Source organism: Clostridium sp. 1001283B150210_160208_E6 (assembly GCF_015669365.1).
In the GTDB taxonomy this organism is placed as follows: Bacteria; Bacillota; Clostridia; order Clostridiales; family Clostridiaceae; genus Clostridium; species Clostridium paraputrificum.
On record NZ_JADPAA010000013.1, the window covers coordinates 1 to 88,860 of the forward strand.

The 88,860-nt window shown below is 30.3% G+C and carries 78 protein-coding genes; 6 read left to right on the plus strand and 72 right to left on the minus strand.

What is annotated here, in order from left to right:
• Positions 1-92: 92 nt before the first annotated feature.
• From I4V16_RS13100 to I4V16_RS13115, 4 genes are read right to left on the minus strand one after another with little or no spacing between them, the layout of a single operon-like run.
• Positions 93-1,025 (minus strand): siderophore ABC transporter substrate-binding protein, encoded by a 933-nt coding sequence (locus tag I4V16_RS13100; protein ID WP_049180378.1) that lies wholly within the window; start codon positions 1,023-1,025, stop codon positions 93-95.
• A gap of 19 nt (positions 1,026-1,044) precedes the next feature.
• Positions 1,045-1,800, minus strand: a complete 756-nt coding sequence (locus tag I4V16_RS13105; protein WP_049180379.1) for an ABC transporter ATP-binding protein — start codon at positions 1,798-1,800, stop codon at positions 1,045-1,047.
• On the minus strand, positions 1,797-2,747 hold the full coding sequence (locus I4V16_RS13110) for an iron chelate uptake ABC transporter family permease subunit (protein ID WP_049180381.1): 951 nt from the start codon (positions 2,745-2,747) through the stop codon (positions 1,797-1,799). The genes I4V16_RS13105 and I4V16_RS13110 overlap by 4 nt, the downstream gene beginning before the upstream one ends.
• The gene (locus tag I4V16_RS13115) at positions 2,737-3,690 is read right to left on the minus strand and encodes an ABC transporter permease (protein ID WP_049180383.1); all 954 of its coding nucleotides are present in this window, start codon (positions 3,688-3,690) and stop codon (positions 2,737-2,739) included. The genes I4V16_RS13110 and I4V16_RS13115 overlap by 11 nt, the downstream gene beginning before the upstream one ends.
• A 171-nt stretch (positions 3,691-3,861) precedes the next feature.
• Here I4V16_RS13115 and I4V16_RS13120 point away from each other — a divergent pair, with 171 nt between their 5' ends.
• Positions 3,862-4,560: an AraC family transcriptional regulator gene (locus I4V16_RS13120; RefSeq protein WP_049180384.1), complete on the plus strand. Its 699-nt coding sequence runs from the start codon at positions 3,862-3,864 to the stop codon at positions 4,558-4,560.
• A gap of 73 nt (positions 4,561-4,633) precedes the next feature.
• Here I4V16_RS13120 and I4V16_RS13125 read toward each other — a convergent pair whose 3' ends face one another.
• Positions 4,634-5,575, minus strand: coding sequence for an AraC family transcriptional regulator (locus tag I4V16_RS13125; RefSeq protein WP_111937348.1), 942 nt, complete (start codon positions 5,573-5,575; stop codon positions 4,634-4,636).
• A gap of 201 nt (positions 5,576-5,776) precedes the next feature.
• Here I4V16_RS13125 and I4V16_RS13130 point away from each other — a divergent pair, with 201 nt between their 5' ends.
• On the plus strand, positions 5,777-7,642 hold the full coding sequence (locus tag I4V16_RS13130) for an alpha/beta hydrolase (RefSeq protein ID WP_099328915.1): 1,866 nt from the start codon (positions 5,777-5,779) through the stop codon (positions 7,640-7,642).
• Positions 7,643-7,700: 58 nt separating this feature from the next.
• Here I4V16_RS13130 and I4V16_RS13135 read toward each other — a convergent pair whose 3' ends face one another.
• The 8 genes from I4V16_RS13135 to I4V16_RS13170 form a co-directional block, all read right to left on the minus strand.
• Entirely contained in the window at positions 7,701-11,495 is a 3,795-nt protein-coding gene (locus I4V16_RS13135; protein ID WP_111937349.1) for an alpha-amylase family glycosyl hydrolase, read from the minus strand.
• 234 nt (positions 11,496-11,729) lie between these two features.
• Entirely contained in the window at positions 11,730-13,202 is a 1,473-nt protein-coding gene (locus I4V16_RS13140; protein ID WP_111937350.1) for a family 1 glycosylhydrolase, read from the minus strand.
• 12 nt (positions 13,203-13,214) lie between these two features.
• The gene (locus tag I4V16_RS13145; protein WP_099328913.1) at positions 13,215-15,044 is read right to left on the minus strand and encodes a beta-glucoside-specific PTS transporter subunit IIABC; all 1,830 of its coding nucleotides are present in this window, start codon (positions 15,042-15,044) and stop codon (positions 13,215-13,217) included.
• Between the two features lie 170 nt (positions 15,045-15,214).
• Positions 15,215-16,060: a PRD domain-containing protein gene (locus I4V16_RS13150; RefSeq protein WP_049180391.1), complete on the minus strand. Its 846-nt coding sequence runs from the start codon at positions 16,058-16,060 to the stop codon at positions 15,215-15,217.
• A 339-nt stretch (positions 16,061-16,399) separates the two neighbouring features.
• Positions 16,400-17,758 (minus strand): 23S rRNA (uracil(1939)-C(5))-methyltransferase RlmD, encoded by a 1,359-nt coding sequence (rlmD, locus tag I4V16_RS13155; protein WP_099328912.1) that lies wholly within the window; start codon positions 17,756-17,758, stop codon positions 16,400-16,402.
• A 9-nt stretch (positions 17,759-17,767) separates the two neighbouring features.
• Positions 17,768-18,061 (minus strand): RDD family protein, encoded by a 294-nt coding sequence (locus I4V16_RS13160; protein WP_049180395.1) that lies wholly within the window; start codon positions 18,059-18,061, stop codon positions 17,768-17,770.
• Positions 18,062-18,082: 21 nt separating this feature from the next.
• Positions 18,083-18,802 (minus strand): hypothetical protein, encoded by a 720-nt coding sequence (locus I4V16_RS13165; protein ID WP_111937351.1) that lies wholly within the window; start codon positions 18,800-18,802, stop codon positions 18,083-18,085.
• Between the two features lie 95 nt (positions 18,803-18,897).
• Entirely contained in the window at positions 18,898-19,485 is a 588-nt protein-coding gene (locus I4V16_RS13170) for a helix-hairpin-helix domain-containing protein (RefSeq protein ID WP_111937352.1), read from the minus strand.
• 148 nt (positions 19,486-19,633) lie between these two features.
• On the opposite strand from I4V16_RS13170, the gene I4V16_RS13175 reads away from it, so the two are divergent.
• Positions 19,634-20,938 (plus strand): serine hydrolase, encoded by a 1,305-nt coding sequence (locus I4V16_RS13175; protein WP_099328908.1) that lies wholly within the window; start codon positions 19,634-19,636, stop codon positions 20,936-20,938.
• 9 nt (positions 20,939-20,947) lie between these two features.
• Here I4V16_RS13175 and I4V16_RS13180 read toward each other — a convergent pair whose 3' ends face one another.
• The 13 genes from I4V16_RS13180 to I4V16_RS17505 all read right to left on the minus strand — a co-directional run bounded on the left by I4V16_RS13180 (position 20,948) and on the right by I4V16_RS17505 (position 32,311).
• Positions 20,948-21,850, minus strand: coding sequence for an RluA family pseudouridine synthase (locus tag I4V16_RS13180; protein WP_049180401.1), 903 nt, complete (start codon positions 21,848-21,850; stop codon positions 20,948-20,950).
• Between the two features lies 1 nt (position 21,851).
• On the minus strand, positions 21,852-23,261 hold the full coding sequence (locus tag I4V16_RS13185) for an LCP family protein (protein ID WP_049180402.1): 1,410 nt from the start codon (positions 23,259-23,261) through the stop codon (positions 21,852-21,854).
• A 12-nt stretch (positions 23,262-23,273) separates the two neighbouring features.
• Positions 23,274-23,843 (minus strand): bis(5'-nucleosyl)-tetraphosphatase (symmetrical) YqeK, encoded by a 570-nt coding sequence (gene yqeK, locus I4V16_RS13190; RefSeq protein ID WP_111937353.1) that lies wholly within the window; start codon positions 23,841-23,843, stop codon positions 23,274-23,276.
• 1 nt (position 23,844) lies between these two features.
• Positions 23,845-24,447: a nicotinate-nucleotide adenylyltransferase gene (gene nadD, locus I4V16_RS13195; RefSeq protein WP_049180404.1), complete on the minus strand. Its 603-nt coding sequence runs from the start codon at positions 24,445-24,447 to the stop codon at positions 23,845-23,847.
• A 1-nt stretch (position 24,448) separates the two neighbouring features.
• Complete coding sequence (gene yhbY, locus I4V16_RS13200) at positions 24,449-24,754, minus strand: ribosome assembly RNA-binding protein YhbY (protein ID WP_049180406.1); 306 nt, start codon at positions 24,752-24,754, stop codon at positions 24,449-24,451.
• Positions 24,755-24,770: 16 nt separating this feature from the next.
• Complete coding sequence (gene obgE / locus I4V16_RS13205) at positions 24,771-26,057, minus strand: GTPase ObgE (protein ID WP_027096897.1); 1,287 nt, start codon at positions 26,055-26,057, stop codon at positions 24,771-24,773.
• A 171-nt stretch (positions 26,058-26,228) separates the two neighbouring features.
• Complete coding sequence (gene rpmA / locus I4V16_RS13210) at positions 26,229-26,528, minus strand: 50S ribosomal protein L27 (protein ID WP_027096898.1); 300 nt, start codon at positions 26,526-26,528, stop codon at positions 26,229-26,231.
• Positions 26,529-26,531: 3 nt separating this feature from the next.
• Entirely contained in the window at positions 26,532-26,903 is a 372-nt protein-coding gene (locus I4V16_RS13215; RefSeq protein WP_027096899.1) for a ribosomal-processing cysteine protease Prp, read from the minus strand.
• Positions 26,904-26,908: 5 nt separating this feature from the next.
• Positions 26,909-27,217 (minus strand): 50S ribosomal protein L21, encoded by a 309-nt coding sequence (rplU, locus tag I4V16_RS13220; RefSeq protein WP_027096900.1) that lies wholly within the window; start codon positions 27,215-27,217, stop codon positions 26,909-26,911.
• Positions 27,218-27,525: 308 nt separating this feature from the next.
• The gene (locus I4V16_RS13225) at positions 27,526-27,816 is read right to left on the minus strand and encodes a hypothetical protein (protein ID WP_049180408.1); all 291 of its coding nucleotides are present in this window, start codon (positions 27,814-27,816) and stop codon (positions 27,526-27,528) included.
• Positions 27,806-28,354: a sigma-70 family RNA polymerase sigma factor gene (locus I4V16_RS13230; RefSeq protein ID WP_161954390.1), complete on the minus strand. Its 549-nt coding sequence runs from the start codon at positions 28,352-28,354 to the stop codon at positions 27,806-27,808. The genes I4V16_RS13225 and I4V16_RS13230 overlap by 11 nt, the downstream gene beginning before the upstream one ends.
• Before the next feature lie 281 nt (positions 28,355-28,635).
• Positions 28,636-30,357 carry a carboxypeptidase-like regulatory domain-containing protein gene (locus I4V16_RS13235; RefSeq protein WP_049180411.1) on the minus strand — a complete coding sequence of 574 codons (1,722 nt, stop codon included), beginning with the start codon at positions 30,355-30,357 and terminating at the stop codon, positions 28,636-28,638.
• A gap of 148 nt (positions 30,358-30,505) precedes the next feature.
• Complete coding sequence (locus tag I4V16_RS17505; RefSeq protein WP_242974216.1) at positions 30,506-32,311, minus strand: glycosyl hydrolase family 18 protein; 1,806 nt, start codon at positions 32,309-32,311, stop codon at positions 30,506-30,508.
• Between the two features lie 249 nt (positions 32,312-32,560).
• Here I4V16_RS17505 and I4V16_RS17340 point away from each other — a divergent pair, with 249 nt between their 5' ends.
• A complete protein-coding gene (locus I4V16_RS17340; RefSeq protein WP_207654608.1) occupies positions 32,561-34,396 on the plus strand; it encodes a glycosyl hydrolase family 18 protein in 1,836 nt (611 codons plus the stop codon).
• A gap of 72 nt (positions 34,397-34,468) precedes the next feature.
• Here the strand turns inward: I4V16_RS17340 and I4V16_RS13250 are convergent, their stop codons facing one another.
• The 35 genes from I4V16_RS13250 to I4V16_RS13420 form a co-directional block, all read right to left on the minus strand.
• Positions 34,469-34,918 carry a hypothetical protein gene (locus I4V16_RS13250; protein ID WP_049180412.1) on the minus strand — a complete coding sequence of 150 codons (450 nt, stop codon included), beginning with the start codon at positions 34,916-34,918 and terminating at the stop codon, positions 34,469-34,471.
• 72 nt (positions 34,919-34,990) lie between these two features.
• On the minus strand, positions 34,991-40,120 hold the full coding sequence (locus tag I4V16_RS13255) for a TIM-barrel domain-containing protein (RefSeq protein WP_099328903.1): 5,130 nt from the start codon (positions 40,118-40,120) through the stop codon (positions 34,991-34,993).
• 388 nt (positions 40,121-40,508) lie between these two features.
• Positions 40,509-41,936 carry a glycosyl hydrolase family 18 protein gene (locus tag I4V16_RS13260; protein ID WP_099328902.1) on the minus strand — a complete coding sequence of 476 codons (1,428 nt, stop codon included), beginning with the start codon at positions 41,934-41,936 and terminating at the stop codon, positions 40,509-40,511.
• 211 nt (positions 41,937-42,147) lie between these two features.
• Entirely contained in the window at positions 42,148-43,584 is a 1,437-nt protein-coding gene (locus tag I4V16_RS13265) for an Rne/Rng family ribonuclease (RefSeq protein WP_099328901.1), read from the minus strand.
• Positions 43,585-43,598: 14 nt separating this feature from the next.
• A complete protein-coding gene (locus I4V16_RS13270) occupies positions 43,599-44,303 on the minus strand; it encodes a TIGR03936 family radical SAM-associated protein (protein ID WP_195966890.1) in 705 nt (234 codons plus the stop codon).
• Positions 44,278-46,143 carry a TIGR03960 family B12-binding radical SAM protein gene (locus I4V16_RS13275; protein WP_049180420.1) on the minus strand — a complete coding sequence of 622 codons (1,866 nt, stop codon included), beginning with the start codon at positions 46,141-46,143 and terminating at the stop codon, positions 44,278-44,280. The genes I4V16_RS13270 and I4V16_RS13275 overlap by 26 nt, the downstream gene beginning before the upstream one ends.
• 258 nt (positions 46,144-46,401) lie before the next feature.
• Positions 46,402-46,608, minus strand: a complete 207-nt coding sequence (locus I4V16_RS13280; RefSeq protein WP_099327986.1) for a hypothetical protein — start codon at positions 46,606-46,608, stop codon at positions 46,402-46,404.
• Between the two features lie 10 nt (positions 46,609-46,618).
• On the minus strand, positions 46,619-47,116 hold the full coding sequence (locus I4V16_RS13285) for a hypothetical protein (RefSeq protein ID WP_099328899.1): 498 nt from the start codon (positions 47,114-47,116) through the stop codon (positions 46,619-46,621).
• Positions 47,117-47,447: 331 nt separating this feature from the next.
• Entirely contained in the window at positions 47,448-48,371 is a 924-nt protein-coding gene (locus tag I4V16_RS13290) for an aldo/keto reductase (RefSeq protein WP_099327988.1), read from the minus strand.
• A gap of 70 nt (positions 48,372-48,441) precedes the next feature.
• Complete coding sequence (locus I4V16_RS13295; protein ID WP_099327989.1) at positions 48,442-49,860, minus strand: hypothetical protein; 1,419 nt, start codon at positions 49,858-49,860, stop codon at positions 48,442-48,444.
• Positions 49,844-50,452, minus strand: coding sequence for a hypothetical protein (locus I4V16_RS13300; RefSeq protein WP_049178340.1), 609 nt, complete (start codon positions 50,450-50,452; stop codon positions 49,844-49,846). The genes I4V16_RS13295 and I4V16_RS13300 overlap by 17 nt, the downstream gene beginning before the upstream one ends.
• A gap of 7 nt (positions 50,453-50,459) precedes the next feature.
• Positions 50,460-51,227 (minus strand): hypothetical protein, encoded by a 768-nt coding sequence (locus I4V16_RS13305; protein WP_099328898.1) that lies wholly within the window; start codon positions 51,225-51,227, stop codon positions 50,460-50,462.
• A gap of 63 nt (positions 51,228-51,290) precedes the next feature.
• Entirely contained in the window at positions 51,291-52,052 is a 762-nt protein-coding gene (locus I4V16_RS13310; protein ID WP_143331539.1) for a hypothetical protein, read from the minus strand.
• A gap of 28 nt (positions 52,053-52,080) precedes the next feature.
• On the minus strand, positions 52,081-52,830 hold the full coding sequence (locus I4V16_RS13315) for a hypothetical protein (protein WP_049178337.1): 750 nt from the start codon (positions 52,828-52,830) through the stop codon (positions 52,081-52,083).
• A complete protein-coding gene (locus I4V16_RS13320) occupies positions 52,827-53,681 on the minus strand; it encodes an ABC transporter ATP-binding protein (RefSeq protein WP_099327992.1) in 855 nt (284 codons plus the stop codon). The genes I4V16_RS13315 and I4V16_RS13320 overlap by 4 nt, the downstream gene beginning before the upstream one ends.
• A 4-nt stretch (positions 53,682-53,685) precedes the next feature.
• Positions 53,686-54,060, minus strand: a complete 375-nt coding sequence (locus tag I4V16_RS13325) for a GntR family transcriptional regulator (protein WP_027096915.1) — start codon at positions 54,058-54,060, stop codon at positions 53,686-53,688.
• A 168-nt stretch (positions 54,061-54,228) separates the two neighbouring features.
• Positions 54,229-55,086 carry a site-2 protease family protein gene (locus I4V16_RS13330; protein WP_049178335.1) on the minus strand — a complete coding sequence of 286 codons (858 nt, stop codon included), beginning with the start codon at positions 55,084-55,086 and terminating at the stop codon, positions 54,229-54,231.
• Between the two features lie 26 nt (positions 55,087-55,112).
• A complete protein-coding gene (locus tag I4V16_RS13335) occupies positions 55,113-55,883 on the minus strand; it encodes a M23 family metallopeptidase (protein ID WP_049178334.1) in 771 nt (256 codons plus the stop codon).
• Between the two features lie 145 nt (positions 55,884-56,028).
• A complete protein-coding gene (locus I4V16_RS13340; protein WP_049178343.1) occupies positions 56,029-57,177 on the minus strand; it encodes an FtsW/RodA/SpoVE family cell cycle protein in 1,149 nt (382 codons plus the stop codon).
• Between the two features lie 153 nt (positions 57,178-57,330).
• The gene (mgsA, locus tag I4V16_RS13345; protein ID WP_049178016.1) at positions 57,331-57,699 is read right to left on the minus strand and encodes a methylglyoxal synthase; all 369 of its coding nucleotides are present in this window, start codon (positions 57,697-57,699) and stop codon (positions 57,331-57,333) included.
• 20 nt (positions 57,700-57,719) lie between these two features.
• Entirely contained in the window at positions 57,720-58,856 is a 1,137-nt protein-coding gene (gene rodA / locus I4V16_RS13350; protein ID WP_049178028.1) for a rod shape-determining protein RodA, read from the minus strand.
• A gap of 173 nt (positions 58,857-59,029) precedes the next feature.
• Positions 59,030-59,299 (minus strand): cell division topological specificity factor MinE, encoded by a 270-nt coding sequence (gene minE / locus I4V16_RS13355; protein WP_027096921.1) that lies wholly within the window; start codon positions 59,297-59,299, stop codon positions 59,030-59,032.
• Between the two features lie 16 nt (positions 59,300-59,315).
• On the minus strand, positions 59,316-60,113 hold the full coding sequence (gene minD, locus I4V16_RS13360) for a septum site-determining protein MinD (protein ID WP_049178017.1): 798 nt from the start codon (positions 60,111-60,113) through the stop codon (positions 59,316-59,318).
• A 19-nt stretch (positions 60,114-60,132) separates the two neighbouring features.
• The gene (minC, locus tag I4V16_RS13365) at positions 60,133-60,780 is read right to left on the minus strand and encodes a septum site-determining protein MinC (protein WP_049178018.1); all 648 of its coding nucleotides are present in this window, start codon (positions 60,778-60,780) and stop codon (positions 60,133-60,135) included.
• A gap of 224 nt (positions 60,781-61,004) precedes the next feature.
• Positions 61,005-63,866 carry a penicillin-binding transpeptidase domain-containing protein gene (locus I4V16_RS13370; protein ID WP_195966888.1) on the minus strand — a complete coding sequence of 954 codons (2,862 nt, stop codon included), beginning with the start codon at positions 63,864-63,866 and terminating at the stop codon, positions 61,005-61,007.
• Complete coding sequence (gene mreD, locus I4V16_RS13375; protein WP_049178020.1) at positions 63,863-64,354, minus strand: rod shape-determining protein MreD; 492 nt, start codon at positions 64,352-64,354, stop codon at positions 63,863-63,865. The genes I4V16_RS13370 and mreD overlap by 4 nt, the downstream gene beginning before the upstream one ends.
• Positions 64,355-64,366: 12 nt before the next feature.
• A complete protein-coding gene (gene mreC / locus I4V16_RS13380; protein ID WP_049178021.1) occupies positions 64,367-65,212 on the minus strand; it encodes a rod shape-determining protein MreC in 846 nt (281 codons plus the stop codon).
• 10 nt (positions 65,213-65,222) lie between these two features.
• Positions 65,223-66,236 (minus strand): rod shape-determining protein, encoded by a 1,014-nt coding sequence (locus I4V16_RS13385; protein ID WP_049178022.1) that lies wholly within the window; start codon positions 66,234-66,236, stop codon positions 65,223-65,225.
• 19 nt (positions 66,237-66,255) lie between these two features.
• A complete protein-coding gene (gene radC / locus I4V16_RS13390) occupies positions 66,256-66,945 on the minus strand; it encodes a DNA repair protein RadC (protein WP_049178024.1) in 690 nt (229 codons plus the stop codon).
• Positions 66,946-66,979: 34 nt separating this feature from the next.
• Entirely contained in the window at positions 66,980-67,546 is a 567-nt protein-coding gene (locus tag I4V16_RS13395) for a Maf-like protein (RefSeq protein WP_049178026.1), read from the minus strand.
• Positions 67,547-67,751: 205 nt separating this feature from the next.
• Positions 67,752-68,438: an SPOR domain-containing protein gene (locus I4V16_RS13400; RefSeq protein ID WP_099328895.1), complete on the minus strand. Its 687-nt coding sequence runs from the start codon at positions 68,436-68,438 to the stop codon at positions 67,752-67,754.
• Between the two features lie 333 nt (positions 68,439-68,771).
• Entirely contained in the window at positions 68,772-69,401 is a 630-nt protein-coding gene (locus I4V16_RS13405; RefSeq protein ID WP_049179237.1) for a C40 family peptidase, read from the minus strand.
• A 146-nt stretch (positions 69,402-69,547) separates the two neighbouring features.
• On the minus strand, positions 69,548-70,057 hold the full coding sequence (locus tag I4V16_RS13410) for a GNAT family N-acetyltransferase (RefSeq protein WP_049179238.1): 510 nt from the start codon (positions 70,055-70,057) through the stop codon (positions 69,548-69,550).
• A 136-nt stretch (positions 70,058-70,193) separates the two neighbouring features.
• Positions 70,194-70,373: a MarR family transcriptional regulator gene (locus I4V16_RS13415; RefSeq protein WP_049179239.1), complete on the minus strand. Its 180-nt coding sequence runs from the start codon at positions 70,371-70,373 to the stop codon at positions 70,194-70,196.
• A 406-nt stretch (positions 70,374-70,779) separates the two neighbouring features.
• Positions 70,780-72,231 carry an aminoacyl-histidine dipeptidase gene (locus I4V16_RS13420; protein ID WP_195966889.1) on the minus strand — a complete coding sequence of 484 codons (1,452 nt, stop codon included), beginning with the start codon at positions 72,229-72,231 and terminating at the stop codon, positions 70,780-70,782.
• A 176-nt stretch (positions 72,232-72,407) separates the two neighbouring features.
• On the opposite strand from I4V16_RS13420, the gene pyk reads away from it, so the two are divergent.
• A complete protein-coding gene (gene pyk, locus I4V16_RS13425; protein ID WP_099328172.1) occupies positions 72,408-73,826 on the plus strand; it encodes a pyruvate kinase in 1,419 nt (472 codons plus the stop codon).
• Between the two features lie 274 nt (positions 73,827-74,100).
• Here the strand turns inward: pyk and I4V16_RS13430 are convergent, their stop codons facing one another.
• The 3 genes from I4V16_RS13430 to rpsA all read right to left on the minus strand — a co-directional run bounded on the left by I4V16_RS13430 (position 74,101) and on the right by rpsA (position 76,686).
• A complete protein-coding gene (locus tag I4V16_RS13430; protein WP_099328893.1) occupies positions 74,101-74,829 on the minus strand; it encodes a hypothetical protein in 729 nt (242 codons plus the stop codon).
• Positions 74,830-74,834: 5 nt separating this feature from the next.
• The gene (locus tag I4V16_RS13435; RefSeq protein ID WP_049178962.1) at positions 74,835-75,170 is read right to left on the minus strand and encodes a PadR family transcriptional regulator; all 336 of its coding nucleotides are present in this window, start codon (positions 75,168-75,170) and stop codon (positions 74,835-74,837) included.
• Between the two features lie 370 nt (positions 75,171-75,540).
• A complete protein-coding gene (gene rpsA, locus I4V16_RS13440; RefSeq protein ID WP_049178963.1) occupies positions 75,541-76,686 on the minus strand; it encodes a 30S ribosomal protein S1 in 1,146 nt (381 codons plus the stop codon).
• Positions 76,687-77,034: 348 nt separating this feature from the next.
• On the opposite strand from rpsA, the gene I4V16_RS13445 reads away from it, so the two are divergent.
• Positions 77,035-77,688, plus strand: coding sequence for a PspA/IM30 family protein (locus I4V16_RS13445; RefSeq protein WP_049178964.1), 654 nt, complete (start codon positions 77,035-77,037; stop codon positions 77,686-77,688).
• A 172-nt stretch (positions 77,689-77,860) separates the two neighbouring features.
• Here the strand turns inward: I4V16_RS13445 and I4V16_RS13450 are convergent, their stop codons facing one another.
• The 8 genes from I4V16_RS13450 to I4V16_RS13485 form a co-directional block, all read right to left on the minus strand.
• A complete protein-coding gene (locus I4V16_RS13450; protein WP_027096940.1) occupies positions 77,861-78,070 on the minus strand; it encodes a cation transporter in 210 nt (69 codons plus the stop codon).
• A gap of 32 nt (positions 78,071-78,102) precedes the next feature.
• Complete coding sequence (locus I4V16_RS13455) at positions 78,103-80,331, minus strand: heavy metal translocating P-type ATPase (RefSeq protein WP_049178965.1); 2,229 nt, start codon at positions 80,329-80,331, stop codon at positions 78,103-78,105.
• 23 nt (positions 80,332-80,354) lie between these two features.
• A complete protein-coding gene (locus I4V16_RS13460; protein ID WP_049178966.1) occupies positions 80,355-80,624 on the minus strand; it encodes a metal-sensing transcriptional repressor in 270 nt (89 codons plus the stop codon).
• A 160-nt stretch (positions 80,625-80,784) separates the two neighbouring features.
• Positions 80,785-81,189, minus strand: a complete 405-nt coding sequence (locus tag I4V16_RS13465) for a CBS domain-containing protein (RefSeq protein ID WP_027096942.1) — start codon at positions 81,187-81,189, stop codon at positions 80,785-80,787.
• A 114-nt stretch (positions 81,190-81,303) separates the two neighbouring features.
• Complete coding sequence (locus tag I4V16_RS13470) at positions 81,304-83,094, minus strand: MutS family DNA mismatch repair protein (protein ID WP_049178967.1); 1,791 nt, start codon at positions 83,092-83,094, stop codon at positions 81,304-81,306.
• Between the two features lie 223 nt (positions 83,095-83,317).
• On the minus strand, positions 83,318-84,202 hold the full coding sequence (locus I4V16_RS13475) for a zinc ABC transporter substrate-binding protein (RefSeq protein ID WP_049178968.1): 885 nt from the start codon (positions 84,200-84,202) through the stop codon (positions 83,318-83,320).
• 394 nt (positions 84,203-84,596) lie between these two features.
• Complete coding sequence (locus I4V16_RS13480) at positions 84,597-87,299, minus strand: AAA family ATPase (protein WP_049178969.1); 2,703 nt, start codon at positions 87,297-87,299, stop codon at positions 84,597-84,599.
• On the minus strand, positions 87,289-88,422 hold the full coding sequence (locus tag I4V16_RS13485) for a DNA repair exonuclease (protein WP_049178970.1): 1,134 nt from the start codon (positions 88,420-88,422) through the stop codon (positions 87,289-87,291). Before I4V16_RS13485 ends, I4V16_RS13480 begins: the two co-directional genes overlap by 11 nt.
• Positions 88,423-88,860 lie beyond the last annotated feature (438 nt).

The window sequence follows — 88,860 nt, forward strand, 5'->3', positions numbered from 1 at the left end:
GCACAAAAAAGGAAGTTCAAATTCGAACTTCCTTTTTCTATCAGCGAATATCAAAATTTATTTTGATACAGCCCCTTTTTAATTACTATATATTACTTTAAAGCTTCTAATACTTCCTCAACCATCTTTTGCGTTGATTCAATACCACCACTTATTGTATACCAAACATCAGCATCTAAATATACTATATTTCCGTTCTTATATGCATCAGTTTTCTTTATAATTTCATTATCAAACATTTCTTTCGCTGAAGTATTTCCACCTGTTACAGCTGCTCTATCTATTACAAATAAATAATCTGGATTTTTATCTAAAATGTATTCAAATGAAGCCTTTTGTCCATGTGTTGATGATTCTATAGTCTTATCAACCGCTTCAATCCCAAACTCCTTGTGAATTATTCCAAATCTTGATCCTTCTCCATATACGCTAAAGGCATTATCATTAGCTAAAGCTATTAAGGCATTTACACCTTCTGCTTTTTCATTAACCTTACCTATAGCTTCTTCAACCTTAGCAACTTGAGCTTTAACTTCCTTTTCTTTACCAAATATTTGTCCTAAAGTTTCCATATTCTTTTTGAAAGAACCTAGGTAATCAGTATTATCAACTCCTAAATAAATTGTTGGAGCTATCTTATTTAATTCTTCATAGTATGATTCTAATCTTCCTGACATTATTATTAAATCTGGCTTTAATTCATAAACTTTTTCCATATCAGGTTCTTTTAAACTTCCTACATTTTCATACTTACCATCTTCATATTTGCTTAAAAGACTTGGTAAACTTGATTTTGGTAAACCTATTATTTCTACATCTAAAGTATTTAAAGCATCTGCTATACCATAGTCGAAAACTATAACTCTTGAAGGATTCTTTGGTACTTCTGTTTCTCCTAATTGATGAGTAATTTTAATCTTCTCTCCATCTGCTGAAACACCATTTCCTGCAAACTTAGTAACACCATAAATACCAAATATAACTGCTATAATAACTATCATTGAAATTATTGTCTTTTTACTCATTTTTATCTCTCCTTTTTATTTAAAAATATACACATATTTTTCTGTTATCTATATTTTGAATATCAAATTTTATTTCATAAATATTTTCAAGTTCTTCCTTTTTGATTGTTTCATCTGTAGGACCATCCTTAACTACTTTTCCATCCTTTAAAGCTACAATATAGTCTGAGTAGCAGGATGCAAAGTTAATATCATGGATTACTATAATAACTGTTTTCCCAAGCTCATCAGTTAACCTTCTTAATATCTTCATAATCTCAACTGAGTGCTTCATATCTAAATTATTTAACGGCTCGTCTAGTAAGATATAATCACTATTTTGAGCTATTACCATGGCAATATATGCTCTTTGTCTTTGACCACCACTTAGTTCATCTAAGTACTTATCTTCAATATCCTTAAGCTGCATATATTCAATTGCCTTGTCCACAAATTCAATGTCTTCATCCTTCAAATTTCCTTGGCAATAAGGAAATCTTCCAAAGCTAACTAATTCCCTAATAGTAAGCTTTATATTTATGTTATTAGATTGCTTTAATATAGAAACTTTCTTAGCAAGCTCTTTATTATCCCATTCTAATATCTCTTTGCCATCTATTAAAACTTCACCTGCATCCCTTTTTATAAGTCTGCTTATTATTGAAAGCAAAGTACTTTTACCTGCACCATTAGGACCTATAAATGAAGTTATTTTTCCTTCTTCTATTTTTAAAGAAACATTGTCTACAACATTCTTGTTTCCATATTTTTTTGTAATTCCTCTTACCTCTATCATTTCGCTCTCTCCTTCATTACAAGATAAATGAAATAGATTCCACCTACAAAATTTATTATTACTCCTATTGTCATTCCAAAATTCAATATTCTTTCAACTATAAGCTGTCCACCTATCAAAGCTATTACACTAATAAAACCTGTTGCTAGTCCAAGTTCGCTATGCTTATATGTTTTCACAAGTTGTCTAGCTATATTTACTACTAGAAGTCCTAAGAATGTTATAGGGCCTACTAGTGCTGTAGATACTGATGTAAGTATTACTATAACCACTAATGTCTTTTTAGTAACCTTATCATAATCAACACCAAGGTTTATTGCTTCATCTCTTCCTAAAGACATAACATCTAATATCTTTAAAAAATCCATACTGAAAACTATACAAAGGGCTATTACTACAGTGGATATAAGCAATATTTCAGTATTTATATTATTAAAGCTTGCCATCATTTTATCTTGTACCATTTGAAACTCTAATGGATCAATTAGCACTTGCATAAATGTTGTTAAACTTTCAAATAAGGTACCACATACAACTCCTATAAGTAACAGTGAAAATATATTATTGCTATTTTTTCTAAATAGAAATTTATATATTAATGAAGAAAATATGATCATTATTATTATTGATATAACAAAATTTGCGTTCTTTCCATTTACTACTCCTGAACCTGACCCTAGGATGAATATTAATGTTGTTTGTAAAAGTACATACAATGAATCTAGCCCTAAGATACTAGGAGTTAAAATTCTGTTGTTAGTGATTGTTTGAAACACTAGGGATGAAAACCCTATTGATATTCCAACTAATATCATTGCTATAATTTTAGGTATACGTCTTGATAAAGCATAATCAAAATTATTTTCATTTAATCCTATTAATAAAAAGACTGCTACTAATATTGCTGCTACTATTCCTAAAACTAGAAGTAATTTTTTATGCTTCATTTCCAGCCCTCCTTACTATCATATAAAGGAAAATTGCGCTTCCTATAACCCCTACTGTTGTTCCTATAGATATTTCAAATGGGAAGATAACTATTCTTCCAAATATATCACAAGCTAAAAGGAATATAGGTCCAAGTAAGGCTGTATGATATAAAGAATTTTTCAAGTTGTCTCCTAGGTAAAGACTAACTATATTAGGAACTATTAATCCAAGGAAAGGAATGTTTCCTACAGTTATTATTGTTACTGCTGATATTATGGATACAATAACAAGTCCAATATTAACTACTGCATTATAATTTAAGCCTAGGTTAGTTGCAAAATCCTCCCCCATTCCTGCTACAGTGAACTTATTAGCATAAAGGAATGAAATTATAACTACAGGAATACTTAAATATAATAATTCGTAATTTCCTTTCATTATCATAGATAGATCTCCCTCCATCCATGAAGAAAGATTTTGAATTAAATCATACTTATAAGCAAAAAATGTAGTTATTGAATTTACCACTTTTCCTAACATCATACCTAATAAAGGTATGAATATTATATTTTTAAACTTTATTGCTTTTGTCATTTTCATGAATATCATTGTGCCTACTAAAGAGAAGGAAAATGATATAAGCATTTTTTGAATTGTTGTTGCAGATGAGAATACTAACATTGAAGCTAATATTCCAAGCTTTGCAAAGTCTACAGTTGCAGCTGTTGTTGGAGAAACAAACTTATTTCTACTTATTTGTTGCATTATAAGACCACTTATGCTTAATCCAATACCAGCAACCACTATACTTATTAATCTTGGAACTCTACTTGTTAATAATATTTCTATTTTTGTGCTATCTAAAGCAAATATATCTCCTAATTTAATATCAGTTACCCCTACGAATAGAGATAAAATTGATAGTATGACTAATATAATAACTAAATACTTCTTCTTCATCTTCTCACCTCTGAATGCTTCTTTGACAAAATCTATGTATATTGATATAATTCATATAAGCAATTATTTGATAATAATTCTCATTTATAGTATCAAATTTATAATTATCTGTCTTATAAAATATTTTGTTTTTTTATAAAATATTTAGGGAAAGTTTATAGAGGTAAAAATATGATAGAAATTTTAGAAAAAATTAAAGAAAATATGGACAACTTTTTTAACTGTACTCACCTTAATATAGAAGTATATAATAAAAATGGATACTTATCATTTTCTTTAGGTGAACCAATAGATTCTGATATAAATGTAATTTTAGATATGATTAAATATAACAAAAATATTATTAACTTAAATCTATCTGAAACTGTTTTTATTACAGCTTGTCCTTTAATAAAAAATGATTATAATAATGGCTTCTATATAATTGGTCCATATTCTACAGATAAAAATAATGAAGATAACATTATATACAAACCAATTCACTGTCTTCCACACTTAATAGAACTTCTTTATGTTGACTTAGATATTAAACCGGAAGAAACTCATAACCTTAATGTAGCTAAAGCAATAAAATATATTGACGCCCATTACTCAGAAGATATTAATTTAGATATTCTATCTAAAAAGCTAAATCTTAATAAAACTTATTTTTGTAATGTATTTAAGAAAACTAAAAAGAAAACTGTTATAGGATATTTAAATGAAAAAAGAATAGAGAAAGGTAAAGAACTTTTAGTAAATACAGATATGAGTATAGCTGATATTGCTTTATCTATTGGCTATTCTAATCAAAATTATTTTAATACTGTGTTTAAGAAAAGCGAAAGTATTCCACCTTTAGAATATAGGAATAAATACAAAGCCATTTAAATACTAAAATATAAAAAGGAAATGTAGGTATATTTAATATATCTAACATTTCCTTCTCTTTACTCTATACTAACTATATATTAGGTTCAAACAAATTAAAATCTTGAAAAGCCTTTCTAATAATATATAGTGCATCTTCTTCACTATATATTATTTGATTATTTCTGCCTGGTGATGGCTTTTTTACCTTTGTAGTAGATGAACGATTTTTAAATTCTTTTGGTGTAGAATTACAATATCTTTTAAAAGCTTGGTTCATATAACGATAATCTGAAAACCCACAATGATAGCAAATATCTATTAATTTCATATTAGTAGTAAGAATCATCTCTCTTGCATGATTAAACCTTACAAAAGTTAGATAATCCTGAAAATTCTGCTTTAAATGTTCCCTAATAAAATGTGATAAAAAGTATACAGATAATCCTTCTCTATCTGCAATATCCTGTAATGATATTTTTTCATTATAATGTTCTTCTATATAACTTGTAATCCTACTTAAACGTAATTTATTCTGACAAATTGCTCCATTATAATCAGTGTTTAATTCATATTTTGAATATTGATTTAATAAATAGAAATACATAATATTAATCATACTTGCACAGTTAATTTGATAATATTGTGGCTTTTCTATATAAACTTCTCCAAGCTTTAGAAAAGTATAAATCAATAAATTATGCTTGATATCATATCTACAATGATCAGTAAAAACCACATGACTAATTTGGGGAAAATATCCTTCAAAATACTTAGGTAATATTTGCAAACATAAAAATATTGATGCTTCCTCCTGTGAAATTATTTCATGCTTATCATTACTATTAAGTAAAATAACATCCCCCGGCTGAAATTGAAATTGTTCATCATTAATAATAAAAATAGGGTTACCTTTAAAAACAAACAACATCTCTACTTCAGGGTGAAGATGGGGCTCTCGATAATCAATTTCCACCACAAACAAATTCATATTTTTTATATTTGGGTAATCAATGATTTCTAGTTTCTGATTCATAATATCCCCCCTTTGATAACGTTATTATAAAAAGTTTTATCATATTTGAAAAGTATATTCTTGTTACCACAACAACATTGTCATATAAACTGAACACAATAATGATACAAATGAAATCGTTTGCCTATTATAATAATCACGTAAAGTTAAATTATTTATTAACTTAAGATTAAATTTTCATTTATGTGAAGGGAGAAACATATGAAAAAGAAATTTATAGCTAAACGTGGACTAATTTTCTCATTAATTTTTACTCTATTTTGTTTAATTAGTTCTAACTTACTTCTAAGTAACTTTGGAAAAGTAAGAATTGAAACTACAACAATACAAACACGCTCTGGTGATAATGTTAGTATTCGTGTTTATAGTCCCAAAAATGCAACATCAGAAAATAAAGCTCCTGCTGTTGTATTTGCTCATGGTTTATCAACAACAAAAGAATGTTATGCTCAATATGCATTAGAATTATCTCGTCGTGGATTCGTTGTTATAACACCTGATATGTTAAACCATGGTGGTTCCGATATAACCTCTTATGAAACATTCTTCACTGATATCAACACAGAAGGATATGGAATCTACTCTGCTGTAAGATATGCAAGCGATTTAGATTATGTTGATTCAAACCAAATAGGTATAGTTGGTCATTCAATGGGTGGTAATGCTACAAATATTAGTGTTACTTTAGATAATATGAGTCCTAATAAATTAATCTCTTCAGTATACCTTATTGCAAGTAACCCTACTTTTAAAGATTTTGAAGGAAACTGGGCAAACGTATATGGAGACCGTAGTGTAGGTCTTTACTATACATTCTACGACCATGTTTATTTCAGTACTCAAGATGATACTGGAAAAATAATATCAGCTCAAGAGTTCTTAGGTTCTAATGAAGCTAAATCCTTCGCTAGTTTTGGACAAGCACCATCTGCATTCCCAGGTGATGAAGTACTTCCTGGACATACATACTCAACTGATATAAATGGTAAACAAGTAATTCGTCGTATTACAAAAGCTAACGAAATTCATCCAAAGCCACAAGGTGGTAGTGGTGCTGTAGCATCAGTAGTGGACTTTTTCCAAGAAACATTAGAAGCTCCACAATATAAGCTTGGTAGTATGCAAATTTGGAAATTCTATAGTATAGCATCTATTTTAGGACTTGCTGGTGCCTTAGCTATATGTATATTTACAATTGCAGTATTAACAAAGACAAAATTCTTCTCTAGCTTAAAAGCTGAAGATAATAAACAATTACGTCCTGCCCCAAATAAGAAAGGGAAAATTTGGTTCTGGTCATTAACCATTCTTAACTGTGCATTTGCTTTCATAAGTATATCTTTAATCTTTAATAAAGGATTAGGATACTTTGTAACAAATCAATTGCCACAACAAACAAGTAATATATATGCTTTATGGGCATTGGCTAATGGACTTTTCATGTTATTTACTTCTTTTGGTTCTTACTTCTTATATGGAAGAAAAGAAGGAGATACTTTAAAGCAATGGGGTGTAAGAATTCCATTTATTGATGTTATAAAGTCAATATTATTAGCTATCATAGGAATATTAAGTGTACTAGCTGTTGTGTATATTGCACAATATATATTCCAAATAGATTTACGTTATTATCTATGGGGAATGCGTGAATTACCTTTAGATCACTTATACTTATTCTTTACTTACCTACCATTCTATTTATTGTTTGGTATCGCTGTTAGTATTGCAATAAATTCTGCATACTACTCAAAAATTGGTAAAGAGCCTACATGGTTAAATGATTTATTCTTTGCATTTATGAATATGATCCCTGCACTTGTAATCACATTTGTTGGATACTATTTATTTGCTAAGACAGGGGTACAGCAAAATATATTTGGATCAACATTTACATTCACATATATGATTAATGCAATACCTGTATTCCCAATAGCTATACTTGTATTACGTCGTATATTTAAATATTGTAATAATCCTTATATTCCTGGAATTATAGTAGGAAGCTTACTATGCTTCATGCAAGTTGCTTCAGTATTTACTTGTCATACATTCATGTTCATGGGATAAGATAATAAAATATTTTAAAAAGGATGTATCAAAATAAATTTTGATACATCCTCTTTTATTATTTAGCTACTTTCTTTTTGTTTTTAATAATAGTAATAGCTCCTAATGAAGTAACCATTAAGGCTACTAGGAATATAACTCCTTCCATCTTTAAAGAATCACCAGTCTTAACAGTATCCCCACTTTCATCTTTGTTAACTCCATTATTTACATTTCCATTATCTGAATCACTAGATGTCTTTTTAGTTGTTAATATAACTGTTCCCCCCTCACTCATAGCCGGTATCGCCACATTTACTACTCCATTTTCATTAACCTTATATTCCTTATTGTTATAACGATCAACAAGTACAGTTCCTGCCTCATATGGAACATCTATAGAGCGTTCCTGTTCCACCTCATCAATATTTAGAACTGTAACTACAGATTCATCGTTATAAGTTCTACTAAATGCACTAAACTTATCTTCATCGCCGCCGGCAATAGTTACTCTATCACCTTTAGAAAATACTAGAGAGTTATCCTTTCTTATATTTAATAATTTCTTATAATGATTATAAACTTTTGCATATTCAGGATCTTCTAATCTAGAAAAATCCATATCATATCTGTTAGCATCACCTAATTCCATTCCGTTCTTACCAGTCATGCCTAACTCTTCACCATAATAAATTACTGGAATACCTTTATCAGTTATCTGAATAGCTGCACCTATCATTTGCTTTCCTAAATTATAGTCTACAGTTGTAAGGAATCCATCCTCATCATGGCTACTTAAAAATTGCCCTAAAAGATAAGTATTACTAATCTTATCTGCTCTAGAATTTAAGTAGTCAGTTGTTTCTGTTATCTTTCCATTCACAAAATCCCTAGCTTTATTCTTATATTGGAAGTCTAATAATGCATCCATTTCACCATTTTCTAACTTGTTAAATGTTGAATCTACATCAGCTCCATAATATTCACCTATCATCTTAAAGTTAGGATCTATCTCTGTTACGCTGTTTTTCAATGATTTCCAAGTAGCTCCCTCTACATGTTTAACTGTATCAATTCTAAAGTAATCAATAGTATTACCTTTATCAGTCTTTGATTTTTCAATCCAAGATTTTTGCCAGTTTACAAGAGTTTCTCTTACTTCTGAATCTTCAGTTCTAAAATCAGGTAAACCTGATACTTCTTGAGTTTCGAAGTCATTTCCTGCAACATCCCTAAACATGTTTCCAAATAATCTTCTATCCTCATTAGTAGGATAATTATTAGCACCACTATTTCCTTCTTCTTTATTCATTCCGTAACCTGCATGGTTTAAAACTACATCAACCATAAGCTTTATATCACTATCATGAGCTGTATCTATTAATGTTTTTAAATCATCCATTGTGCCTAAATGTGGATCTAAGTTTTCAAAATTCTTCGCCCAGTATCCATGGTAAGAATATTGATTTCCATCTGAAGAAAATTGTTGATTAAAATCTGTATTTTCTACAATTGGAGTAATCCAAATAGTATTTATACCTAAATCCTTTAAGTATGGAATCTTTTCAGTTAATCCCTTTAAGTCCCCCCCATGGTAAGTAAATGGATTGCTCTTATCATAGTTGTTTCCATTTGGATCATCATTACTTTCATCACCATTGAAGAATCTATCTGTTACAGTAAAATAAATTCTTGCTTCATCAAATCCAAAATCTTCATCGCCTATAGCTGTTTTTGATTTTACAGTTAGGGTTGTTTCAATTTCGTGTTCTTGTCCATTCTTATCAACTACTACTATTGTTATACTTTTATCACCTGATGTTACAACATCTTTTACCCCGATAGTTTGGCTAATAACATTATTATTTAATAAAGCTAAATCCATAGGAACTTTATTAGATCCACCAACTTCTGATAAATCCATATAAATTTCTTTTATATTATCTTTGCTTACATCTTCATCTAAAGTAACCTTAACTACTGTGTTTTGATCATAATCAACTTCTTTAGGTGATACTTCAGCTACTCCGTTAATATAATATAACTTTAAGTCTACAACACCTGATTTAGCCTCTTCTCCATCTACTATAAAGGTATATTCATATCTTCCTTCTTGAATATTGTTAAGCCTATACTCAAAGTATTGGTTGGTAGAATCATAAGGCATATCATATAAGTTAGAGTTACCATTTTCATCTTCAACTTTTACCTTAACACTTTCAATTTGATCCTGTGCATTATTAAAATATAAATTCCTATCCCTATATCTAAATAATATAGACTTATCATTTATATTAACTTCTGCATTCTCAATTGATGGTACTTGGAAATAATCTTTTTCTCCACTTGCTACTGTTACCTTTGTAATATTAGATTTAGGATCTAAAGTTATATTTCTATCACTTCCAAATGGATCCTTTTCTACCCACTCCCCTTTTCTAATAATAAAACTTATTGTAGATGCGCCCTCTGGAACTAAGAATCTTGCTGTAGCAGTATCTCCATCAAAAGAAGAGAAGTTCTTTTGCATTCCATCAAAGCCTGCCGACCACATCCATATATTCCAATCTTCAAAATCTTTATCTGGTTTTACATACTTAAACTCTACATACTTATTTTCTACTTTACTTTCTTCCCCAACATAAATTGCAGAGTTACCATCAGATATTACTTGGTTACCTGAATCTAAGAAAGCATCTGACCAATCATTGCCACTATGAGGTTTAAATTTATATACATATTTACCTTCTGGAACTTCTAATGTTGTTGAGAAAATACCATTCTCTCCTTTTGTCATTTTGACTTCTTTACTTACATTCCAGTCTACTTGTGGGAATGAACCTATTAAATATAATTCGTCTCCATCATACTTAGTATTTATCGTTATTTTATATTTTCCATCTGTGCCTTGTTCTATTGTATATGTTGGTACTGTTACTACTGAGTTACCATTTGAAGTGTTCTCATTTGAAGGATCAGTGAACCAGTTATTATTTTCATCAAAGAACTTGTATTCATATACTTGTCCAGGTTCTAATGCTAAAGTAGTATAAAAACTTCCATCCTTACTCTTTTGCATTGTGATTGCATTAGAAGCCCAATTTGTCATGCTTCCTGCAAGCTTTACTTGTTCACTATCATGATTTACTCTAAAGGTTACTGTACCATCCCCATTTATTACAGGACTTTGTAGGCTCCCTTTTATTTCTACTACAGAGTTTCCCTCTGCAGTTTCATTAGGGTTGTTAGGATCCTTAAACCAAGTATCTCCTGTAACATACTTATATTGATGAATACCAACACCAAGCTCTAATGTTACTTCAAAAACTCCATCTGTTCCTTTAGTCATTGGTGTAGCAGTAGGATTCCAACCATTCATAGTTCCAGCTATATAAAGCTCTTCAGAATCATACTTAACCCTAAAAGTTACTGTATTATCGTCATTTTTTGTAACACCTAAAGCTTTAATAACTAAAATAGAGTTTCCATCTGGTGAATATTCTTGGGTGAAAGACCCCTCCCAATTGTTACTATTAGGCTTATATTTGTATTGATATCTTCCTGGTGCTAAAGGTACTTCTGTAGTATATCTAAATACACCATCATCGCCCTTAGTCATGGATTCTTGTCCTGATTCCCAACTAGTCATATCCCCTGCTAAATAAAGGGTATCCCCTTCATACTTAACACTAAAAGTTACGGTACCATCTTCGTTAACTCTTGGAGATAGTATTTCAACTCTCATTTGTGTTTCCTGTTTAGTCTCTTGTGCATTTATTGACACCTCAGGAATAGATACTAAACTAAGGCAAAATACTATGGCTAATACCGCTGCTATCTTACCTCTTAGTCTTTTGAAATTATTGACAACCATATTCTCCCTCCTTTTTTAATTTTTGTATATGTTTTCATTAATATATTACTACAATTTTGCCCCTTTTAACCTTATTCTAAAAATGAGAATTTTACATATATTTCCTAAACCTAAAGATAACTTTTCATTCTATTTTTGAACATAAAAAAATAGTTCATCTAAAAGATCAACTCAAAAAATAAAGAAGTCCATTATGAATAACACTCATAATAGACTTCCTTTCCTTTAATTATTTTATAAGCCTAATTCTTCTCCATTAGAAGATATAACCTTCTTATACCACTCAAATGAATCCTTTTTATATCTTTTCATTGTTCCATTACCTTCATTATCAAGGTCTACATAAATGAAACCATAACGCTTTTTCATTTCTCCAGTAGAAGCACTAATTAAATCAATACATCCCCAAGGAGTATATGCAATTAAATCAACCCCATCTTCTAAGGCACCTTCCATTGCTTTAATATGTTCTCTTAGGTATTCAATACGATATTGATCATGTACTTTTTTATCTTCTGTTAGTTCATCTATAGCTCCTAGCCCATTTTCAACAACCATAACTGGAATTTCATAACGATTATAGATTTCATTTAAATAATAACGTAAACCTATAGGGTCCATTCCCCATCCCCATTCAGAATATTGGATATATGGATTTTTTGAACCAAGACTAAAATTACCCAATCCATCCTTAGCCACATTTTTATCGGCTGAAGTACAAGTTGTTGAGTAATAAGAGAAGCTAAAGAAGTCAACTTTTCCTTCTTTTAAATCTTTAATATCCTCTTCTGTATATTCTAGATTAACATTATCTTCTTTCCATAATCTCTTTGCAAATACAGGATATTCTCCACGTACCATAACGTCTCCACAGTAATAAAAACTATCCTGCATCTTCTTTTGATTTTTTAATACATCTTCTGGAGCACATGTTAATGGATACGAACATGCTCCAGCTATCATACATCCTACTTTGTATTCTGGATCAATAGAATGTGCACGTTGTACAGCTCTTGCACTTGCAACAAACTGATTATGTAACGCTTGATAATTATTCGCTATATCATCCTTTGACATGTTAGGAATAAAATCTTTGAACATTAAAAGGCTATTTATTTCATTAAATGTTAGCCAATATTTAACTAATCCTTTATATTCATTAAATAATACTTTAGTATACCTATCAAATAGTGAAATAAGTTTACGATTTTTCCATCCATCTAATTCTTCTTCTAAATAAAGTGGTGTATCATAATGAGAAATTGTAACTAAAGGTTCAATATTATATTTTTTAAGTTCTTCAAATACATCACGATAAAAATCAAGACCTTTTTTATTTGGCTCTTCTTCTATTCCATTTGGAAATATTCTTGACCATGAAATAGACATACGAAACATTTTAAATCCCATTTCTGCAAATAGAGCAATATCTTCTTTATAATGATGATAGAAATCAATTGCATTATGGTTAGGATAATAATACCCATCTAAAATTACACCCTTTGCATCTTTTGGATATGGTGTAAATTGAGGTGCTAGTCCTGTTTCACCACTTGGTAAACGATAAGTTACACCACGTGGCGTAGTAGCTGTTCCAGCAGTTGTAACATCTGTTTTTGCTAGTCCTCTTCCATCTACATTATAGGCACCTTCACATTGATTGGCAGCAGTAGCACCACCCCAATAAAAATCTTTTGGAAAACTCATGTTATATCCCTCCTAATGTACAACTGTAAGAAGCTCATCTCCAGCCTCTACACTATTCTTAGTTGTTTCTATAATATCTAAATAATTGTCAGTATTAGTAATGATAATAGGTGTTTCTACACTATACCCTTCCTTTTTAAGCTGTTCCATATCAAAAGTTACTAATAAATCTCCCTTTTTAACTACGTCACCTTGCTCTATAAAGCTATTGAAATACTTTCCTTCTAATTGAACAGTATTATATCCAATGTGAATAAGCACTTCACAGCCATCTTCTGATACAATTCCAATAGCATGTTTTGTAGGGAATAATGTACGAACTGTTCCATCAAAAGGTGCAACTATTTTCCCTTCAGTAGGATTAATTAAAATACCTTTTCCTAATACTTCACATGCAAACGCCTCATCAGCAGATTCCTTTAATGGTGATATAGAACCTTTAGCTGGGGCAAAAACAACTTCTTGTGTTGATCTTTGAACTTTATTATCTGATTTTTCTTCAATTTTATCATCTTTAAACATTAAATAAGCTAATACAAAAGAAATAATAAATGGAACTGCTACAGCTATGATAAGTGGTAATATTTGTGGTCCTTTAGGATTTAATAGCCCTAATAACCCTATAACTCCCATACCTGTATATGTATACATCATAATATTAGTAAGGTAAACTACAATAGCAGAAGTAGCTGCACCAATACAAGAAATAACAAACATCTTAATACGTGGTAATGTTACTCCATAAATAGCTGGTTCAGTAACACCAAATATTCCTGAAATAAATGCTGGAAGAGCAATTGATTTTAACTTCTTATCTTTAGTTCTTATATAAATCGCTAAAACAACACCAATTTGAGCAAAACATGAGAAGAATGTATACGCCATTAATTGACTAGGTATACCTTGCATTAAATCCATAAATGGGAACATGAATAATACTCCATGAACACCAAATAATACGAACACTTGATAGAATCCAGCTAAAAGAGTCCCTGCAACTATTGGGCTAACTTTAAGTAATGAGTTAATTCCAGTATTAATTCCTACACCAATTAAATTTGCAATAGGTCCAATTAAAACGAATCCTATAGGAACAACAATTACTAATACAAGTACTGGTACAATAAAATTACGAACAAGTTCTGGCACATATTTTTTGAAAAATCTTTCTAAAGGTGCCGCTGCAGCAATCATAAATACAACTGGTAAAAATGTTCCCGTGTAAGTAGCATTAAATACATGTCCAAATAAATTAATATCTACACCATTAATTGCTGGATAACACATAATAGCACCAATAAGGAAACCTAAGTAAGGATCCATTTTTAATTTCTTAGCCACATTGTAACCAAGCATTAATGGTAAGAAGAAGAATATCGCATCTCCAATTGCCATCAATAAAAGGTAAACCCCATCTTCAGGTGTAACAACTCCTAAAAAAGTTAATAAAGTTGTTAGTCCCTTAACAATACCACTAGCACAAATCATGTTTAAGCAAGGTCCCATTCCACCCATAACTACACTTAAAACACGATTAAATAAGCTTGCTTTTTTTTCTTCAACCTCTGTTCCTTCTTTTCCACCATAAGCTTGCATTCCAATCTTTTCACAAACTTCAGCATATACATGAGGTACATGTTCACCAATAACCACCATATATTGTCCCATGGCTTTCATAACAGTAATTACGCCATCCATGTTCTTCAAAACATCATCATTTGCAATACTTTCATCTTTTAGATTAAAACGTAAGCGTGTAATACAATGCTTTAAGTCTATAATATTTTCTTTTCCACCGACATTTTTAATAATATCCTCTGCTAATTTTGAGTATTTTCCCATTTTTTTCTTTGCCTCCATTTTTTCTTAACATTCAAAAACTGAAGGTTTAGCCAACTTAATGTTACCATCCAAACAAAAAATAAGTTTTAACATAATAATACAGCCATTAATCACATCCATTTCTACTAGTATATTGATATTTAAATACCTATAAAGGCATATTAACTTAATTAAAGTTTAGTTTTATAAATGACACGTTCAATATGAATTGTAAGATACAATTGCTCTTCAGGAGATAGCTCATAATTATACTTACTTTTTATATAATCATTAATTTTTCCTACACACTTATATGAAGTATGATATTTTATTTTAACAACATCTAATAATCCATCATTACTTTCGTCATCAATTGTTTTTCCTAAAATTAGTCTTTGAGCAAAAAACTTAAGATGTGTAATAAAACGATAATAATAAACTGAATTAGTATCAAATTCAACTCTAAAATAATATTTAACAATGTTAGATATCTCTTGCATAATACGAGTTATATCAATAATTTGCTCCATATTGCTTTCATCCATTTCTGCATTCACAATATGCAAAGCAATAAACCCAGCCTCATCATCAGGTAATCTTACCTTAAATAACTCTTCAATCATATCTAGTGCATTCATACCAATTTCAAACTCATCTTCATAAAAACGTTTGATATCCCAAATCATAGCGCTCTTCATACTAATTCCTTCTAAATAACGAGAAATAGCAGTATATATATGATCACTTAATGATATTATTAAGCTATCATTCAATCTTTTGCCTAACTTTGTTTCTGCTAAATGTATTATTTCGTCTGCAAGTTTAACATGGTCTAGGGGTATATTTAATAATAACTGCTTAAACTTTTCATTCATTCCTTGATCTTTCAAAACGAAAACTTTATTAACTTCCTTACTATCAACTTCATCACCAATTTTCTTTTTAAAAGCAATACCCTTTCCACAAACAACGCACTCTTTTTCATCTTTATCAAGAGTGATTATAACATTATTATTAAGTATTCTATGTATTATCATATTACTATCCTCCAAAACAAAAAAACCCATCTATAAGCAAAATGGGCATAGTACTCCCACACTGCTTATAAATAGGTCTAGCTTGCATTAAAACAATTACCATCCTAATTTCTATTCTTATTGATTTTATAATATCACAACAATTTAACCTTTGCAATCCTTTTCTTAAAAATAAAAAGGCCTAGATTACTCTAAGCCTTTAATATCAATCATTCTATTTTGCCTTTATAAGCTTAACGATTGTCTCAGCAGTAGCTTTCTTCCATTCAAAGTTCCCCTTCGGCTCCTTTTCACGGGAAAGTCTTACAGAAGTAATATCCTTAAAACTTGTTAAGTCAGCTAAAGCTTTCTTACAAGTTTTGTTATTACTTCACCATGTGGGGTATTTGGGAACATATCCTTAACCCTAGTCTTTATAACCTCATATCCAGCATCAATTAGTACCTTTAAATCAGTAACTAATGTCTTAGGGTTACAAGATACATATATTATTTCCTTAGCATTAAATTTAATAACATATTCTAATGCCTTTGGATGAACTCCACTTCTTGGTGGATCTAATATGATTATATCTGGTTTATCCTTAACATTTTTAATTGTTACAGCAACATCACCAGCTATAAACTCACAATTATCTAATCCATTAAGTTTAGCATTTTCCTTGGCAGCTTCAACAGCTTCTTCTATAAGTTCAATTCCAACTACCTTTTTAGCATTTGGTGCAACTATTTGACCAATAGTTCCAGTTCCGCAGTAAAGATCGAAAACAACTTTATTATCAGCATCTCCCATATATTCTCTAACAATACTATAAAGGCTTTCTGCTCCTTTAGTATTAGTTTGGAAGAATGAGAATGGTGATATATTAAATTTTAGTCCTAATAATTCTTCTTGAATATGGTCTATACCATAAAGAATATTTACCTTTTCAGGCACAACTGCATCAGAGAATGAGTTGTTTTCTGTATGGATAATAGAAACTAGCTTTCCTTCATACTTAGCATTCTTTAGAATATCTACATACTCATCTAAATTAAAATCTATTTGAGTTGTAGTTACAAGGTTAACCATAAGCTCCCCTGTATTCTTAGCTTTTCTTATAACTAAGTGTCTTAAATATCCCTCTCTCTTCATTACTCTATAGTAAGGTAAATCTTGCTTTCTAAAGTAATCAACTGTAAGGTTTATTATAGTTCTAAAATCTTCATCAACTATTTTACACTCATGAACATTTATAATTCCAAATGATTTATTCTTTATATGCATTCCAAGAGTCAGTTCTCCACCCTTTTCCATATCTCCAAAGGTGAATTCCATCTTGTTTCTATATTCCCATTGATCCTTACTTCCAGTAACCCCTTCATAATTTCCTGTAGGAACATCTGCATTTACAAATAACTCTTTTACTTCATCACTTAATAACTCTAACTGTTTATCATAAGATAGATTTTGTGATGAACACCCACCACAAATACCAAAGTGAGGACATTTAGGTTCTATTTCATATTCAGCTCTTTCAACAACTTCTAAAGCTTTTACTTCTGCATAATCAGCTTTTTTCTTCTTTACTCTTCCCTTAACAACTTGACCTGGGAATGTATTCTTAACATAAATCTTTCTATCTCCCTCAGTTCCAATACCTATAGAAGGAAATTCTGTCTTCTCTATTTTTACTAGTATCTCGCTGCCTTTTCTCATGTTCAACTCCTATTGTTCGTTTTCTTCTACAACTTCCTCTGTAGCATCATCATTTTTTACTTCTTTAGTATGATTATCTAACTTAAGTATTCTCTTTCCTATAGTTGTACCGTACTTTCCCCCTTCTAATAAAGGGAAATATAAGGCATTAATTATAAACATGTTAATTATTAAGAAAATCTCTGTTGTCACCATTGTGAACCCAAATATTCTTAAAACACCTTCCACTACTAATAATCCTAAGGCTGACACACCAAAGATTATCATTTCATCTAAAACTCCTGCAAAAATCTTCTTTAACAAAACTTTTCCTCCTTAAATTCATTAATTAGTAGTAGTTGCTGCATCTATATTTTCCTCTGAACCTTCTTTTACAAATTGCAGTTCCTTAGTTTCTAAAGTATATACTAGGTATTCTTTATTTACAGTATATTCTTCATATAAACCATTTATAGTGTTTTGATAAACCCCTTCACCACTATCACTCTTTAATATTTTTATAATTTCTTCATTAATTTTAGAATAATCTCTATCCTTTTCTCCTGTCATAAACTCAACAAAAGATGCTAAAGATGTATCCCCAAAATCGAATCTATTTTCACCACTTAAAGCACCCTCTCCATCAAAATTTAAAGATAACTTAAGTGTTATTTGCCCTGATGCTAAATCATCCCCAAATAATTTTCTTCCAAAATATAAACTTTCAAGACGATTTTTCTCTGGCTTTTCATTATCAAGATATAAATACTTCTTACTTACAGTCCTACCTTTTTCTTGCTTTACGCTTTCTTCACCTTTTTCATTAAAAGTTAAGCCGTACATTTTACACTTATCTCTTACTTCAACAAAAAGTTTATCAAACTTTTCATCAAAAGTTTTTAATGTTATATCCTTAGTCCATTCTCCATCTAAGTTTGAATATTTCTCATCACTTGCAATAGCAAATGTTTTTGTATTGTCTTCTTTGTTCTCCTTGTTACCACACCCTACTAATGATACTGTCATCATAGTCCCTAAAATAAGAGCTATTATTTTTTTAGACATTATTTCTCCTCCTATGAACCCCTATATATAAACATTTTTTTGCTCTTTTAATACGGATTAATTATATCATTAAAACGCTTATTTTAAAACAAATATCATACTTTTATACTATCTTTTAATTTTTCAAAGGATGCTTCTCCTATCCCTTTTATATTTTTTATTTCCTCAACAGATTTAAATTTTCCATTTTTCTCTCTATATTTTATAATTTCTACTGCTTTTGCAGGCCCAATTCCTGGCAAAGAATCTAATTCTGTTTCATTTGCTGTATTAATATTTATTTTTCCATTACTATTTGAACCAGCACTTGCAAAAGACCCATTTTCCTCTTGCCCTTTTATAGGAATTATAACCTCTTGATTATCTGACAACTTTTCTGCTCTATTTATTTTAATCAAATCAGCCTCACTTGTAGTACCTCCAGCAATCTTAATTGCATCTTCTACTATACTCCCCTCATCTAATCTATAAATATTAGGCCTTTTAACCCCTCCTTTTACATCTACTACTATTTGCTTATTTTTCAGTTCAATAGCCTCCCCTTCATCCTCTTCAACAAACATACTTTCAGTCTCATTCTTCTTTAACTGATCTTTGCCAGATTTAACATATGTAAATAAAGCATAGAAACTTACCATAACAACGATAGTTATAATCCCTACAGCTGTATACTTTTTCTTCATAAAACACCTCATGCCTTTAATATTCTCTTATGATTATTAACAAAAACTCTATATTTAACCTAATATATTCTATTTTTATTAATTTTATAGAATTAATTTAAAAATTTTGTTAGAATATATTATATTATTGTTTTTTGAGAGGTATTGAATGAATAATTTATTTAAATATATAAAAAGATCTTTATCTATGCTAACGGCAATTCTTATATTCAGTTTATTATTTTTACCAAGTAACATTGTTTACGCTGAAAGTAGCCCATATTTAACTAGTGAAGGTGTAACTTTACTAGATGCTGATACAGGACAAATACTATTTTCTAAAAATGGTGATAAAAAATACTATCCTGCATCTACAACAAAAATAATAACTGCAACAATTATACTAAATGAATATGACAATTTAGACACAGTTGTAACTGTAGGAAAAAATCCTCCCTTTGCTGATGGAAGTTCCATAGGTTTAAGAGAAGGGGAGAAAATTACTCTTGAGCATTTGTTATTAGGACTTTTACTTGAGTCTGGTAATGACTGTGCAGAAGCATTAGCTGAGTTTGATGCTGGTTCTAAAGAAGCTTTTGCAAAAAAAATGAATGACTTTGCAAAAGCAATTGGAGCTAATAATAGTCACTTCACAAACCCTAGTGGTTTACCAGACGAAAATCATTATACAACACCAAATGACTTAGCTCTTTTTATGAGGGAAGCAATTAAAAACCCTAAGTTTGTTGAAATGACTAGAACTGTAATGCTTCAACTACCACCTAGTAACTTAGATGGCTATGAAAGATGGCTAAATAATCATAATTCTATATTATTGAAAAATTCAAAGTATTTTTATGAATATTCACTATCTGCAAAGAGAGGATATACTTCAGAAGCAAGATTTACAAATATTATTGCTTCTGAAAAAGATGGACATAGACTAATAGCTTCTTTCTTAATGGGTGAAAGTATAGAAAAAGTTTATTCAGATGCAAAAACAATATTTAATTATGGATATAATAACTTCACTAAAAATGAAGTTTATAAAAAGGGAGAAGTAATTACTGAAGTTGCCATAGATGACAATTCTTCTATTCCAGTTTTAGCTAATGAAGATGTTTATTATACAACTAAAAACGGTACAAGTGATAAGCTTAATTCTTCCCTTGAATATACACTTCCTAGCAAATTAGCTAAAATGAGCTTAAAAAATGGAGAAGTTATTACTACTGCAAAAGTCAATATTGATGGTGAAACTTTTAAAACTATAGATTTAATTAGTGGAATAAATAGAGATTACACTAATAAATTAGCTTTAATGGATTTCTTAAAGGAAAATAAAGTATTGTTAATAACTTTAGGAACAGCCTTGATAATTCTTATTATTTTATTAACATCTGTACATAGAAGAAGAACAAAAAAGAAAAGATTTATGAATAAATGGGAAAAAGTTATAAATAGAAAAAAGTGAGAAGGTAATTTACCTTCCCACTTTTTTTAATAAGCTTTCCATATCATCTGGTAACTTTGCTCTTAAAGACAATGTTTCCTTAGTCTTTGGAGACTTAAAATCTAATCCATAAGCGTGAAGAGCTTGCCTTGGTATCAGCTCTTCATCTCCTTCAAAACCGTAAAGAGTATCTCCATATATAGGGTGGCCTAAATGTTTCATATGAACCCTTATTTGATGAGTTCTACCTGTTTCAAGTAAACATTCTACTAAGTCAGCATCTTTAAAGCTTTCAATCACCTTATAGTGAGTTATACTTCTTTGCCCTCTTTCATCAACTATTCTCATGGTTCCAAACTCTTCACCATCAGGTCTATATATAGGTGCATCTATAGTTCCTTCTTTTTCTTTAAGATTTCCGTGAACTATTGCAAGATATCTCTTCTCTAAATTATTTTCTTCCATTTCTTTAGATAAAGCCATATGAGCAAATTGATTCTTAGCTATTATTATTAATCCTGATGTATTCATATCAAGTCTACTAACTAATCTTACAATACAGTTTTGATTAGTTTCTTTGAAATAAAATAGTACACCATTGGCTAAGGTACCACTTTGATAACTTTTTGTAGGATGAACTACCATATATGGCTTTTTATTAATAACTAGAATATCCTCATCCTCATATACTATATCTAAGTCCATTTTTTCCGGAGTTATATTTTGACTTTCATCACTTTGGAGATTTATTTGAACTAAATCTCCAGTGTGAACAATATATCTCATTCTTACTTCTTTTTTATTAACTAATATTCTTTTCTCTATAGCAGATCTTCTAATTAATCTACTAGACAACCCCAAATCTTCCTTTAGAAACTCTCTAATAGTAGCCCCTTCATATTCTTTTGAAACTTTTTTTTCTAAAGTACTCATTCTACTCTCCTAGTTTTTTATAGTCCTCTCCAAGTATGATAACAGCATCATATTGTTCATATTTTATATCTTCCAATTTCTTATCAGACTTAGTTATTGTAGGCAAATCCTTATTAAGAGCTTTTTTAAGTTCTTCATTATCAGTATTTATTATACTTTTAGTTGTAGGATTTCCATTTCCAACATCAACTACAGTCCATCCAGTTAATTCTAACTTTGATTTTACTTCTCCAGCTAAGCCATTAATCTTTGTACCATTTAATATAAGTACTCCTAGCTTAGTTTTATCTACAGTTGTATCACCTGTATTATGAAGCGCTTTTAACAACTCTTGATTATAGTTTTTATTGAACACTACATAAGACTGTCCACCTATAGTCTTAAAATCTCCTTCTACAGTCCACATCTTAACTGTAGCCGGGTCCACTTTAACAACATCTAGTGCATAAGATAAAAGCTTGCTTGTTGGCATATTAGTTTGGATATTTGATCCTATTGCATTAATTATATCTGGAACTTTTAATACAATTGAAGGTCCTGTACATTTTTCAACTACTTTTTGTATAAATTTATGCTGATTTTCTATTCTACCTATATCTCCAGTAGCTAATCCAGTTCCATCATTATTTTTTCTCCATCTAAAGAACTCTTCTGCCTTTTTACCATCTAAATGTTCTACTGTTCCACCTTTAAAACTTATATGAAGATCTTGACTTGGATCATCATAATACATGTCTCTTTCTATCTCCATCTCAATTCCACCTATAGCGTCAATAAATTGTCTAAAGGCATTATAATCTATTTTAACAGTATAATTTATTTGTATTCCTAATAAATCTTCTACCAAACTTTTAACCTTGGTTTCACCTTTTTGGTATGCTGCATTTATCTTATAATTACGTCCATTTTCAGTAATTAACGTATCTCTAGGTATAGATACTAAATCTAAATCCTTTTTCTTTGGATCATATTGTGCTACCATTATAGTGTCAGTTCTTTTAATCTCATAATTATTGGTTTGATTTGGATCACCTATATCAAGTCCCAGAACAAGAACATTAACTGCTTCATCTGGCGCTGGCGTTACAGCTTCACCTATATTACCACCTTTTATTTTGCCTAACAAACTACCTACGGAAATAACCACAATAGCTAGTATAATAATAAATACAGATAAAACTCCTATTAAAACCTTCTTCTTTGTCGATGTTTTCCTTTTTTTCTTTCTGCTTCTTGGCCCCTTATCATCCTCAATTGGTCTTCTCTTTTTTATTTTAACTTCTCCATATTCTTGAAGCTGTCTAATTTCATCTTTTTTTCTTCTTTTTCTTAACTCTTCTATTTCTTGTGGAGTTCTTCTTCTTTGTTTTTTTCTTCTTATTGCCTCTGGTTCCCTTCTATCTCTTGACATTTTTCTCCCCCTCTACCCCCTATTAATAATCAAGTAATTTCTAGCCTTTACAGTATTAATATCAATAGGAGAATCTTTAGCTAGCAAAAATTTCATTGTATGTGTAAGCCCCAACAAGACACCATTATCTAAAGCCTTCAATGTTGCTTCTCTTATTTCCTCAACTCCATCAAAACTCCTTGAAGGTTCTATCATATCTGCTATATAAATTATTTTCTCTAACTTCGACATATTCTCTCTTCCAGTAGTATGCCATCGTATAGCATTTAATACATCTTCATCTTCTATCCCCAAAGCTTTTTTTGCTACTATTGGCCCTACTATACTATGCCACAATTCAAGAGTAACTTTTTCATCCTCTGTAAGAACTATATTGTTTTCTTCCATAAGCTCTATCATTTCATCTTTATGGGTATATTTAGCTATATCATGACAAAGTGCTGCAAGCTCAGCCTTTTCTTCAGATACCCCATTTAATACTGCTAACTTTTTAGCTACAGAAACCACCCCTAAAGTATGAATGAATCTTTTTTCATTAAGACAACCTTTAATATAATCATAAGCCTCATTCATAAAAACCATTTTAATGCTCCCTATATAAACCTTTTTCTTTTATTATATCTAATACAACTGCAGGTAGAATATCATCTACCTTTTCATTATTAATTATTTTCTCTCTTATATCTGTAGAGGAAATATGAATTCCTGGTACCTCTAAAAGAATAATATCTCCATTATATTTCTCTTCTACAAATCTCTTTTTATTTACTAACTCCTCATTGTTGTAACCTGGTCTAGTAAATACAACAAATTTGCACAGTGAAAATATTTTATCTATCTCTTTCCACTTATCAATGCCTAAAAGACAGTCTGCTCCCGTTATAAAGTATAAGTCTTTATACTCTTTATAAAAATGCTCTAAAGTTTTATATGTATAACTTTTTCCTTCTTTTTTTATTTCATAGTCAGAAACCTCAAAACCTATCTTACCCTCTATAGCCTTTTGTACCATTTCTAGCCTTAAGGATGCCTCTGTAACCTTTTTATCGGTTTTCAGAGGCTGTATTCCTGCTGGCATAAAAATAACTTTATCTAAATTCAACTTCTTTTTTGCTTCTTCAGCTATATAGATATGGGCTAAATGTATAGGATCAAAGGTTCCTCCAATTATACCCACCCTACACATATTACTTATTCTTTGCTACTGGAATTTCAATTTTAGGATTTTTCTTAGATTTCTTATATAAAACAATCTTACTTCCAATTGCTTGAATTCCTTCTGCCTTAATCTTCTCACAGATGTAGTCAGAAGCTTCTCTTGTTTCAAGCCCACTGTTTTCAAGAACCTTTATTTTTATTAATTCTCTCTTCTCTAAAGCTTCTTCAACTTGCTTTAAAAAAGTTTCTTCAATTCCATTTTTACCTATTTGAAATATAGGTTGCATATCGTTAGCTAAGCCTCTTAAATAAGCTCTTTGCTTTCCTGTTAACATTTATGTTCCTCCTAAATTACATTAAGTACTCAAATTCAAAGTCGTTTAAGTTAACCATATCTCCGTCTTGAATACCCATTTCTCTTAATTCATCAAGTACTCCCTTATTCTTTAATACTTTATGGAAGTATCTTAATGAGTCTGCATCATGTACGTTTACCGCACTTAATAATCTATCTACGAAGCTTCCAAATACATAGTAAGTATCGTATTCTTCCCCTTCTTCAACTCTGATTTCATAAGTAAATTTCTTTTCTTCTGGTATATATCTTTCATCTTCAGCTATTTCAAGTTCAGTTATTGGAATTTCCTTAAGCATTCTAGCTGCTTCCTTAATAACATCATCAACACCATCTCTTGTAGCTGCTGACATTTTAAATACCTTATCAAAGCCTAATTCTTGTACTTTCTTTTTGAAGTTTTCAAAAACTTCTTCATCATATAACATATCAGTCTTATTAGCTACAACAATTTGAGGTCTATCCCAAAGTTTAACTGAGTAATTCTTAAGTTCTTCATTAATCTTTACAAAGTCTTCAAATGGGTCCCTACCTTCTATTCCTGATATATCAACTACATGTATTAATAATCTAGTTCTTTCAATATGTCTTAAGAACTCTAATCCTAAACCAACACCTTCTGATGCACCTTCTATAATACCTGGAATATCTGCCATAACAAATGGTTCTACTCCATCAGCTGCAACAACACCTAAATTTGGTTTTAAAGTTGTAAAGTGATAGTTTGCTATCTTTGGCTTTGCCGCTGTAGTCATTGAAAGGAAAGTTGACTTACCTACATTAGGGAAACCTAATAACCCAACATCAGCTAAAAGCTTAAGTTCTAATACAATTTGCATTTCTTCTCCAGGCATTCCTGGTTCAGCAAAGTGTGGTGCCTGTCTTGTAGGCGTAGCAAACTTAGCGTTTCCTTTTCCACCTTTACCACCTCTTAAAAGAACAAATACATCATCCTTATGTGAAAGGTCAGCAATTACCTTATTTGTTTCAGCTTCTCTAATAATAGTTCCCATTGGAACAGTTATATAAAGATCTTCTCCATTTTTACCATAACATTTTGATGTTGAACCCGCTTCTCCATCTTCTGCTATAAACTTCTTTCTATATTTAAAATCAAGAAGAGTAGTGATTCCAGTATCTACTTTAAATACAATACTTCCACCTTTTCCTCCATCTCCTCCATCTGGTCCACCTAATGGGACATATTTTTCTCTTCTGAAGGAAACAGAACCATTACCACCCTTACCAGACCTTACAAATATCTTGGCTTTATCTATGAACATAATCTCACCTATCCTTATGTAAAATCTTCTTTATTTATCTATTGTTTCTTATTTCTCACCTTATTATAACATGAACATATATGTAATAAATTAAACAAATATTACAAAATTATCTTTATATGCATATTACTTAAAAAAAGCACCCTGAACCAGGGTGCTTTATTTAACAAATTATTCAGCTATTGCTTCAACGTCAACTGGGTAAACAGAAGCTCTCTTCTTGTCTCTTCCCACTCTTTCGAATCTAACAACACCATCGATCTTAGCAAATAAAGTGTCATCTCCACCTTTACCTACGTTTAGACCTGGGTGAATCTTAGTTCCTCTTTGTCTTACTAGTATGTTTCCAGCAAGTACGAATTCACCGTCAGCAGACTTAACACCTAATCTCTTAGATTCTGAGTCTCTTCCGTTCTTTGAGCTACCTACCCCTTTTTTGTGGGCAAATAATTGAAGGTTCATTTTTAGCATGGATTACACCTCCTCTTTAATTAAAGTAATATATTCTCTACGTTTCTTACTACCAAACATTTCATCCAAGCTTAAGATTGTACTCTCAATGCTTTTCTCAAAGGTTCTTAAAAGAACTTGAGATTGCTCTATTTCTTCTTGGGTAAACCCATTAAGATCTAGGGCAAGATATCCATCCCTTATTTCATAGTTTACATTAAGTTTTAACACTTCATCTAAACCTATAACCACACTTTGAGATAAAACTGAAACTGAGTTACAAACCATATCGTAAGCATCTCCAGCTAAAATAGCTTCTCTCCCAATTAGAGCATGATTATTAATTCTAAAGGACATTATGTTTTCGTTTTTAGATTCAATCCTAATTTCTATCATAAGAATTAAGCTTCGATCTTTTCTACTACTAACTTAGTATAAGGTTGTCTATGACCATTCTTTCTTCTGTAGTCTTTCTTTCTCTTATACTTGAAAACTGTTACCTTCTTAGCCTTACCTTGAGCTAATACTTTAGCAACAACCTTAGCACCTTCTACTAATGGAGCTCCAACCTTTAAAGTTTCTCCTCCAACAGCAAGTACTTCAGTTAATTCAACTGTTGAATCAACAGCAACGTCTAGCTTTTCAACGAAAAGAACGTCTCCTTCTTGAACTCTGTATTGTTTTCCACCTGTCTTTACTACTGCGTACATTAAAAACACCTCCTCATAACGGTCTCGCCACTATAGGTACAAAACTATTATGTTTTGTTTTTTAAAAAACCTGTGCGTGTGCGGTTTACTGTACTAGTCTATCATAATTTAAAAATATTGTAAAGCAAAAAGTAAGTTTATGATAGTTGAAATAATAAAGTGAATTGGGATAATCAAGTTAATCAATATAATTTGGATACGGATAACTTTTTTATAAAAATTTCAAATAAATTTTCTTATAAAATCTTTACTTATTATCCGTTTATCCTTATTACTCTTGCCGCTTTCACCACCTATATTTACCATCATTACTCTTTCACTATTCTCTTCTCTTCAGTATATACCTTACTTTCACTTTTTTTAATTTCATGTACCTTATTAAATACGTATAGGCTCGGAAGTAGTATTATTAAAATTGCCGCTGCAATTCCTGCCCTTATATCAATTTCTATTTCATAGTTCCAGATTTTCGAAATAATATTAGACTTTTTATTTTGAATGTTGTTAAAAACTTCTTTTTTAAACTCAGGAGTAGCCTTTATTTCTATAAATTCATCCTTCATAAAATTCTTAAACTCTTCATCAAATTTATCCTTCATATATTTCACCTCCAGAGCATCTTTTAATATATTCTTTCCCTCTTCTAATTCTAGTTTTTATTGTATTTTCATTACTTTCAAGTATTTCTGCAATCTGAGTTATTTTCATTTCTTCAAAATAATACATATATAAAGGAATTCTATATTTAGCAGGAGTTTTAAATAACCATCCTCTTATTTCTTCCCTAGAATACTTATTTAAAACTATTTCTTCAGTAAACTCTTCATTAGGAATGTTTCTATTAAGTTCTTCTTTAACTATCTTTCCATTTTTCTTTAAGTAAGAGAAACAAGTATTAATAGTTATCTTATATATCCAAGTATAAATAGAGGAATTCCCTTTAAATCTATCTAGATTTTTATATATCTTCAAAAATACTTCTTGAGCCAAATCTTCACTTTCATTCAGATCCCCTGTTTGAAGATAGCAAAGTCTTATAATTGAATTACTGTATTCTTCAACTATATCTTCGAAAACCTTGTCTTTATTTAGTTTTATATTATCTGTTAATCCTTTAATATCCTCATAACTACTCATATGCATCACTACCCCACCATATAAACCTACTCTTCTCTAATCGCTCTATTCTTTAAGCCTTTCATCGTACCATTTTACTACTTAATCATACTTTCCTTGAAGCGCTAACTTATATCCATAATATTTTTTACTTTCCTCTATAATTAAATTTAATTAACATATTACCCAATATAAATATCAAATTGGAAAGATTAATAATAAGCTAAACTAGATAATAATTGTATGGCAAACCTTTATCTTAATTTTATAGTTTTTCACTATTTAATTCTCTCTCATAAACATTAATCATCCCAATTACTTCTCCAACTATCAAACCAATTTTTTTCAACATCCTCAATCCCTATATCTTTTAACTTATCATAGTATTCATTATACTTTTTTATACTTTCTTCCTTGTCTAAGTTTATATAATCCCAATCACCATAGTACCTAATAATCGGATATAAAAATTCTCTACTACAATTTCCTTTTTCTATTTCTTCTTGATACCATTTAATTCCTTCTTCTAATTTACCTTTCTTTAATAGTTTATCTCCTTCATTTAATATCTTTTCAGGATTTTTATACCTCAAAGCATCATATGGGGTTTGAGCTAACACTCTTCCAGCTTCATCTTTATAAGTTAGATATATATAAATATCTGTTTTCTTTATGGTTCCTAGATACCCAAATCCAAAATCTCCACCATCATCACCTAATGCAAAATTTTTCATTAAGAAACAACCATTACTTAAGGGAAGCCTTACTTTCCAATCTCCATTTATAATACTCTTATAAGAGACTACGCCTGCATTTCCGCAAGACACATCTATATATTTTGCATTTTTTACCTTTGGCAAATTTATTGTAAGCCATTCCTTACTTATATCTAAAACTTCTTTATTTATATCCATATACTCTAATATCTCATAGTCAACCACAACATCTTCATCCCCAACTTTTGTAGTTGTAACATTATGAACTCTTTCATTATTTATATCTTCTTTAATTTCATTAAGTTGGGCATTCTGGAGTAAATATCCCTGAATAGTTAAAGTAACATCATGTTCCCCTTTTGATACACCTATGAATTCATAATATCCATTTTCATCTGTATATACCCTTTGAATAGCTTCATCACTAAGATTTGAATAATATCTATTTAAGTTATAAACATCCTCTACCCCTAAAGCTATTCTTTGATAGGGAACTCCTTTCCCATTCTTAATTATTCTTCCTGATATTTTTTTATCCCCCCCATCTCTTATTGTAAATGTAGTCTGGCATTTAAAATCTATATATTTTAACGGTTCCAAATTCTTTTCATCATAATCTAGACTAGAATTTTTAAAATTATCATTTGCTCCGAAAACTCTTCTATATTCCTCATTATAAATCTCAGCATTCTTATAATTATATAAAATATTCAAATATAAAACTTGAAAATTATCGTCATCAAAATTCTCTTTACACAGTTCTAAAGCTTCATCTGTTTTATAATTTTTTGCAAGAATTATTACTTTATTAATTAATCCTACTCTTCTAACATCAATATTATCTGAATTTATAGCATGATTTATATAATCCATCGCCTCTTTAGTATTATTTAAGATAGCTAATGTATTTATAAGCATACTTAAATTCTTACAATAGTATTCATCTTCTTCTCCTTTAGATACCCCCCTCTTATAATTCTCTATAGCTTTATTCACTCTTTTTTCATCACCTATAAATCCATTAAACATTCCAAAGCTTGCTTTATAAATATTATCTTCCAATATATTATAATACCCTGTTGCTATATCATAATATGTCTTCCCATTATTTGAAGTCACTTTCGGTACTTTAGAATACAATTCCATAATAGCTGTCCCATAGTAACTCTTTTTGTTATAATATCTCTCATTTCTTGTATTAATTAAACAACTTGCTATCGAATATAGAATAAACGGAAACAATATAAATATGGAAATTAAAATCATGCATAAATGTCCAACCTTTATTTTCACTTTATATTTCTTCATAGTTAAAGCCCCTCTCATTTTTCTTCTTACTTGGTTAGACTAAGCATTTCAGAAAAAGTTTCACTTCACAAGTTTATTTATTCTTAAGTTCCTGCATTCTTTTAAAACAAAAAACTCGTCATGAAACATGACGAGTTTAAAATTCAGACTATTGTTTTTGCCATAATGCAGCTACATTAGCTGGCTCCCATCCTGGTAAAGATGTGTGTGCCTGTCTACAAGCATAATTGCTTCCGTTATAACTTACTATATCACCATTTTTATATGATACATAAGCCGCCCATGCTTGAACCTCTGGTGTATAGTTTTCTACTACAACAGTTACTTTATTTGATATAACAGAATTTGATCCTTCATAAAGAACAATTGTGTAATCATAGCTACCAACATCTTTATTTGTGATTTTTTTTGTAAGAGTTACTTGTTCACTATTGCCAGCAGTTAGTGTACCTGAAGCTACTTCTGTACTTCCTTCAAGAATTTTATAGCTTGTTGCTTTATTATATTCAGGAACTATAGCTGATAAAGTATAATTTCCATTATTAACAGCGCTAGCTGATAGTGTTGCCGCCTTTAATGTAATTTCTGGTTGTGGTTCTACCTTTACTACTACCTTATTTGATGTTAAAGAATTAGTACCATCACTTAAAACCACGGTATATTCATATTGTCCATTTTCTTTATTACTTAAACTCTTTGTAATTGTAGTATCCTTAGAATTTCCTGCTGTTAATGTTCCTGTAGCAATCTCCATTGTACCCTCTAGAATCTTATAGCTTGTTGCAGTATTTCTTGATGGTACTGTAGCTGTTAATGTATAACTTCCATTATTAACTCTACTAACAGAAAGAGTTGCAGGCTTTAATGTATTTTGAACTGGAGTTAGTCTATCAAAATAATCTCTATAATTATTAGAAAACTCAAAATTATTTTTAGCATCCCAATTAATAGACCATGTCATTAAACCTCTGAATGCTGGATATCCTTTACCATTAGCTAACTTATACTTTCCACCATATGATATACCTTTAATTAAATAATCTAATGCTTTCTTCATCTCTGTTGGATTTATATATCCACCACTTGGTGCAGCAGCCTGAGTTGCTGGCAAGCCAATCATAACTTGGTCTTCTCTTAAAGCTGGGAACATATTATTACTATTACCTGCTATAGGGAATCCATATAAAAGCATTTCTGCCATTGCTACTTCATAATCTGCTGTTCCTTGTGTATATGTGACACCATCTAACCCTTGATTACCACCAGCATTATAATGTTGTACATGAATATAAGTTAATTTGTCTCTTAATCCATATATTATTGGAAGATAAGCTCCCCAAATGTTTCCATAAGCAGTAATTCCACCTTGAACATAAGCTGTTTCTGGAGCCATACTTATAATAAAGTTCGACCCATATTTATCAGATATTTCTCTTACCCCTGAAATAAGATTAACTATTTGTGGTGTTTTAGGATTCTTGAAATCTGTATCTGATGCTTGTAATGATATACCGGATTCTAAGTCTATATCCAAACCATCAAAGCCATATTTATCTACTAAATCACATATTGACTTAACAAACTTTTCTTTAGCTGTTGCATCTGGTAATAATACCACACCATTTTGTCCACCTATTGATAAAATAACTTTTTTACCTTTGCTCTTAATGTATTGAACATCTGAAATAAACTGTTCTTCATCATAGCAAGGTGTAAATTCAACAACAGCTCTATCACTATATGTTTCTCCAAAAGCTACGTTTATAACATCCCACTTATCTGATACATCCCTCAAGTTAATAATTCCTGTGCCATTATCAAAATTATGCCAATATCCCACAAGTAACCTTTCTCCTAAGCTTTGTGCAGCACTAACTGCCTTAATAGGAATAATTGATACGAATAGTAATACAGCAGCAAAAATTGATACTAGTCTTTTACACTTTCTAGTCATAATATACCCTCTCCCTTTTTAATTTTTCATATTTTTTTAATATGTATTCTAAGACAGCTATTCACATTAGCTAGCTATTTTAAATATTCCCACTAGTCAATTCACTATATTTGTACTAATTAACTTAGGTTTTTATGCTTCTACAATTATTGATTTTTTATGAACTTATAAAAGATATGATTTAGTAATATTTTCAGATATTACTAAATATGTTTTATTGATAATCATATAAAGATAAGGGGTTACTTTATGTTTAAAAAATTTCTTAATTCAAATGTAAAATTTCTTATTTCTATAACTCTTTCAATTGCTCTTTTTTTAACTCTAATTCCAGCCACACTTACCTCTGCTTCAACATCTTCTGTTCCTAAACATGTATTAGTTGGCTACTGGCACAACTTTGAAAACGGTTCAGGTACAATAAAGCTAAGAGATGTTTCTGATAACTGGGATGTAATTAATCTATCCTTTGGTGAACCTACATCTGTAACTTCTGGGGATATTCAATTTAAACCTTTTAATGCTACAGAAGAAGAATTTAAATCTGATGTAAAATATCTACAAAGTAAAGGAAAGAAAGTATTACTTTCAATTGGTGGTCAAAACGGCCAAGTTCAATTAAAAGATGCTACTGCAAGAGATAAATTTGTAAGTTCTGTATCTAATATAATTGACACTTATGGATTAGACGGATTAGACATAGATTTTGAAGGTCATTCTTTATATCTTGACCCAGGTGACAAAGACTTTAAAAATCCTACTACTCCAGTTATTGTAAACCTAATTAGCGCTTTAAAAGAATTAAAAGCTAAATATGGTGACAACTTTATGCTTACTATGGCTCCTGAAACTTTCTTTGTTCAATTAGGATATACTTACTATGGTGGTTTAAATAGTTATGTTGATTCTAGAGCTGGTTCATACCTACCTGTTATTTATGCACTTCGTGATTCTTTAGACTGGCTTCAAGTTCAATACTATAACTCAGGTGCTATAAATGACTTAAATGATAAATCCCAAACTATGGGATCTGCTGAATTCTATGTTTCATTGGCAGATATGCTTTTAACAGGATTTAATGTTAATAAAGACTCTAATTACTTCTTCCCTGCTTTAAGAGAGGATCAAGTAGTTATAGGGGTACCTACTTCATCTTATGCAGGTAATGGATGGGTTTCAAATAGTGAAGTCGAAAAGGCAATTACCACATTAATGAATGGCGGTACTGTTGGTAGTTATACTGTCAAAAATGCTCATCCTAATTTAAGGGGACTTATGACATGGTCAATAAATTGGGACAAATATGCTTCTTATTCATGGTCAAATCATTTTCGAAAGTACTTTGATTCTTTAGCACCACAAACAAATACACTTAAAGCGCCTACTTTATCAGCTAGTTCTGTACAAAATGCTAGCTTTACTTTAAGTACTAAAGTCCCTGCTTACAACACTGCTACATCCTATAAAATATTAGAAGATTCAAAGGTAATATCATCTGGTACTTTAGTTGCTGGCCAATCCAAAGAAGCCTCTATAAGTTATGAAGTTAAAAATAAAGCTGATGGAACTTATAAATATAAGGTTGAATTATCAGACTCTGCTAGTTCTGTAAATTCCAATGAAGTAACTGTTACTATAAAGGCTCCAACTCCACCTACTCTAAAAGCAGCCACTATATCTAATGGTGAATGTAAAAATGGAAATTATACAATTTCCATAGAAATTCCTGATAGTAACTTAGCTACTTCTTATAAGTTATTTGAAAATAACACTGAAATTGCTTCAGGTAATCTTTCTTTAAATGAAAATACTCAAATAATAACTAAATCTATATCTAATAAACCTGAAGGAACTTATAACTATAATGTAATCTTATACTATGAAAACTCATCTATTAACTCAAATGAAATAACAGTTAATGTACCAAAGTATGAAGTAGAGACTCCTGTTTGGAAATCTTATACAACCTATAAGGTTGGAGATATAGTAACTTATGCAGGTAAAGAATATAAATGTATTCAACCTCATACTTCACTAAATGGATGGGAACCTAGCAATGTACCTGCTCTATGGAGTGTAGTATAATATAAAAAAATCCCGTCATATTTTTATGACGGGATTTTATTCAAAAGATTTCTATTACTCTTTTTTATAAATTTATTTCTTTCTATCCAACTGATTATCTTGTACCCATTTATCCAAAATCTCTTCGTTCATTTCATCCTGATTATCAGTTAACGAACTCTCCACTTTTCCGTCCTTGGCATAATATATACCAGGTGTGGTTGAGAAAGTAGGGAAGTATTCATGGATAATTTCAAGATTATCCTTTGCCTCTCTAGTTTCCTTTGATAAATTAACTTCATATATTATGACATTATGATTTTTACGATATTCATCAAATAACTCATAGAATTCTTTACAGTATCTGCATTTTTCCTGTGTAAATGCAATTATAAAGTTATCTTTGTTAATCATTTTCTCCTGCATTTCTTCCAATGTGATATAAACTATTTTTCCTTCTTCTGTATCTCGCTCATATGAGGAAGTACATCCTACTAACATACAAATAATTAAAAATACAAATCCTATCCATTTTCGTCTCATAATATCTTCTCCTGCCTAATTCTATAAAAAGACTCCTCACCCTAAAGTAAGGTGAGAAATCTTTTTACAAACTTAATTAGTTGTTACTTTTCTTTTTCTAATGAAATAAATAGCTCCAACAGATACAATAAGTAAGAATAAATATCCTGCTTGATTTGCTGTATCGCCTGTTTTTGGTACTTCTATATTAGAACCATTGTTGTTTCCACCTTCACCAGGTCCAGGTGTTGGATTTGGTTTGTCACTTACATTTTTATCTAAAGAATCAATTGCATTAAGTAATGCTTCACATGCTTCATCTACAACATCTTGGGTAGCTGCTTCATTATCAAATATTTCTTTTGCATTATTTAACGCTTTTGTCAATGCATCAGCACTATCTTTAGTGTAGAATGATAGGTCAATTTCTTCTGCTTTATCAATTGCTTCTTTCAACTCTGTCTTATCTGCATTGCCAACTTCTTGTAATCCATTAATTGCTGCAGTTAAGTTCATATATGCACTTTCTAAAGCTTTTTCATCACTACTTTGTTCAGCAAGAACTTTTTCAGCATCTGCTAATGCTTTTTCAAATACTGATTTACTTGCTTCTGTTTTATTGCTAAGGTCTATATTCCTTGCTTCCTCAACTAGCTTAGCAAGTGCATCTTTTAATGCTTCTTCATTAGGTTCAAGTACACTAATTAATGCATTTGATAATGAATCTACATGTTTATTAACAATTTCCTGTGTAGCTTTATCATCAGCAAGGACAGTTTTTGCTTCATTAAGTGCTTCAATAGCTTTTAGAGAAGCTTCTGTTCCATATGTGTCTAGATGCATTGCATCAGCAATATCAACATAAACATTTAATATTGCTTTATCAACATTTTGTACAACTTCTAATGAAAGAACAGCTTCTGCAATCTTATCATCTGCAGAATCTTTAAATTCTTTTACTACCTCTTCTAAAACTTGTAATGATTCTTCAGTATATACATCCTTTAATTCTGTAAGAATTGCATTTGCAAAAGTCATATAGATCTTATTACTTGCATCATAGCTTCCATTAGCATCTTTTGTTGCTAATAGTTTTTCTTTTAATGTCATAAACATTTCATCAATTTCTTCAGATGTTGCTTCTTTATTAGCTACAACCCCTTCAGCATTTGTTACAGTAGCTAAAAGCTTATCTAAATCAGATTGAACATATCCAGCTTTAGGTCCTTCTATACTAATTGTTTCTGTTAATAATCTAAGTGCATCAACATGTGTAGATACTCTTAACTTTAGACCTTGTAAAGAAGTTAAAATACCTTTAATTGCATCATTCATTTCTTCTTGAGTTGCTTCTGGATTATCTAATACTGCTTTTGCTGCATTTATTGCATTATTGAATTCTGCAGCACTTTCTGATGTATATGGAGTTGTATCTAAATTTGCAGCATTAATTATATTTTCTAGCTGTGCAACATCTGCAGGTTCACTGTCTGTTCCAAGTGCAAGACGTACATCTAGACCATTTGAAATAACGAATGCATTCACACCTTCTAAATTAAGTACAGTATCTTCCAATGCTGTTACTTTTATAGTAGCAAGTTGTGCATCCCCTTGTAAAGCACTCTCATTTCCTTCATTACTGAAAGCCACAACATAGTCTGTAGAGTTTTGTGGATTCTTAGACATATTAATCATTTGATTAGTTACTTCAGATGCAACTGTTTCAAACTTAAGATTATTTATTTTATCTCCCAATGGAAGACGCATTCCAAATGCATAAATATCTTTCAATCCACTTCCAGTAACAGTAATGTTTGCTGTTTCACCTTTTTTAAGTTCACTCTTGTCTATTGACCAGTTTATTATACCAGCAGCCTTCTTACCAGTATTCTCAAGGCCCTTTTGTGCCATTGTAAATGCTAAGTCATAGGCATCAATTTCATTATTATAGTTGAAGTCGCCTGGGCGAGCTTGTTCCCAAAGTTTTGCATTTTCAGCCGTAACACCCATGTAGTTTTCAAGGAATGTAATATCATTATCTTGTATTTCTTTATTTCCTTTTGTACTAGCAGGATTAAAGCTTTCTGTACCTTCCACTTTATAAACGCGGAATTCATTAGCACTGTTATGACGTAAATCATGAGATACTATACGTACATAACGAGCAGCTTCTCCTTTTAAATCAACAAATACACGGAATTCTCCAGCACGTTCCCATACACTCTTCTCAACAGTTTTAAAGTTCACACCGTCAAGACTGATTTGTATTTCGTGATCCTTAATTTGAGCTGTACCATTGTTAAAGTATTCTAGTTTGTCCACATAATATCCATCTTTTAAATCTATGGTAAATATTTTATCGCTATTATTGGCTACATCATCCTCCCAGTCTGTATACCATAATGAAGATTCATCTCCATCAACTGCTTGTGATGCATAATAGCCTCCAATTTCAGAGCTTGCTACTCCTGCTGTATTTTTAATTACATTTTTATAACGATCCTCATTAGTCTGGAATCTTTGAACTTCACCAACTACTTCATGTTTTGTATTATACACAACTAGCTGATATGTGTGTTCCTCACCAGCATTTAAAGAATCATGAATAAATGGAGCAGTAACATTACGATAGATTGCATCTTCATTTCCATCTACAATCATACCGTATTTTACATCTTCATTCATTTCCCAATTCAAGGAAATTTTATTATCTGTAGCTGTTCCTTCTAATGTAGGAATATCTGCATCTGTTAATTCCTTATCATTTTCATTGATTTCTTCTTTTTGCTCATTAACAAAACCTTTTACTGTTAATTTAACTTCATTTGATGTAATATCTGTCTTACTAATCTTAACAAATACCTTTGGAGTAGTTGTTATTTTTTGATTTGCAAATTCAGATCCTTCAGTTGCATAGTGATTTAAATCTGGTGCTTCATTGTAGAAGTAAACATTTCCTTCTGCATTATTAAATTCTTCTTCAGAAGTAACTTCCTTTAATTCTACTTCTGCTCCACCTACGTTAGCAATAAGTTCATCTGGTTTTTCTGATACGTTAACAACAAATTGTGTTCCACGTTCTTTTTCCATTCCTGTGAAGCTTCCTTTAGTAGGATTTACTGTAATAACAGCATCACCTTTTTCTCCAGCTGCAGGAGCATCTGATGTAATTAATGTAGTAGCACCCTTACCTTCTTTGTATTCTTGTGACATACCATCATCATCATAAAGATCAAATTCTGTATGACCTGCAGGATATACCTCAAAAATACGATCTTCATTTCCCTTTACAAATAGTTGTGAATTATTTTCTACATCCTTTGGAATAATCGCTCCGTTTTTCACAAATAACGGAAGTTTCCATAATGGTGCATCAAAGTTATTTATAACTTGACCACCTTGGTACTGCTTACCAGTAAAGTAGTCAATCCAGATTTGATCCTTGTCTGGAAGATAAATCTTATTACGTACATCATTTCCCTTTTCATCACCATTAACGTCTTCATATACAGGTGCAACTAGTAGGTTTTCCCCCCACATATATTCATATTGAGTCTGATTTCCCCAAGTAAAAGGATCATTAGGGTATTCAAGTACAAGGCCACGAATCATAGGGATACCTGTATCATGTGCTTCTTTAGCATAAGAATAGTTATATGGCATAAATCCTGTCTTCATTTTCAAATACATACGATTAATTGATGTATATGGTTCTCCATGATACCAAGGGCTCTTTTCAGCGCCTGTAGTCCATCCGTCCATATTAATTTCAATCGGCGTAAATGCTTTCCATTGGAAGTCACGAGTAGATATAATTTTATCTGAACCGTAAATTCCATCAAGGTCAGAACCTACATTAGGGTTTCCACTAAGTCCAGCTCCAATATATGTTGGAATATGGAAACGAATATATTCCCAGTTTCCACCTGTCTGATCTCCAGACCATAATCCTGCATAACGTTGTGTACCTGCCCATCCATCTAATGAAATAACAAATCCACGGTTATTTGAATTGTTTTCTATTCCTTCATAAGCTTGACGTACAGCATTTAGTCCAAATGAATATCCTTCTCCAACCCATGCTACGTCAGTTTTGATCATTTGTGTTCCACCTTTGGAAACTTCTCTATCTAGCTTGTCTAAATCGTTTTCTGTCCAAAGGCCACTTACAAATCCATATTCTTTAGCCTTTTTAACAAACTCGCTAAGATTTTGGATATTTTCATCTGCATCGGAAGACTTACCGTAACCACATCCATATCCATCATTCGGTAAGAACCATCCAGCTGGCATATCATTGTCTACATATTTTTTAGCTCGTGCCACTCCATCAGCCAAAAGTTCTTCACCATCGCCATTATAGCAATCTGCATTTCCTTGGTTGAAAGCATATTTAGGCATAAACATTGGATTTCCAGTAAGTTCAACATAATCGCCAAGCACATCTTTCATATTATCTCCAACAAAGTAATATGCATCAAAACGATTTTCATCATGCTCTAGTTTTGCTGTAGAACTAAAGTCATAACTTCCGGATTGGAAAGTGTTACGCATTGCTCCATATCCATTGCTTGACATATAAAACGGACTTGGGGAAGATACTCCACCACTAACCCATGTACTTTTATTTTCGATTAAGATTTTACGGTCTTTGTGAGAGAAGAAACCGTTTTGTTGTCCTCCACCATAAAAATATTCATTTTCATCTGTATCAAGAGTTTGTACAGTTTCTGTACCATCATATCTTAAAGATTCTGCTTCTTTCCAAACAGTCTTACCATCCTTATTTTTCAATTCCATTTTTGCAGTTTCTTTATCAACAAGTAATTTTACATTACCTCCATTAATTTCAATGGTATTATCATCTTCAGAAATATTAGCTTCAACAATTCCCTCTGCTTCATAATCAGCTTCTGACTTAGCTGTAATCTTAGTTGTATGCGTAGAAGCCATTGGTTCTGGATATTCTTCAAATTTTTCCCCTTTTTGCTCTACATCGATGCGAAATACATCTTCATTTAAGAATGTAATACGAGCCTTCTGGCCACTTCCAAATGATAAATACACATCATTCTCATCTTTTTTCTCAACACTTGCATTGGCTAATTGCCATACATCCTCATTTTCAGCTGCATGGATACTTAATCCACTAAAAAATGTGGAAGTAATCATAACAGCTGTTGCAAGACTAACTTTTCTTAAACCTTTTAATTTAGATTTCATTTTTTCTCCTTTCAATCATTAATCAAATAAGTCTAAATAATTCTTTTTATCATCCCCCCGAACCTCAAAACCATTTTTTAATTTTGTGCTTTTGCGTATTGACTAGATAATGTATAATGTTTTTAAATCTCATCAATACAAAACTATTATCTCATTGATAATACTGGTAGTATTTACACTTTTTTACACTTTAGTTGTATTATTTAATTTGTATATTTACAATTCACAACTACCTGCAAAAAGGATGCCTTTCATTGTGGTTATAGAGTAAACACTTATCTATTAAACCTATTCGGAAGTTATGTAATAGGAGTTTCTGCTCTAGAAAGTGTAATTTAGTGTATAAAAAAATCCCGTCACATTTTCGTGACGGGATCTTTCTATAATCTTATTTTGCTCTTCTCTTTCTAAACATTACAGTTGCAACACCTAGTGATGCTCCTGATAACCCTATAAGACTTAATATTGGAGTCACATCTCCAGTCTTAACTAATTCACCTTCACCAGGCTTTGTTTCAGGTTTTACTTCTGGTTTTGGATCTGTAGGTACTACTTCTTCTCCAAAGCCATTAATATTAAGTTCTTTTGCTATTTGTGCAACTAAAGAATTATCATAGTCAGCACTAAATTCCCAGAACATAGTTCCACCTAAATTATTATCTTTAACATATTGAGTTTTTGCAGAAAGCCCTTCTGGTTCAATAAAGCTCATAACAAAATATTCTTCTCCATCAGTATGCTTATATGTTACATACATAGCTTTAGCATCATTATCCCAATGTTTATAGAATCCATCTGATTCCTTTAAATTCTTAACTGCTGATAGCACTGGTGTTGGATCAGTTTCATCCATTGGGAATCCAGCTCTTATAAGAGCATCTTTTATAAAACTTAATTCGCCATCTAATTTATCACTAACCAATTGTGGTATACCAGCGCTAAAAGATAATCCAATATTAATCTTTTCAGATGGGCATCCATTTTCTAGATATAATTTAACTGCCATATCTGTATTATAGTCATCATAATCAAATTCAGTTTTCCATGTCTCTGAAGCATATAAAGCTGAATCAAAATAACATGAACCATATCTAAAGTCATATGTCATAATGTTTATATAATCTAACAAAGGAATTACATCTTGGAACTCTGTCCAACCACCATTTGAGAAGTTAACATTTGCAGAACCAGCTATTGTTAATAACTTATCATCACCTATAGCACTTCTTACTTCTCTTAATAGTAATGTAAAGTTTTCTTTATCTTCTGGTCTAGCTTTTATTACTCCCCATCCACCATTAACAGGATATTCCCAGTCTAGGTCGATTCCAGCTAGTCCATATTGATCAATAACATTCTTACAAGATTGAGCAAAAGTCTTTCTTCCTTCCTCTGTTGCTGCTGCATCTGAGAATCCTCTACATTCCCATCCACCAACAGACAATAGAACCTTTAAATCAGGATTTTTTCCTTTTAAGACATCAATTCTTGAAAGGTCACTCTTTACCTTTTCAGGTAAATAAATTGTGTGTAGTAAACTGTCATCAAATTCATGTGGAACTTTTACATCTGGATTAGTTTCATCTCCAAGTTCCTCATATTCCCTATTGTAAATAAGACCAAAGGAATAATTTAAGTGAGTAATCTTTGTAACATCCAATGTATCAATGTCACAATTTCTTTGGAACACATACCCTACATTCCTATATTCTTTTTCTTGTGTAGCAGCTTTAGTTGGAATAGCTAGCATACTTCCAGCTAATAATGTAACACCTGCTATAGATGCTACAAATACTTTTAAAAAGTTTTTCTTCATTAAAGTACCTCCCACATATTATAAATTATCTTTACATATATATTGTAAACTATTACAAGTATTTTTACAATATTTACCACGTATTTTAAATAATTTTTTCTTTAGGAGTAAATAACATTTAAATGTTGAAGTTATACACAATTTAATTGCCATTATAATTTCCTGAAAAATAAAAAAGAAACCACCTTGCGGTAGTTTCTTCTCAATCCTGTTAGTTCTTAATAATATACTTACTTACGTTAGCTTTCTGGTTCTTAAATATTAATGGTTCTAAAGTATATCCTTCAACTTCATCAATATAGTTTAAATATATCCCTTTATCTAATCCATCTATTTCTTTTAAGAAAGATAGCATATCTCCTTTTATCATATCCTCATAAGTTTTATTAATCTCTATAAAAAAGTCATTAATTCCATTTTCACTATAAAATCTAAGAATCTCATTTCTAATTAATCCTTCAAGATATGATAGCTTTAATAATCTTCCACTTCCTTTACACAAAGGACATGGTTCTTCCATATACTCATAGACGCTTTTACCTATTCTCTTACGAGCAATTTGTACTAGGTTTAATTCAGTAAATGGGAAGATTTTTACGTTTCCACCATCATCTTTAAGTGCTTCTTTAAGTTCTCTCATAACTATAGATTTATGAGCTTTATCTCTTAAATCTATAAAGTCTATTACTATTATTCCACTTAAATTTCTAAGTAAGATTTGTCTACCAATCTCTTTAGCTGCTTCCAAATTGGTTTCTAATATAGTCTTCTCAAAGTTTCTTTCCTTAATATTTTTGCCAGTGTTAACATCAATAACATACATAGCTTCAGTTTTATCAATAACAATTGATCCACCACAAGGAAGTACAACTTTATTATGTCTAAGCTTTAATAATTCTTTTTCAATCTCATATGCATCAAATAAAGCTCTATTATCTGTATATAATATAATTTTTGCACTTTCATCATCTTTAAGATAATTCTTTGCAAATTCATAATCATCTTTATTATCTAAGATAACTTTAACAGGATCTACAGAAATTTTATCTCTTAGTACCTTGATTAAAGAAAGGTTTTCTCCATAAAGCTTACCTAAATTAGAAGAATACTTAGCTTTTCTTTGTATATCCTCATACTCATTAAGAAGTACTTTTCTTTCATGCTTAAGTTCTTCAATACTAACATTAGCTGCTTCTGTTCTAACTATAAGCTTTCCATTTGCTATTTCCTCTAATTCAGCAAGGATAAGCTCTTTTTTAACCTCATCCTTGAATCTTTTAGAGAACTCTATTCCATATCCATCACTTTCAAGTACTAAATACTTTGATGGAATACCAAACTTTGCACTTATTTTAGCACCCTTATCATTAATAGGCTCCTTTAGAATTTCAACTATGATTTCTTCACCCTTCTTAATGCCTCTAGCTTTAAGTTCATTACTATAGTAAAGATATCCTTCCTTATTTAATCCTAAATCTACAAATATGGAGTTAGTTGCTGGAACTATATTTTTAACTCTTCCCTTATAGATTTCGCCTATTACTGGTTCACCATTTTCCTCTTCTACAATACACTCTTGTAATTTACCATTTTGCCTAATAGCAATTCTTAGGATATTCTCTCTTCTTTCTATAAATATCTCTTTCATATAATTAACACTTCCTATACACAGTTATATAGTGGTACTAACTTATTACCCTTTTCAAAATACATTTCTTCTCTCTTTATATCTACAAAAGCATCTTCATCTACATTAGAGGTATGTTCTTTAATGTATTTAGCTAATAAATCTGCTGATAAATGTTCTCTACTTCCTGACTTAACTACAGTATTTATAATTAAAGCTTCATCCTTAACCCAGAATTTAAATTCATAGATGAATTCTTTAATATTAACTTCTTTTTCAGCCTTTTTACTCTTCTTTAAAGTAATCCATTCATTCTTTTCAACTAAAGCCTTAACTTCCTCTTCAAGGCCTTCAACACTTGTATAGTTTATCTTTATAGTATATCTACAAGCATCTATCATAGCCATAGCTTGTGGCATCTTTTTCTCATTTGGCTCAGTTGGTGGAATTTGAGTTGCTGTCATAAACTTAATTCCTGAAGCTGATTTTTCATTTAATCTATCTACAATTTCTTGTACATCCATCTCTTCAACTAAGATTAAATCCATATATTCACCACTTGAATATACTCCAACACCTAAAGGTTGAGCTATAGATAAAGCCATATGTGGGTTAAATCCTTGTGAATATTTAACTGGTAATTCGGCTCTTCTTACAACCTTTTGTATTGTTCTCATTAAGTCTAAGTGAGAAATAAATTTTATATTACTTTCTTTAGTATACTTTATTAAGTATCGCACCCTCAAAACACTCTCCTTCTTTGAAGTTTACATTTACTCCACATCCTGTACATCCTTTTCTACAGTTTTGAGTAAGCTCTGCTTTTTTAGCCTTTTCGTTTTCTCTTTCAAGATACTTTCTTGTAACTCCAATATCTATAAAGTCCCAAGGAAGTATTTCATCGTATCCTCTTTCTCTATAAGTAAAGAAATCTCCATCAACATTGCATTCTGCTAATGCTTCTTTCCATATATCAAAGCTGAAGTATTCAGACCAACCATCAAACTTAGCACCCTTTTCAAAGGCTTTAATTAATACTTCACTAAGTCTTCTATCTCCCCTTGCAAATACAGCTTCCATATATGAAGTTTTTTGCTCATGATAGTTGTAGTGAATGCTTCTTGATTTTATTGAACCTTTAACTGCATTTATCTTTTCATCTACTTCTTCTAATCTAGCCATTGGTGCCCATTGGAATGGTGTAAATGGCTTTGGAACTAATATAGATGTACTTACTGTAATGCTAAGTCCCTTAGCTCTCACATTCTTTGGAAGTGCAAAATATTCATCAGCCATCTTTCCTGCTAAATCACCAATACCAGCACAATCTTCTAATGTTTCATATGGTAAACCAATTATGAAGTAAAGCTTAATCTTGTTCCATCCTGATTCAAAAGCATTTCTAGTAGCTTCTAAAATTCTTTCTTCAGTTAACCCCTTGTTAATTATGTCTCTCATTCTTTGAGATCCAGCTTCCGGAGCAAATGTTAATCCTGTCTTCTTAACCTTCTGGATTTCCTTAATTAAATCTACTGAGAATGCATCAACTCTAATAGAAGGTAGGGCAATTGCAACCTTATCCTTTTCATGCTCCTCCATTAAATCATGGATAAGTCCTTCAATATCAGAGTAGTCACATGTACTTAATGAAGAAAGTGAAACTTCTTGATATCCTGTACTCTTAAGCATATTTCTAGCTTGCTTTACTAAAGTTTCCTTTGATTTTTCTCTAACTGGTCTATAAATCATACCAGCTTGACAGAATCTACATCCATTTGTACAACCTCTGAAGGTTTCAAGAACTATTCTATCGTGAACAATTTCTGTATAAGGTACTATCATATTCTCTGGGAATGATACTCTATCAAAGTTATTTATTATTCTCTTTTTAACAACTGCTGGAACATCATCATACTTTGGCTTAAAGCTCTTTATTGTTCCATCTTCATTATATTCCACATCATATAGTGAAGGTACATATATACCTCCAATTTTTGATATCTCTCTTAGGAAAGCCTTTTTGTCCCACTTTCCTTTCTTGTACTTGGCATAAACCTCAAGTACATCATCCATCATTTCTTCCCCTTCACCAATTTCAAAGAAATCAACTATTCCAACTAATGGTTCTGGGTTGTAGGCACAAGGTCCCCCTGCCATAACTAAAGGTTCATCTTCTCCTCTTTCTTCTGCTCTTATAGTTATCCCAGACATATCAAGCATATTTAATATGTTTGTATAACTCATCTCATATTGAAGAGTGAAGCCTAATATATCAAACTCTTTTAATGGAGTTTTTGTTTCTAATGTGCATAGAGATATATTATTCTTTCTTAATTGCTCTTCCATATCTGGCCATGGAGCAAATACTCTTTCGCAGTATGTATCTTTTCTTTCATTTATAGTATGATATAGTATTCTTGTTCCTAAGTGAGACATTCCCACTTCATAAACATCTGGGAAACAGAATGCAAATCTAATATCTACTTCTTCTGGATTTTTAATTATTTCATTTAATTCTCCACCTACATATCTAGCAGGCTTTTCTACTTTACATAGAATGTGATCTGTTATTTTATTCATTAATAGATCCTCCTAAGTTTATTTACATAATTTATTTCATATCTTCTAATTCTATCACAAAGCTTAGTGGCTTTCAAAAAGAAAAATAAGACAGCGTATAATTAAGATAAGAAAGATTACAAAGTTCTTTAAAGCAAATCTTCATTTCAATTTTTATAAAATTGAAAATACAAAAATAAATATTCAAATATTTTTTTAAATATAAAAAGAAATAAATATATAAATATAGACCTAGATCCAAGCAAAAAAAAATTCTGCCTAAGCAGAATCTATTCTTATCTTTATTATTAATATTATCCTAATCAACTTATCTTTTTCTATAATTATTCGTGATGGAATGTTTTTTCTTACGTTCTTTAAAAAGTATTTTATTATTCTATCATCATCAATTATTCCCGTGGAGTCTATTACTGCATTAACCGTGAAAAATGTATTATTTAATGACAGTATATTGATTTCTTCCAAATTTCTTCTCCTATAAATTATTTATAGAATATTCTATTGCTTTAAGATGGTTAAATAATAAACTCCCATCTTCTTTTATTTCCTTTTCTAGCTTTCTAGGATGTTCAATAAACTCATCCTTATTTTCATCCAAATATTTGTTTATTAAATTTAATTGTTCAATTAGTAAATTCAAACCTTCCATCTTTTTATTATATATACCATCTACAATATCTCCCATTATAGCTTTATATATATTTAATTCATCTCCACCAAAACTTTTTACGCCCACTTCTTTTATATAACTTTCTATATTTTCTACTGAAACTCTTGCATCTAGCTCTAAATTACCTGGATACTCCCACTCATCTCTAATCCCCTTACACATCTTGCCTAAATAATCACAGTTATCAATTAATCTTTCTGAAGATATCTTCTTTTTATCATTTATAGCAATTCCAAGCAATATATTAAGAGAAATTGATACTATAAGAACTATTATAAGAAAAATTGTTTTTCTCTTACTCATATTTCTCCCACTCCTTAATATTACTACGTACTATTTTTATATTTTCATTTAGAGAGTTAATTCTACAATATTTAATTATCATGTATATATTTAAAAGTAATGAAATTAGTAAAATTATAACCATTATTCTTTTTTTACTTTCCCTCATAACTAGCTCAGCCCCTCTTCTTCCATATAATGTAATTCCAGCATAATAGTCTGCTATTCTTCAATAACAAAAAAGAGTGGTTAAAATTTTATACTTTCTTATAATTATAAAAAAAGAGAAACTGCATAGCAATTTCTCCACCTTATCTTTATTAACTATTCTCACCTTATTATCTTTATTATCTTAAGGAAGTGTATTTCCTGCTGCCTTAAATATATCGTACCATTCTTTTCTTGTAAGAACTATATCCGATGCCTTACAAATTTCTTTTAATCTTTCTACATTTGTAGTACCTGCTATACCTTGCATCTTAGCTGGATGTCTTAAAATCCAAGCCATAGCTATTGTTGTATTGGAAACCCCATATCTAGATGCAATTTCATCAATAGTCTTATTTAACTCTGGGAACTTATCATTATTTAAGAAAACTCCTTCAAAGAATCCATACTGGAATGGTGACCATGTTTGTATTGTAATATCATTTAATCTACAATAATCAAGAACACTTCCATCTCTATTTATTCCTGCTTCATTTTCCATATTGACATTTAGTCCTGTTCTAATCATTCCTGAATTAGTAACACTTAATTGAAGTTGGTTAAAGACAATCTTTTGATCTAAGTACTTTTGTAATAATTCTATTTGAAGTGAATTGTGGTTAGAAACCCCAAAGTGTCTTACTTTTCCAGAGTTCTTTAATATATTAAACGCCTCTGCCACTTCTTCTGGCTCTACCAAAGCATCTGGTCTATGAAGTAAAAGAGCATCTAAATAGTCTGTCTTTAATCTCTTTAATATACCATCTACTGAATCTAAAATATATTCCTTAGAAAAATCATAGTTGCCATCCTTTTGATTTATTCCACACTTTGATTGAATGAACATCTTTTCTCTTAAAGAACTATTCATTCCTATAGCTTCTGAAAAAATTTCTTCAGACTTCCCTTTTCCATATATATCAGCATGATCAAAGTAATTTATTCCTTCATCTAATGCAGTCTTTACTAATCTTTCAACCTCATTGTTAGTAAGACCTGCTATTCTCATACACCCTAAAGATATTTGTGATACTTCCATATCTGTATTAGCTATTTTTATTTGCTTCATTTATATAACCTCCATCACCTTTGAAAATGTTTTCTTTTATAGCTTACCACCATATATATAATTAAATCAACTAAATTCTGTTCTTTCTAATAATGTATATATAATTTATATAACAAAATAAAATTAAAACTATAGGGATAAGTATTGCCCCTACAGAATAGCCCCCTAAAAATTGAAATACCTTCGTAGATATTAGCTTATATGATATTAAATTTATCCCATCACCGCCTCCATTAACCCCCAATATTATTCCAACAAATATAATCACTCTCATTATTATGGAAGTCGCTTTTTCACTAATCTTTACCTCTCTAATCACCAGAAATATATTTAAAATAAATGCCATTATTATAAAAAATACATATAATCCTCTTGCCCCTATTACTAAAGGATTACTTGATTGGATTACATACATAACTATAATTATAGGTGAAAAACCTACTAAAACTAACATTTGTCTTATAAATATACCAATTTGTATATCTTCCTTCTTTATAGGTAAATAATCTCTTATCTTTTCACCTTGAAAGTTTAAATTCTCCCTATATTGACTATATTCAACTAGCAAAACTAGAACAGCACAAAGTACAACCAACATATACGCGTTAAATATATTTTCCATTAAAGGATTAGAACTGCTTAAGACATCTATAACCTTAATCCATCCTACGAGAAAAGATGCCCCTATACAAAAAAATTCAACTATATAAAAAACTACTCCATTTTTTAATCCACCTGAAACTACTCCTAGAAAATAAGGATTAAAATACTTTTTTCCCTTTTTTTCATTAACTATATAGGTGTAATTATAATAAACAGAGTAAAGTATAATACCCATAACTACTATAGCTGCAGCTCCCCTACTTCCAAAAAACTCTGGTATTGCCATGGAGCTTAAGGTTTGCAGTATTTCATTAGCTCTAACATTTATAATATCAACTTGTGGAACTCCTATATCTATAATTATTATAATATTCAACACAAATAATAGGATAAGTAGTAATCTATTAAGAACTTTTATTCTCTTACAATCTTTACCTAGGCTTTTATGGATATATTTTTTAGTTATTAAATACACTACAAATATAGAATATAAAATTATTATTCCTCTTAATCCAGGCATCTCATCTCCAGATTTAAATAAGAATAATATTCCTATAGATAAAATAACCGCTCCAATCTTAATTAACATTCCTATAAAATTTACACTAAAATAATCTCTATCTGTTATAGGTAAAACCCCTGATATTTTGCTCTTTCTACTAAGTATATGTCTATCTCCTATGTTTAATGAAATGCTAAGCAAAATAAGTAGAACTCCACTAAAGTTAAATTGAATAATATATTCATTCCCCCAAGGTTCTAAACTCCTCATCCCTATAAAAACTATACAAATACATATAAATAAATTTCCTATATCAGTTAATATACCTGCTCTTAAATCCCCACTTATTCCCTTGTAGTAATCTAAACTAAGATACTTCCTCATAGTTTATTTCCCCCTCACCATAAACTATAGCATTAGATTTTTTATATGAATTAAAGCAACTAAAAACAGCTGTTACTATACCTACACTATACATTATTGACTTATCTACCATATTGAATTTATCGCTTTCTATTCCTAAGTAATAAAAGACTATAGCTATAATCATCATTAATACTGGAATTAATAATGCTCCATCTTCTTTATTATTTCTCAATCCCCTATTTGAATTTAAAAACAATAAAATATTTAATTCTATTATTACAACTGATAATCTATATATAAAATATCCTAGTTCAAGTTCCCCCTTAAATGCCAATCCTACTCCCCCTAGAATAAATCCTAGTATTACCTGAACATATGAGTTTATATATTTAAATTTTAAAATATCTCGTGTTTTCATAGGAAGAGTAAATAATAAATTATATTCTTTTTCTGTAATTAAAAGTGAAATTACTAATGGATACATTACTACAACTAATTCTAACCCAGGATTATTTATAAATAACACTAGTGCAAATCCCATTATTCCAAGCAATGGACTAGGTAGAAAGCCTTTCTTTGCTAATGCAATATATATTTTTAATAAACTCACTGTTTGTTCACCCCTTTTTATATACCTGTCTTCTTACATACCAATAGTTAAAAATAAATATCAAGCTAATGATTACTAATCCAAAGCATATTCCATGTTCACTGCTTCCAAGGCTTTGGATAAACTTACTATTAGAAAAAGAATTGAAAATATAAAATATACTTTCATCACCTGTAATCTCAAATATTATTAAGGGAAGAATATAAGGGGCTAACATTAAAATAAGTCCAAAAATATTTACTAACTTTTCCCCTATATCTCTCTTAAAAAATCTAGCAATATTTTTCACTGTAAAAAATAATAGAACCATTATTATAAAAGCTGCTATTATTCCCCTTACTTCTATAATTAAGGCATTTTCCACCTTAACACTAAACATACCTATATAAGGAATTAACAATAATAAAAATGCATATCCTAAGCTCAAAACCCTACTTATTACCAACTCTTCTTTATTTATAGGTATAACTGTGCTCATTTTAGTTATTTGATACTCATACTTTTGCTTTGGTAAAACCCAGAACACTACAAAGAAAATACTAATAGATATTAAAGAAACAATATCAAAAATCTCAACTAAAACATTGAAATTTTCTGCATATACTTCTGAAAATGTTGAAAACTCATAAATATTCTTCAAAGTATATTTAATAACCTTCATATCTACAGTACTTAAAATTAAATAAAGCATTAGATATAAATTAATACTTATTCTCCCCTTGCCATCCATAGATAAATTCATAGTATATAACACTCTCTTAATTCTATCCTTCACTTTGCCCCCTCCAAATCAGATATTATTATTATTCACACTTAATTTAGTGACCATTTATGAAATTTAGTCCTTATATACCTGTCTTCTTACATACCAATAGTTAAGGATGAAATAAATACCAAATAATACTGTCCCTACAATAATACCAACGCTCTTATCACCTAAGGTTTGAATAAAACTACTTCCATGAATTGTATTTACTATATTATTAATTTCATCTTCACGATTAATTAAAATAAATAGCCCTGGAATTAAATAAACCGATAGTATTGATAAAACTCCAATTATTTTTGTGGTTTTATATACCCTACTATTTCTAAAAAACCTACTTATATTTATAAAGGTTAAACATATCAATACCATTATAATTATTGCGCTTACTATTCCCCTTATTCCGATCCCATAAAACTCATTAATATTAATGGTATATAATCCCAAATAAAACATCATAACTATTATTGAAATCAGAAATAAATTAATAATTCTTTCTAAAAATATCTCGCTCTTTTTTAATGGCAATATTTCAAATATCTCTGATAACTTGTTATCTACTACTTGTGTAGGTATCCCCCATGTTAATGAATAAAATAGCATAAGTCCTGTATATTGAAACACATTCAATAATTTATTTAATACGAAAGCATTATTTTCAAGTGGCTCATTTATACTAACGAAGAATGATATTGACTCAAAGTGATAACTAATAAGCTCTAAATTTAAAAAACTCATTATAAATAAAAATATAAATAATATATATTTACCTTTTCCATGCCCATCCATTACAAAATTCATCATTAAGGTTATTCTCTTAACTCTTCTCTTCATTGCCCCTCCAATATTAAAGTATAATCCTCTATATTTTTTCACTAACTCTTTTTACATACAAATAGTTAAAGATAATAAATGTAGTTAAAGCCAATATTACAACAACTATTCCAATACTTCTTATACCTATTAATTGAGCGAAATAATTTCTGTGAATATAGGTATAGAAAGTACCTATAAAACTATTCTTTAATATAAGTTGCTCTATAAATATACTAATAGAAATTAAAACCGCTAATGAAACACCAATATTTTTCACACTCTTCTCCAACCTAGGATACTTATTATTTGATCTTGCAAAATTAAATAGGGTTAGCATAACTAAAACTACAATATATACAAACAAATAGATACCTCTAAGTCCATTTATATAAAAATTATCAATGTTTGAGGCAAATACCATAATCATTATTCCTGTTGCTGGAACTATTGCTATATAATATCCTAATACTTTTCCTAGTATAATTTTATACTTTTCTACAGGTAAAAAACTTAGTATATCCTCTACTTTTGTTTTATCTTTTACTAGAGAATCCTTCGCAATAATAATAGTCCAACCTACTAAAAGAAAAATGTATGACATATATCCTGAAACTTTAAAAGCTCCATACACTTCTACGCCACTTGCAAATTTCTCAAATTTATTAAGGTAATCTGCCCAATAAGTAACCCCTGATAAATACAATATAAAAATGTAACAGATGATATTCCAAGCTATAACTCCTAGCTTTATACCTATCTTCATTACTTCAATATTTTGCCTTATTCTTCTTATCATTTTTTATTGCCCCAAATATGAAATGATAATAAATTTTCTATATTAGGAACTATAGTTCTTAAATTCTTTAATTCTCCTACTAATTTTTCTCTTTTAATTAACCCTTCAAAGGAATCATCCCACTTTTTTATACCTATAAAGTCATCTTCATAGCCAACAATCTCAGATAAATCTCCCTTAACTACAGCAAAACTTTCTTGGATATTATCCATAGAATCAAATTCTAAAATTCTTCCTTCATGAATTAATGCTATATAGTCTGCTACCTTATCTAAATCTGAGGTAATGTGAGTTGATAAAATAACAGATTTCTCCCCATCTCCTACAAAATCTCTAAGCATATCAAGAAATTCTAGCCTAGCTACTGGATCTAAGCCTGATGTTGGCTCATCTAAAATTAAAATTTGTGGGTCATGTGCTAATGCTAAAGCTAACATAGCTTTTGTCTTCATGCCAGTAGATAAATCTCCACACTTTTTATTCATATCTATACCAAAGTTCTTTATATACTCCATATAAAGCTTGTGATCCCACTTATCATAGAAAAACTCAAAGGTTTCTTCATGTTCTTCAATTGTTTTATTATCTATAAGATAACTTTCTGCTGGTACATAGCCTATATTGTTCTTTACAAAAATCTCATCTTTAATATTATCTTTTCCTAGAACTCTTATTTCCCCTGAAGCCCTTTTATAACTGTTTAGAATAAGCTTTAATGTAGTAGTTTTTCCTGCACCATTTTGCCCTATAAATCCTAAAACTGTTCCTCTTGGAACACAAAATGATACATTTTTCAAAGCAAAATTCTTAAACTCAATACTTAAATCCTTAATCTCTAATAAATTCTCCATAATTTTAATTCCCCCTCAAAATCTTATTAACCCTTTTAATTATCTCTTCTTTTGTACACTTACCATCTAATAATTTACCTACTATATCATCAAGTTCACAAAATAGCTTTTCTTTATTTTCATTAATTAATTCTTCATTATCCTTAACTCTCACAAAGGTGCCTACCCCTGAAACAGAATATGTTATTCCAGCCTTCTCTAATTCTAAATAAGCCCTTTTTATAGTAATAGTACTAACATTAAGCTCCTGAGATAGCTTCCTAACAGAAGGTAGTAAGTCGTTTTCCTTTAGACTACCATCTATAATTAAATCCTTTATTCCTTTTACTACTTGTTCATACATCGGCAAATCACTTGTATAATCTAAAATTATTTTCACTCATACACCTCCTTAGGTGTGTATACCATATATTCACACTATACACCCCTTATACAGTTTTTGTCAATACTTCAATTTTTAATCATTTTAGTGTAGTAGTTATATAAATAATCTGTCAATTAGGAGAACTTACAAAAAAATAGAGAAATTGCAAAGCAACTTCTCTTTCTAATCTTTTTTATTCTTTTTACTTACTAATAGTTCCTCAAGGGTCATGTTACCATTTTCCTTCAAGGTCTTTATAAGTTCGTCTTCATAAATTATTCCTAAAAGTCTCATATCATCATCTAAAACAAAAAAAGAATTAAACTTATTCCTATCTACTAGGCTTAAAACCTTAATTAAATCTCTCTTGTAATAGACAGAAATACTTTTATTCTCTATATATCCATCACTAATTAACCTTCTACTCTTTCTTACTATACTTCCCATAATTATATAAATAGTTTTTTCGTTCTCTAAGAAGGTTGTATATGTTAATAAAACTGATGCTAAAAGCAAACTAATATTGACCTTATGTATGTATATTGTTAGAAAGAAACCTATCATAATAAATGCAGCTACCGTAAAACTAGCTCTTACTAAAAGTTTCTTTGCTTTTTTATATAAGATTTTCTTACTTAAAAGTATCTCATATATTCTTACACCATCTAAAGGATACGCTGGCAACATGTTAAAGAAGAGTAACCCAAGATTTATCCATATGCTACTTTCAACATTTAATCCATATTCATTCTTTAAAAATAATAATACCATTGCTGAAACAAAGTTAAACAGGGGTCCAGAAACATATAAAATCAGTTTTCTATTTTCTGATAAATCATCGATATCATCTATCTCTGTTCCTGCCCCTGTTATATGAATTTTAAAACTACTTAACCTTAGTCCAAAGTTATTTGCTACTAAGATATGAACTGCCTCATGCAGTATAACCCATATAAAACCAATCAACATTTGCTTATTTAAAGTACAAATTACTAATAAGAATATAAATTCTAATATTAGCATCTTTCTTTTTCTGTCCATTTAAAACTCCTAAGGATTGCTAACAACTAAACGCTCTTTAAGGATGAAAAATCCATCATTTCTACTGGATCTTTTTCAACCCCCATATAACTTATCTTATATACTATTCCTTTAGTTCCTTCAGAGTCTAACACCCCTGTTTTACCTATTAACTGTCCCTTTTCTACCTTATCTCCTTCTTTAATATCAACGGTAGAAATTAATCCATAGTATGTCTCTATACCATTTCCATGGTCAACTATTATATGTTTTTCATCTCCATCTTCCTTAATTTCTCTTATCTTTCCATCAAAGCTTGCAATAACATCCATTTCACTATCTGTCTGTATTATAATTCCTACATTTTCACCTGATAAATGGGATACTGTACCTACTACTGGTATTACATAGTTATCCTTTATATCTTCTTTAAGAGTTTTATCACCTGTTACAAAACTCCTAAAATTATCTATATAGTCTAAAATGTTTTCTTTATAATCCTCTACCCCAGGTATATTCATGGCCATTACTGCTTCTTCAACATCAAAATTTTTATCTAAAGCTTCCCTAGTTACAATATACGCTTCTTTTGCACCCTCTATAGGAATTACCTTTATTCCCATAAAAATTACTAAAAGGATTAAGGCTCCAGCAAGTTGAAAAATAAACTTTTTTACAAACCTATTTTCTACTCTATTATTACTGCTTTTTCCTCTTCCTAAATAATCATAAGGAGAGGCTGGTTTAGGTGTTTTACCCGGTACCTTATTCCTTAAGTTTTTATAGTATTTCTCGTATTGCGACTTGTACTCTCCCATCTCTTTCCTCCTAGTAGTTTTACTAATAAATTATATTTTCACTATATGGTTAATATTCCTATGTCATAATTTAACTCAGCTTTTTAGAGAAAAGTTTGGTAACTTTTAATAACAAAAAAAGGAAATTTCTTAGGCAATTTCCCTTTTAAAAAAGTATTTTTTTCTTTCTCATAGAAATATTTAAGACCATTGCTACACCAATTACAGTAGTTAATAAAGAGCTACCTCCATAACTTATTAAAGGCAATGTTATACCTGTTATAGGCAAAAGCCCTATAGTCATACCTATATTTTGTGTAACTGCAAACATAAAATAAGATATAATTCCAACACAAACTATAGATGCAAATCTATCTCCACAATTTCTTGAAATTACTATCATCTTTGTAATTAACACTCCATATAAAATTAAAACAAATGCTCCTCCAATAAAGCCCCATTGCTCTGCTATGGCTGAGAATATAAAATCTGTTTGTATCTCTGGCACATTAGTCCCTGCATACCCTGGATCAATATCAGGATCAAAGGATTTATCAATCCCAGTTAATCCTCCTGCTCCAATCCCTATAACCCCTTGAGTATATTGATATGATAAATCATCTGCATATTCTTCTGGGTTTAAGAAAGAATTTATTCTGCCTGCTCTATATCCTCCAAGTAATCCTGAATACCAAACAAATATAATTCCTATAGCTAACACAGATAAACCTCCAAGTATAACTCTCTTATCTAAACCTGCTATAAAAAACATTCCAAGCACTATAAAAAAACATACCATTGTCATTCCCATATCCTTTTGTAACAATATAAAGAATACTGGAATAGCTATATAAAACCCTAATCTAAGTAAATTTCTTATATCATTAATCTTATAATCCATCTCATCTAATAGCTTTGCTACCATCAATATAATTCCATACTTAGCTATTTCAGATGGTTGAAACATACAGATTTTTAAATCTATCCATCCTCTTGCTCCATTAACTTCAACACCTACCTTAGGTATCCATACCATCAACAGTAATATTACTGACCCCCAATAAATTATAGGAATATAATTATAAATAACTCTATAATCTACAGTTAATATTATGTAAAGAGCTACCATAGAAATTACAAACCACATAATTTGCCTCTTAGCAAAATAAAATGGTCCGAGTACAGGAAAAACTTCTCCCTTAGTACATAAATATATATTTAGTATTCCAAATATTATTAATAATAACATTGATATTAGTATTCCCTTGTCAATCTCTTTAGCAAATCTACTATCCAATTTATATCTTTGAATAATTCTATTGGTATCCAGCATTTTTTCATCTCCCTGATCTTACTAAGTTAATTATATATTTAAAAGGAACTAATATCCATATTTTGCCTTAAACTGTAATAATTATTTAATTTATAGTATTAAAAAAGAGAAATTGCTAAGCAATTTCTCTTTTAACTATCTTTTTGCTAACTCATTTATTAGAATTTCTGCTGTTCCTATATTAGTTGCAACTGGCACCTTATGGACATCACAAATTCTAATTAATGCTGAAACATCTGGTTCATGTGGTTGAGCTGTTAAAGGATCTCTTAAAAATATTACTAAATCTATGTCTCCTTCAGCTAAACTTCCACCTATTTGCTGGTCACCACCATATGGCCCTGATAAATATCTATGAACTTCTAATCCTGTAGCTTCATTAATTTTTAATCCTGTAGTTCCCGTTGCTACAAGTTCATGATTTTTTAAAATATCCTTATGTTTCTTTGCGAAGTGAATTATTTCTTCCTTTTTCTTATCATGAGCAATTAATGCTACTCTCATAATCTCATCCCCCTAAATTCTTAGAAATGTATCTTTTTCTTTCTCATACCTATGTTTAGAACTAGTCCTACAGCCATTGTTGTCGTAAGCAGAGAACTTCCTCCATAACTTATAAGTGGTAGTGTAATACCTGTTATAGGAATAAGCCCTATTGTCATACCTATATTTTGAGTTATGGCAAATAAGAAATATGATACTAGTCCAATACAAACTAATGATGCAAATCTATCCTTTGCCTTTCTTGCTATGTTAATCATTTTAGTAATTAGTATTCCGTACAGTAATAATAAAAGCATGGCTCCTAAGAATCCCCATTGTTCTCCTATAGCTGCAAATATAAAATCTGTTTGAATTTCTGGAACATGAGTACCTGCATACCCTGGAGAAACCTCTGGATCTAAGGATGGTCTTGTTCCTACAACTCCTCCTGATCCAATACCAATTAAAGATTGATTTAACTGATATCCTTGAGCTGATGTATCTGTTTCTGGATTCATAAAAGCTGTTATTCTTGCCTTTTGGTGAGGTAATATTAATCCTGAATTCCATAAAACAACTACTCCAATAAGTAATGCAGAGAATCCACCTATTATTATACGCCTATCTAACCCTGCAATAAATAACATACCTAAAACTATAAAGAAACAAACCATTGTCATTCCCATATCTGGTTGAATAAGAATTAAGCTTACTGGTATCATACAGTAAATACCTATCTTAATTATATTTCTTAAGTTATTAACCTCATAGTCCATTTCCTCTAAGAGTTTGGCTACCATTAAGATAATACCAAACTTGGCCAGCTCTGCAGGCTGAAGATTAGATATTCCTATGTTAATCCAACCTCTAGCTCCATTAACCTTAACACCAATCCCCGGAATCCATACACATAATAGCAAAATAACTGAACCCCAATAAAAAATAGGTACATATCTATATATAACAGAATAATCTACTGCCACTAAGAAATATAAAGCAACCATTGATATAATAAACCACATAAATTGTTTCTTTACGAAAAAGAATGGTGCTACATCTCCCTTTGTACATAAGTATATGTTAAGCATTCCATACAGCATAAGTGCTATAGCTGAAAATAGCAATCCCTTATCTATCTCTCTAATAAGCTTAAAATCTAATTTATATCTACTTAAAATTCTATCTCTTCTCTCCAATGTTACACCTCCATACTTTCAGAGATTACAAACATAATTATATATTATTATTGCCTTTTTCTCTATAGAATAAATATAATATGACAAAATATAAGAAAATATTAATTTTTTCCTGCCAAAAATAAGAAGAACTTCGAGCAAAGCTCGAAATTCTTCTATCTTCCTCTTACAGCTTTAATAGGAATATTTGCTACTAAAGACGAAGGTGCATCTCCTTCAATACATTCACTCTTAGTAACAGAAATTTCTACGTCATCTGATTGGATTTCTATATATTTAGATAATACTTCTAATATTTCATCTCTCATTTTATCTAAGGTTTCTCCAGGAATATCTCCTCTATCATGAATAAGTATTAACCTTAGTCTATCTTTTGCAACCTCTTTGGGTTTAATTTTTGCTGAAAAGCCATCAAAAAGTCCCATATTCTCCGTCCCCCCTTTATTTACGTCCAAATAACTTCTTTAAAGATCCAAAGAATCCTGCTGAATTTTCTTGTAAATCCATTATAGGAACATCTTCTCCTGTAATTCTCTTTGCTATATTTCTAAATGCTTCACCTGCATAAGCTTTTTCTTCTAAAACAATTGGTTCACCCTTGTTAGTTGACACAGTAATATTTTTGTCATCTGGAACAACCCCAACAAGCTTTACTGATAGAGTTTCAATTATATCTGAAACATCCAACATGTCTCCTCTTTTAGTCATTTCATAATTTAGTCTGTTTACTATTACTCCATGATCTTCTAATCCCTTTGCATCAAGCTTACCAATTACTCTATCAGCATCTCTCACTGAAGTAATTTCTGGATTTACTACAACTATTGCTCTATCAGCTCCAATTACAGCATTTTCAAAACCTTGTTCAATTCCTGCTGGTGAATCTATAAGAATATAATCAAAATCCTTCTTTAATTCATTAACTAACTTTAACATTTGTTGTGGACTTATATCGTCCTTGTCCTTTGTTTGTGCTGTTGGAAGTAAAAATAGATTTTGAAATCTCTTATCTTTAATTAAAGCTTGTTTTAATCTACATCTTCCCTCTATAGCATCAATAATGGTATAAACAATTCTATTTTCTAACCCCATTAATACATCTAAATTTCTTAATCCTGTATCACCATCAACAACTACAACTTTATTTCCTAATGCTGCTAATGCTGTACCTAGATTAGCTGTTGTTGTTGTTTTTCCAACGCCACCTTTTCCTGATGTTATTACTATCGATACTCCCATTTACGAATCCCTCCACATTTTAATATATATACTTATTAGTTAAATACGGTTCAACAATTATGGCATCATCTTTTACTTTTGCCACTTCTGGATATTTAGGCTTTTCAAAATCGTCTGGAGAAATTGTTATTATATCTCCTATTTTTAAGATTTCAGGCTGAAGTGCAAATGCTGCTATTATAGCTTTTCTATTTCCCCCAACTCCTGCATACACATTTCCTTTTATGCTACCAAGAACAATTATATTGCCCCCTGCATATACTTCAGCTCCACTATTTACATCGCCAACAATTACAATGTTCCCTTGAAAGTCAACACATTGTCCACCTCTTACAGTCTTTCTAATGAACTTAGTTCTGCCTTCGTAAACTCCATTGAATATTTTTGATTCCGATTCTTTATCCTTTACATCCTTATCTTCAAACACTATATCTTTTATACCAATCTCTTCAAACAAAACAACTTTTAAACTTTCTACATCCTTTTCTGTTAAAGAGGAAAGCTTTGTTGTTATGCATAAAGTTGATCCTTTATAGAACTTCTTTCCTTTTGAAAGTTTTTCTATTAATGCATCTAACATCTCTTCAAAGTTGCCAAACTTATCTATATTTATTATTGCATTTAATCCCTCTTTATTTCCTTTTATAATTATTCTATCATTTCCCATTGGCTACCCTCCACCAATTACTAGCACTTATATAATTCAACAAAAAATATTACATTCCTTCTTATTATAAGAAATCTATTTTATTATATCATTAAATATTATGATTTTGTAGACATTATCATAAAATTGCTGAAACTGGTAATATTTAATTACAAGAAAAAAAGGAGAAATCACAACGCGATTTCTCCTTTTAATTTTTTTACTGGCTAGGAAGATATAAAATTTTAATTACTTGCCTTATTGTCCGCTGGAGCTCCTACTACATATTTTTGATAACTTTCAGAAGTATATCCTTCTGGTAACCTATCTTTAAAATATGCCTCATAAACAGCACGAGCTACTGACGCAGTATAATAACCATGTCCTCCATCATAAACAACACCTACAAATGCTATTTCAGGATCATGTAATGGCGCAAAGCTGACATAAGTTGCATATGGCGCTCTTCCTATATCAGATTGGTTATCCCTAAAATCAGCTGTACCTGTTTTACCACCTGTTTCTATTGGGAATCCTCTAAATGCTGCAGCAGCTGTTCCTCCATCTTCATTGTTCGCTCTTCTCATACCATCTCTAATTGCATCTATAGTAGATTGTTTCATTTCTATCTTTTCTACTACCTGGGATGGGAATTCTTGAACAACTTTACCATCTGGTGTCGTTATTTTATCAACAAAATGAAGTTTATATCTTGTTCCACCATTAGCTAAAGTTGCAATATACCCAGCAAGCTCCATAGGTGTAAAGTTATTCATACCTTGACCTATAGATGAATTTACTTCTTGGGCTGGAGACTTTATAACAGTACCTCTATCATTTATTATAAATCTAGCAATAATTTCTGCTATAGTATTTGCTTGAGCTGATTCATTATAAGTTTTACCTTTAGCTTTATATTCCTCTACATTTTTCTTATATAGCTCTGAATTACTCATTATAGTTTTTATATCACTTACTAAAGTTTTTGCAAGTTCTTCATTGCTAGTTATTTCTTCATCAGTACCTAACTTCCAAAATGCAGCTTCTACTTTATCTTTTAAACTCTTTTTAGCATTATAAACTTTTTCGCTATCTTCATCCCTATATGAATAATCAAAAGGAATAAAAGTATACATATTCTCATATGAACCACTTTCTAAAGCAGCTGCTAAATCAAATTTAGCATAATAGATTGCATTTTCTTTATATGCATCAAAACTATATACTTGCCCAACTCTTTCTTCTATTTCTATACCAGTTCCTCTCTCAGTTTGACTATTAACATCATATCCAAGACCAAACTTCCATGCATATTTTGCAATGGTGTCCATAGCATTAACACCACCACCTGCCTTTTGGTATAATCTATAAGCAATTTCATAGAAATAGTAGTTACATGAAACTTCTAGCGCTTTACCTACATCTACAGCACCATGAGTTTGATGTCTAGTAGTATATATTAAACATTCTGGTTGGAAGTTTCCATATAAATCTGAATGCTCAGTAAACTTTCCTTTATCATAGATAATTGTATCGGGATTAACAACACCTTCTTCTAAACCAGCAACTGCAGTTAAAGGCTTAAAAATAGATCCTGGTGGTAATAAACCTTGTGTCGCATAGTTAAAGAAAGATCTAGGATATAAATCATATATATCTCTTCTCCCTTTACCATCTCCATAGTCTGGAAATAAATCATCTACTGTAACATTCTTTAAGTTTTTAGTTTTTATCAGTTCTTTTCCAAATGTCTCAAGATCCGGATTAAAATATTTTTTATACTCCTCAGTAGTAAGCTGTCCTGGTATAGCAAATAAATTAGGATCAAAATCTGGATATGATGCAGATGCTAGTATTCTTCCAGTTTTTACCTCAACTGCTACTACAGCTCCTCTATTAGCTGTATTAAACTCACCATTATTCTTTGCTTTAATCTCTTCCATCTTATCTTTTAAGGCTTGCTCTGCAGCATATTGAACATCTTTATCAATTGTTAAATGCACATTATTTCCTGGGTAAGATTCTAACTTAAATAACTCCTCAGTTACTCTACCTGTAGAGTTTACTTTTACTGTAGTCCCACCTTTTACACCTTTTAATTGTTCTTCAAAGGCTGCTTCTATTCCTGAAATACCAATAAGATCTGAAGATGCATCGTATCCTCTTAGCTCATAACTCTCTTTTTGAGATGTATCTATAGAAGATAAATATCCTAATACTGATGATGCAGTAGTTTTATATGGATAATATCTAATTGGCTCTTGAACAACATCAATACCTGGTAAGTCATTAAGTCTTTGCATAATATTGAAATATATATCTTTTTCTATATTGCTTGCAATTGTTACAGACTTATAGCCACTATAACTTCTCATTTTTAATGCATCTTTTATTACAATATAATCTCTTTGTTGTGTAAGACTATATTTTTCAGATACAACTTTTGCAATTTCTTCTCCAGACATGTTTTTAATCATATCTTGCTCTTCTTTTGTAGGATTTGGATATATTAAACTAATTAATCCATAATCCTTAACAAGTTTATAATAGATTTGTTGAGGGGTAATTTTAACTAACTCATCATCTATTTTAGCTTTTTGTTCATCACTAAGCTCATCAGCATCAGGATATAATTTCTTTTGTACTTCCGCATCAAGATTTCTATCCTTCTTAAATCTTAAATCCTCTATTTTAATTAAATCATCATCACTATTTTTATATTCTAAATACCACTGATTTTTATCATTCAACTTTAATATAAGAGTATCTTCAAAAGTCTTCCCATTATCCTTAAGTATCTTAAACACTTCATCCATAGTAGTAAAGAATTGTTTATTTGATAAATCTGTAGATGTATAGCTTATTGAATAAGTTTGCTTATTTGTAGCTAGAAGATTACCATCTTGGTCGTATATAATTCCTCTTGGTGCCTTTTCTGATACAAATTTTGTTGATGTTGTATCAGCTTTTTCCTTATAATCATCATGTTTATATACTTGAATATAAAGGAGCTTTACTGTCATCACTGTAAATATAATTCCCATAATTATTAGTAAGACAGAATATCTTGATAATTGTTTTTTCTTATTGGGTTTATTAACTATCATTTAAACCTCCACTTTGTTTTTTCCTCATCATTATATAAAAACTTATAAAATAAAGGATAAGCAAAAAACATAATTATAGAATTGTAAAGTCCAGCAAAAATACCTCTTAACACATCTACTTTAATTTTTAATAAATACATTATAATAAAGATTCCAAACACTCTTAATGAAGTAGTTACAAACATAGTTCCTACAGGAATAAGTTTCTTATTTCTCCATATACCTTCACCAACTAATCCTGCAAAAAGACAACATAACATATTGACTAGTGCATTAATTCCAAATCCATTAAAAAAGAATATATCTTGTAATAATCCACTTACTACTCCTATAAATACTGCTTCTTTTTTCCCATTGATTATAGAATAGGCTATTGCAAAGATAAACAAGAGACTTGGATATACTCCTTTTATAGCTATAAAGGGTGACAATGAATTATCTAATATCAATAATAATATTGATATTAATACTATTATAAATCTCTTCATATCCCACACCTCTTAGTCATATTTTATTTCTCTTTTATCTTTTGGAGCCACTATAAATAATTCCTCTATTTTATTAAAGTCTACATAAGGTTTTACTATAGCGCTCTTCATTACTTTAACCCTATCTTCCTCAACAGAAACCACTTCACCAATTTTAATTTCTTTTGGATAATATCCTCCTAATCCTGAAGTAACTATAACATCCCCTTCTTTTACTTCTGAATCCATAGGAAGATTTAGAACCTTAGCTAAATTATTATTAAAATAATCTTTATATCCTTGTAGTATTCCTGTGTTTTCTCTAGTGCTGTCTACCATAACAGCAACCTTTACATTTTCATTTACTATACATTGTACTATAGCCCAATTTTTCCCTACCGAGGAAACTTGTCCCACAAGACCATCAGCTGAAATTACTACCATCCCTTTTTCTATTCCATCGTCTTTTCCTCTATCAACAATGTATCCGTTTAGTATACTATCGCCACTAATACCTATTATATTAGTACCTATGTAATCATAGTTATTCTTTTCATCTTTAAAATTTAAAACCTTTTGAAGTCTTTCATTTTCTTCTTTTAATTTAGAATACTCATCTATTTCGGCCTTAAGCTTATCATTTTCTTTCTTTAATTCTTTATTTTCATCCCTAACATCTGAAAAATTTAAAAAGAAATCAACAAAATCTTTTACACCTCTATTAAAACCATATGCAACTTTTTGAACTGGATTTAAAGTGCTGCCTGCTCCACTTTCTAATCCTTTATCGTCTCTACTAACAGTAAGGGTAATTAACCCTAAAAATGCAACTGACAGCACTATAATAGTTACTGTCAGTTTGTTCTTAAGAAGCTTCATATATTATGCTCTATCTTTCTTCTCTACTTATTTTGTCGAAATCCTCTAGAGCTTTTCCTGCCCCTAGAACTACACAGTCAAGAGGTGATTCCGCTATATGAACAGGCATATTTGTTTCTTTTCCAATTAACACATCTAATCCCTTTAATAAAGCTCCTCCACCTGCAAGCATTATTCCTTTTTCCATAATATCAGCTGCAAGTTCTGGTGGAGTCTTTTCTAATGTTGTCTTAATAGACTCAATTATTGCATATACAGGTTCCTTAAGAGCTTCTCTTATTTGAGACTCTGAAACTTCAATAATCTTTGGAAGACCTGTTATTAAATCTCTTCCCTTAATTTCAATTATTCTATCTTCATCTTCTACTTTATAAGCAGATCCAATTTCCATCTTTACTTGTTCTGCAGTTCTTTCACCTATCATAAGGTTATACTCTTTCTTAATGTAAGCTATAACTGCTTGATCTAATTCGTCTCCAGCAACTCTTAATGACTTGCTAGTTACAATACCTCCAAGTGATATAATAGCTACTTCAGTAGTTCCACCACCAATATCTACTATCATACTTCCTGTTGGTTCACTTACTGGAAGTCCTGCTCCTATAGCTGCTGCCATTGGCTCTTCCATTAAGATAACATCTCTTGCTCCTGCAAGCTTTGTTGCTTCTTCAATAGCTCTCTTTTCTACTTCTGTTACTCCTGATGGATAGCATACTATAATTCTAGGTGCTTTAAATCCACCTTTACTAGCAGCCTTTTCAATTAATGATTTAATCATAGTGTGAGCAACATCAAAGTCAGCTATAACTCCATCCTTTAAAGGTCTTATTGCTACTATGTTCCCTGGTGTTCTACCAATCATAAGTTTAGCTTCAGCACCTACTGCTAAAGGCTTCTTTGTTAAATTATTTATAGCAACAACTGAAGGCTCTCTTAAAACTACTCCCTTTCCTTTTACAAAAACAAGAGTATTCGCAGTACCTAAATCTATTCCCATGTCTTTACTTGTTCCAAAAAATCCCATTGTATTTTTCCCCTTTCAGCTATATAATTCCTTTTTCTTTTAAACTTGTATATTCATTATTTCCAATAATAATATGGTCTAATAATTCTATTCCTATTATTTTACCACATTCTTTTATCCTTGCAGTTATGTTAATATCTTCCTTACTAGGAGTAGCATCTCCAGAAGGATGATTATGACATATTATAATTGAAGCGCCACCACATCTTATAGCTTCCGAATAAATTTCTCTTGGATGTACTATTGATGTGTTTAAACTTCCTTTAAATACATCCTTTACTCTTATAATTTTATTCTTAGTATTTAATACCACTAATTTTAAAACTTCCTGATTTAAACAACTCATTTCATTCATAAGTAATTTAGATATATCCTTTGGATTTGATATTCCAATTTCAATTCTATTACTCTTCAGAGTATTAAATCTTTTAAAAAGTTCAGCTACTGCTAAAATCTGTGATGCCTTAACTTTTTTTATTCCTGTTATTGAAGTTATTTCGTCGTATGATGCATTCATAATACCGTCTAAGCCTTGTAATTCGCATAATATTCTTTGACTTAAAGAAAGAACATTTTCTCCTTTAACGCCACATCTTAATATTATTGCTAATAACTCTGAATTATTTAAACTTTCCGCTCCTAAAGAAAGTAATTTCTCTAGAGGTCTTTCACTTAATGGTAAATCTAAAATCTTAAGATTGTTGTCCATTTATACACTCCTCTTAAATTAGATTCCCCACCCCTTATATTATTTTATCCATCATACTTTTAAGCTTATTCAAAGGAAGTCCTACAACATTGTAATAACATCCTTTAATTTCTTCTACAAAAATACCACCCTTACCTTGAATTCCATATGCTCCTGCTTTATCAAGTGGTTCTTTGCTCTCTATGTATTTAATTATCTCTTCATCCTTAAGCTTTGAAAATTTCACTTCAGTACATAAGGAATCTTTGATAATTTTCCCTGTCTTTGTATTTATTAATACAATTCCAGAATAAACATTATGTGTTCTGCCACTTAAATCTTTAAGCATACTAAAAGCCTCTGTCCCATCTTTAGGCTTACCTAAAATTTTATTATCTAAAGTTACGATTGTATCTGCTGCTATTATAATGACGTCTTCATGTATATTTTTTTGTACATCTATAGCTTTACCTAAAGCTATATTTTCTACACACTCTTTTACATTCCCTTTAAAAACAACCGTATTTTCATCAAAATTACTTACAATAACTTCGAATTCTTCAACTAATCTAGATAATAATTCTTGTCTTCTTTCAGAAGCTGAAGCTAATACTATCTTCAATTTTCTCACTCCTAAAGTATACTATCAAATAGTATTGCCATTTTTATCATTTTATAGACATATTTTTTTGTATTTTTTATAAAATCTTAGGTGTAGCAAATGGTTGTAAGCATCACTACACCTAATATAGTTTATCATTATATATACTTATAAACAAGTATGTTCATTTAATTCTAATGCATTTTAATTTATTCTTAAGATTTTACTATACTCGATATTTTATGAGTAATTTGTATAAAAAATCCTTAGATGTTTTAACATCCTTTTGGGTATATTCATCAGGTAACTCTTTAATAACTTTTACCAAATTTTGAACTTCTTCACTAGGACTTTTTATATTTGCTACTGTTTCTTCTGTCCACTTTTTAAAATCAACTGTTTTTACTGATTTTACGTCACTTTCTTCAAACTTATTTATTATCTGCAAGTATCCCTCTATTATTTGTGCCTCTATCTTTTTTTCTGAAGAATCCTTTGGTATACAACACTTAATAGTGAAGTTATTAATTGATGCCTTAGTTAACTCTTCTGTTTTTTTTGCACTTTCTTCATCTTTATAGATACCCGCCATAACTTTGAACTTGCCATCCTCTTGAATTACAAATCCAGTCATAGAAGAAGGTAATGTTGTTAAAGTGCTATTAGCATTTTCCTCTTTAGAAAACAACCCACATTGGATTATTTTAAATATGCTACTATTCTCAGCTGTATTAATACTTTCTTCTTGCTGACTTTTATTAGGTACTTTAAGTGAATTACTTATTTCCCCCTCACTAAAAAACATCTTGAAGATAGTAATTCCTATAGCTACTGCTAAAATAATGATTAATAGAATCCATAAAAAGAAACCTCCTCCGCCTTTCTTCTTATAGTCGTATCTTGTGTATCTCATATTCTACCCCCTTACTTTTTTAATATTATGTATATTACTTAGAAAGGATAAATATTCGTAATTTAAACACAAAAAAAGGTGGAGTGGATATTTATTTTGCTTGTTCCGTCACAAAGCTCCAAGTCACATCAAAACAAATCCCCCCCCACTCCTACTAAATGTAAGGAAAATATAAAATTATTATCCTTAATTTTATATTTTTTTAATATGAAATTGTAATAATACCTTTGATTTATAGCAAATTAAATTTTTATATTTTCCTAGACGTAAAAAAATCTCTACTTAAATAAATTTAAGTAGAGACCTCATATATTCATACACTAAAAACTAAAATTAAAATACTCTTCTTGCTCCTGCATATCTTGTTCTGTAGTATCCCTCATTAAGAGAGCTTATTTTAACCCTACCACTTGATGCTGCATGTATAAAATCACCGCCACCAATGTATAAACCAACATGACCTAAGTATCCTACTGTATTGAAGAACACTAAGTCTCCAGGCGCTAAATTATCTCTTGACACTGCACTTCCTGCACTAAATTGCGATCTAGCTGTACGTGGTAAACTTACCCCAAAATGTCTATATACATAACTTGTAAAACCAGAACAATCGAATGCATTTGGTCCATTTGCACCATATACATATGGTCTTCCTAAGAAGTTATAAGCATAATTTGCTACTTGGCTTGATGACTTGTTCACTCCTCTGTTTATAGAAGAATTAGTATTTTTCTTACCTGTTGTGTTTGATGATCTTGAAGATTGTACAGTATTTTGTTCTTCAACCTTTTTAGGTGACACAATTACTTTATTAACCTTAAGTTCGCTTGTCTTAAGTACTACACCCTGTTTTGTCTTTGCACTTGTATCTGCGCTTATACTTTCTGCACCTACCATTGCAACTGCTGCACATACAACTGTAATAGCTACAGCCTTAGTAAGTATCTTTCTTTTTGAAATCATAGATACTCCCCTTCCTTTAAGAAAGTTTCACTTCCCACAATAGTTTTAGTAAACATTTTCACACACATTTATAGGACGTTCCTCTTGCCCTACTTTTTTAATTATAGTAATTTATTCCAAAATAGTCAAGCCATTTTATTTACATATTATTGTCTTTGCATAATAACTAGGTTTCTTCCATTTTCTTCTTCATCTTGAAAAAAGTCTTTAGCTATCCTTTCTACTTTGAATCCTTTACTATCCCAAAAAGAAATGCCCTCTAAATTGTTTTGTACAACTCCAACTTTTATAGTATCTATTGTATACTGTCTTATAAAATATTCTATGACTCCTGCCACAATTTCAGAACCATAGCCTTCATTCCTTAATTCTTTTTTTATTATGAAAAGCCATATAAATAATTCTTTCTTATTTTCTAACTCTAATCTTCCTTTAAACACTCCAACCAGCTCATTATTTTTGTGTATCTCTAAAAAGAATTCATTTTCCGTTACATAATATTCTAAAAACCTTCTATAAAACATTTGACTATCTAATGAATAACAAGTATGATCTTCGCTATTATTTATTTTTATCCAATTATTTAATTCTTCTAGTCCATCTTCTTCTACACTTGATACTAAATAGTCCTTAAATTCAAATCCAATATCTATCAACTAACTCTCCTCCCATTAAATCACTTAAATATAATAATTCTACAGAGAGTTTATATTCCCTTCCTTTAATTAATGAATAGTTATCCATAGTTTTAAACAAAAAAGAGACCATCAATAGATAGTCCCTTAATAATTCCTATTTATTAGCTGCATAAAAGCATCTCTTTGGAGATATGATCTTTTCTTCCGACTTAAGAGCCTTAATTGCCTTATCTACATCCTTCTTATCTAACCCAGATATTTCTGCAATTTGTCCTCCCTTTAAAGGCTCAGCTGAATTATTTAAAACTTCTAACACTTTTTCTTTAACGTCCATCTTCTATTCCTCCTTGAATTTCATTACTATATTAATATTATACCCATAATATGTTAATTAATCAATACTAATTATTACTTAATATAAATAACTAACAATTTAAAGTAAAAAGTTTTTGCTTCTAAAGATTGTCCACCCTAATGCTATTAATTTATAAATACTCCTTACTACTATAGAAACTTTATCGCTATCAAAGTTTTATCCTCACTTATTGATCACATTCATATTGTTAAATCATAGATTTAAATATTCAGGAATCTTTATTCACCTGCTTAACTTTTTACCTTGTATTTCTTACCTTGTACCCACTATTGCTCTTCTCCATTCACTAAAGAAAAGAAACTGCCCGAAAGCAGTTTCTTCCCTATCTTAATTATCATTATTATCTCATTTATCTTGCTTAACCTTATTTAATAGCCTTTAATACTTCTAACAAGTATTCCCATACCTTCTTAGTAGAAGAAATAGATAAATGTTCTTCTGGAGTATGAGCTCCTCTTATATTAGGCCCAAAGCTTATCATATCTAAATCACCAAGAATTTCTTCAAATAAACCACATTCAACTCCAGCATGTAAAGCATAAACTACAGGTTCTTCACCATACATCTTCTTATATACATCTTTGCAAATTTCTCTCACCTTAGAATCCGCCTTATATTCCCAACCTGGATATCCATCATTAGCAGAATATTTAGCTCCAGCTAATTCAGTAATTGTCTTAACCTTCTCTTCTATATCAGCTCTTAAAGATGGTACTGAACTTCTAACAGCACTATCAAAAATAACTTCTGAGTCAGTAGTTGTAAGTATGCCTATATTTGTTGAACTTTCAACTAAGCCATCTATGTTACGACTCATTGTATTTACTCCATTAGGATAAACAAATAATAAGTTTACAGCCTTTTCAGTAGTTTCCTTATTAAACGCCTTCTTGCTTTCTACTGAAACTTCCTTAACAGTTAAAGAAACTCCTGGATCTTGTGCTTCTAATTCCTTTTTAAATACCTTATCCCATGTTTCAACTATTCTTACTAGCTTTTCTTCATCTGCTGCCTTTATAGCAAGGATTCCATCTGCTTCTCTTGGTATAGCATTATTCTTAGATCCACCATTAATAGATACTATTTTATAATCTATCTTTTCTAATAAATCCTTTAATACTCTACCCATAAGTTTGTTAGAGTTACCTCTCCATTCATGGATATCAGAACCTGAATGACCACCCTTTAACCCTCTTACTGATATTTCAAATATCTTTTCATCATCTAAAGCTTCCCAAGTAATATCTAAAGAAGATTTAGTTCTTATTCCACCAGCACAACTTACTAGTAAATACCCTTCTTCTTCACTATCAATATTAAGAAGAATTTTTCCTTGTATGTCATCTTTATTTATGTTCATAGCACCAGTCATACCTGTTTCTTCATCTGTAGTTAAAAGAACTTCTATAGCTGGATGTTCTATTGAATTATCTGCAAGAACTGCCATAGCATAAGCTACTGCAATACCATTATCTGCTCCTAAAGTAGTTCCATCTGCATATATTTCATCACCCTTAACAACTAACTTTATAGGGTCCTTAGTAAAATCATGTTCTGTATCTTTATTCTTTTCACACACCATATCCATATGACCTTGGATAATAACTGTAGGTGCATTTTCATATCCCTTAGTTGCAGGTTTTTTAATTATTACATTTAAGGCTTTATCTTGAATTGTTTCTAATTCAAGATTCTTACCAAAGTTAACTAAATAATCACTTATAGCTTTTTCATTACCTGATCCTCTTGGGATATTAGATATCTCTTCAAAATATTTAAATACTTCATAAGGTTGTAAGTTTTGTAAAATTTCCATTATTTTGACTCCTTTTCAGATATAATATGTTAAAATTATACTATAAACATCTACAGTATATCATAAAATTATTTTCTTATTTTAATTATGTGCAAAATAAATAAACATTACTTACTTTTTTAATGTTTGCACATAATAATTTTGACAAAAAACATTATTTTTAGGAGGAATCTCAAATGCAAAAAACTAAAATGATTTTTACTATCGGACCTGCTAGCGACAATGAAGAAACTTTAAGAAAATTTATTACAATTGGTATGAGTGCTGCAAGACTAAATTTTTCTCATGGTACTCATGAAACCCATAAAGATAAAATTGATCTTATAAAAAAATTAAGAGAAGAAATGAATTCTTCAACTGCAATAATTCTTGATATTAAGGGTCCTAAAATTAGAACTCATAATTTTGTAAATGATGGTGTCGAATTAAAAAATGGCCAAGAGTTCTCATTTGTATGTGGAGAAGAACTTCTAGGAGATGATAAGCGCTGTTCTATCTCTTATGAAACTTTATATAAAGATGTTAAGGTTGGAGGTAGTATCTTAGTAGATGATGGACTATTAAAGTTCGAAATAATAGATGTAATTGGAAAAGAAATTAAGTGTAAAGTTTTAGTGGGAGGTATGATTAAAAATCATAAGGGAGTAAATGTCCCTAATGTAAAAATACAACTTCCTTCTATTACAGAAAAAGATATAGATGATATCATATTTGGATGTAAGATGGGTGTAGATTTCATCGCTGCATCATTTATTAGAAAAGCAAGTGATATATTAGAAGTTAGAAAAGTTCTTAAAGAAAATAATGGTGAAAATATTAAAATTATTGCTAAGATTGAAAGCCAAGAAGGTGTAGATAATATAGATTCAATAATTGAAGTAACTGATGGAGTTATGGTTGCTAGAGGCGATATGGGAGTAGAGATTCCTATAGAAAGAGTTCCAATAATTCAAAAGAAGATAATAAAGAAGTGTAATACTGCAGGTAAGATAGTTATTACAGCTACTCAAATGTTAGATTCTATGATAAGAAACTCTCTTCCAACAAGAGCCGAAGCATCTGATATATGTAATGCAATATTTGATGGTACAGATGCCATAATGCTTTCTGGAGAAAGTGCTTCTGGTAGCTTCCCAGTTGAAGCCGCTGAAACAATGTCTAGAATAGCTATTGAAGCTGAAGAAAACCTAGAGTATGACCATTTACTTAACAGAAATATTGATCCTACAACATCTTCTTATGCGGATGCTATAAGCTACTCAGCTTGTAGAACATCCTTTGTATTAAATGCTAAAACAATAGTCGCTGCTACCAAAAGTGGTTCCACTGCTAGACTTTTATCAAAATATAGACCTCAATGTCCTATAATAGCTATTACTCCTTTTGAAGAGGTTAGAAGAAATCTAGCATTAAACTTTGGTGTTTTACCTCTTAAATGTGAAATGTTTAATACAACAGATGAAATTCTTACCGAAGCTAAAAATAAGGCCATTGAAGTTGACTTTGCTAATCCAGGAGATGACATTATTGTTGCTGCCGGAATGCCAACAACTCAAACTGGTGGAACAAATATGTTAAAGATAGAAAAGCTATAAAGATTAGATTACTATCAAGTTCCAGTTTTTTCTTACATTGAAATTTTTATAGATGCTATAACATTTATATATTTAACGTACAGTTTGCTAAGTGGAACATAAGTCCTGCTTACTAACCTGTACGTTTTCTATTTTAAAATTAATAATTGGAGTTGTTAATTTATGTATAACATAGGTAGAAGAATATGAAGATTATATATCTGATTTTGATAAAAAATTAAATATAAGCTATAGGTAACACCTTCCTATAGCTTATATTTATATATTTATATATTTATATATTTTTATATTTATTGGATACCTTATCCATTCTTCTAACCTTTATGAATTTAATAATATTAGCTCCTATAACAGCTAAACATACCAAAGAGGCTATAATAATTATTATCGGTATATTACTAAAGGTAAATATCTCTATCTTTCTAAAGAAAAAAGTTGATGCCACCATAAATGATAATACAATAAAAATAATTATAAAAAACATTATAGCTTCCTTCTTATTTCCATTTTCATTTTCCACTGGATGAGTACATATATATTTTACTACACCAATAGAAAATATAAGGGCAATTATAAGAGATATAATTGGTGCTAATGATATTGTATATTTCATATTTAAAATATTAGATAAAGTTAGTGGCTTAACATTAGATATACTTGAAAGAATATCTAATGCAATAAAGAACACTAACATATATACGGAAATACCTCCAAAGTCATAGAAATACGATTTTAGTGAATACCACTTGTCACTTCCCCTATACGCATCTATTATATTTTCGCAGAACTCCTTGTAATCTCCAACTAATACCCCTAGATCCTCGCCTCTAGACTGAGCCCCTAATAAAATATCATTTACATCATTAATTGCTTCTTCTGCATCAACACTATTTAATTTACCTCTTAGATAACATACTATATTTGTAACTAAATCCTGATATCCTTTGTCTATTTTCATCATATTGCTATAGTTTACTTTTATTTGTTTATCTAACTTATTCATCAATCCTACTTCCCTTCATAATACTTAAATATTCCGTCAACGAACCCCTTAAACTCGTCCCAGGTTCTTGTAAACTCTTCAAGTTCTTTTTCTCCTTCTTCAGTCAATGAATAATATTTCCTCTGAGGGCCAAGTGGAGATTCCTTCTTTTGTGAAGCTAAACTTTTTCTTTTTTCTAATCTTGTCAACAATGGATAAACCGTTCCTTCTGTACATTGACCAAACCCAAAAGTCCTTAATTCTGTTACCACTTCATATCCGTACGTTTCCTTTTTATGCTTTACAATTTTCAATATACACCCTTCTAAAACGCCTTTTAATAATTGCGATTTATCTTGCATAGCAAATCTATCCCTTCTCCTACTTTGTATAACATAGTAGTCTTTATAAAAAGTAAGTACTATGTATTGCATAGTACTTACTTTTAATATATTCCATTTCACATTTTTTGTCAATAAAAAAGGTGAGGTGGATATTTATTTTGCTTGTTCCGTCGCTGCGCTCCAAGTCACATCAAAACAAATATCCACCCCACTCGTACTAAAAGTAAGGAAATTATAAAATTATTATACTTGAATAGCCGATTAAAATTTTATACCTTTCTAGACAGTAAAAAAATCGCCAAGGCGACTGTAGAGCCGTCAATTTTTTTCGCCCATCTGCATAATGGAGAAATCTCTATATGATTTTTCCATATTTTTATTTAATTAATTAAAACTTAAGATCTTTAAATAAATCTCCTAAACTTAATCCTTCTTCACTATCATTATACTTCATGTATTCTTTATTTCTTTCAACAGCTTCTTTGATGCTTAAGCTTAACTTCTTATCTTCTTTATTAACACTTAGAACTTTAACCTTAACATTTTGTCCTACGGTTAATACATCACTTGCTTTAGCTATGTTTTCATCAGTTATTTCTGTAATATGAACTAATCCCTCAACTCCAGGTAAAACTTCTACGAAAGCTCCAAAGTTAGTTAGTCTAACTACTTTACCTTCCATTACAGCTCCATCTTTTATAGAACTTCCATGAACCTTCCATGGTTCACTGTTAACATCCTTTAAAACTAAAGCTAATCTTTCTTTTTCTCTATCAACTTCACCAACAAATACTTCAACTTTGTCTCCAACCTTAACTACATCTTCAACTCTCTTAACTCTTCCCCAAGCTAAATCATTTATATGAACTAATCCTTGAACTCCACCAATATCAACAAATGCTCCAAACTTAGCTATCTTTGTTACAACACCTGTTCTCTTTTCTCCTTCATTAATAGAATCCCACATTTTTTTCTTTTCTATTTGGTATTGCTCTTCTTCTATTACTCTTCTAGAAGCAACAACTTTTCTATTTCTTAAATCTAATTCTATTAACTTAACTTCAAGAGTCTTTCCTACTACAGCTGAAGATTCAACTCTTTCTCTACCTAATTGAGAACCTGGAATAAATACTCTAACTCCACCATAATAAGCTACAACTCCGCCCTTTACAGCTTCCCTAACATTTACATTTATTAATTCTCCTGATTTAAATGCCTTCTTTAGCTCTTCTCTTTCAGTAACAGCTAAAGCCTTAATTCTTGAAAGTAATACATACCCTTCTCCATCATTAGGTGATAAAACGTATACTTTAAATTCATCGTCCTTCTTTACAACTTCTTCAGGATTTGTTCCTTCATAAGTTAATTCCTCTTTAGATACAACTCCATCAAAAGCATAATTTATATTAACTATTACTTCCTTATCATTTACTTCTATAACCTTACCTTCAAGGATTTCTCCTTCTCTTATTCTCTTAACATCATAATCATTTAAAAACTCACTCATGCTATTCATGTTTGTTTCATTAGTCATATAAATCACTCCCTAAAATACAATTTTAATCCAATTTAAATTCTATATTATTGTTATTGCTAATACAAGTAGCATATACATTATATTATATATTTACCCCAAATAAGTTTATGGTATAATATAGAAAATAGGTAAAAAAATGAATCACATAGCTACAACGAGGTAAATTACGATATAAAGAGTTATTAAATACCACTTGTTTTCACTTAACTCTTTTATCCTTTTATAGGCTAATTTCGCCTTTGTGCTTTCAATATTTTACCATTATAATTTAGTTATAATATTATTTTGACAATATGATGTACTTGATATTTAAATTGAATACTAATAAAATTAGGAGGTTATGTTATGGGTATTTTTAACAGAATGTCAAACATGATTAAAGGGAAAGTTAACTCAACTTTAGATGAAATGGAAAATCCAATTGAATTACTAGATCAAAAAATTAAGGATATGGAAGAACAATTAAGCAAAGCTAAATTAAACTCTGCTCAAGTTTTAGGTAATGTTCATGAAATTGAAAAGAAGATGAATGCTGCAAAAAATGAATCTGTTGATTATGATTCAAAAGTTAAATTAGCTCTTTCTAAGAATAATGAAGATTTAGCTAAGAGAGCATTATCAAAGAAGGTAGATGCTGATAAGAAGTATGAATCTTTAGTAACTACCTATAATACATCTAAGGCTCAAGCAGATGCTTTAAAGAAAAACTTAAGAGCTTTAGAAGAAGAACTTGAAAAGACAAGAAGTTACAGAGATGAAGCTGCTGCAAGGTACTCTACAGCCAAAGCTTCTAAGAAGGTTAATGAAGTTTTAGCAAATGTTGAAACTAAAACTAATTCTATTAATATTGATAATATCGAAAGAAAAATTGCTAGAGAAGAAGCTATGGCTAATGGTCTTGGAGAATTAAAAAACATTGATGACTTTGATAGTGAATTTGAACAATTAGGCGATGTCGATTTAGATGCTGAATTAGAAAAATATAAATCAGGACTTTAGTATTTAATAGAGATAAAAAAGTTAAATAGGATAATAAAGATTAGGAAGAGAAATTGCTTGAGCAATTTCTCTCTTCAATTTATTTTAGAAATTCTAGCGGCTTGTTGCAGAATTTCATCCTTATTATTTTAATTATCCTTATTAACTAAAAAAACTGCCCTTAGGCAGCTTTTTAGTCAATCTTTTCTATCTTCACAACATCATATCCTTCATCTTCAATGATATCTTTAATTTCTTCTTCTGTTAAATCTCCTTCGATTACAGCTTTATTTATTTCTACATCCATCCCTCTAACTTTTCCACAATCTTCAAATGCATTTTTCACATGTCCTACACAGTGCATACAAGACATTCCATTCATTTCAATTTTAAACTTTGCCATAATAAATCCCTCCAAAAAATCTTTCTATTTTATTAAAATTTAGGTTTAAATCTTTTTAATCTTAAAGCATTTAACAATACTGATACTGAACTAAAACTCATAGCAAATGCAGCTATCATTGGGTTAAGAAGTGGTCCTCCGAAGGCATATAAAATTCCCATAGCTACTGGTATTCCTAAAGTATTATAACCAAATGCCCATCCTAAGTTTTCTTTAATATTCTTTATTGTTGCCTTACTTAATTGGATAGCTCCAACAACATCTAGAATATCGCTTCTCATTAAAACAATATCAGCTGATTCTATAGCTACATCTGTACCTGATCCAATTGCTATACCTATATTCGCCATTGCAAGTGCTGGAGCATCATTTATTCCATCACCAACCATAGCAACATTCTTCCCTTCATCTTGAAGTCTCTTAACTTCATTTGCCTTATCTCCTGGCAATACATCTGAAACAACCTTATCTATTCCTACTTCCTTAGCAATAGCTTGTGCTGTCTTTTCATTATCACCAGTTAGCATAACTACTTCAATTCCAAGTTTATGAAGTGCTTCAACTGCTTTTTTACTATTTGCTTTTAATGTATCTGCCACTGCAATAACTCCAGCTAAATCCCCATCTATAGCCATATACATTGGTGTCTTCCCTTGAGATGCTAATGACTTAACATCATTTTCTACTGAAGTTATATCTATATTGTTATTTTTCATTAACTTATTGTTACCAATAAGAATGTTTTTATCATTAATTAAAGTAACTATACCTTCTCCTGGTACAGATTTAAAGGATGTTATTTCAAATAACTCTAATCCTCTTTCTACCCCTGCTACAACTATAGCTTCTCCTAATGGATGTTCAGATCCTTTTTCTGCAGAAGAAGCATATCTTAATAACTCATCTTCACTTAACCCCTTAGTTACTATATCCGTAACCTTGGGTTTACCTTCTGTAATTGTACCTGTCTTATCAAATACAACAGTATTAATTTTATGAGCTCCTTCTAAGGCAACTCCACTTTTAATTAAAATACCATTTTCTGCACCTTTACCTGTTCCCACCATTATTGCTGTTGGTGTAGCTAATCCTAAAGCACATGGACAAGCTATAACTAGTACTGCTATAAATATTGTTAGCGAGAATTCTAATCCCTTGCCACTTATTGCCCAGACAATACTTGAGATAACTGCTAATGTTATTACTGTTGGTACAAAGTATCCAGAAATAATATCTGCCATTTTAGCTATAGGTGCTTTTGATCCTTGTGCCTGTTCTACAAGCTTAATTATTTGAGCTAATGCAGTATCTTTACCAACCTTTGTAGCCTTATATTTAAACATACCAAATTTATTTATACTTGCTCCAAAAACCTTATCTCCAATATTCTTATCTATTGGAATACTTTCTCCTGTAAGCATTGATTCATCTATAGTAGTTGTTCCTTCAACAATTTCACCATCTACAGGAAGCTTTTCTCCTGGCTTTACTAAAATTACATCCCCAACTTTAACTTCGTCAATTGAAATAATTTTTTCTACTCCATCTACAATTATTGTTGCCTTCTTTGGAGCTAACCCCATAAGCTTTTTAATTGCTTCTGATGTCTTTCCTTTAGTCTTTGCTTCTAAATACTTTCCTAAAGTAATTAAAGTTAAAATTGTTGCTCCTGATTCAAAGTATAAGTCCATTGAAAAATGAGTATCTCCACCAGCAATTTTTACTATAGCATATATTCCATAAAGAAATGCTGCTGATGTACCAATTGCAATTAATGAATCCATATTTGGACTTAAATGAACTAGGTTTTTAAAGCCACTAATAAAGAACTTTCTACCTACAATCATTACTGGTATAACTAAAATCAATTGAATTAATGCAAAGTTCATTGCATTTGTCATTGGATCTATAATACTAGGTAGGGGTGCTCCCATCATGTGTCCCATTGATATATAAAGCAATGGAACTGCAAAAATTAATGAAAGTATAAATCTTTTCTTTAAAGAATTAATAGCATCTTCTTTATCAGCTTCATCAATCTTTGTATCTTCTTTTACCTCATAAGCCCCATAACCTGCTTTTTCTATTCTTCCTATAATGTCCTGAGTATTAAGTTTGGAATCATCATAATCTATATGAAGGTCTTCAGTTGCTAAGTTAACTTCAGCCTTAGTAACCCCTTCCATTTTATTTAAAACTCTTTCAACCCTACTTGAACAAGCTGCACAGGTCATACCTGTAACTTTAAAATCTTTTTTCATAAGCTATACTCCTCCTATTAAAACTACTTATCAATAAGCTTATTTACAATCCCCACAACTTCCTCAATCTTTACATCTCTTTCAACCTCATTGCTTGCAGCCTCTTTTAAACAATGATGCATGTGTTGAGTAAGGATTAACTTATTTGCCTTTTTTAATAATCCTTGAGCTGCAATTATTTGGTTTGAAATATCTATGCAATATCTTTCGTCTTCTAACATTTTAATTATTGCTTCTACTTGTCCTCTACAAGTTTTTAGTGTTTGTAACGCTTTTTGTTTATCAGAATTCATCTTCTACCTCCCTCACCCCCTGGGTAGGGGGTATATTTTGATATTAATACTCAATTTCTATTTTGTCAACACCTCAATTTATTTATTCAAAAAATTTTTGTACTTTCCTAAATAATAAAAAAGAGGAATCGTCTTGCGATTCCTCTTCTAAAACTCTTAACTATTTTTTCATTTCATTATAGCAATAATTAATTATATCACTTCTCTTTATAATCCCAATAAATATTCCATTGTCATCTACAACTGGAACAAAATTTTGATTTATTGCTAAATTAATTAAATTTTCTATATCTGAATTGATTGATACACTCTTATGAGATACTCTTCTATCTATCTCTTTTACCTTAACACATTCTGTGTTTTTAAAATTTAAGTCAGGTGTATTCTTTAGTTTCCATAAAAGGTCACCTTCTGTAAGAGTCCCAACATACTTTCCACTCTTATCTATTAATGGAATAGCTGTATAACCGTGATGCTCCATCTTCTCCATTACCTGTCTCATGGTTGCTTCACAACTTTCACACACTACTTCATTCTTTGGTGTAAGAAAAAACGCTATATTCATAACTCTCCCCTTCATATTAAGTAAAACTTTTTCATTACAACTTTATTGTAACATAATCCTAATAGCTTGTCAGATTTTCTAACCACTTTCTTATTGGAATAACGTGAATTATTTTCAAAAATCTATACCAGCCAGCTTCATTAGATATACAGCATTTTGTGTATTACTCTTACCTTTTCTAAGCTTATAATCAAACTGAATTTTATTATCTTCATAGTACTCCCTAAAATTGTAGTTTTCTACTTCTCTCATTTCTTCTTCTAAATCACATAGTTCTAAGTCATGTGTTGAAACAAGACCTCTAGCTCCATTTGATATTAACTGTTTTATTAAAACAGTAGCACCTATGTGTCTATCCTTAGAGTTTGTTCCCTTAAATATTTCATCAAGTAAAACAAATACATCTTCTCCTCTTTTACAAGCATCTATAATAAGCTTTATTCTTAAAATCTCTGCATAGAAAGAAGATATACTTTCCTCTAAGTTATCTTTTGTTCTCATACATGTGTAAATATTCATAATAGGACAACTAAATTCCTTTGCACAAGCTGGTGCTCCAATATAAGTTAGTAAAAGATTTATTCCTACAGTTCTTAAGAAGGTACTTTTACCAGACATATTTGACCCAGTAATCAAGGTAATTTGCTTTGGAGCAACTAATTCATAAGTATTTGCAACTGCTCTATCACCAATTAAAGGATGAGCCATATTAACGCCCTTTATTTCTTTTTCAGTAATATTTCCAAAACACCAATCATCATGATCAAAGCTTATGTTAGATATACTTGATAGAGCATCAAATTCTCCCATAACCTCAAGCCACTTTTCTATAGAATCCCCATTCTTTTCTTTCCACTTATCTAGGTTGAATAGTATAAATACATCTGCAAATACAAAGACATTTAAAATAAAATAATATGCATTTGCCATTGAGTCTCCAACCCAATCTAAAAGATCAGCTAATCTATTCATTTCCTTACTGCAAGAAGATTCGCCTCCTATAGTAAGTTTAGCTTTAGTTTCATTTAAATACTCACTTGTAAACTCTTCTTTTTCTATTAAATTTAATATATTAGAATAAGCTCTTACACTATTTTTAATAGAATGAAATAACTCTATTACATGGTTCATATCCTTTGTTAGCATTTTAATTACAACATAATTAATCATTAAATCTAAAATAACTATACTAAAAGGTAATATTTTAAATGTACATGCTATTATTAAAGCTAATGTAACTGCTATAAATATCCCTGCAATTATTAGTTTAATAGAACTTGTTTCAGAAGGTGTCTTCCCCCACTTTATTAACTCTTCAAGCTCTTCCCCCTTCTTTTTCTTAAAGGTACCATCTATATAAAGTTTTTGTCTCCACTCAACCTTTTCTCCTAATTCTTTTATTGCTTTCTGCTTTTTATTTACAACTTCTTTAGAATGTAATTTCTTAAGTAGTAATATTTCCTTTAACTTTTTACGCCCACTCTCAGTTCTTGTGGTATTTATCATCTGGAATAATGAATTATTTCCAAAGACATCTAAATCCTCACAGAAGGGATGCCCCTCTTCAATTAATTCTTCTCCCTTATCCTCTTCTTCTTTATATTTTCCATTTAGTCTATTTAAACCTTTTTCATTTATCTCTAATAAAGTATTTAATTTATTTCTTTCATTAATTTTTTTGCCATGTATTATAGCTACTATAATAAATAGTGCCATAATTAATGACTCTACTAAAATAAGATTTAAAAAATTGGCTAATTTATATAATTTATATCCTGCAGCAATTCCAACTAATACAATTGCTAACCTACTCCATCCAATATAAGATATAGAATTATCTAAAATATTTATTCTATCTTTTGTACTCTTTATTTTTTCTTTATAAAAGTTTTCTGCTCTACTCATCTAATCCCTCACTTCATTCTTTTACCTAATAACATTAAATATACCTATAAACAATCAAATCTAATCCTTAGGTAGACTTAAACCTTACTCTAATGTTAAAATTTCAGTTTATTTAAAGATACCATAACAAAAAACATTTTCCAATATTTAGAATAACCTTTTCTATAATAATTTAAAAGAGAAATTGCAACGCAATTTCTCCCTTATATATATTTATTATTAACTACTTAAGTGAATTATATATTGTTTCAAGGTTATATCTCATAGCTTCAATATAACTTTTTCCTTCAACCTTAGTTTCTAAGCTATATATTGGCTCAACCTTTCCACCAATTTCATTAGCTATAGTTTCTGCTTCCTTTTGAGTTTCGCTTCCTTCTGAAAATATAACTGTTATCCCTTTATCCTTGCAATAATTAATTGCTCCAGCATTCTTCTTAGCTGTTACCTCTCCTTCACCAAATATATCGTGAAGTGAATTTTCTGTTAATCCAAAGTCTCTACAAAGGTATCCAAAAGCTGCATGACTTGTCATAAAATATTTTTGAGTCTTTGAAGCAAACTTATCCTTATATTCATTATATAATGAATCCAGTTCATTCTTAAACTTATTATAGTTTTCTTCATAGAAATCTTTATTTTCAGGGTCTACTTCTATTAATGCATTTTTTATGTTGTTACTTTGAACTGCTGCTTCTTTTAAACTTAGCCATAAATGTGGGTCTTGTTTTCCATCTATAACTCTAACATCAGCACCAGTACTACTGTCTACCATTTTAACTTTATCTTTATCAATTTGTCCTTCAACATTTTCCAACCAATGTTCCATGCCTAATCCATTATATACAAATACTTGGCTTTTCATTAGCTTTTCTAAATCCTTTGGTCCAAAATCCATATCATGAGGTTCTGCATTTTCAGGAACAAGAGTACTAACTTCTATCTTGTCTCCACCTATTCTTTCAGCAAATTCCTTTAAAGGACTAATAGAAACCATAACATTAACTTTTTCACTTTGTTCATTATCATTACCACTTTTAGTTGAGCATCCAATTAACATAACTGGAAGTATCATTAGCACTGATAGTTTTACTAATAACTTTTTCATTTCGCACCTCTTGTTGCATATGATTTGCATTTGCATTTCTTATTGTATACTCTTATCTAATTTTTGTCAATAAGAGAACCACATATATCTATTATTACCAATATAACTAAAAAAGTTGTATGGATATTTATTTTGCTTGTTCCGTCGCTACGCTCCAAGTCACATGGAAACAAATATCCCCCCCCACTCCTACTAAAGGTAAGGAAATATAAAATTTTTATCCTTGATTTTATATTTTATAATATGAAAATGTAATAATACCTTTGATTTATAGCTAATTAAAATTTTATAATTTCCTAGATTTTAAAAAAAATTAGGTTAACAGTATTACTGATAACCTAAATCTTTCCGTTCTATTCTTATATATGATTAAATGCTAATTATGTGCATATTCTTATAAATTTATTAAGCTATATTTACAACACATTTCATCTAATATTTCTTTCTCTTTTTTCTGGCAAGTAAATATTATTCCCTGTCCTTTTATTTTATTATAAATTAGCTCAATAGCCCTCTTTCTTCTAGTATCATCATATTGAATAAAGGCATCATCTAAAATTATAGGACATTCTTCATGACTAAATAACATATCTATAAAAGCTAATCTTAAGGACAAATAAAGCTGATCATATGCTCCATTACTTAAATAATTCCCTTTAAAGAGATTATCTTTATCTCTAACAAGCATCTCATAATTGTCACCAAGCTTAACATCCTCATATTTATTAAGAGACAATTCTTTAAAATTATTTAGTATCCTTCTATTAATTTCAGGACCTACTTCTCTTCTAATTTCATTAAAGGACTCTTTTAAAGTTTCCATAGCAATATCTAAAGCTTTAACTTTTTTATCACCCTTTCTAACTTCCCCCTCTACAGCTTGTATTTCTTCTTCTATCTTTACTAGATCTCTTTTCCCTATAAGCCTAGTAGCTATATTATTTTCAAGATCCTTTATTCTCTTTTCACAATCTATTAGTTCCCTAGACCTTTTCTTTTCTTCCCTTTCAATCTCATCTTCTGATTCAAAAGAATATTCATTTTCATCATTAACTATGTCCTTTAGTTCCTCTTTAATTTCATCAATATTTCTATCCTTCAGTAATACCTTATAAGTTTCCTCAATAGATAGTATATTACTATGAATTTCAGCTCTCTTTTTAAGCTTTTCCTTGTATTCTTTTATATATAGCTCTATATCTAATAAATTTCCCAGGTCTAAATCCATGGTCTTTAGCTTCTCTCTAAGCTTCTCTTCTTGGACTTCTATATTAGAACTTAGCTCATTTAAAAGTTCAGTTTTTATGTTAAGGTCCTCTTCTAGCTTTTCTTTGGCAAGTGACAAACCTTCAAAAATATTTACCTTTTCTAGCACCTCATCTAAATCTTTAGAGGAGGATAGTCTTTCTATTGATGAAATCATCTCACAATTCTTCTTATACCTATTCTTATCTTCAAGAAGTCCCTCTTCATTTATCATCTTTTTCTTTTCTTCAATTCTAAGCAACAATCTTTCTTCATATTCCTTGTAAGAATTAAACCTTCTTATAGCAGTTATTAAATCACCATAGTCTTTTGCATATACCTTTTCCATGTATCCATCTAAGCTTAACTCTATTGAATCTATTTCCTTTGTTAAAACTTCTACCCTTTTAGACGCATTCTTCTTCCCTTTAAGGGTATTACCTTCAGTAAAACCTTTAACCCCTAAAAAAACTCCTAAGCAAATTAATAATATGCCTAAAATCATTAAAGGTACTCCAAAAAAGGATAATGCTATACCTATTCCCCCTAAAATTCCACCTAAATACATATTATTTATGCTTTTCTTAAGTTTTATATTTAAATCTTTAGGAATTTTATTTTGTTGAAGAATATCCTTTATTTCTTTTAGCTTATCTTCATAAGATGATAGAACTTCCTCTATTTCCCCTATATATTCTCTCATTTCATGGAAGTTTTTCATTACAGCCTTTCTCTTTAAAAGCTCCCCCTCATCCTCAGCCAAAGATTCTTCTAAAGCTTTCATTGAGCTTATTTTCGCTTCTAAGTTTTGTTGTTCATATTTAAGATTTATAAGTTTTTCCTTGATATTATCATCAAACATTTCTAAAAACTTATATTTATCTAACTCCCCCCTATTGTAATTAAATTCACTTTTTATTTCTTCTACTACTTCCTTAAGCTCTTCCCTCTTATCTATTAACCCTAAATAAAGCCTATTATCCTCCTTAAGGTCATCAATAAAATCCTCATCTATTAGATTACCCAAGGCTCTTTCTTCCCTTTTAAGTTCTTCCGACTTCTTTAGGTACTCACTTATATCCTTGTACTCCTTATGGAGTTTTACTTTTTTTAAGTATTTTTTATATAACTCAAGCTTTGTTATCTCATCATTTAATGTTTTTCTTTTCTCCCTCTCTAGTAAAAGCTCATTTTCCCAATTTAAATTTTGCTCTGCTATGTTGTAGCCCTCATATCTTTCTTCTAATAATGAGGAATACTTCTTTTTTAGCCCATCTAAAGCACCTACACCTCTAGATGTAGTTAGTTCCTTCTTCATTCCTTCTATCTTAGACAGTGCCTTAGCAGCTGGAACCTCCTCCTCTGCGCAACCAAATAGAGATGTTATTCTCTCCATTATTTCCTCTTCCTTATCTTTTCCAAAAGACACCCCAAGCTGACTAATAAATAATGTTTTTTCAAAGGTTGATCTATTTACTCCTAAAAAACTTTTTCCTGGCTCTTCTATGTTAATATTTCTTGCAACTTCTCCTGTTAAAGCATCTAAAACTTCACAAGTATCCTCCTTTTTAGTTAATGCAAAGATTCTTTTTATAATATATTCTCTTCCATCTTGCTCAAGTGTAAGCTCTCCCCTTATTACACCGCCCTTGAAGGGTAAATATCTCTTTCTATCTCCATCGCCCTTACCTCTTTTTTGAGGAAAACCATATAACATTACCTTTATAAATTCTTCTATGGTACTTTTACCTGCTTCATTTTCACCATAAACTAAGTTTAATCCCTTACTTAAATGTATAATCTTATTTTCTACTCCACCAAAGGAATCTATTTTTAACTCTTTAATAATCATTCATATTCACCTGCCCTTCAGATAGGCTTGATAATCCTACTTTAAGTGCCATCATTAGTACTTCTTTATCTTCTTCTGTCTCTGCTGAATCTATTAAATTCATTATTTTCTTTACAAATAGAGATTTAACTGAATATCCCTTTGTAATCTCTTCAATGTTATACTTAACTCTGGTTTTATCAACTATCTTACAATAGTAAAAATCTAGCCCTAATCTTTCTCTAAGCAACTCCTCGTCTATTGAAAAGTCTGGAGATATTTCTCCTTCCAGAACTATTTTATATAAATTATGTTTTCTATCGCTTTCATTAATAGAATCTATAATACTTTTCTTAACTTCTTCATATCCAAAAGAATCTGAAATATCTATATGTTCCTCAATATAATTTCTCTTAGATGTTTTTACAAACTCTAAATCTACCGTTCCTTTAGATACATATCCATATATAATTCCCTTATCTCCTAATTCATCAAAGCCCCTACCTTGTGGACATCCACTATAGGCATAGAAGGTTTGTCCTTCTTTGTTTATTCCACTAAAATTATGTCTATGGCCTAATGCAATATAATCCATCCCACTATTTCTTATATCATCAAAGGTAATTGGATTATATTCATTCCCTTTATTTGAACTTGAAATCTCCCCATGTAAAACCATAAGGTTTATTTTATCTGAAGGCTCTGAAAAATTTTTAAGTGCAGATTCCCTAATATACTTTTCTCTAAAACCATACCCCCATACATTTATATCTAAATTCTCTAAATATACCTTTTCTAAATCCCCTTTAAAAATATAAACATTGCTGGGCCAATTTATTAGTTTATAAAAAGACTTGTTTCCATATGGATCATGGTTTCCTGGACTTATAAAAACTTTTACTTCAAGGATTTCTTTTAATGATTGCTCAATAAAATACAAAGTTTCTCTATTTAACGTAAAATTATCAAATATATCCCCTGTTAACAGCAAGATATCCACAGCTTTTTCCTTGCAAAAGTGGATAATATTCCTAAAGACCTCTTTTAGTTCCTCTTTATTTATTCTACTCTGACTTTCTCCTACATCTTTAAAGGGAGTGTCAAAATGTAAATCACCTGTATGAACTATTTTTATCCTTTTCATATAATCACCTTTATTTCAATCGAACTTTTGTTCTCATTTTACCACATTTTATGTTTATAAGGAATATTATGTATCATCTATTTATTTAGAATTATTTTCCATGCTAAAATGTAAATATTAATTTTAGAGATAAGATAGAAAAAGAACTTAGTAAATTTATAAAACTATAAAAAAGTCACTTGGCCACGCTTTAGCGAAGAAATCACTTTTTTCAGCCATACCACAGGTTCCCAAAATTTGCTTTTGATATTCTGTGGTGGCACTATAATTTTTATTTTTTAACGTCTTAACACATTCTCACCACTAAAGCTCTGTATCTATAAGGTTTTGCTACTCAAAATTTTTTATATTTTCCTAGACGATCGAGTAGGAGCTAAATAATTATTTTATTTAGCGTCCTCTCACACCACCGTACGTACCGTTCGGTATACGGCGGTT

Coding starts and splice junctions, on each gene's coding strand:
- I4V16_RS13185 (WP_049180402.1), bottom strand. CDS start 23,261: ATGTCAAGAGATAGAAGGGAACCAGAGGCAATAAGAAGAAAAAAACAA.
- I4V16_RS13100 (WP_049180378.1), bottom strand. CDS start 1,025: ATGAGTAAAAAGACAATAATTTCAATGATAGTTATTATAGCAGTTATA.
- I4V16_RS13145 (WP_099328913.1), bottom strand. CDS start 15,044: ATGGGAAAATACTCAAAATTAGCAGAGGATATTATTAAAAATGTCGGT.
- I4V16_RS13435 (WP_049178962.1), bottom strand. CDS start 75,170: ATGCAAGATAAATCGCAATTATTAAAAGGCGTTTTAGAAGGGTGTATA.
- yhbY (WP_049180406.1), bottom strand. CDS start 24,754: ATGTTAACAGGAAAGCAAAGAGCTTATTTAAGAGGCTTAGCTAACGAT.
- obgE (WP_027096897.1), bottom strand. CDS start 26,057: ATGTTCATAGATAAAGCCAAGATATTTGTAAGGTCTGGTAAGGGTGGT.
- I4V16_RS13290 (WP_099327988.1), bottom strand. CDS start 48,371: ATGAAGCAAATAAAAATAGCTAATACAGATATGGAAGTATCACAAATA.
- I4V16_RS13485 (WP_049178970.1), bottom strand. CDS start 88,422: ATGAAAAGGATAAAAATAGTTCATACAGGTGATTTACATTTTGACACT.
- I4V16_RS13175 (WP_099328908.1), top strand. CDS start 19,634: ATGAATAATTTATTTAAATATATAAAAAGATCTTTATCTATGCTAACG.
- I4V16_RS13165 (WP_111937351.1), bottom strand. CDS start 18,802: ATGTCTAAAAAAATAATAGCTCTTATTTTAGGGACTATGATGACAGTA.
- I4V16_RS13265 (WP_099328901.1), bottom strand. CDS start 43,584: ATGAAAGAGATATTTATAGAAAGAAGAGAGAATATCCTAAGAATTGCT.
- rplU (WP_027096900.1), bottom strand. CDS start 27,217: ATGTACGCAGTAGTAAAGACAGGTGGAAAACAATACAGAGTTCAAGAA.
- I4V16_RS13470 (WP_049178967.1), bottom strand. CDS start 83,094: ATGAGTAGAGCAGAAAACTTTTATAAAGAAAAAATAAAGAGTACAAAA.
- I4V16_RS13130 (WP_099328915.1), top strand. CDS start 5,777: ATGAAAAAGAAATTTATAGCTAAACGTGGACTAATTTTCTCATTAATT.
- minC (WP_049178018.1), bottom strand. CDS start 60,780: ATGGGAAATGATAGAATAATTATAAAAGGAAATAAAGAGGGATTAAAT.
- rlmD (WP_099328912.1), bottom strand. CDS start 17,758: ATGAGAAAAGGCAGCGAGATACTAGTAAAAATAGAGAAGACAGAATTT.
- I4V16_RS13125 (WP_111937348.1), bottom strand. CDS start 5,575: ATGAATCAGAAACTAGAAATCATTGATTACCCAAATATAAAAAATATG.
- rpsA (WP_049178963.1), bottom strand. CDS start 76,686: ATGACTAATGAAACAAACATGAATAGCATGAGTGAGTTTTTAAATGAT.
- rpmA (WP_027096898.1), bottom strand. CDS start 26,528: ATGCTAAAAATGAACCTTCAATTATTTGCCCACAAAAAAGGGGTAGGT.
- I4V16_RS13150 (WP_049180391.1), bottom strand. CDS start 16,060: ATGATAATACATAGAATACTTAATAATAATGTTATAATCACTCTTGAT.
- I4V16_RS13310 (WP_143331539.1), bottom strand. CDS start 52,052: ATGAAGAGAAGAGTTAAGAGAATAACCTTAATGATGAATTTTGTAATG.
- I4V16_RS13215 (WP_027096899.1), bottom strand. CDS start 26,903: ATGATAGAAATTAGGATTGAATCTAAAAACGAAAACATAATGTCCTTT.
- I4V16_RS13225 (WP_049180408.1), bottom strand. CDS start 27,816: ATGAAGGATAAATTTGATGAAGAGTTTAAGAATTTTATGAAGGATGAA.
- I4V16_RS13285 (WP_099328899.1), bottom strand. CDS start 47,116: ATGAGTAAGAGAAAAACAATTTTTCTTATAATAGTTCTTATAGTATCA.
- I4V16_RS13255 (WP_099328903.1), bottom strand. CDS start 40,120: ATGAAATCTAAATTAAAAGGTTTAAGAAAAGTTAGTCTTGCAACAGCT.
- I4V16_RS13275 (WP_049180420.1), bottom strand. CDS start 46,143: ATGAATAAAATAACAGATCACATTCTATGTAAAGTAGAAAAGCCTGCT.
- nadD (WP_049180404.1), bottom strand. CDS start 24,447: ATGTGTAGGGTGGGTATAATTGGAGGAACCTTTGATCCTATACATTTA.
- I4V16_RS13260 (WP_099328902.1), bottom strand. CDS start 41,936: ATGAAGAAAAACTTTTTAAAAGTATTTGTAGCATCTATAGCAGGTGTT.
- I4V16_RS13455 (WP_049178965.1), bottom strand. CDS start 80,331: ATGAAAAAAGATTTTAAAGTTACAGGTATGACCTGTGCAGCTTGTTCA.
- I4V16_RS13445 (WP_049178964.1), top strand. CDS start 77,035: ATGGGTATTTTTAACAGAATGTCAAACATGATTAAAGGGAAAGTTAAC.
- mreC (WP_049178021.1), bottom strand. CDS start 65,212: ATGAAGCTTCTTAAGAACAAACTGACAGTAACTATTATAGTGCTGTCA.
- I4V16_RS13465 (WP_027096942.1), bottom strand. CDS start 81,189: ATGAATATAGCGTTTTTTCTTACACCAAAGAATGAAGTAGTGTGTGAA.
- minD (WP_049178017.1), bottom strand. CDS start 60,113: ATGGGAGTATCGATAGTAATAACATCAGGAAAAGGTGGCGTTGGAAAA.
- I4V16_RS17340 (WP_207654608.1), top strand. CDS start 32,561: ATGTTTAAAAAATTTCTTAATTCAAATGTAAAATTTCTTATTTCTATA.
- I4V16_RS13430 (WP_099328893.1), bottom strand. CDS start 74,829: ATGAATAAGTTAGATAAACAAATAAAAGTAAACTATAGCAATATGATG.
- I4V16_RS13480 (WP_049178969.1), bottom strand. CDS start 87,299: ATGATTATTAAAGAGTTAAAAATAGATTCCTTTGGTGGAGTAGAAAAT.
- I4V16_RS13115 (WP_049180383.1), bottom strand. CDS start 3,690: ATGAAGAAGAAGTATTTAGTTATTATATTAGTCATACTATCAATTTTA.
- I4V16_RS17505 (WP_242974216.1), bottom strand. CDS start 32,311: ATGACTAGAAAGTGTAAAAGACTAGTATCAATTTTTGCTGCTGTATTA.
- I4V16_RS13335 (WP_049178334.1), bottom strand. CDS start 55,883: ATGGGAGAGTACAAGTCGCAATACGAGAAATACTATAAAAACTTAAGG.
- I4V16_RS13370 (WP_195966888.1), bottom strand. CDS start 63,866: ATGATAGTTAATAAACCCAATAAGAAAAAACAATTATCAAGATATTCT.
- I4V16_RS13120 (WP_049180384.1), top strand. CDS start 3,862: ATGATAGAAATTTTAGAAAAAATTAAAGAAAATATGGACAACTTTTTT.
- I4V16_RS13315 (WP_049178337.1), bottom strand. CDS start 52,830: ATGATAAGAAGAATAAGGCAAAATATTGAAGTAATGAAGATAGGTATA.
- I4V16_RS13415 (WP_049179239.1), bottom strand. CDS start 70,373: ATGGACGTTAAAGAAAAAGTGTTAGAAGTTTTAAATAATTCAGCTGAG.
- I4V16_RS13105 (WP_049180379.1), bottom strand. CDS start 1,800: ATGATAGAGGTAAGAGGAATTACAAAAAAATATGGAAACAAGAATGTT.
- I4V16_RS13330 (WP_049178335.1), bottom strand. CDS start 55,086: ATGGACAGAAAAAGAAAGATGCTAATATTAGAATTTATATTCTTATTA.
- I4V16_RS13135 (WP_111937349.1), bottom strand. CDS start 11,495: ATGGTTGTCAATAATTTCAAAAGACTAAGAGGTAAGATAGCAGCGGTA.
- pyk (WP_099328172.1), top strand. CDS start 72,408: ATGCAAAAAACTAAAATGATTTTTACTATCGGACCTGCTAGCGACAAT.
- I4V16_RS13405 (WP_049179237.1), bottom strand. CDS start 69,401: ATGATTTCAAAAAGAAAGATACTTACTAAGGCTGTAGCTATTACAGTT.
- I4V16_RS13385 (WP_049178022.1), bottom strand. CDS start 66,236: ATGGGATTTTTTGGAACAAGTAAAGACATGGGAATAGATTTAGGTACT.
- I4V16_RS13475 (WP_049178968.1), bottom strand. CDS start 84,202: ATGAAAAAGTTATTAGTAAAACTATCAGTGCTAATGATACTTCCAGTT.
- I4V16_RS13140 (WP_111937350.1), bottom strand. CDS start 13,202: ATGAGTTTTCCAAAAGATTTTTATTGGGGTGGTGCTACTGCTGCCAAT.
- mgsA (WP_049178016.1), bottom strand. CDS start 57,699: ATGAGAGTAGCATTAATTGCTCATGATAAGAAAAAGGAAGAAATAATT.
- mreD (WP_049178020.1), bottom strand. CDS start 64,354: ATGAAGAGATTTATAATAGTATTAATATCAATATTATTATTGATATTA.
- I4V16_RS13295 (WP_099327989.1), bottom strand. CDS start 49,860: ATGAGGAAGTATCTTAGTTTAGATTACTACAAGGGAATAAGTGGGGAT.
- I4V16_RS13230 (WP_161954390.1), bottom strand. CDS start 28,354: ATGAGTAGTTATGAGGATATTAAAGGATTAACAGATAATATAAAACTA.
- I4V16_RS13110 (WP_049180381.1), bottom strand. CDS start 2,747: ATGAAGCATAAAAAATTACTTCTAGTTTTAGGAATAGTAGCAGCAATA.
- I4V16_RS13460 (WP_049178966.1), bottom strand. CDS start 80,624: ATGAATTCTGATAAACAAAAAGCGTTACAAACACTAAAAACTTGTAGA.
- radC (WP_049178024.1), bottom strand. CDS start 66,945: ATGGACAACAATCTTAAGATTTTAGATTTACCATTAAGTGAAAGACCT.
- I4V16_RS13320 (WP_099327992.1), bottom strand. CDS start 53,681: ATGGAGAATTTATTAGAGATTAAGGATTTAAGTATTGAGTTTAAGAAT.
- I4V16_RS13400 (WP_099328895.1), bottom strand. CDS start 68,438: ATGAGATACACAAGATACGACTATAAGAAGAAAGGCGGAGGAGGTTTC.
- I4V16_RS13235 (WP_049180411.1), bottom strand. CDS start 30,357: ATGAAGAAATATAAAGTGAAAATAAAGGTTGGACATTTATGCATGATT.
- I4V16_RS13450 (WP_027096940.1), bottom strand. CDS start 78,070: ATGGCAAAGTTTAAAATTGAAATGAATGGAATGTCTTGTATGCACTGT.
- I4V16_RS13420 (WP_195966889.1), bottom strand. CDS start 72,231: ATGGAAATTTTACAAAACTTACAACCTTATGAAGTATTTAAATATTTT.
- minE (WP_027096921.1), bottom strand. CDS start 59,299: ATGGGACTTTTTGATGGCTTTTCAGCAAAAATTAAACCCAAAGAGGTT.
- I4V16_RS13250 (WP_049180412.1), bottom strand. CDS start 34,918: ATGAGACGAAAATGGATAGGATTTGTATTTTTAATTATTTGTATGTTA.
- yqeK (WP_111937353.1), bottom strand. CDS start 23,843: ATGGTTTTTATGAATGAGGCTTATGATTATATTAAAGGTTGTCTTAAT.
- I4V16_RS13180 (WP_049180401.1), bottom strand. CDS start 21,850: ATGAGTACTTTAGAAAAAAAAGTTTCAAAAGAATATGAAGGGGCTACT.
- I4V16_RS13170 (WP_111937352.1), bottom strand. CDS start 19,485: ATGAAGAAAAAGTATACAGCTGTAGGGATTATAACTATCGTTGTTATG.